Genomic DNA, 115343 nt, shown 5'->3' on the forward strand with positions numbered 1-115343 from the left:
TTCATGAAGATGCAGACCCCCGCGCCTGACGCGTGCAGTACCTTACACCCCCACACTCCCATTGCCTTGCCGTATGCGCGTGCCGGCGGCGTGACGCTGGCCACTTGCGCCGCCGCCATGCGCGCCGGCGCGGTGCGATGCGTGCATGCGGCCACGCCGTGGCCCGCCCTGCGTCCAGTCCAGGCATGACGGCCGACTTGCAGCCCTTGCCTTTGCAGGGCAAGCGGGGCCTGGTGGTGGGTATCGCCAACACGCAAAGCATCGCCTGGGGCTGCGCCAGCGCACTGCGCGCGGCCGGTGCCGAACTGGCCGTGACCTGGCTCAATGACAAGGCCCGTCCATACGTGGAACCGCTGGCGCAGCAGGTGCAGGCGGCCATCATGGCGCCGCTCGACGTGGCCGTGCCGGGCCAGCTCGAAGCGCTGTTCGCGCAGATCGAACGGCAATGGGGGCGGCTCGATTTCGTCGTCCATTCCATTGCCTATGCGCCGAAACAGGACTTGCATGGCCGAGTGACGGACAGTTCTGCCGACGGTTTTGCGCAGGCGATGGATATCTCCTGCCACTCCTTCATGCGCATGGCGAAACTGGCCGAACCGCTGATGCCGGACGGCGGCAGCTTGACCTCCATGAGCTATTTGGGCGCGGAGGAAGTCATCGCCGACTATGGCCTGATGGGCCCCGTGAAGGCGGCGCTGGAAGCGTCGGTGCGCTACCTGGCGTCCGAACTGGGCCCGCAAGGCATCCGCGTCAACGCCATTTCGCCGGGACCACTGGAGACGCGGGCCGCTTCCGGCATCGCCCATTTCGACCGCCTGATGGCCGACGCCATCGAACGCTCGCCCATGCGGCGCCTGGCCACCATCGAGGACGTGGGCGCGCTGTGCGCCTTCCTCGCCGGCGACGGCGCGCGCGCCATCACGGGCGGCACCCTGTATGTCGATGGCGGCTACAACATTCTGAATTGACTGGAAGAAGATGACCATGGCTGTTCCTACTTTGCCCAACCGCGCCAGGATGGCCGCGCTGGCCACCGCGCTGGCCCTGGCCGGCTGCGCCTCGATGGTGCCGCCGTATGCGCCACCGCCGTTGCCCGTGGCGGCGCAGTATCCGGAAACCGATTCCGCCGGCGCGCACGCGCCCGACGTCGCCTGGCAAGCCTACTTTGCCGACGCGCGCCTGCAGGCGCTGATTGCGCAGGCGCTGGCCAGCAACCGTGACATCCGCATCGCCGCCCTGCGCGTGGAAGAGGCGCGCGCCGCGTATGGCATTCAGCGCGCGGAGCAGTTTCCCACTATCGCGCTGGGCGCTTCGGGCAGCCGCGCGCGCGTGCCCGGTGACCTGAGCGTGACGGGCCGTCCCATGACGAGCGCGCAGTACCAGACAGGCTTGAACGTGAGCGCCTGGGAACTCGACTTCTGGGGCCGCGTGCGCAGCCTGAAGGACAGCGCCCTGCAAACCCTGCTGGCCAGCGACGAGGCGCGCCGTGCCGTCGGCGTGGCCCTGGTGGCGCAGGTGGCCAATGGCTACCTGGGCTTGCGCGAACTCGATGAACGCGTGGAACTGGCGCGCGCCACGGTGGACAGCCGCGCCGAATCGCTGCGCATCTTCACGCGCCGCTTTGAAGTCGGGTCGATTTCCAAGCTGGACCTGACACAGGTGGAAACCTTGCTCAGCCAGGCCTTGTCGCTGTCGGCGCAGCTGGAACAGGCGCGTGCCGTGCAGGCGCACGCGCTGGCCCAACTGGTGGGCGGCCCCATCGACCTGACGCCGGTGGCTGGTGAGGTGCGTCGCTTCGACGACGCCAGCGTGCTGCAGCCGCTGCATGCGGGCTTGCCCTCGGCCTTGCTCACGCAGCGTCCCGACCTGGTGGCGGCCGAGCACCAGCTGCGCGCTGCGCAAGCCAATATCGGCGCCGCGCGCGCCGCCTTCTTCCCGACGATTTCCTTGACGGCAGCCTACGGCACGGCCAGCGCGGAATTGAGCGGCTTGTTCGATTCGGGCAGCGGCGCGTGGAATTTCGCGCCGCGCCTGGTGCTGCCGATCTTTGACGCGGGCCGCCTGCGCGCGAATATGGAACTGGCCGAAGTGCGCCGCGACATGGCCGTGGCCAATTACGAAAAAAGCGTGCAGGGCGCCTTCCGCGAAGTGGCCGACGCGCTGTCGAACCGGCGCTGGCTGGCGCTGCAGGTCGATATCGGCAAGACGACCCTGGCCGCGCAGAGCGAACGGGCGCGCCTGGCCAAGCTGCGCTACGACAATGGCGCCGCGCCCTACCTGGAAGTGCTCGACGCGCAGCGCGACTTGCTGACGGTCGAGCAGCAGCTGGTGCAGACGCGCCGCGCGCTGCTGTCCAGTCAGGTCAGCCTGTATGCGGCGTTGGGCGGTGGCGCGCCAGCCACTTCCGCCGCCGCTTCCACCCACTAATTTGATCGCCCCGATACCATGACTCCACAACTGAAGAAAAAACTCATTCCCGCCGCGCTGGTCGTGGCCGTCCTCGTGCTGGGCTATGTGGCCTGGCAAAAAATGCGTCCCACGGGCCCAGGCGAAGGTTTCGTCAGCGGCAATGGCCGAATCGAAGCGACGGAAATCGACGTCGCCACCAAGCTGGCGGGCCGGGTCAAGGAGATCCTCGTGCGCGAGGGCGACTTCGTCAAGTCGGGCCAGCCGCTGGCCACCATGCAGGTCGACTCCCTGATGGCCCAGCGCGACGAGGCGCGCGCGCGCCAGCAGCAGGCGTCCGACGCGGTGGTGGGCGCGCAGGCGCAAGTGGCCGTGCGCGAGAGCGACAAGGCGGCCGCGCTGGCCATGGTGGCGCAGCGCGAAAGCGAACTCGATGCGGCCAAGCGCCGCCTGGCCCGTTCCGAAACCCTGTCGAAAGAGGGTGCTTCCTCGGTGCAGGAACTCGACGACGACCGCGCCCGCGTGCGCAGCGTGGCAGCAGCATTGAACGCGGCCAAGGCGCAAGTGACGGCGGCGCAGGCGGCCATCGACGCGGCAAAGGCGCAGGTGGTGGGCTCGCGCTCCGCCGTGGTTGCCGCCGAGGCGACGACGGCGCGCATCGATTCCGACCTGGCCGATGGCCAGCTGGCGGCGCCGCGCGACGGCCGCGTGCAATACCTGGTGGCGCAGCAGGGCGAAGTGCTGGCGGGCGGCGGCAAGGTGCTCAACCTGGTCGACCTGTCGGACGTCTACATGACCTTCTTCCTGCCCGAGACGGCGGCCGGCAAGGTGGCGCTGGGCGGCGAGGTGCGCATCATCCTCGACGCGGCGCCCAATTACGTGATTCCGGCGACGATCTCGTTCGTCGCGGCCAGCGCGCAGTTCACGCCGAAGACGGTGGAAACGGCCAGCGAGCGCCAGAAGCTGATGTTCCGCGTGAAGGCGCAGATCAGCCGCGAGCTGCTGCAAAAGCATCTGGCGCTGGTGAAAGTGGGCTTGCCTGGCGTGGCCTGGGTGCGTCTCGACGCGAAGCAGGCATGGCCCGCTGAACTGACTGCCAAGGTTCCGCAGTGAGCATGGACGTGAACTCCTTTGTCGTCCGCATCAAGGGCGTCAGCCAGCATTACGGCAAGACGGTGGCGCTCGACGCCATCGACCTGGACGTGCCGGCCGGCCGCATGGTGGGCTTGATCGGACCCGATGGCGTGGGCAAATCGAGCCTGCTGTCGCTGGTGGCCGGTGCGCGCGCCGTGCAGCAGGGCAGCGTGATGGCGCTGGGCGGCGACATGCGCGATGCGCGCCACCGCGACGACGTCTGTCCCCGTATCGCCTACATGCCGCAAGGCCTGGGCAAGAATCTGTATCCGACCCTGTCGGTCGAGGAAAACCTGCAGTTTTTCGCGCGCCTGTTCGGCCATGACGCTGCGGAACGCCGCCGCCGCATCGACCAGCTGACCCGCAGCACGGGTTTGCAGCCCTTCCTGGCGCGCCCGGCGGGCAAGCTGTCGGGCGGCATGAAGCAGAAGCTGGGCCTGTGCTGCGCGTTGATCCATGATCCCGACCTGCTCATTCTCGATGAACCGACCACCGGCGTCGATCCGCTGGCGCGGGCCCAGTTCTGGGACCTGATCGCCGGCATCCGCGTGCAGCGCCCGCAAATGAGCGTGATGGTGGCCACCGCCTACATGGACGAGGCGCAGCGTTTCGATTGGCTGGTGGCCATGGATGACGGCAAGGTGCTCGATACGGGCACGCCGGCCGAACTGCTGGCGCGCACGGACAGCGGCAACCTGGAAGCGGCCTTCATCAAGCTGCTGCCCGACGCCAAGCGCGCCGGCCACCAGCCCGTGGTAATCACGCCGCTGGATGCGGCCAGCGCGCAGGACGTGGCCATCGAGGCCAAAGACCTGACCATGCGCTTCGGCGATTTCACGGCCGTCGATCACGTGAATTTCCGCATCGGCCGCGGCGAGATTTTCGGCTTTCTGGGATCGAACGGCTGCGGCAAGTCGACCACCATGAAGATGCTCACGGGCCTCTTGCCGGCGACGGAAGGCAAGGCCTGGCTGTTCGGCAAGGAGGTCGATTCCAACGATATCGACACGCGCCGCAGGGTCGGCTACATGTCGCAGGCCTTCTCTCTGTACAGCGAACTGACGGTGCGCCAGAACCTGGTGCTGCACGCGCGCCTGTTCCACGTCCCGGAAGCTGAAATCGCCGCACGCATCGACGAGATGGCGCAGCGCTTCGACTTGCGCGCAGTGATGGATGACCTGCCCGACAGCCTGCCGCTGGGCATACGCCAGCGGCTGTCGCTGGCCGTGGCCATGGTGCACAAGCCGGAAATGCTGATCCTCGACGAGCCGACGTCCGGCGTCGACCCCATCGCGCGCGACAATTTCTGGCGCCTGATGATCGAGCTGGCGCGGCGCGACCGCGTCACCATTTTCATCTCCACCCACTTCATGAACGAGGCCGAGCGCTGCGACCGCATTTCGCTGATGCATGCGGGGAAAGTGCTGGTCAGCGATGCGCCGGCCGAACTGGTGCGCAAGAAGGGCGCGCCATCGCTGGAAGCGGCTTTCATCGCCTACCTGGAAGAGGCGGGCGGCGGCACGGCGCCGACGGCGCAGGAAAGCGAGGCGCCCGCGCAGGAAGCGGCAGTGCAGGCACCAGCGCCGCAGCACCGGCGCAGCCGTTTCAGCCTGAGCCGCATGCTCAGCTACATGTGGCGCGAGACGCTGGAATTGCGCCGCGACCCCGTGCGCCTGACCCTGGCGCTGGGCGGCTCCGTGCTGCTGCTGTTCGTCATCGGCTTCGGCATCAGCCTGGACGTCGAAGACTTGAGCTACGCGGTACTCGACCACGACCAGACGACTTTGAGTCAGAATTACACGAACAACCTGGCCGGCTCGCGCTACTTCATCGAACGTCCGCCCCTGCGCGACTATGCCGATATTGACAAGCGCATGCGCAGCGGAGAACTGTCGCTGGCCATAGAAATTCCGCCCGGCTTTGCGCGCGACGTGCAGCGCGGCGCGCCGGCCCAGGTGGGCGCGTGGATCGACGGCGCCATGCCGATGCGCGCCGAGACCGTGCAGGGCTACGTGCAGGGCATGCATCAGCTGTGGCTGGCCGACCAGGCCTTGCACCGCTATGGCATCACGATGAACAACCCCGTCGCCATCCAGACGCGCTACCGCTACAACCCGGACGTGAAAAGCCTGCCGGCGATGGTGCCGGCCGTGATTCCCCTGCTGCTGCTGATGCTGCCGGCCATGCTGGCGGCGCTGTCCGTGGTGCGCGAAAAGGAACTCGGTTCCATCATCAATCTGTACGTGACGCCCGTCACGCGCCTGGAATTCTTGCTCGGCAAGCAGGTGCCGTACGTGCTGCTGGCCATGCTCAACTTCGTGCTCATGGCGCTGCTGGCGGTCACCGCCTTTGGCGTGCCGATCAAGGGCAGCTTGCCGACCCTGATCGGTGCCACCTTCATCTTCAATATCTGCGCCACCGGCATCGGCCTGTTCGCGTCGACCTTTACGCGCAGCCAGATCGCCGCCCTGTTCGTGACCATGATCGGTACCATGATCCCGGCCATCCAGTTTTCCGGCCTGCTCAATCCCGTCTCGTCGATGGAAGGCGTGGGCAAGGCGATCGGCCTGATGTACCCGGCCACGCATATGCTCAATATCAGCCGGGGGGTGTTCAACAAGGCGCTGGGCTTTGGCGACCTGCACGCCTCGTTCTGGCCATTGATCATCGCCATTCCCGTGATCCTCGGCGTGACGGTGGCGCTGCTGAAGAAACAGGAGAGCTGATATGCGGCATCTTGAAAATATCTACCGCCTGGGCGTGAAGGAAATCTGGAGCCTGATCCGCGACCCGATGATGCTGATCCTGATCTTGTACACGTTCACCTTGGCCATCTATGTGGCTGCCACGGCCAAGCCGGAAACGCTGCACATGGCCTCGATCGCCATCGTCGACGAGGACGGCTCGCCCCTGTCCGGGCGCATCGCCTCGGCCTTCTTCCCGCCCCAGTTCACGCCGCCGGCCATGATCAACCAGAGCCAGGTCGATGCGGGTCTGGACGCGGGCCAGTACACCTTCGTGCTGACGATCCCGCCCAAGCTGCAGGCCGACGTGCTGGGCGGGCGCCAGGCGGAGCTGCAGCTGAACGTGGATGCGACGCGCATGAGCCAGGCCTTCAGCGGCAGCGGCTACATCCAGCAGATTGTCGCCGGCGAAGTGGCCGAATTCGCCAAGCGCTACCGGGGCGCGACCGTCTCGCCCGTGGAACTGGTGATGCGCGCGCGCTTCAATCCTTCGCTGAGCCAGGCGTGGTTTGGCTCGCTGATGGAAATCATCAACCAGGTGACGATGCTGTCGATCATCCTCACGGGCGCGGCCCTGATACGCGAACGCGAACACGGCACCATCGAGCATCTGCTGGTGATGCCCGTGACGCCGGCCGAAATCATGCTGGGCAAGGTCTGGTCGATGGGCCTGGTGGTGCTGCTGGCCGCCGCCCTGTCGCTGAACCTGGTGGTGCGCGGCATGCTGCATGTGCCCATCGAAGGCTCGATCGCGCTGTTCCTGTGCGGCGCGGCGCTGCACCTGTTTGCCACCACGTCGATGGGTATTTTCCTCGCCACCGTGGCGCGCAGCATGCCGCAGTTCGGCATGCTGCTGATCCTCGTGCTGCTGCCGCTGCAGATGCTGTCGGGCGGAAGCACGCCGCGCGAAAGCATGCCCCAGTTGGTGCAAAACATCATGCTGATCGCCCCGACCACGCATTTCGTCGAATTGAGCCAGGCGATTTTGTACCGGGGCGCCGGCATCGACGTGGTGTGGAAGCCGTTCCTGGCCCTGCTGGCCATCGGCACGGCCCTGTTTACCTTCGCGCTGGCGCGCTTTCGCAAGACCATCAGCCAGATGGCGTAGCCCCCGCGCCGGAATGGTCCGGCGTTTTTTGCATGAAAAGGATAGCCATGAAGATCGAAGCTGCACCATTTTTCTCCACCGGCGGCTTGCCGTCGCTGGGCGTGCTGGGCGACTATGCACGCGACTCGTGGCAGCGCATCGTGCTGTACGCGGACGTGATGCGCCGGCGCGGCAACCAGTACCAGGAGCACATGGCCGAGGAAGTGCCGAACGTGCTGGACTTCCCCGCCGAACTGGTGATGTCCGGCCTGGAGCTGGCGCGCCCCGTCAACTACGGCCTGGCGCGCATATTGACGCCCGATGCACCGGAACCCGATCCGTCGAAGCGGCCCTTCGTCGTCGTCGATCCGCGCGCGGGACACGGTCCCGGCATCGGCGGCTTCAAGGCCGAGAGCGAGATCGGCGTGGCCCTGCGCGCCGGCCACCCGTGCTACTTCATCGGCTTCCTGCCCGATCCCGTGCCGGGACAGACGGTGGAAGACGTGATGCACGCCGAGGCGGCCTTCCTGGAAAAAGTCATCGCCCTGCACCCGCTCAGCGAGGGCAAGCCCGTCGTCATCGGCAATTGCCAGGCTGGCTGGCAAATCCTCATGACGGCGGCCATGCGCCCGGAATTGTTCGGCCCCATCATCGTGGCCGGCGCACCCGTGTCGTACTGGGCCGGCTGGCATGGCCGCAATCCGATGCGCTACGCGGGCGGTCTGATGGGCGGCAGCTGGGCCACGGCGCTGGCGGGCGACCTGGGCAACGGCCGCTTCGACGGCGCCAGCCTGGTGCAGAATTTCGAGAAGCTCAACCCGGCCAACACCCTGTGGAGCAAACAGTACAACCTGTATGCGAACATCGACACGGAAGCGCCCCGTTACCTGGAATTTGAAAAATACTGGGGCGGCCACGTCTTCCTGAACGACGTCGAGATGCAGTACATCGTCGACAATCTGTTCATCGGCAACCGTCTGGCCACGGCGGAGTTGATCACGTCCGATGGCGTGCGCCTGGACTTGCGCAATATCCGTTCGCCCATCGTCGTCTTTTGCTCGAACGGCGACAACATCACGCCGCCGCCGCAGGCGCTGGGCTGGATCACGGACCTGTACCGCGATGACAAGGATGTGCTGATGCACGACCAGACCATCGTGTATGCCGTGCATGACAGCATCGGCCACCTGGGTATTTTCGTCTCGGCCAAGGTGGGCCACAAGGAACACCAGAAATTCGCCAGCAATATCGACCTGATCAACCTGCTGCCGGCGGGTATCTACGAGGCGCGGATCGTCGACAAGACGCCCGACACGCCGAACGCGGACCTGGCCAGCGGCGACTATGTGCTGCAGGTCGAGCACCGCGGCATCGAGGATGTGCGCGCCATCGTGCAGCCAAGCGTGGAAAACGACCGCAAGTTCGCCGCCGCTGCGCGCGTGTCCGAAGTGAATCTGGCCTTGTACCGCACGTTTGCGCAGCCGTGGGTACGCGCCATGGTCACGCCGCAGTCGGCGCGCTTCCTGCAGCTCGCGCATCCGCTGCGCGTGTCGTACGAACGCTGGACGGACCACAATCCGCTGGCCAGGCTGGTGGCCAAGGAGGCGGAAAAAGTACGTGCCCACCGCCAACCGGTGGCGCCCGACAATCCGCTGCTGGCCATGCAGGAAGCCATTTCCGGCGCCATCACGGCTGGCTTGAACGGCTGGCGCGACTGGCGCGACACAGTGCAGGAAACCACCTTCGACCTGGTGTACGGCTCGCCCCTGGTGCAGGCGCTGACGGGGCAAGCCATCGGCGACACTACGCCGCCACGTCCCCATCCCGGCATCTCGCCCGAGCATTGCGAATACGTGCGCTGCGAAACGCGCAAGATGGACGAGGACATGCAGCGGGGCGGCCTGGTGGAAGCGGCCGTGCGCGCGCTGTTCTACATCTACCGCTTCCGCATGATCGCTGACGAGCGCAGGGTCAACCTGGCCCTGAAATTGATCAAGCCGCAGTACCGGCAGGATGTCAATATGGAGGAATTCCGCGGCATCGTGCGCCAGCAGGCGCGTTTGATGCTGCATGATTTCGATGCCGCCATCGCCGCCTTGCCGGTCCTGCTGTCGCGCGCCAGCCCGGACGACATCGGCGCGCTGTCCGAATGGCTGCAGCAAGTGCTGCAAGTGCCCGAAGCGCCGACGCCGGACGAGGAAGCGAGCCTGCAGCAGATGCTGGACGTCTTCGAGCGCGCGATCAAGACGCAAGCGAAGGCGTTGCCGTCGGATGCGCGCTCATCCCCTGCCGGGCCAAAAGCCAAGCCGGCCAAACACATTACCCCTGTATAGAAGACCACGATGACTACTCCCCAAGACGATGACTTGAATATCGTACGTAACCGCACCTTCGACCAGATCGCCATCGGCGACAGCGCCAGCATCACGCGCACCCTGAGCATGGACGATATCGCCCTGTTCGCGGTGATGTCGGGCGATGACAACCCGCAGCACCTTGATGCCGAATTTGCCGCCGCCAGCCGCTACCAGGGCGTGATCGCCCACGGCATGTGGGGCGCGGCCCTCATTTCCGCCGTGCTGGGCACGCGCCTGCCCGGCGCCGGCACCGTCTACACGGGCCAGACCCTGCGCTTTTTGCAGCCCGTGCGCGTGGGCGATACGCTGGCCATCAGCGTCACCGTCACGGCCCTCGATCCGCGCAGCCGCCACGTGACCCTGGCGTGCCGCTGCGTCAACCAGCATGGCGCCGTGGTGCTCGACGGCGAGGCGCAGGTGATCGCGCCCGCCGAGCAGATCGAACGCCAGCGCGCCACCCTGCCCGAGGTACGCCTGCATAACGGCGACGGCACGCGGCGCCTGCTGGAACACGCGCGCACCCTGGGCCCCATCAAGGTGGCCGTGATCCATCCATGCGATGAACTGAGCCTGTCGGGCGCGCTCGACGCGCATGCGGCCGGCCTGATCACGCCCGTGCTGGTGGCGCCGCGCGCGCGCCTGGAAGCGGTGGCGCTGGAAGCTGGCCTGAGCTTGGCCGGCATCGCCATCGAGGACGTCGAGCATAGCCATGCGGCAGCTGCGCGCGGCGCCGAACTGGCGGGCAAGGGAGAAGTGGAAGCCTTGATGAAGGGCAGCCTGCACACGGATGAACTGATGTCGGCCGTGCTGTCGGCCAGCGCCGGCCTGCGCACCAAGCGCCGCATCAGCCACTGCTTCCTGATGCAGACGCCCGCGTATCCGCGTCCCTTCATCATCACGGACGCGGCCATCAATATCGCGCCCAACCTGGCCATGAAGGCCGACATCGTGCGCAACGCCATCGACCTGGCGCACGTGATCGGCGTGGCCAGGCCGCGCGTGGCCATCCTGGCCGCCGTGGAAACGGTGAACGCGGACATGCCCGCCACGCTCGATGCCGCCGCCCTGTGCAAGATGGCCGACCGCGGGCAGATCACGGGCGCGATCCTCGACGGCCCGCTGGCTTTTGACAACGCCGTCTCGATCGCCGCCGCCACCGTCAAGGGCATCGTCTCCGAGGTGGCGGGCCGCGCCGATATCTTGCTGGTGCCCGACCTGGAAAGCGGCAACATGCTGGCCAAGCAGCTCGAATACATGGGCGACGCGGACAGCGCCGGCATCGTGCTGGGCGCGAAGATCCCCGTCATCCTGACCAGCCGCGCCGACTCGCGCGCCAGCCGCATCGCCTCGTGCGCTATCGCCGTGATGTTGGCCAACCATTACCGGAGCACGCCGCCATGAACGCAGCAGTCCAACATGCCGATGGCACCCTGATCCTGGTGCTCAATTGCGGCTCGTCGAGCATCAAGTTCGCCCTGTTCGAGCAAGCGGGCGGCGTGCTGCCGCAGCAGGCGCAATGGAGCGGCAAGGTCGAAGGCATCGGCCGCGAAAACGCCACTTACCGCGCTGGCGGACTGCCGGCAGTCGCCTTGCAGCTGGACCCGGAGCAGCCCCATCACGCGGCCCTCGAATATATCCGCGCGCAAGTGGTGGCGCAGCTGGACGGGCGTTCCTTGCGCGCCGTGGCGCACCGCGTGGTGCATGGCGGCAGCAAGTATTTCGCCCCCGTGCGCATCGACTTCACCGTGCTGGCGGACCTGAAAAGCTTTGTGCCGCTCGCGCCCCTGCACCAGCCGTTCGCCCTGGAGGCGATCGAGGTGCTGCTCGAATCGCGTCCCGACATCGCCCAGGTGGCGTGCTTCGATACGGCCTTCCACCACACGGTGCCGCAGGTCGAGCAGATGCTGGCCCTGCCGTACGATGCGTGGGAGCGTGGCTTGCGCCGCTATGGCTTCCACGGCCTGTCGTACGAATACCAGTCGCTGGTGCTGGAGCAGCGTTTTGGTACCGTCGCGCGCGGCAAGGTCATCGTGGCCCACCTGGGCAGCGGCGCCAGCCTGTGCGCCATGGAGAATTTGCACAGCGTGGCCACCACCATGGGTTTTTCCGCGCTCGACGGCCTGATGATGGGCACGCGCTGCGGTTCGCTCGATCCGGGCGCCGTCATCTACCTGATGGAGATCGAAAAACTGTCGCTGGAAAAAGTGGCGCATGTGCTGTACCACGAATCGGGTTTGCTGGGCGTGTCGGGCGTATCGGCCGACCCACCCGTGCTGCTGGCGCAGCAGGACCGGCAGGATGCCACGGGCGAGCGTATCCGCGCCGCGCTGGCTTTATATATCCGCCGCATCGTGCGTGAGATCGGCGCCCTGACGGCCGTGCTGGGTGGGCTGGACATGCTGGTGTTTACGGCCGGTATCGGCGAGCACAGCGCGGAGCTGCGCCAGCGCATTTGCGCCGAGCTGGGTTTTATTGGCCCCGTGCTCGATGCGGAGGCGAACGCGCGCAATGCCCGCCGTATTTCCAGCGATGCCAGCCGCATCGTGGTGGGCGTGGAGCCGGCCAATGAGGAGTGGGTGGCGGCGCGCCACGCGGCATTGGCCGTGTGCGCATGAGGTCCTGAACGCCGGCAGCGTGCTCAATGGGAAATTTGCCGAAATGCACATATTTTCCGTTGAGTGCGCTAACGCACTGTGTGGTTTGCCCGTTATCTTTACTATGAAGTCATGCCATTGCGCTACATCAAGAAACAGCGCGATGCCTGGCAAATTTTGAACATTTTGCCCGCCTTTAGTAAGAATAAAATTAAACCATATTGAAAGGTCTCATCATGAACAAATTACTCGCCGCTCTGATCGCCACCCTGTTTGCTACCGCTGCCATCGCGCAAACGTCGCCAGTGACCCCAGCCGTTGCCAGCGCCCAGGCGTCTGCGCAGCATGACATCAACAAGGCTGCCAACAAGGAAGCCAAAGTCGATGCCAAGGCTGACGCGAATGTCGTCAAGGCAGAAATGAAGGCCGACGAAAAGAAAGCCGACGCCCAGCACAAGGCGAACAAAACCAAGGCCAAGGCCCACGATAAAGTGACCGATGCCGATCCGGAAGACAAGATGAAGGCGCAAGCCAAGGCTGACAAGGCTGCCGCCAAGGCCGATGCGAAAGCGGGTAAAACCGCCGTGAAAGCGGATGCCAAGGTCGCCAAGGAAAAAGTGGAAGCGAACGCCGACAAAGCCATCGCCGCCACCAAGACGGAAGAAGTGAAGGCCAAGGCCGACGCTGAAGTCAAGGCCGCCGCCGCCAAGTAATCCACCGTTTGCGGGCCTCGGCCTGCAAACCCCAAAGACAGCTTCGGCTGTCTTTTTTTTTTCGTCCGCCACTTTTCCTTGGCGCCGCTTGCCAGTCTTGATCTGGCGCAAATGCTCCTCTTTTCGCCGTGCCATAGTGATCTGGCAAACAGACGAAGGGAGACATCATGAGCACCGCTAAAACGAAAAAAACACCGGCCACCGGTTCGGCTGAAGGCATGTCCGCCATGTCTTCCATGCAGGCGATGCCGGTCGAGGGCGACATGCAGGCCGATGCTGATGCGGCGGGCGGCGACGCCATGCCGGGGCCGCGCCTCGGTGTGTCGTACGCGGCCCAGGCGGCGCTCATTCAGGGCGCCGCCGCCGCGGATGCCGGCGCTATGCCGGGCGGCGGCATGCAACAGGCGCCGCAAGGCATGGCGGGCACCAGCTGCATGCAGATCGGTGGTGGCGGCATGGGCGGCGATGGTGGCGGTGGCAACGGCGGTGACGGGGGGCAGGGTGGCGGTACGCCGCAGACGCGCACCTGCGCCACGATGGATGTGCATCGCCGCCTGCTGACCGAAGACCCATCCTATGCGAACGTGCGCGCCGATATCGAAAACCTGGCCGGACTATACGAGGGCGACAGCAGCATTGCCGGACGTTCCGGCGTGACGCAGATACCGGTGGTGGTGCACGTGGTGTGGAATACGGCCGCGCAGAATATTTCGGATGCCCAGATCGCCAGCCAGATCGATGTCCTCAATCGCGACTTCCGGCACGTCAACCCGGATGTGAACAGCACGCCGGCGCCATTTTTGCCGCTGACGGCCGATGCGCGCGTCGAGTTTGCGCTGGCCACGACCGATCCGCATGGCGCGGCCACCAGCGGCATCGAGCGGCGCCAGACAACGGTCGCCTCGTTTGGCGCGGACGATGCCGTCAAGTCGCAGGCGACGGGCGGCATGGATGCCTGGCCGGCCGACAGCTACCTGAATATCTGGGTGTGCCAGCTGGGTGGCGGCTTGCTGGGCTACGCTCAGTTCCCCGGCGGCCCGGCGGCCACCGACGGCGTGGTGATCCTGCAATCGGCCTTCGGCACGATCGGCACGGCCGCGCCGCCGTTCCACCTGGGGCGCACGGCCACGCATGAAATCGGCCACTGGCTGAACCTGAACCATATCTGGGGCGACGACGGCACCGGGTGCTCGGGCACGGACAACGTAGCCGATACGCCGAACCAGGGCGGGCCGAACACGGGCCAGCCTTCGTTCCCCCACGTTTCCTGCAGCAACGGGCCGAATGGCGACATGTTCATGAACTACATGGATTATGTCGATGATCCCGCCATGTTCATGTTTACGACGGGCCAGGTGGCGCGCATGCAGGCCTGTCTCGATGGGCCGCGCGCCAGTATCGGCACAGGAGGCACGGGGGCAGGCGCCACGCCGCGCCAGAGTTCTTCTCCCGTCGTGGCCTGGGGGGCGAACCGCCTCGACGTCTTCGTGCTGGGCACGGACCACGCGCTGTACCACAAGGCCTGGAATGGCTCGGCCTGGGCGCCGTCCGTCACCGGCTATGAAGGGCAGGGAGGCATCTGTACCAGTGCGCCGCAGGTGGTGTCGTGGGCGCCGAACCGGCTCGACGTGTTCGTCACGGGCACCGACAGCGGTTTGTTCCACAAATGGTGGAACGGCACGGCCTGGGGACCGTCCCTGACCGGCTATGAAGCCATGGGCGGCTTGTGCGTGGGCGACCCGCGCGCCGTGGCCTGGGGGCCGAACCGCCTCGACGTGTTTGTCGTCGGCACGGACCGGGGCCTGTATCACAAATGGTGGAATGGCGCCGCCTGGGGGCCATCGCTGACCGGTTACGAAGCCATGGGCGGCATCTGTCTGGGCCAGCCGGAAGCCGTGGCGTGGGGGCCGAACCGCCTCGATGTCTTCGTCATCGGCACGGATCGGGCCCTGTACCACAAGTGGTGGAACGGCACGGCCTGGGGACCGTCGCCGACGGGCTATGAGCGCCTGGGCGGCATCTGCACCTCGTCGCCGAAGGCGGTGGCGTGGGGACCGAACCGCCTCGACGTGTTCGTCACGGGTACCGATGGCGCGCTGTACCACAAGTGGTGGGATGGCGCGAAATGGGGGCCTTCCAACGATGGTTTTGAACGACTGGGCGGCATTTGCATGGGCGAGGTGGAAGCCGTGTCGTGGGCGCCGAACCGGCTCGATGTCTTCGTCATCGGCACGGACAGCGCCCTGTACCACAAGGCATGGAACGGCAGCGCCTGGAGTCCGTCGCTGACGGGATTTGAAAACCTGGGCGGTATCTGCACTTCGCGTCCGCGCGCTACGGCCTGGGCGCCGAACCGCCTCGACGTATTCGTCACGGGCACGAATGGCGCCCTGTTCCACAAGGCGTGGAACGGGTCGGCCTGGTCGCCCTCGGTGAGCGGCTATGAAAACCTGGGCGGCGTGGTATCGTGTTTCTGATGACAATTTGTTCAACAGGAGGCGGCATGCACGGCATGACGATGGCTTTGCCCAGCGGTAGCTGGACGCATTCCTTCGAGGAGGATGCAGACGGTGTCGAGGTGTACCGGCCCACGGCCACGTTCGCCTTTCCTCCCAGCCGCAAGGGGCGCAAGGTGCTCGAGTTCGGCGCGCCCGCCGGCGCCATGGCACAAGGGGAGGCGGCCTTGACGTCCATGACGCCCGGCCCCGATGACCGGCCCCGCGCCGGCCCCGTGACCCGGCTGCATCCCCTGGGCATGGGCCGCTATGCCGTGGGTGATGCTAGCGGGGCGCAGGAGGTGATCGACATCGTTGAAGCGACGCCCGAGGTGCTGCGCCTGTCGCGGCGTTAAGGCGTGCCGCGCAGCTTGTACGCGAGCGCCGTGCGGTTGCCCACGCCCAGCTTCTGGTAAATCGCATGCAACTGGTTGCGTACGGTGGCTGGCGACTTGCCCAGTTCCCTGGCGATGCTTTTATACGGCAAGCCTTCGGCCGCCAGCGCCGCCACCAGCCGTTCGGCCGGGGTCAGGCGCTGCATGGAATCCTGCCTGAAACGTTGTTTGTCATCCTTGTTCTCCTGTCCGTGTGCGGCATGCCGGGGGCATGCCTGCAGGGATAACGGGAACGCGGGACGTATCTGTAAAATTATCTGTACGACTATTTTCCCTGCGGCCGCTACGGGCGATGGGCGAAAAAAAAGACAGGCGAACCTGTCTTTTCGTATGGCCGGGTGGCGATCAGCCGATGGCCGCCATGGAGACCGGTTTCAGCTTGGCCGCCAGCGCCTTGCCCTTCTTCGCGCGCTTGCCGAAATGCTCGGCCAGGGCCGTGGCGCCCAGCGACGCATCCTGCGGCTTCGAGGCCCGGCCGATGCCCGAGACCACCACGCCGCGCTGGGTGATCGGCTGCACGGCCAGCAGCTTGTCCTTGGCATCGAGGTCGATCAGCTTGACGCCCGTGCCGCCTTTGGACAGGGTTTTCATTTCATCGAGGCCGAACACCAGCAGGCGCGCGCCTTCCGTCAGGCAGGCCAGGGCGCTGGCCGCCTCGGGAATGACTTTGGGCGCCAGAGGCACGTCGCCGTCGTCCAGGGTGATGAAGGCCTTGCCGCCTTTCAGGCGGCTCGTCATGTCGCCGGCCTTGGCGATGAAGCCGTAGCCGGCGCTCGACGCCAGCAGCAAATTCGTGGCGCCATTGCCCGCAAAGTAATGGAGGATGCGCACGGCGTTGCCGGGCGTGCCGCCGCTCAGGTCACACAGGGTCGTGATCGGCACGCCGTCGCCGCGTGCGTTGGGTAGCGCCGAGACGGGAACCGAGTAAATCTTGCCGTTGTTGCCAAAGCCCAGCAGGGTGTCGACCGTGCGGCACTCGAACGCGCCATGCAGGCTGTCGCCCGCCTTGAACGTGAATTGCGCCGCATCGTGGCCGATGCCGGTGCGCGCGCGCACCCAGCCTTTTTCCGAAATGATGACGGTGACCGGTTCATCGACCACCTTCTGTTCCGCCACGGCTTTCTGTGCTTCCTCGATCAGGGTGCGGCGCGCGTCGCCGAACTGCTTGGCGTCCGCTTCGATCTCGCGGATGACGGCGCGCTTCATCGAGCCCGGGTTGTCGAGCAGGTCTTGCAAGGACTTTTCTTCCTTGCGCAGCTCGGCCAGTTCCTGCTGGATCTTGATCGTTTCCAGGCGCGCCAGTTGGCGCAAGCGGATTTCCAGGATATCGTCAGCCTGACGTTCGGACAGTTTGAACGCCTCGATCAGGGCCGCCTTCGGCTCATCCGAATTGCGGATGATCTGGATCACCTTGTCGATATTGAGCAGGATCGCTTCGCGCCCTTCCAGGATATGGATGCGGTCCTTGACCTTGCCCAGTTTGTAGCCGGTGCGGCGCGTAACGGTCTCGAAGCGGAAGTCGATCCATTCGCGCAGGATGTCGCCCAGCCCTTTCTGGCGCGGACGGCCATCGCCGCCGATCATCACCAAGTTGATCGAGGTCGACGACTCCAGCGAGGTGTGCGCCAGCAGCATCAGCATGAATTCCGTCTGGTCCTGGTTCTTCGACTTCGGCTCCAATACCAGGCGCACGGGCGCGGCGCGGCCCGATTCGTCGCGGATGGTGTCGAGCGAATTGAGGATCAGCGCCTTCAGGGCCACCTGGTCCGGCGACAGCGCCTTCTTGCCCAGCTTGATCTTCGGATTAGTCAGTTCTTCGATTTCTTCCAGCACCTTTTGCGACGAGGTACCGGGCGGCAGTTCCGTCACGACGGCTTGCCACTGGCCGCGCGCCAGCTCTTCGATCTTCCAGCGCGCGCGCACCTTCATGCTGCCACGGCCGCTCGCGTACATGTCTTGGATTTGCGAGGGCGGCGTGATGATCTGGCCGCCGCCGGGGAAGTCCGGGCCAGGAATGATGGCCATCAGCTCGGCGTGCGTCATCTTCGGATCGCGGATCATGGCGACAGCTGCCTTCGCCACTTCCGCCAGGTTGTGCGACGGGATTTCCGTCGCCAAGCCCACGGCGATGCCGGAGGCGCCGTTGAGCAGCACCATCGGCAGGCGCGCCGGCAGCAGCTTCGGTTCTTCCGTCGAGCCGTCGTAGTTGGGCTGGAAGTCCACCGTGCCCATGCCGATTTCATCCATCAGCAGCTTGGCGATCGGCGTCAGGCGCGCTTCCGTGTAACGCATGGCCGCGGCGCCGTCGCCATCGCGCGAGCCGAAGTTGCCCTGGCCATCGATCAGCGGGTAGCGCAGCGAGAAATCCTGCGCCATGCGCACCAGCGCGTCGTACACGGACTGGTCGCCGTGCGGATGCAATTTACCCAGCACGTCGCCGACCACGGCCGCCGATTTGCGCGGCTTCGCGGTGGAGTTCAAGCCCAGCTCATTCATCGCATACAGGATGCGGCGCTGCACGGGTTTCTGGCCGTCGCACACGTCGGGCAGGGCGCGGCCCTTGACGACGGAGATGGCGTAATCGAGATAGGCGCGCTCGGCGAAAGTGGAGAGGGTCAGCGCTTCGCCGTCGAATACCGGTTCATCCGGCTCGATCGGCTCAGGCTGGGCATCGTCAAATAAATTGGTTTGTGTGGACATGGCGCTTGTTTCGGTGTGAAGTGGTTGCGGTTGAATTCGTGGGGCAGATTATGACAGCCCGGGTTTGGCTGACGACAGCCGGTAAGTCTGATACATATAGCGCAGGGTGAGATACAGCACGGCCAGGGCTACTTCGACGCTGTGATGCATGATGGGGCGCGCCCCCATCGCCGGGGCCAGGTTGGCCAGCACGAAAGTGGCGATGGACGGCACCAGCACCACCGGCCAGATCGTCTTCCATTTGAAATCGCTGGGGGAAAACAGCAAGCCGGCACACGACCAGACATACAGCGCGGCGCCGACGAAGGCGGCCGGCAGCAGTTGCAAGTACAGTTGCAGCAGCAAGCCCGCGCAGCCGATCAGCCATGCCGCGCGCAGGCGGGGCAAGAGCGCCTCTGGCCAGCCGCAATCGCCATATAGGCCGGTGGCGCTACGCAGGGCCAGCGCCGCCAGGCAAAACATCAATGGCATGGCATCGCCGATGGCCAGCGCCGCCGGACCTTTGCCGCTCATGAACATGGCCGCGAATAGCGACAGGCCCAGGCACAGGAACAGCAGCATGCCATGCAGCAGTTGGCGGTTCATCGCATACGCGAGCAGGGCCGACGCGCACAGGCCGGCCGCAGTAACGAGGCGCATGGTCTCGCTGCGTTCGGGCAGGAACAGCATTAGCGCCAGCAGCAGATAGGGCACGATCCAGCCCAGTTGCCGCAAGCCGGGCCGCTGCCACAGCACGGGCAGACGTTCCTGCAGCGTTTCCAGGCGCGCGAACAGGGGCGCCGGCCAGCGCAAGGCATGCATGGCCAGCAGGGAAAAGGCGAGCGCCTGGAAGCCCAGCAGGCTGGCATAGGCAGCCGTGTCGCCGAGCTTGAAGCCGGCCGCATCGAGCACACCCGCGAGCATGAAGTGCAGCACGAAACCCAGGCCGCCCGAGGCCAGCGCCGTCTGTTTGAAGTAGCGTTTGGCATGGACGGCGTGTTCCCACTGCTCGAACAGGTCTGTATCGAGCTTGCAGGCCAGCATCTCGCTGTGCTGCCAGCGTATCGCGTGCAGCAGTTCGCGCAGCTGCAGCGTGAATTTTTGGTCGAACAGCTGGCGCGCGTAGGCGCTTGGCGGCTGCTGCGACATGATGCAGTCCAGGCCGGGGTAGCTGTCGCGGTTGTCGCTGAAATGGGCGAACGAGCGGTCTGCCCGGTAGCGCTGCACGGCGCCGCGCACCAGGTCCGCATGGCTGCGCGCCAGGTAGGAAAAGTCGCGGTCCCAGCCCAGCTGCTCGAACAGGGCCTGGCGCAGCGCCAGGTCATAGCCGGCGCTGGCGCAATAGCGCAGCGCGCACAGGTCGAATTCCTCGCGCACGTCGAGGTTCAGCATGGCGTCGTCCTGCAGCATGCCGGCCAGCACGTCGCCGGCATCCGCATGCCGCGTCAGCTCCAGGCAGCCTTGCCACAGATTAGCCGCTTCCTGCGCCGGGTCGATGGCGACCATGCCCCATTGTTCCGGGGGAGGGGGCTGTTCCTGGGCGATGATGCCCCACAGTTCCGCAGGCGCTTCCTGCACCGCCTCGTCGATGACGCCCCACAGGTCTGCCGGTTCCATGGGCGGCGCTTCTGGCGCTTCCGCTGCTGCCGCTTCGGCCGCTTGCGGTTCCGGAAATTCCTCGGCAAACAGGTGCGCATGGCGCAGCGCGTATTCATACGCCTCGCGCAGCTCCTGGAAGGCGGCCGGATCGTCTTCGGGACGCGTCACCTTCAGGCGCTTCGCATACGCGCGCTTGAGGGCGCGCTCGTCGCCCGTCGGCTCCGTGTCCAGGATATCCCACAGGCTGCGCTGCCCGTTGTGCATGCCGCCGTCCATTTACAGGAAGCTCTCGCTCTCGACCTGGCGCAACACCTCGTCGAGCGCCTGGCGCGCCTTGCGGATGGTGTTCGGGTCCTGCGTTTCCAGCGCCGCCTGGAAATTGGCCGTGTGCGCCGCCAGGTACTGGCGCACGTCGCCCAGCGACTGTTCGTACAATCGGTCGGCGCGCGTGACCAGGGTGCGGTTTTCCATCTGCTCGCGGGGGTGGATCTTCAGGTCGGCTAGTTCCGCAAAGCGCTGCTCGATCTGTTCCGGCGTCATCACGCCCGCATTGTCGCTGATGACCATCTTGTGCTTTTCCTGCGTGGCCAGCACCGTCACTTCCGCTTCCAGCACGCCGCTGACGTCATAGGTGAAGCGCACGTCGATGCCGATCTCGCCCGCCTTTTTCGCGGGAATCGGGAAGCTGATCTTGCCGAGGAAGACGTTGTCGGCCACCAGGCGCGACTCGCCCTGGAAGATCGCCACGTTGATTTCTTTCTGGTTGTCGTAGATGGTGGTGATGTTTTCCGTGCGCGAGACAGGCACCACGGAATTGCGCTCGATGATGGGCAGGTAATGCCCGCCTTCATACTGGTTCGCGCCGACCTGGCGCGAAATCGAAATGCCCAGCGAGTACGGCGCCACGTCCGTCATCACCACTTCATCGAGGGCAGAGTCGCGCATCTTGAGGCCTGCCTGCACGGCGGCTCCCAGTGCCACGGCTTCGTCCGGGTCCAGGTGGATGGCGGGGAAGCGGCCGAACATACGCGAGACGAGTTTACGCACCAGCGGCATGCGCGTGGCGCCGCCGGCCAGCACCACTTCATTCAATTCCGCGGCGCGGATGGTGGCGTCGCGCAGCGCCCGCTCCACGGGCAGGCGCAAGCGCGCCAGCAGCGGTTCGCATAGCTGCGCCAGTTTGTCTTCGCTGATCTCCCAGCTGTATTCCTTCTCCTGGTAGCGCGTGGCCATGCGCACGGACGGCTGGTCCGACAGCAGGCGCTTGACGCGCTCGGCTTCATCGCGCAGCAGTTGCTGCTGGCGCGGATCGAACAGGCGGCTGCCGGCCGCGTCGCGCAAGCCGCTGCCTTCCAGGAAGGCGTCGACCAGCACGGTGACGAAGTCTTCGCCCCCTAAAAAATTATCGCCGGCCGAGGCGCGCACTTCCATCACGCCTTCGAACAGCTCCAGGATCGACACGTCAAACGTGCCGCCGCCCAGGTCGAAGACGAGGAATTTGCTTTCCTGCTCCTTGTCGCGGATACCGTAAGCCAGCGCGGCGGCCGTCGGCTCGTTCAGCAGGCGCTCCACGCGCAAGCCCGCCAGTTGGCCGGCGATGCGCGTGGCCTTGCGCTGCGCATCGCTGAAATACGCGGGCACGGTGATGATGGCTTCCTCGACCTTGTGGCCCAGGAAGGCTTCGGCATCTTCCTTCAGCGCGCGCAGCACCATCGACGACAGCTCTTCCGGACGGAATTGCTGCGTGCCGAGGGTGATCTTCTTTTCGCTGCCCATGTAGCGCTTGAAGACGGCCGCCGTCAGCTGCGGGTGCGTCTGCAGGCGCTCGCGCGCGGCGCGGCCCACCAGCACGGTGCCGTCGTCATCGATGCTCACGCACGACGGCGTCAGGTGTTCACCGAGCGCATTCGGGATGATGGAAGCCTTGCCGTCGCGCCAGATGGCGACCAGGCTGTTGGTGGTGCCCAGGTCGATGCCGATGATCATCAGATATCCGCCTCCGCTTCATTGCCGTGTTCTTCGATCCAGGCGCGGCGTCCAGCTGCTTCGCCTTTGCCCATCAACATATTGAAGCGGGAGGCCGAGGCCATGTGGTCGACTTCACCGAGCTTGACGGGCAGCAGGCGGCGCGTGTCCGGGTTCATCGTCGTTTCCCACAGCTGCTCGGCGTTCATCTCGCCCAGGCCCTTGAAGCGCGAGATCGACCAGGCGCCCTGTTTCACGCCTTCCTTGCGCAGCTTGTCCTCGATGGCGAGCAGTTCGCCGTCGTCGAGCGCATAGATCTTCTGCATCGGTTTCTTGCCGCGCGCGGGCGCATCCACGCGATACAACGGCGGGCGGGCGATGCAGATGTGGCCCTTGTTGATCAGCGCCGGGAAGTGCTTGAAGAAGAGCGTCAGCAGCAGTACCTGGATGTGCGAGCCGTCCACGTCTGCATCGGACAGGATACAGATCTTGCCGTAGCGCAGGCCGGACAGGTCGGGCGAGTCGCCCACGCTGTGCGGATCGACGCCGATGGCCACCGCGATGTCGTGGATCTCGTTATTCGCGAACAGGCGGTCGCGGTCCGTTTCCCACGAATTCAACACCTTGCCGCGCAGGGGCAGGATCGCCTGGAATTCCTTGTCGCGGCCCATCTTGGCCGAGCCGCCCGCCGAGTCGCCCTCGACGAGGAACAGTTCATTGCGCGTGATGTCCGACGATTCGCAGTCGGTCAGCTTGCCCGGCAGGACGGCGACGCCCGAGGATTTTTTCTTTTCCACTTTTTGCAGCGAGCGCTGGCGCGATTGCGCCTGCTTGATCACCAATTCGGCCAGCTTCTTGCCGTAGTCGACGTGCTGGTTCAGCCACAGTTCCAGCGGCGGCTTGGTGAAGGTCGACACGAGGCGCACGGCGTCGCGCGAGTTCAGGCGTTCCTTGATCTGGCCCTGGAATTGCGGGTCCAGCACCTTGGCCGACAGCACGAAGGAAGCGCGCGCGAACACGTCTTCCGGCAGCAATTTGACGCCTTTCGGCAGCAGCGAGTGCATTTCGACGAAGTTTTTGACGGCGCCGAACAGGCCGTCGCGCAAGCCCGATTCGTGCGTGCCGCCATTCGAGGTGGGAATCAGGTTGACATACGATTCGCGCACGATGGCGCCTTCTTCCGTCCACGCCACGACCCAGGCCGCGCCTTCGCCCTCGGCAAAGCCTTCCGAGTCCGGGCCCGCATACTGCGCGCCTTCGAACAGGGGAATCAGGGTTTCGCCATTCGAGACCTGTGCCAGCGTTTCGGTCAGGTAGCCGCGCAAGCCTTCCGCGTACTGCCAGGTTTGCGTATCGCCCGTTTTCGCGTTGGTGAGGGTGACGGTGACGCCCGGCAGCAGCACGGCTTTCGAGCGCAGCAGGCGTTGCAGCTCGGTTTGCGAGATGTTCGGCGAATCAAAGTATTTGGCATCGGGCCAGGCGGTGACGCGTGTACCCGACTTCTTGCCGTCGCGCGGTGCGGGGCGGGAGCTCAGGGGCTCGATCACGTCGCCGTTGGCAAACACCATGTGGTGCAAGCCGTTGCCGTCGCTTTCCTTGCGCCAGACGGTGATTTCCAGGCGCGTCGACAGCGCATTGGTGACGGACACGCCGACGCCATGCAGGCCGCCCGAGAACGCATAGGCGCCGCCCGAACCCTTGTCGAACTTGCCGCCTGCGTGCAGCCGCGTAAACACGATTTCCACCGTCGGCACGCCTTCTTCCGGGTGCAGGCCGACGGGAATGCCGCGGCCATTGTCTTCGACGGTGATGCTGCCATCCGTGTTTTGCGTCACGGCGATATGCGTGCAATGACCGCCCAGCGCCTCGTCGGAGGCATTGTCGATCACTTCCTGAATGATGTGCAGCGGATTTTCAGTGCGGGTGTACATCCCCGGGCGCTGCTTGACGGGTTCCAGTCCTTTCAGGACACGGATGGATGATTCGCTGTAGTCGGATGCTGGTTTTTTAGTGGCCATACGTGTTCAAGCTAAGTAAAGACAGTGGTTGGAACGCCAGGCCAGGGCACTGCGTGGCGCAGTGACAGCGGCGGCGATAACTGTATGAATATACAGTATATCCCGTCCAGCGTCACTGAGGGAGGGCAGTGCGGCAGGCTTGGCGTCCTTGTGCGGACGCTCGCGCATTCTATCTTGTCCCGCGAGCAATAGCGCTACTCCAAGGCAACAACAGTGCGCCGCGCGCGTGGTTTGGCGCCCATTGTGAAGGATTTTATGCGGTAAAGCGCCCGTTTTTACATCTTGTTTACAGCTGCCTCCCCAGTCTTTACGAATTTTTTAGACCCTTTTGGCTAATCTGCTCACTATCAAAACAAACCTGAATGAGGGTGGGAATGGATCTCGTGTATCTCGGCTTGATTGCCGTGTTTTTCGTCCTGGCGGCCGGCTTTGCCGTCGCCTGCGACAAATTAGGGAGCGTCAAATGAACGCGTTTTATGTGCTGGGCGCCGTCGTGTCGGCTGGCCTGCTCGTGTACCTGCTGGTGGCGCTGCTGAAGGCGGAGGAACTGTGATGACGACGCAATCGATACTGTTATTGGTGGCTTTCCTGGCCGTTCTGCTGGCCGCGGGCTATCCGCTGGGCCTGTATATGGCCAGGGTGGCCGGCGATGGCCCCGTGCGCGGCCTGGGCTGGCTGCAAAAGCTGGAAAATCTGCTGTACCGCTGGTCCGGCCTGCCCGCCGACAAGGCCATGGGCTGGAAAAGCTATGCCATCGCCCTGATCGTCTTCAATACCGTGGGCGCCGTCTTCGTCTACGGCCTGCAGCGCCTGCAGGGCTTCTTGCCCTTGAATCCCCAGGGTCTCGGCGCCGTCAGCCCCGATTCCTCGTTCAATACCACCGTCAGCTTCGTCGCTAATACCAACTGGCAGGGCTACGGCGGTGAACAGACCATGAGCTACCTGACACAGATGCTGGGTATGGCATGCCAGAACTTCTTTTCGGCGGCCACCGGCATCGCCGTGATCTTCGCGCTGGTGCGCGGCTTCGCCTCGCGCTCAGGCAAATCGATCGGTAACTTCTGGGTCGACCTGGTGCGCTCGACCCTGTACATCCTGCTGCCGCTGTCCCTGGCCCTGTCCGTCGTCTTCATGGGCGAAGGCATGATCCAGAATTTTTCCGCCTACAAGGAAGTAACTTTGCTCGACCACGTGGCGTATGAAACGCCGAAAGTGACGGCCGATGGCCAGCCCGTGCTGGATGCGGCCGGCAAGCCCGTGATGGAAGCGCAAGTGGCGACCACGCAGACGATCGCCATGGGGCCCGTCGCGTCGCAGGAATCGATCAAGCTGCTGGGTACGAACGGCGGCGGCTTCTTCAATGCCAATTCCTCGCACCCGTACGAAAATCCCACCGTGCTGTCGAACTTCCTGCAGATGCTGGCCATCTTCATCATTCCCGCCGGCCTGTGTTTCACGTTCGGCCGCATGGTGGGCGACATGCGCCAGGGCTGGGCCGTGCTGGCCGCGATGACCCTGATCTTTGTCGTCATGACGGCCGGCGTGATGAGCGCCGAGCAGCAAGCCAATCCTGCCCTGCAGGCGCTGGGCGTGGACCAGCAGGCCAGCAGCTTGCAGTCGGGTGGCAATATGGAGGGCAAGGAAACGCGCTTCGGCATCAGCTCATCGACCCTGTTCGCGGCGGTGACGACGGCCGCTTCGTGCGGCGCCGTCAATTCCATGCACGACTCCTACATGCCCCTGGGCGGCATGGTGCCGCTGCTGCTGATGCAGTTCGGCGAAGTGATCTTCGGCGGCGTGGGCACGGGCCTGTACGGCATGCTGATGTTCGCCATCCTGGCCGTCTTCATCGCCGGCCTGATGATAGGCCGCACGCCCGAATACCTGGGCAAGAAAATCCAGGCGTATGAAATGAAGATGGTGTCGCTGGCCATCCTGATTACGCCAGCCCTCGTATTGACGGGCACGGCGATCGCCGTGATGGTCGAACCGGGTACGGTGGGCGTGGCCAATCCGGGCGCGCACGGCTTCTCGGAAATCCTCTACGCCTTCACGTCGGCGGCCAACAACAACGGCAGCGCGTTTGCTGGCCTGTCCGCCAACACGCCGTTCTACAACGTGATGCTGGCGATTGCCATGTGGTTCGGCCGCTTCGGCGTGATCGTGCCCGTGCTGGCGGTGGCCGGTTCGCTGGCGGCCAAGCAGCGCCTGTCGGCCAATGCCGGCACCATGCCCACGCACGGCCCCATGTTCATCGGCTTGCTGATCGGCGTTGTCGTGCTGGTCGGCGTATTGAATTACGTTCCCGCGCTGGCCCTGGGCCCGATCGTCGAACACCTGCAACTTTTCATCAAATAAGAGGCTACCATGTCACGCACAAGCCTGACTTTGTTCGATTCCGCACTGATCGGCCCCGCCGTCGTCGATGCGTTCAAAAAACTCGACCCCCGCACGCAGTGGCGCAGCCCCGTGATGTTCGTCGTCTACGTGGGCAGCATCATCACGACCCTGCTGGCCATCCAGGCCCTGAACGGCCAGGGTGAAGCGCCATTCGGCTTCATCGTCGCCGTCGCCGTGTGGCTGTGGTTTACCGTGCTGTTCGCGAACTTCGCCGAAGCGCTGGCCGAAGGCCGCAGCAAGGCGCAGGCGGCGTCCCTGCGCGCCCTCAAGCAAACGGTGATGGCAAAGAAAATGCAGACGCCGAAATACGGCACTTCCTGGCTGCCCACGCCGGCCACTGACCTGCGCAAGGGCATGACGGTGCTGGTCGAGGCGGGCGACGTCATTCCCGCAGACGGCGAAGTGACGGCCGGCGTGGCCTCCGTCGACGAGAGCGCCATCACGGGCGAATCGGCGCCCGTCATCCGCGAGTCGGGCGGCGATTTTTCCGCCGTGACGGGCGGCACCCGCGTGCTGTCGGACTGGCTGCTGGTGCGCGTTTCCGTCAATCCGGGCGAAGCCTTCATCGACCGCATGATCGCCATGGTCGAAGGCGCCAAGCGCCAGAAAACGCCGAATGAGATCGCCCTGACGATTTTGCTCGTCGCCCTGTCGATCGTCTTCCTGATCGTCACCGTGACCCTGCTGCCGTATTCGCTGTTTTCCGTGGCGGCGGCCGGCAGTGGCACGCCGGTGACCATCACCGTGCTGATCGCGTTGCTGGTGTGCCTGATCCCGACCACCATCGGCGGTCTGTTGTCCGCCATCGGCGTGGCCGGCATGAGCCGCATGATGCAGGCCAATGTGATCGCCACGTCGGGCCGCGCCGTGGAAGCCGCCGGCGACGTGGACGTGCTGCTGCTGGATAAAACGGGCACCATCACCCTGGGCAATCGCCAGGCGTCGAGTTTTGTACCAGCACCCGGCGTAACGGAGCAGCAGCTGGCCGATGCGGCGCAACTGGCCTCCCTGGCCGATGAAACGCCGGAAGGGCGCAGCATCGTCGTGCTGGCCAAGCAGAAGTTCAATATCCGCGAACGCGAGATGGCCAGCCTGCACGCCACCTTCGTACCGTTCACGGCCCAAACGCGCATGAGCGGCGTGGACATTCCTGGTGAACAGCAGGTGCGCCAGCTGCGCAAGGGCGCGGCCGATTCTATGAAAAAATATGTTGAAGCGCTGGGCCAGCCGTATCCGGCGGAGGTGGGGCGCGCCGTCGACGACATCGCGCGCCGCGGCAGCACGCCGCTGGTGGTGGTCGACGATGGACGCGTCATGGGCGCCGTGGAATTGAAGGATATCGTCAAGGGCGGCATCAAGGAGCGTTTCGCGGAACTGCGCCGCATGGGCATCAAGACCGTCATGATCACGGGTGACAACAAGCTGACGGCGGCGGCGATTGCCGCCGAAGCGGGCGTGGACGATTTCCTCGCCGAGGCGACGCCGGAAGACAAGCTGAAACTCATCCGCAGCTACCAGTCCGAAGGCCGCCTCGTTGCGATGACGGGCGACGGCACCAACGACGCACCGGCGCTGGCGCAGGCCGACGTGGCCGTGGCCATGAATTCAGGCACGCAGGCGGCTAAGGAGGCGGGCAATATGGTCGACCTGGACTCGAACCCGACCAAGCTGCTGGAAATCGTCGAAATCGGCAAGCAGATGCTGATGACGCGCGGTTCGCTGACGACGTTCTCGATTTCGAACGACATCGCCAAGTACTTTGCCATCATCCCGGCCGCCTTCGTGGGCACCTATCCGCAATTGAAGGCGCTGGACATCATGCACCTGGCCAGCCCTGCGTCGGCCATCATGTCGGCCGTGATCTTCAATGCCTTGATCATCGTCGTGCTGATTCCATTGGCGCTGAAAGGCGTGCAGTACCGGGCCATCGGTGCGGCCAGCCTGTTGCGCCGCAACCTGCTGATCTACGGCTTGGGCGGCATCGTCCTGCCCTTCATCGGCATCAAGCTGATCGACATGCTGCTGTCCGCACTCAATTTAGTCTAAAGGAACCATCATGAGCACTATCGTACGTCCCGCCCTGGTCCTGTTTGCCGCGCTGACCGTGATCTGCGGCGTCGTCTATCCGTTTGCCACGGCCGGTATCGGGCAGCTCGCTTTCAACGATGAAGTCAACGGCAGCATCGTCGAGCGCGGTGGCAAGCCTGTCGGCTCGATGCTGATCGGCCAGTCCTTCACCTCGCCCAAGTATTTCTGGGGCCGGCCATCGGCCACCGCGCCGATGGCGAACAACGGCGCCGGTTCGGGCGGCTCCAACCAGGGGCCGAGCAACCCGGCCCTGGTGGACGCCGTCAAGGCGCGCATCGCTGCCCTGCAGGCAGCCGATCCGGGCAATCGCAACCCGATCCCTGTCGACCTGGTGACGGCGTCGAGCAGTGGCCTGGATCCGGAAATCAGCCTGGCGGGCGCCTTGTACCAGGCGCCGCGCGTGGCCCGCGTGCGCGCCGTGCCGCTGGCGCAGGTGGAAAACGCCATCGCCAAGGTGCAGAAAACCGCGTATATCGGCTTTTTCGGCGAACCGCGGGTCAATGTGCTGGAACTGAATCTGGCGCTGGATGCGGCCGCGAAGTAAGATGATGCAGGGGCAGAGCCGCCGGTTTTGCCCCTGGTTTTGACATTAAAAGATGCCCATGCTCCCCAACGACAGCCAACGCCCCGACCCTGATGCCCTGCTGGCGCAAGTGCAGGCGCAGGAAAAGAAAGCCGCGCGCGGCCGGCTGCGCATTTACTTTGGCGCCTCGGCCGGCGTCGGCAAGACCTATGCGATGCTGGCCGCCGCCCGCAAATTGCTGGCCGATGGCCAGGACTTGCTGGTGGGCGTGGTGGAGACGCATGGGCGCCAGGATACGGCGGCCCAGCTTGATGGCTTGCCCGTGCTGCCCCTGAAGGCCATCGAATACCGGGGCAAGACCTTGTTCGAGTTCGACTTGGACGAAGCGCTGCGGTGCGCGCCGGCGCTGATACTGATGGATGAACTGGCCCATTCGAACGTGGCCGGTTCGCGCCATCCGAAGCGCTGGCAGGATGTCGAGGAATTGCTGGCGGCCGGCATCGACGTGCTGTCGACCGTCAACGTGCAGCACCTGGAAAGCCTGAACGACGTGGTGGGCGGGATCACGGGCGTGCGCGTGGCCGAAACCTTGCCCGACACGGTGTTCGACCGCGCCGACGAAGTGGTGCTGGTCGATATCCCCGCCGATGAACTGCTGCACCGCCTGAAACAGGGCAAGGTGTATCAGCCGCAGCAGGCCGAGCGGGCGTCCCAGCATTTTTTCCGCAAGGGTAATCTGATCGCCCTGCGCGAACTGGCCTTGCGCCGCACGGCGGACCGGGTGCAGGACGACGTGCAGGCCTACCGCGTCGAAAAATCGATCAATCCCGTATGGAAGACGGGCGCCGCGCTGCTGGCCTGCGTGGGGCCGCACGCGGGGGGCGAACACGTGATCCGCAGCACGGCGCGCCTGGCCAGCCAGCTGAATGCGGAATGGCATGCGCTGTACGTGGAAACGCCCCGTTTGCAGCGCCTGCCGGCGGGCCAGCGCGAGCGCATCCTGAAAACCCTGAAATTGGCGCAGGACCTGGGCGCGCGCACGGCCGTCAATCCGTCCGCCGACATCGCCGGCGCCGTGGTCGAGTATGCACGCAGCGCGAATATCTCGAAAGTCATCGTGGGACGTAGCCGTACCGGTGCGCTGGCGCGCCTGTGGCATGCGTCGCCGGCCGCGCGCATGGCCAGCCTGGCGCCCGATATCGACCTGGTCGAAGTGGGCTTGCCGCCAGCCGATGCTGCGCCCCGGCGCGCTGCTGGCGAAGACGCAGAGGCGCCGCGCCGGTCCTCGCGCCATTGGCGTTACATCCTGGCTGCCGGCGCCAGCTTGGCCACGGCCCTCGCCTCGGTCCCCCTGCAACCCTATCTGGACCTGGCCAATATCGCCATGCTGTCCTTGCTGACGGTGGTGCTGGTGGCCGTGCGCCTGGGGCGCGGGCCGGCGGCGCTGGCCAGCCTGGTGGGCGTGGCTTGCTTCGATTTCGTCTTCGTGCCGCCGCGTTTTTCGTTTGCCGTGGGCGATTTCCAGTATGTGATCACCTTTGGCGTGATGCTGGCCGTGGGACTGATCACGGGCCACCTGACGGCAGGCCTGCGTTTCCAGGCGCGCGTGGCCTCGCACCGCGAAGCGCGCGCCCGCGCCCTGTACGAATTCTCACGCGAGCTGTCCGGCGTGCTGCAGACGGAACAGATTTTCGACATCACGAAAAGCGCCATCGAACGGGCTTTCCGCGCGCGCGCCACCTTGCTTTTACCTGATGACGATGGCAGCTTGCAAGCCCCGAACGGCGGCGAGCCGCTCGATATCGGCATCGCGCAGTGGGCCTTCGACCATGCGCAGGCGGCGGGGACGGGCACGGATACCTTGCCGGCGTCGCCCATTTTCTACCTGCCGCTGATCGCACCGATGCGCACACGGGGCGTGCTGGCACTGCTGCCGCTCGAGGGCGCACACCGCGGGCGCTGGCTGCTGGTGCCGGAACAGCGCCAGCACCTTGACACCTTTGCCGCGCTGGCGGCCATCGCCCTCGAACGCGTGCATTACATCGACGTGGCCCAGGGCGCGCTGCTGCAGATGGAGTCCGAGCGGCTGCGCAATTCGCTGCTGGCGGCCCTGTCGCACGACTTGCGCACGCCGTTGACGTCGCTGGTGGGCCTGGCCGAATCGCTGGCCCTATCGCGGCCAGCCTTGTCGCCCGCGCAGCTGGACATGGCGCGCTCGCTGCAATCCGAAACCGTGCGCATGAGCGCCCTGGTGGCGAACTTGCTGGACATGGCGCGCATCGAAAGCGGGCAAGTGCGCCTGAACCTGCAATGGCAGGCGCTGGAAGAAGTGGTGGGCAGCGCGCTGCGCGCCAGCGGCCCCCAATTGCAGCAACATGCTGTGCAGACGCAGCTGGCGCCGGACTTGCCGCTGGTGCGCTACGACGCCGTGCTGATCGAGCGCGTACTGTGCAACCTGCTGGAAAACGCGGCCAAGTACACGCCGCCCGGCAGCACCATCACGGTCGCGGCCGGGGTGCACGGCCAGTTCCTGCAGGTGACGGTGGCTGATGATGGCCTGGGCTTGCCGCCCGGCCGCGAGGAAGCCATCTTTGAGAAATTTACGCGCGGCGAGCGCGAATCGAACAAGCCGGGCGTCGGGCTGGGGCTGGCCATTTGCCGCGCCATCGTCGAAGCCCACGGCGGCACCATCCATGCGCAGCCGCACGCGCCGGGACAGGGCGCTGCCATCGTCTTCAGCCTGCCGCTGGGCACGCCTCCGGCGCCGCCGGAGATCGAGCTCGATGACGCCAACGACCATGAAACAGGAAAACCAACATGAACGAACCTTCCGCCACCGCCCTGCTGGTCGAGGATGAACCGCAAATCCGCCGCTTCGTGCGCGCCGCGCTGGAGGACGAGGGCTGGCAGATTTTCGAATCCGCCACCATGCAGCGGGGCTTGATCGATGCCGGTACGCGCCGGCCCGACCTGATCGTGCTGGACCTGGGGCTGCCCGATGGCGACGGCATCGATTTCATCGCCGACATCCGCAAATGGTCGGCCGTGCCCATCATCGTGCTGTCGGCGCGGGTCGACGAGCAGGACAAGATCCGCGCGCTCGATGCGGGCGCCGACGACTATCTCACCAAGCCGTTTGGCGTGGGCGAACTGCTGGCCCGCGTGCGCGCCACCCTGCGCCGCCAGCGCCAGCCTGCCGCCAGCGACGATGGCGTGGTGCAGTTTGGCGACGTGCGCGTCGATTTGAAGGACCGCCTGGTGACGCGCAACAAGCAGCTGGTGCACATGACGCCGACGGAATTTCGCCTGCTGTCGGTACTCGTTAAGAATGCCGGCAGGGTGGTCACCAATCCGCAGCTGCTGCGCGAAGTGTGGGGGCCGTCGAACAGCGAAAACGGCCACTATCTGCGCATCTACATGGGCCATCTGCGCCAGAAGCTGGAAGCCGATCCGGCCCAGCCGCAGTACCTGCTGACGGAAACGGCCGTCGGCTACCGGCTGCTGCTGCCGCTCTAACACCTGTCAACCCCCTGTTTGAAAACAGGCGCCGCGCGCGCCAGGGGGGCGCTTTACCCATTTTTTTGCAGCGGCGGGCCAGCTGCGCCATGTTGGCAAAGGCCCATACCACCCATGAAGAAGAAAAAACCATGAATAAAATGCTACTTGCACTTGCCGTCGCCACCGCCTTTACAGGCAGCCTGGCCCACGCGGAAGAGGCCAAGCCCGACAATGAAGTCAGTTTCAATGTGGCCGGCGTGTCCGACTATCGCTACCGCGGCATTTCGCAGACGCGTTTGAAACCGGCGCTGCAGGGCGGCGTCGATTACGTCAACAACCCGACGGGCCTGTATGCGGGCGTATGGGCTTCCACCATCAAGTGGACCAAGGACGCGGGCGGCAGCGGCGACGTGGAAGTGGACCTGTATGCGGGCAAGCGCGGCCAGCTGACCGGTGATGTCGGCTATGACGTGGGCGTGCTCGCTTACGTGTACGCGGATAACGGCTTGAAGCACGTCGCCGGCCTGGCCGATGCGGACACGCAGGAAGTCTACGGTCAGCTGTCGTATGGTCCCGTTTACGTCAAATTTTCGCACGCCGTCTCCAACCTGTTCGGCATCGTCAACAGCAAGAACAGCGGCTATCTGGATATTGGCGCGACTATCGACCTGACGAACGGCTGGACCGGCAACCTGCACGCGGGCCACCAGAAGGTCAGGAACAATGACGCGTCGAGCTACACGGATTGGAAGGTGGGCGTCACGCGCGACTTCGGCGTGGTGACGGGCGCGCTGGCCGTGATCGGCACGAACGCGGGCAAGTCGGCCTATGCCTCGCCCGTGAATGGCAAATTCATGGGCAAGACGGCGCTGCAGCTGACGGTCAGCAAGACGTTTTAATGGACTGAGTTGACTGAAAGGAGAGGCGGCGCATGCGCCGCCTTTTTTGCGTACTTACGCTGGCAGGTTGAAAACGGCGCAGTACAGCTGCCCCAGCCCCACCACGCGGGCGGACGGGATCTGCGCGGCCAGCGCATGGGTGGGCGCCGCTTGCGCGTCCGTTGCCAGCAAGACGCGCAAGCCCGGATTGACGCTGCGCGCGTGCGCGATGCGGCGCGCCAGGCCCGCCTGCGCGGCGCCATCGATGACACCGTCGAGCGGCACCACCAGCACGCGCGCGGCGATCAGGGCCGAACGGCTGCCCATGGAGTCGCGGCCTTCGCTGTCGATGACGATGTCGTGGTAGCAGTGCACCAGGTGCTCGAGCTCCGGCTGCAAGCCCTTGGCGCTGATGGCGCGCGCCATCAGGCGCGGCCGCGTCAGGCTGCCGTGCATGGCGCCGTCGTGCAGGTTCCTGGCTTGCGCCATGGCGCCCTGGCGCGGATCGGCATCGAGCAGCAATACCTTGCGTCCGGCCAGCGCGCGCGAGGCGGCCAGCCGTCCGGCCAGGATGGATTTCTCCATCCCCCCGCGTTCATCCGTGATGGCGATGATCATCTTGGCGCACAGCTGGCATGATGTTGGCGTGGGAAACCAGCTGCAGCAGACAACCTTCGCGCGGCGCATCCCTGTCGCTGGCGGTCCATGCGGGCAGTTCCATCAGGGGTTCGAGCGCCGCGGCCAGGGCGGCCTGGCCGGCGGCGGACATGGGCGTCATCGGCAGGCGCAACGCGTCGCGCACCTTGCCTTGCATGGCCAGCGCGGCTTTGACGGGAGCGGGATTCGGTTCGGCAAATAGCAGGCGGATGACGGGCAGCATGATTTTGAACAGGGCGCCGGCGGCGCCGTGGCGGCCCTGCTTGACCAGGTGATATAACTGCGCATACAGATCGGGCCGGACCTGGGCGGCGGCCGACATGGCGCCGTGGCCGCCCATGGACAGGCTGGCCAGCAGCAGCGCATCGTCGCCACACAGGACGTCCAGGCGCGTGTCGAGCAGCAGTTCGCCCAGTTGCTGAAGCTTGCCGCCCGCTTCCTTGATGGCGACGAAGTGCGAGTCGCGCGCCAGCAGCGCGGCCGTCTGCGGTTCGATATTGACGCCCGTGCGCGCCGGCACGTTGTACAGCACAATGGATTGGTCGGTGGCGGCGGCGATGGCCTGGAAGTGGTGCACGATGCCGTCCTGCGACGGGCGCACGTACGCGGGCGCGGAGACCAGCAGGCCGGCCAGCGGATGGTCGTTGTAGCGTTGCACCGTGGCGACGACGCCGCGCGTATCGCTGCCGCCGATCCCCATCACGACGGGGAAACGGGGGCCGACGGCTTCGAGCACGCTGTCGAGCAGCATGGTCTGTTCCGCGGCGCTCAGCATGGCCGCTTCGCCCGTGGTGCCGCACACCACCAGGCCATCGATGCCGCTGGCGGCTAGTTCGCACGCCAGTTGCTGGGCGGCGTCGAAGTCGATTTCACCATCGACATCAAGGAATGGCGTGACCATCGGCACCCAGATGCCCTGGAAGTGCGCAGTGATGCGCGAGGAAGACATCGCCTGTTCGCAGGCATACTGCTTCATAGCGATTTCCCCTGGCTGATGCGGCCAAACTCCGCCGCCGGCAGCAGGCGCATGACGGCATCCATGGTCAGGCGCAGGGCCGGTTCCGTCACGCACAGCCAGACTTTCATGCGTTCGGCGTGGTCGACCGCCTCGACGCGCATAAATGACAGCATGCCGCCGCAGGTCCGCACGACCAGCTGGCGCAGTTCGGCCAGGCAGGCTTTGTCGACCGTGATATGCATGAGAAAGGTGGGCAGGCGGGGATGGCGGTGGGGCAGGGCTTGATGCGCTTGATGCGTTTGCAGGCGTGAATGGGGTTCCATGGTGGCTTTGCAGCGGTGGTTGAGGTACGTTCAAGATTAGCAGCGGGGGCGTAAAGATTCTCTAAAAAGCGGGGCCGCCAGCGTAAACGGACTGTATGCATCGGACGTGGACGTGTTGCGTGGATGCCCCGCGCGTGGGCTTTTGTTACAAAATTGAATCGTGCTTTCCGGGGCAGGGGTTTATATTGAAAACGTCTCCGCTTTCAGTCAGCCCCGCCATGTCAGACGAAAAAGATCCCCAGCTTTCCCCTTCCACCGATCCCGCGGCGTCAGCGCCAGCTTCGGCGCGGCCCGACCGGGTAGGCAGGGCGCCCGATGATGAGCACCGCGCGCGCGATGCAGCACCCCGCTACCTGAAGGACAACGACACGCCGCTGGCGCTGGCATGGCGGGTGATCTCGTCGCGCTACCGCTCCATGCGCGACAAGGCCAGCCGCGATTTCATGCGGCGTACTTTGCGCATCGGTATCTCTGCGCGCATTTTTCACCCCGAACCGGGCGCCACTGGCCTGCGTAGCAAGAACCTGCAATACCTGGAAGAGTCGATTGCGCAGTGGGTGATGTCGCGCGACGTGCTGGTGTTCATGATCCCGACGGTCAATACCAGCGGCCAGCTCCACCCGAGCAACATCACCCTGCGCCACTATGCGCGCCACCTGGACGGTCTGGTGCTGCAAGGCGGCGCCGACGTCTCGCCGCAGACGTATTCCGAGGCGGCCACGCGACCCGAATGGAATGGCGACCGCGCGCGCGACCTGTACGAGCTGGAGCTGCTGCACGAATTCGTCGACGCGGGCAAGCCCGTACTGGGCATATGCCGCGGCTGCCAACTGATCAACGTGGGCTTTGGCGGCACCCTGTACCAGGACATCGCCTCGGACGTGGAAGGCGCCACCTCGCACGTCAACGACCTGTATGACCGCCATCGCCACACGATCGTCTTCCCGAAAGGCTCGTCCTTGGCGGGCCTGTTCCCGAAGACGGGCGAGGCACTCGTCAATTCCATCCACCATCAGTCGGTGAAGGATCTGGGGCGCGACATCACGGTGGAAGCGTATTCGCAGGGTGACAACATCGTCGAAGCCATCCGCTACCAGCGGGCCCGTTTCGTCATGGGCTTGCAGTGGCACCCGGAATTCCATTCGGCGGGCGGCGTCGAGTTGCTCGATTGCACGCCCATCCTCGATAACTTTTTGCGCGCGGCGCGGGAGACGCGGTTTTGAGTACGCACCTGATGCGCCGGCGCGCTGTGCTGGCCGGCCTGCTGGCGCTGCCCCTGGCTGGCTTGCGCGCGGCGCCGCGCCCGCATGAAGGCGCGCTGCCGTTTGCGCTGACGTCCGCCGCGCGCGCGCGCACGCTCAAGGCGCGAGTGGCGCCGGCCATTGCGGAACAAGTGGTCAAGGCGGCGCGCAAGGATGCGGCGCGCCCCGTGCACCTGATGGCCGAAGTGCGCACGGGCGGCTTGCTGAAGGGCGAAGGCGGGCGTGAGACCAGCCAGCAGGCGCAGGAAGACTGGCGCCAGGCGCGCCTGCAGGCGCTGGCCTGGAGATTATCGGGCGAGATGGCGCATTTCGAGGCGGCGCGCCAGCTGCTGCTGGCCTGGAGCGGCGCCTACCAGCCGTCGTTCAGTCCCGTCGACGAGACGGAGCTGGCCAGCCTCCTGATAGGCTTTGACCTGGTGCAGGAACGCCTGAACGGCGTCGAGCGCGAGCAGGTGCAGGCGTTTTGCCGCACCCTGGCGCACGGATATCTGAGTGACCCCATCAAGGTGGGTGGCCCGTCCACGGCGCGCAACAACTGGCACAGCCACCGCATCAAGATCGGCACGGCCGCCGCGTATGTCACGGGCGACGCTTTGCTGATCGCGCGGGCGAAGGAACGCTTCCTGGCGCACGTGCCGCGCAATATCGGCGCCGGCGGCGTGCCCTTCGACTTTGAACAGCGCGACGCCCTGCATTACACCACCTACAGCCTGGAGCCGTTGCTGACGACCGCCCTGATGGCGCAGGCGCATGGCGACGACTGGTATGGCGCGCCGGAAGCGCGGCGCCTGGCCGAGGCGCTGGCCTGGCTGGCGCCGTACGCGCTGGGGAGAAAGACGCACGAGGAGTTCGCCAAGAGCGCCGTGCCGTTCGACCGCAAGCGCGTGGCTGCCGGTGAAAAAGGCTTTACGGGGAATTGGGAGCCCAAAGGCGCCGCCAGTGTGTACCTGCTGGCGGCGCGCTTTGATCCCGCTTACCTGCCGCTGGCGCTGGAATTGCGCCCGCCAGCCTGGGCGTTGGCGTTGTATGGGAGCTGATTAAAACTTCGTGCGCACGGTGAACATCACATTGCGCGGCTCGCCGTAGAAGCCCGTTTCGAACAGGCCCAGACCCGTGAAGTACTTCTTGTCCATCAGGTTGTTGACATTGATGCTGGCCGTGATGTCCTTGCTGATTTCGTAGCGGGCCAGCAGGTTGACCAGCGCGTAGCTGCCTTGCTTGATGCGCGAATAGTCGTCGATGGCTGGGTTCCAGATATTGCCGTCGTAGCTGCTTTGCCAGTTGATGCCGCCGCCGACGGTCAGCTTGTCCAGGCTGGCCGGCAGGCGCCACGTGCCTTGCACGCGCACCAGGTGGGCAGGCTGCGTCGTTTTCAGCATGGTGGAAAAGACATCCTTGTCATCCGCATCGCGCACGTGGGTGTAGGTGTAGCCGGCGCTCAGCTTCACATCTTTCATCACTTCACCCGTCACTTCCATTTCCACGCCACGGCTGGTGACGCCATCGATGGCCTTGAACACCGCCTCACCGTTGACTTGGCCCGCAGGGCCGGCCACATTGCTTTGACGGATCTGGAACAGGGACGCGCTGGCATTGACCTTGCCGTCCAAATATTCTGCCTTCACCCCCGCTTCCACGCCCTTGCCGCGCACGGGCGACAGAAAGTTGCGGTTCACGTCGCGGTTGCTCTGCGGCGCGAAGATGCTGGTGTAGCTGCCGAACACGGAATAGGTCTTGTCGAGGTCATACACGACACCCGCATATGGCGTGACGACGTTGGTTTCCTCGATGCGCGAGGTGATGCGCGCGGTGTCGGCGTCGAAGAAGGTGCGGTCCTGTTCCTGCCTATAGTTGCTGACGCGCGCGCCGAGAATTATCGACAGCGCATCGACGGGATGCAGGCGCACGGCGCCATACAGGCCGCTCTGGCGCGTGCTGTCGTTGTCGTTACCCTTGCGCGCAAACGCCGGTTCCGCATACTGGCCGCGCCAGTCGAAGTAGCTGCTGTCGAGGGTCGGATAGATCGAATCATAGACGGGGCCATCCTGCTTTGCCGTCGAGGTGGAGTAGCCGATCATCGCTTCATGCCGGCGGCCAAAAGCTGTAAACGGGCCGCTGGCGTCCACGTTGACGGTCGTCTGGCGGCGGTCGCCCTTGTATTTGCCCATGAAGAAAAATGTGCCTGCGCCCGTGACAGGGTGGGGATTGCCGCCGCTGGCCGAACCGAGCACGCTGTCATGCTTGCTGCGCAGCTGGTTCGCGCTCAATTTCAGTTTCCACTCGTTGGCGAGCGTATGTTCCAGCGACGTGAACAGCGTGGTGTTCTGCATGTCGCGGCGGCTCCAGTCCGTGGCCGGGTTCCACGAAGTGGGGAAATCCGTGCGGGTGCCATCAGACAGCAGCACGGGGAAACCCGTCCAGGTCGAGCCGCGCGGCTTGTAATCCTGGTGCGTAAAGCCGGCCGTCAGCAGAGTGACGGGCGTCAGGTCCGCTTCGATGATGCCGTAGGCGACGGATTTCTGCTGCGTGTAGCGGTCGAGGTACGAGTGCTTGTCCTGGTAGGCGCCCACCAGGCGGCCGCGCACCGTGCGGCTGTCGTTCAGGGGGCTGGAAACATCGGCTTCGCCGCGATAGTTGTCCCACGATCCCGCGCCCAGGGTGGCCGAACCCTCGAAGTGGGCAGTGGGGCGCTTGCGCACCATGTTGACGGTGGCCGACGGGTCGCCCGAGCCACTCATCAGGCCCGTCGCGCCTTTCAGCACTTCGATGCGGTCATAGATGGCCATGTCGCTATTGGTCGTGCCCCAGTCGTAAACGCCGTCATAGATGGCCGACACGCCGTCGTACTGGAAATTGGTGACGGCAAAGCCACGCGCCTGGAAGCTCCAGCGGTCACTGTCGTAGTTTTGCACGCTCACGCCATTGACGTTCTTCATGACATCGGAGACGGCATTGCTGTTCTGGTCATCCATCTGCTGGCGCGTGACGATGGTCAGCGACTGCGGCGTTTCGCGTTGCGTCAACGCCAGTCCCGTGGCGCCGCTGGCGGGGCCGCCCGTATAGCTGCCCGTGCCGCTGGTGGCGGCGCTGCGCTCGGCGGCCGCCACCACCGTGACTCCGCTCATGACGGCCACGCCGCGACTGTCCGCCGAAGGGGCGCCGGCGCTGGCGGCGATCTTTTGCAGCAGGTAGCCGCCGTTCGATTGCGGCACGGCTTGCAGGCCGCTGCCGGCCAGCAGCACGCGGAAACCATCGTGCACGCCATAGCTGCCTTGCAGGCCGGCGCTGCGCAAGCCTTGCGTGGCATCGCTGGAGAACGACAATAGAATGGCGCTGTCGCTGCCGAAGCGTGTCAGCACATCGCCCAGGGCGCCGGCGGGAATGCTGTAGACGCGCACTTGCTGACTTTGTGCCTGGGCCAGCGCCGGCAGGGTGAGAGCCATGCCGATCTGCGACAGGGCACAGGCCAGGACGGTGCGGGTAAGGAGGGAACGCGAAGCGTGGTGCATGGAATAAAACCTTTCGTGGATGCGCAAGATGGAGACTACCTATCTTCCAAGTCACGCGAGCACGCAGAAACAGCTCACTTTGCAGAAAATTTAATTCAGCGGGCCGCCAGTTCGATCCTGACGACTTGATTGCCCCAGAAGCGCGTGACGGTATTGCGCCGCAATTGCAGGCTGGCGCTGACGGCGTCGAGGATGGCGCCGACATCGGCCAGCGGGTAGGAACCGGAGACGCGCAGGTCGGCGATGGCGGGCGTGCAGGCCAGCGGATGCTCGCTGTAGCGCGCCAGCTCGGCGAGGAAATCGGCCAGGCGCATGTCGCGCGCCACCAGCATGCCATCGAGCCAGGCGCCGCCATATGGCGCCAGCGCCTGGCGATGATGGCTGCTGCTGTCGAAATGGGCGCCTTCGCCGGGACGCAGCACCAGGCGCTGGGCGCCGTCGCTGGCCAGTACGGCGACGGCCCCGTCGAGCACGCCGGCGCTGGCATAGTCATCGTGCAGGCGCACGGTGAAGCGCGTGCCCAGTGCCTGCAGGCTGCCATGCGGTGTGGCGACGAAGAAGGGGCGCCGTGCCGCATCCTTGCCGGTGGCGATGAAGATTTCGCCGGCCAGCAGTTCGATGCTGCGCCGCTCGCCGTCGTAAGCGATGTTCACGGCGCTGCTGGTGTTGAGCGTGAGCTGGGTGCCATCGTCCAGGGTCACCACGCGGCGCTGGTTGACTGCCGTGCGGTAATCGGCCATCCAGCCGCGCCATGGGCTGCGGCGCTCAAACGCATACAGCGAGGCGCCGCAGGCCAGCAGCAGGGCCAGGGTCTTGACGGCATGGCGGCGCGGCGCATTCGCTTGCATGCAGGCGCGCAGCAGGGTGGCGTGCATGGCGGGCGGCAGGCGTTCATGCTGCGTTTGCAACTGCTGCCACGCCTGCGTGGCGCTGCCGGCCCGCTGCAGGTGGCGTTTCACCGTGGCCAGCGAGATGCCGAGCTGGTGCGCGATGTCTTCCTGCGGCAGCTCGTCGAGCTGGCGTAGTAAAAAAGCCCGTTTCACGGGAGGCGGCAAGCCGTCAAGCATGCGGTCGAGTTCAAACACGGTCGCCAGCAGCAGTGCCCGCTCCTCTGGCGATGGCGCATGCCGGGGCGGCAGTTGCGCCAGCACGTCGAGGTAAGCCTCTTCGAGTTTCTGACGGCGGTAGTGGTTGAACAGCACGCGCTGCGCGACGGTGGCGAGAAAGGCGCGCGGCTCGCGCGCGGCGACGGCGTCTTCGCGGTCGAGCAGGCGCATGAAGGTGTCGTGCGCCACATCGGCTGCGCATGCCGTGCTGCCCAGCTTCTTGCGCAGCCAGCCTTGCAGCCAGCCGTGGTGGTCGGCATACAGTGTCGCGATGTCCTGGCGTTGTAGCGGCTCTGCCAGCGGCATCGCATTCCCCTTGCATGGCCGGCCCGAGTGGGCTGGCGTTTTTAAATAATAATAAGAATCATTCTCACTTATTGTAACAAGCGGTGGCGGCGGCTGTAAATGACGGGGAGGCGCGGTGTGGTTTTTTGGGTTTGCGTTGTTGGGCTAAAAGTCACGATGACCGGCAAAACCGTCGCGAGCGGAAGGGAAAGGCGGCCAAGAAGCGCAACCGTACGAAGATACGGTGAGCATCGCAGGCCGCCTATTTCGACGCGCAGCAGGATTGGCCAGGCATCTTCAATAATTCATCGGTTCACCGCGAAAACATCTGATCGCCGAATCAACCATGCCCTCGGCGCTGCCCTGCAAGCTATGCTGCTTGCGCAGGTATTGTGCATCGCTCCACTGCTTGGCCACGTCCGACAGGTGTTTCAGGGCCGGCGTGCTGCCCAGCGCCTCGGCGTGCGGTTCCATCTTGCGCAGGGTGGTCATGATGTCTTCGCGCAGCGACATCGTTTCGTAGGTTTTCGGATGCGTGATGGCGCCGTCGAGGCCGAAGCGGCAAGCCTGGAAGCGGTTGTAGTTATATACGAGGTAATCGTCTTCCACCGGCGGGGTTTCGCGGCGTTCGAGCAGGTAACGGCACAGCGCTTGCAGGTAGGCGGCCAGCGCGGCGGCCCGTTCCACCGTCAGCGGCGTGTCGCACACGCGCAGTTCGATGGTGCCGAATTCCGGCTTGGGACGGATATCCCAGTAAAAATCCTTCATGCTCTTGATGATGCCCGTGTTCTCCATCTTGGCGAAATACTCGTTGGAGAACTGGTCCCAGCTGAGGGTGAACGGTGCGCGCCCGCTCATGGGAAACGCGAACACGGAGTTCAGGCGGGCCGAATCGAACAGGGTGTCGCGTCCCTGCACGTAGGGCGAGGACGCCGATAGGGCGATGAAGTGGGGGATGTAGCGGTTCAGCGAATGCAGCAGGAACATGGCGTCGTCGCCCGAGGCGCAGCCGATGTGCACGTGCTGGCCGAAGATGGTGAATTGCTTGGCCAGGTAGCCGTACAGTTCCGAAATCTCCTGGAAGCGTGGCTTGGAAAAGATCTTTTGCGACGACCATTGCTGGAACGGGTGCGTGCCGCCGCCTGCGATGCCGATATTGAGCTTGTCGCCGGCCGTGATCAAGGTGTCGCGGATTTCCTGCAGCTGCTCCAGCAGGGGGCCGTGATGCGTGTGCACGCTCGAGTTGATCTCGATCATGCTCTCGGTGATTTCCGGCGTGACGTTGCCGGGAAACGGTTTTTTGTTCAGCAGATGCAGCAGGTCGGGGCTGGCGGCCGTCAAGTCATAGTCCGACAGGTTCACCAGTTGCAGTTCGAGTTCGACGCCGAAGGTCAGCGCGGCCGATTGGCCAAAGGGTTCCAGCGGCATTTAGCGCTCCTTGATTTCGTGGGTTTCTTTGGCCAGCATCAGCACGCGCTGCACCAGCACGGGGCCGACCAGTTCCAGGCCCAGGGTGATGGCGGCCAGGGCGTTCAATTCGTCGCCGAAGTTCACGCCGTGCTGGCGCGCGTGTTCCAGCAGCAGGATGATGAAGACGGAGACGGGCGTCAGCGCCACGCCCGTCAGCACGCCCTTGCGCCAGGAAATGCCGCTGACATGCGAGAAAGCGGCCACACCGACGACTTTCGTCAGCAATCGCCCGCCGACGACGGCCAGGGCCAGGCCCGCGCCGGCAGCCACGCTGGCCCATTCCAGGGTCGAGGCGGCATACACGAACAGCAGCACCGTCAGCAGCTCGCCCAGGGCGCCGAAATTGCGCTGCGCCTGGCTGAAGGCGACACGGCGGTGGCGTGCCACCAGGCCGAAGGTGAGGGTGGCCAGCAGCGGCGACAGGCTGGTGGTGTAGGTGAGGGCGACGAGCAGCATCACCGACAGCGCAAAGGCGACGGTGGCATCCTGCGCCATATTGCCCAGGCGGCGCAGCATGGCCGGCACGACGATGCCGAAAACGGTACCGGCGGCCACCGAGGCGGCCAGCACGGCGGCGCTGCTGCTGCTGGCTTCGATCAGGTCGGTGGAGCTCTGGAACATCCAGAAGCCGACGATGATGTTGAACGTGAAGACGGCCAGCACGCAATTGAGGGCGGTGAGGTGGACGATGCGTTCCGTGACCTGGCCCGAACTGCGCTCCTCGTTGATGACGCGCATGATGGTGGCCGGCGAGGTGGACATGGCCAGGGACGCCAGCAGCAGCGCCGTCATCGAGGTGGAACCGAATTCGATGCCGATGAAGTAGACGACGGCAAAGGTCAGCAAGGATTCGACCAAGCCCGTGACGGCGATCCACGGATTGTTCTTCAGCCAGCGCAGGTTGATCCGGTAGCCGACTTCGAACAGGATCAGGCCGAAGGCCACGTCGGCCAGCACCAGCATCGGGCCCGCGTCCGTCTGCGGCAGGATGCCCACCTGCGTCTGCGCGAGGACGAAACCGATCACGCCGTAAAAACTGATACGCGGCAGGCCAGTCCAGCGGTGACCGAATTCGCCCACCACCCAGGCCAGGGTGATGGCGAACGGCCAGGACAGGTCGGCGGCGATCGAGATCAGACTTTGCATGCTCATTCCTTTGAAAATGGCGCTGGCACCGGCCGGCAGCACGGGGGCTGGCGCGGCAATGTCGTGGTGCAGCGATGGTGCATAGTTTGCGCAGAGCGATGCGCCGATTCTACCGGAGCAGAAGGCGCGCACGATGTGCGCAATCGAACAGTGTCGCGGCCATGGCGGCCGCGCACAGGATGCAGCAGGTTGGGCAGGGCTGGTATCAGCGTATGGTACCCGCCCGCAGCGGAGAGGCTCCGCACGGTAGTGCCGTGTCGCAGTGTACGGCATGGCGGCCCCCTGCCGCCATGGACTTTTTGTTGCGTGCTTTTATTTACTGAGCAGACGCATGCCCCGTTCCAGCCCGTCGATCGACAGGGGGAACATGCGGTTGTTCATCAACTGCCGCATCACGCCGATCGACTGGCGGTACTGCCATAGTCCCTCCGATTCGGGATTGAGCCAGATGAATTTCGGGAACGCCTGGGTAAAGCGCGCCAGCCACGTAGATCCCGCTTCCTCGTTGTTGTATTCGACGCTGCCGCCCGGCTGCAGGATTTCATAGGGGCTCATGGTGGCGTCGCCGACGAAAATCAGCTTGGTGTCGGGCGGGTACTTGCGCAGCACGTCCCAGGTGGGAAAGCGTTCGGCGTTGCGGCGCCGGTTGTTCTTCCACAGGTAGTCGTAGACGCAGTTATGGAAGTAAAAGAACTCCATGTTCTTGAATTCCGTCTTCGCCGCCGAAAACAGTTCCTCGGTGCGCTCGATATGGTCGTCCATGCTGCCACCGACGTCGAGCAACATCAGCACCTTGATGCGGTTCTTGCGCTCGGGCCGCATTTTGATATCCAGATAGCCGGCGTTATTGGCTGTGGCGGCGATGGTGGCGTCGAGCGCCAGTTCATCTTCCGCGCCTTCGCGCGCGAACTTGCGCAGGCGGCGCAAGGCCACCTTGATGTTGCGCGTGCCCAGTTCTCGCTCGCCGTCGTAATCCTTGTAGCTGCGCGCTTCCCACACTTTCACTGCCGTGCGGTTGCCGCCCTTGCCGCCGATGCGGATGCCTTCCGGGTTCGTGCCGCCATTGCCGAACGGCGACGTGCCGCCCGTGCCGATCCACTTGCTGCCGCCCTCGTGGCGCTCCTTCTGCTCCTTCAGCAGCTCGTTCAGGCGGTCCATCAGCTTGTCGTAGCCGAATTTTTCCAGCTGCGCCTTCTGCTCCTCGGACAGCTCGCGCTGCATGCGCTTTAGCAGCCAGTCGAGGGGAATCGCCGCATTCGTGTCGAAGGCAGCGTTGACGCCCTTGAAGTACTGGGCAAACGCGCGGTCGAACTTGTCGAAATGGGCTTCGTCCTTGACCAGGGTCAGGCGCGCCAGATAGTAAAAATCGTCCATCGAGGCGTCGATGACGTTCTTTTGCAGCGCTTCGAGCAGGGTCAAAAATTCCTTGATCGAGACGGGAATCTTCGCATCCTTGAGCGTGAAGAAGAAATCGATCAGCATGGCGCTTCCTCTGCCCCGGCGTCGCCTGCGCGAGGCAGTGCGGCGATCGGGCGCTGCGCCAGCTTGTAGCGCAGATGGGCGGCGATTTCCGGCCATTCGCCGCGCGTGATGCTGTACATGACCGTGTCGCGCACGGTGCCGTCGCGGCGCAGCGCATGGTGGCGCAGCACGCCATCCTTTTTCGCGCCCAGGCGTTCGATGGCCGCCTGCGAAGCGTGGTTGAAATTATCGGTGCGCAGACCCACCAGCGCGCAGCCGAGTGTGTCGAAGGCGTGCGCCAGCAGCAGCAATTTGCAGGTGGTGTTGACGTGGCTGCGCTGGCAGCGCTTCGCATACCAGGTGTAGCCGATTTCCAGGCGTCCGATGGCTGGCACCACGTCGTGGTAGCTGGTGGTGCCGAGCACCTCGCCGCTGGCCACGTCGATGACGGCAAAGGCGAAGCGCGAAGGGCGCATCTCGATACCCTTGAAAATGTACTGGTCCACCTGGTCCGGCTCGGGCACGGAGGTGACGCGCAGGTTCCACAGCTCGCCGTCTGTGGCCGCCGCGCGCAGGCCAGGCGCGTGGTGCGGCGCCAGCGCTTCGAGGCGGATGCCGTGCAGTTCCAGGGGGACGAAGACCTTGTCCGGGCTGATGTCGTTCACCGGCGCTCCTTAGCGGTTGGTGCGCGACATGAACATCAGGCGCTCGAACAGGTGCACGTCCTGCTCGTTTTTCAGCAGCGCGCCGTGCAGCGGCGGCACGACGGCCTTGTTGTCCTTGCTGCGCAGCGCGTCAAAGGGGATGCCTTCGGCCAGCAGGAGCTTGAGCCAGTCGAGGAATTCCGATGTCGACGGTTTTTTCTTCAGGCCCGGCACGTCGCGCACTTCATAGAAGGTTTGCAGCGCCTGCGCCAGCAATTCCTGTTTCAGGTGCGGGTAGTGGACGGCGACGATCTGCTCCATCGTGTCCTTGTCCGGGAATTTGATGTAATGGAAGAAGCAGCGGCGCAGGAAGGCGTCCGGCAATTCCTTCTCGTTGTTCGAGGTGATGATGACGAGCGGGCGATGGCGCGCAGTGACCATTTCGCGCGTTTCGTAGACATAGAATTCCATCCGGTCCAGTTCGCGCAGCAGGTCGTTCGGGAATTCGATGTCGGCCTTGTCGATTTCATCGATCAAGAGCACCACCGGTTCGGGCGCCGTGAACGCCTGCCACAGCACGCCCTTGACGATGTAGTTCTGGATGTCGCGCACGCGCTCGTCGCCCAGCTGCGAATCGCGCAGGCGCGAGACGGCGTCGTATTCGTACAGGCCCTGCTGCGCCTTGGTGGTCGATTTGATATGCCATTGCATCAGCGGCATGTTCAGCGCGGCGGCCACTTCCTCGGCCAGCATGGTCTTGCCCGTGCCCGGTTCGCCCTTGATCAGCAGCGGGCGTTGCAGGGTCAGCGCCGCATTCACGGCCAGTTTCAGGTCGGCGGTGGCGACATAGCTGTCGGAACCTTCGAAGCGTTGGCCTTGCTGGGTGTGCTGTGCTTGCATGAGCGGTCTGCCAAAGTAGGGAAATGGTGAGTATAAACAGAACTGTGGCGCACTGCCACGCGGACGGCCTGTGCCTGCCTGCCTACAATGCGGGTTTTATAGGTGGACTTGCAAGAATATCTTGGCTAGAATCGGCAAGCAGCAGATTAATTGTCAACCTTAATTGTCAACACATAAAATCAATAAAAACCAGCTCTGGCGTTTCTCCGATTACCTTTGTTCACATTGCCACTATGAAAAAAATATTTGCACTTCTCGTGCTTGCCGGCATAGCAAATGCCGTCACAGCGGCTGACATTGTAGGAAACGCCAAGGCAGCGGCTGCCAAGGTGGAAATGTGTATCGGCTGCCATGGCATCCCCGGTTACAAGGCAACCTTCCCCGAAGTGTTCCAGGTGCCGATGATCGGCGGCCAGCCGGCAAAATATATCGAGAATGCGCTGCAAGCCTACAAGAAGGGCGATCGCAAGCACCCGAGCATGAAGGGCATCGCCAGCAGCCTGTCGGACCAGGATATCGCCGATGTCGCCGCGTATTATGCGCAACAAGCCAAGCCGAACTGAGGACCAGCCAGATGATGAAAACACTACTCGCCGCCCTCGTTTGCGCCACCGTCTCGTTGTCCGCCAGCGCCGCCGGCAATATCAACACGGGCAAGGCCCTGGCCGAAAAATACAGCTGCGCCACCTGCCACGGCAAGGATTACGGTTCGCCCATCGACCCGTCTTATCCGAAATTGGCGGGCCAGCACAAGGATTACCTGGAACACGCCTTGACGGCGTATAAGCGGGGCGACAAGGCCAATGGCCGCAACAACGCCATCATGACGGGCCAGGTGAAACCGCTGAGCAACCAGGACATCAAGGACCTGGCCGCCTACCTGCACAGCCTGCCGACTACCCTGGTCATTCACCGCTGAGCGGTATCGCAGGGGTTATTAGTTGTTCTGACATCTGACAAAACCGTAGCGAGCGGAAGGGAGAGGCGGCCGAGACGCGGAACTGTGCTGAAGCACAGTGAGCATCGCAGGTTGCCTATACCGACGCGCAGTAGGTTTGGTTAGGTGTTCTTCAGCCCCACCCGGCGCGCCAGCTTGTGCAGATTGCTGGCGTCCAGCCCCAGTTGGCGCGCGGCAGCGGCCCAGTTATCCTGATGTAGCACCAGCGCTTGCCGGATGGCCTGGCGCTGGCTCGCTTCCACGATCTGATGCATGGACAGCAGCGGCGCCGCTGGCGCTCCGCACGCAGCCGGCGCAGGCAGCGACGCGTTCGCACCGGCTGGCGCCTCCAGCGCATCGAGGTCGAGCATATCCGTTTCCAGGGTCACGATGTCCTTGCGGTCCGCGCCGCGGATCACGGCTTTCAGCGCGGCCCGGCTGATCACATGTTCCAGTTCGCGCACATTGCCCGGCCAGCGGTAGTGGCACAGGGCATTTTCCGCCGCGGCGGACAGGCGCAGGCTGCGCAAGCCCAGGCGCGCGCGGTTGAGCTCAAGAAAACCACCGGCCAGCAGCAGCACGTCATTGCCCCGCTCGCGCAGCGGCGGAATCGGCACGGGATACACGGACAGGCGGTGATACAGGTCGGCGCGGAAGGTGCCGTCGCGCACATGTTCGCGCAGGCTGCGGTTGGTGGCGGCGATCACGCGCACGTTGACCCGGCGCGGCCGGTCTGCGCCCAGGCGCTGGATTTCGCCATTTTGCAAGGTGCGCAGCAGCTTGGCCTGTATCGACAGCGGCAATTCCCCCACTTCATCGAGAAACAGGGTGCCCCCTTCGGCCGCCTCGAAACGCCCGGGCCGGTCGCTGACGGCGCCGGAAAACGCGCCGCGTACATGGCCGAACAATTCGCTCTCGGCCAGGGACTCGGGCAAGGCTGCGCAATTGACATGGATCAAGGGCTTGCCTGCGCGGCGCGACAGCCGGTGCAGGCGGTGCGCGCACAATTCCTTGCCGACGCCCGTCTCTCCCAGCAGCAGCACGGGCAGTTCGGAATCGGCGACCACTTGCAATTCGTGCAGCAAGTGCGTGATGGCGCTGCTCTGGCCGACGAAATCGTGTTCCTCGCGCGGCGCTTGCGCATCGGCCAGCATGGCGCCGCCCGACAGGCGCAGGGCGCGGATTTCCGTTTCCAGGCGGGTCACGCGCACGGCCGCCTCGATGGCGCAAGCCAGTTCCCCCAAGTCGCGCTGCGCTTGCGTATCGAAGGTGCCTACTTGCAGGGCGTCGAGCGTGATCACGCCCCAGCGTTCGCCCTCCAGGTCCAGCGCCATGCCCATGCAGTCGTGCACGGGCAGCGGCTCGCCGGCCCGCTCGGCGATCAGGCCATCGTAGGGATCGGGCAGGGAGCTGTCGTGATGGAAGCACAGCACGCCGCGCCGTTGCAGGATGGCGGCCAGGCGCGGATGGTCGGCGACGGCGAAGCGACGCCCCAGCGCGTCGCTGGCCAGGCCGGCCATCGCCACGGGGCGCAAGTGCTCGCCATCGAGCTTGAGCAAGGCCACGGCTTCGCAGCCGAAGTGCGCGCGCAGGCTGCCGACCAGGCGCTGCAGTCGCACTGCCACGGGCAGGTCGGCGACCAGGTCGGTGAGCAGCAGCAGGTGGATGGCAGTGGTGGTCATAAGTACCATGCAGGGTACAACGAACCACGGCAAACAAGGGTCATTACGACCCTGTGTTTTTCAAAACGTTGATTTAAAACAAGTTTTTCCTGGCACACGGTTTGCCTAGGTATGAGTGCCAAACCGGCATACAAGACCAAGGAAAGCTTGATGAAAACGACTCCCTCCCTCCGCGCCATTGCCGCGGCCGTCTGTGTCCTGGCCATGCCCCTGTCCGTGCAGGCCCAGGCGGGCCTGCCTGCCAGCGCTGCCGCCACTGCCGCCAAACCTGCCACCGCCGCGGTCAAGCGCTATGAACTGCAAACCAATATCGTCGACGGCAAGATGGTATTCATCGACGCCAAGGGCCAGGTCAACCCCGTGCTGGCGGCCAAGGTGGGGGAAACGGTCGAACTCGTTCTGAAAAGCGGCGAAGGCGCCGAACACGACCTGCTGATTCCCGAGCTGAACGTGGCTTCAAGCAAATTCAGCGCCAATAGCGGCAGCACCACCGTGCGCTTCAAGATCACGCGCGCCGGCACGTTCACCTATTACTGCTCGATTCCCGGCCACCGCCAGATCGGCATGGAAGGCAAGCTGGTCGTGAGCGGCACTTCGCTGGCCGAAGCGGGAGCACCGAAGGCTGCCGGCGCCGGCAGCGCGGCCAGCGAATCGAGCCAGGCCGCCGCGCTGGCCCTGTACACGCCCGCGCCATCGCCGATGCGCGGTCCCGACCCATCGGCCGTCAGCGTGGCGGCCAATCCTGCCTCCGTGCCAGCCGCCATCGGCGCGCGCGCGCCGCAGTTGCTCAAGTACCGCATGGAGACGGTGGAATTGCCGGGCAAGCTCGATGACGGCACCAGCTTTACCTACTGGACCTTCAACCGGCAAGTGCCCGGTCCGATGCTGCGCGCGAAGGTGGGCGACACGGTCGAACTGACCCTGTTCAACGCCAGGGACAGCAAGATGATCCACTCGATCGACCTGCACGCCGTGACGGGCGGCCATGGCGGCGGACAGCACACGCAGGTGGCGCCGGGACAGGAAAAAACGGTGACCTTCAAGGCGCTCAATCCGGGCCTGTTCGTCTACCACTGCGCCACGCCCCTGGTGCCGCAGCATATCGCGGCCGGCATGTACGGCATGATCCTGGTCGAACCGGAAGGTGGCCTGTCGAAGGTGGACCGCGAGTATTACGTGATGCAGGGCGAGATGTACACGGGCCGTCCGCACGGCGCGCCCGTGCACCAGGAACCGAACCTGGAAAAAATGGCCAATGAGCTGCCCGACTACTACGTCTTCAATGGCGAAGTGGGCGCCTTGAGCAAGACGCACAAATTGCAGGCGAAAGTGGGCGAGACGGTGCGCATCTATTTCGGCGTCGGCGGCCCGAACAAGATCTCATCGTTCCACATCATCGGCGAGATCTTCGACAAGGTGTACAGCGAAGGCTCGATCAGCAGCCCGAAACACGACGTGCAAACCACCCTGGTGGCACCGGGCGGCGCGACCATCGTCGAACTCAAGGTACAGCACCCGGGCAGCTACCTGCTGGTCGACCATGCGCTGTCGCGCGCAGGCAAGGGCGCCGTGGGCGTGCTGGAAGTGACTGGCGAACCCGTGCCCGGCGTCTACCACGCAGGCGCGGTGCAATAAATCTACCTATTCATCCTCAAGGAACTGTTATGGAAATGATCGAGCTATCCCTGGGCCAGCTGGCCCGCCGCATCCCCGGCGCCACGCGCCTGTTCGATGCGCACCGCCTGGATTTCTGCTGCGGCGGCAACAAGACCCTGCGCGCGGCAGCCGAAGCGGCCGGCGTGGACACGGCGCCCATCGTCGAGGAGCTGAAACTGCTGGCAGGTCGGATTGACGCCAGCGGCGAGCGTGACTGGCAGGACGCCTCGGCCACCGAGCTGGTGGAGCATATCCTGGCGCGCTACCACGCCGTGCACCGCGAGCAGCTGCCCGAGCTGATACGCCTGGCACGCAAGGTCGAGCAGGTGCATGGCGACCGCGCGGACTGTCCGCACGGGCTGGCGGAACACCTGTCGGCCATGGCGCAGGAGCTGGAAAGCCATATGCGCAAGGAAGAAGACGTGTTGTTCCCGATGATCGTGCGCGGCCAGGGCCCGCGGGCCGGCGCGCCCATCAACGTCATGCGCATGGAGCACGACGACCATGGCGTGGCCTTGCGCGCGATGGAGGCAATGACGAACGATATCACCGCACCTGGCGGCGCCTGTACCACCTGGCGCGCGCTGTACACGGGCTTGCGCACCTTCCGTGCAGACCTGATGGCGCACATCCATACCGAAAACAATATCCTGTTCGAGCGCTTTGCGCCGGCCGCGGTGCACTGACAAAGGAATGACCCATGGGTCCGTACAAAAAACTCTGGTTCACCCTGATCGGTGTGCTGATCGTGACGTTTTCGCTGCTCGGCTACTACGGCACGGAAGTCTACCGGCAGGCGCCGCCTATCCCCGCGCAAGTGCTGGCGCAAGATGGCCGGCAACTGTTCGACCGCGAGGGCATCCTCGACGGCCAGACGGCCTGGCAATCCGTCGGCGGCATGCAGCTCGGTTCCATCTGGGGCCACGGCGCCTACCAGGCGCCCGACTGGACTGCAGACTGGCTGCACCGCGAACTGACGGCCTGGCTGGAACTGGCCGCGCAAGAGCAGCATGGCAAGGCCTACGCGGCGCTCGACGGCCCTGCGCAGGCGGCGCTGCGCGAAGCGCTCAAGCTGGAATACCGCGGCAACCGGGTCGATGAGGCGCAGGTGCTGCGCCTGTCGCCGCGCCGCGTGCAAGCCATCGCCAGCACGGCGTACTACTACGACCAGTTGTTCTCCGACGCGCCTGCGCTGCACGCCAGCCGCGAGCATTTCGCCATGAAGGAAAACACCTTGCCCAGCGCCGAGCGGCGCGCGCAGATGACGCAGTTCTTCTTCTGGACGGCGTGGGCCGCCGCCACCGAGCGTCCGGGCCAGAAAGTGACCTATACGAACAACTGGCCGCATGAACCTCTGATCGGCAATCAGCCCAGCGGCGAAAACCTCGTCTGGTCGGTCGCCAGCGTGGTGGTGCTGCTGGCCGGCGTGGGCTTCCTCGTCTGGGGCTGGGCCTTCCTGCGCGACCACGACGAAGCGCTGCCGGCGGCCGGTCCGCGCGATCCGCTCACCACTTTCGCCCTGACGCCTTCGCAGCGGGGACTGGGAAAATACCTGTTCCTGGTGGTGGCCCTGTTCATCTTCCAGGTCTTCATCGGCGGCTTCACGGCGCACTACACGGTGGAGGGACAGCAGTTCTACGGCATCGACGTGTCGCGCTGGTTCCCGTATGCGCTCACGCGCACCTGGCATATCCAGGCCGCGCTGTTCTGGATCGCCACGGGCTTCCTGGCCGCCGGCCTGTTCCTGGCGCCCCTGATCAATGGCGGCAAGGATCCCAGGTGGCAGCGCCTGGGCGTCGACGTGCTGTTCTGGGCCCTGGTCGCGGTCGTCGTCGGCTCTTTCATCGGCAATTACCTGGCCATCGCGCAAGTGATGCCGCCCGAGTGGAATTTCTGGCTCGGCCATCAGGGGTATGAATATGTGGACCTGGGGCGCTTGTGGCAGATCGGCAAATTCGTCGGAATCCTGCTGTGGCTGGTGCTGATGTTGCGCGGCGTCATACCGGCCCTGTGCCAGAAGGGCGGCGACAAGAACTTGCTGGCGCTCCTGACCGCATCCGTGGGCGCCATCGGCCTGTTCTATGGCGCCGGCCTGTTCTACGGCGAACGCACGCATTTATCGGTGATGGAATACTGGCGCTGGTGGGTGGTGCATCTGTGGGTGGAAGGCTTCTTTGAAGTGTTCGCCACGACGGCGCTGGCCTTCATCTTCTCGACCCTGGGCCTGGTGTCGGTGCGCATGGCCACGACGGCCAGCCTGGCGTCGGCCTCGCTGTTCATGTTGGGCGGGATACCCGGCACTTTCCACCATCTGTACTTTGCCGGCACCACCACGCCCGTGATGGCCATCGGCGCGAGCTTCAGCGCGCTGGAAGTGGTGCCGCTGATCGTACTGGGGCATGAAGCGTGGGAAAACTGGCGCCTGAAGGAACGTGCGCCATGGATGGAAAACCTGCGTTGGCCCATGATGTGCTTTGTCGCCGTCGCCTTCTGGAACATGCTGGGTGCGGGCGTGCTGGGCTTCATGATCAATCCGCCTGTCGCGCTGTACTACATCCAGGGCTTGAACACGACCCCCGTGCATGCGCATGCGGCGCTGTTCGGCGTGTACGGCTTCCTGGCACTGGGCTTTACCTTGCTGGTGCTGCGCTATCTGCGGCCCGACTACCGTTTCAGCCCTGCGTTGATGAAGACGGCGTTCTGGGGCTTGAACGCGGGCCTGGTGCTGATGATCTTTACCAGTTTGCTGCCGATTGGCATCATCCAGTTCCACGCCAGCGTGACGGAAGGCCTGTGGTATGCGCGCAGCGAAGCGTTCATGCAGCAGCCGCTGTTGCAGAACCTGCGCTGGATACGTACCTTCGGCGACGTGGTCTTCATCGTCGGCGCCATCGCCATGGCGCTGCAGGTGGTGCTGGGATTGATGGGCAAGGCGCCGAAGGCGCCGGTACTGCAGCCGCAGGCCGTACGGCCAGGTTAACGTCTACGTACGCAGTCGATATAGGCGTCCGTGTCTGGCGGCAAGCCCGAGCGCTGCGATGCCCAGATCATCTGGCCCAGGCATTCCATCACTTCGTGCTGGGCGGCATGGGCCGAATCGAGGCGCTGGGTGAGCTGCTGGACGGCCGGGCGGATGCCGCGCGGCTGATCCACCTGCACCTGTTCCGTGATCGACAGATGCATGGACAGGTGCAAGAAAGGATTGGCTTGTCCCCCTTCGACGGAATAGTCGCGCGCCAGCGCCGCTTCGACGTCGGAGAGCTCGTTTTCATACTCGGGGTGTTCGAGGATCCAGTCGAGCGCAATGGCTTCCATCGGCGTGAGGATTTCATGGGCGCGGTGCTTGCGCAATGTTTCGCAAAAGAAACGGCGCACATCGTCGGAAGAGGGGTTGAACATGGCTGAAGGACTATGGCTAAAGGGCAGTCGGCATTGTACCGCGTACATAAATAAAGGGCATCGAGGATGCCCTTTTTGCCGTCTGGCGGCCGCATGCATGACCCGATAGTCACCGTCATTTAATACCCTGCAGTAAGTATTATCCACTACCGCCACGGCCCGGCGGCGCCAAATAACGGTGATAAAATCGCCGCTCTTGATATTTGCACTGGACATGACGGCGATTTCATTGCCGGTTTTTCAGCCGACAACGAGGTCCGCGCTGTCCATTGCCCGCACCTTTGCCACCAGATCATGCTCTTGGGATATCCCGGAGCGCGGCAGCATGCCTATCACCATCGACATTGACCTGTCCGGCCGCCCTGGCGTTCCGGCTGGCTAGTTGTTTTTCATTCAATACGGCGATGGTGCCGCCACGGTGGCGCGCAAGAATCATCCTTCAGTATTCATAAACGGAGTTACGTATGCGTAAATCGCTATTACTTTTGATGTCGTGCCTGATCCTGGCGGCATGTGACAAGACCCCTCCGGCCTCGTCCGAAAAACCGGTCGACGTGCTGCTGATCGGCGCCGGCACCATGAGCGCCACCCTGGGCAGCATGCTCAAGGAACTCGATCCGTCGCTGACGATGGAAATGGTTGAGCGCCTCGATTCCGTGGCCGCCGAAAGCTCGGATGCGATGAACAACGCAGGCACGGGCCACTCGGCGTTTGCTGAACTGAACTACACGCCCGAAGCGGCCGACGGCAGCATCGAGACCAAGAAAGCCGTTGCCATCAACGAGCAATTCGAAATTTCCAAGCAATTCTGGGCTTATCAGGTTGCTAACAAGCACCTGGGCGCGCCGCAAACCTTCATCAATAACGTGCCGCACATGGCCTTTGTGTGGGGCGATGACAATATTGCCTTTTTGAAGAAGCGCTACGCCGCGCTGCAAAAGGAAAACTTGTTCAAGGGCATGTTGTTCTCGGAAGACCAGGCGCAGATCGAGCAATGGGCGCCGCTGGTCATGCAAGGCCGTGACAAGGGCCAGAAAGTGGCCGCGACGCGCATGGAAATCGGTACCGACGTCAATTTCGGCAACCTCACGCGCGGCCTGGTCAAGTACCTGACGGATAGCCACGGCATGGTCCTGCACCTGCGCCACCAGGTGGAAAACATCCAGCGCGGCGCCGACGGCGTATGGAACGTGACGGTGAAAGACTTGAACGCCGGCAAGGAAAAGACCATGCGCGCCAAGTTTGTCTTCATCGGCGCCGGCGGCGGTTCGCTGCCGCTGCTGGAAAAATCGGGCATTCCGGAAGCCAAGGGCTACGGCGGCGTGCCGGTGGGCGGCCAATGGCTGGTCACCACCAATCCGGAACTGGTGGCGGCGCATGCGGCCAAGGTCTACGGCAAGGCGTCCGTCGGTTCGCCGCCGATGTCCGTGCCGCACCTGGACACGCGCATCATCGACGGCAAGAAAGCCCTGCTGTTTGGCCCGTTTGCCACCTTCTCGACCAAGTTCCTGAAAAACGGTTCGTGGATCGACTTGCCTGCCTCGATCGGCACTGGCAATGTGAAACCCATGCTGCAAGCCGGTTACGACAATATTCCGCTGACGAAATACCTGGTCGAACAGGTCATGAACACACCGGAAGACCGCCTGAAGACTTTGCGCGAGTACTTGCCGAATGCCAAGATGGAAGACTGGACCCTGCAAAACGCGGGCCAGCGCGTGCAAATCGTCAAGGATGACCCCGTCAAAGGCGGTTTGCTGCAGTTCGGCACGGAAGTCGTCGGCGCCGCCGATGGCAGCATCGTTGCCCTGCTGGGTGCATCGCCAGGCGCCTCGACCGCGCCGCCGATCATGATCAAGGTGCTGCAAACGGCATTCAAGAGCCGCCTGGCAACGCCGGAATGGCAAGCCAAGATGGTGGAAATGGTGCCGTCGTACGGTCAAAAGCTGAACAATGACCCAGCCCTGGCCAACAAGATCCGCCACTACAGCAGCAACATCCTGGGCTTGAAGGCGATCACGCTCGACGTGCCAGCCGCTGCGCCAGCGCCGGCAGCAAACTAAGTCAGCCTTGCCGGCAGGGGAGTTTCCTGCCGGAATGAAAAAAGGGGCAGCCTGTTCAGGCTGCCCCTTTTGCGTGGGAGAGTGCGTTCATTGCGGTGGACTACCCCTTGCCCGGCAAGATCAACTCCGGCGTACACCCTTCGGCGGCAATGCCGTCGCAAGGCTTGGCCAGTGCCGCCCCATCCTGTGCCCGTGGCGCATGGGGCTGGCGCAGGTAGCGCGACGTGTGGCGGTGCGCTTGCTGTGCGTTGCCATGCACGGGCCAGGTCAGGAAGCGGGACAGCTCCTGCAAGGCGCGCTGGTAGACATCGCGTTTAAATTCAATGACGACATCGAGCGGGACCCAGTATTCATGCCAGCGCCAGGCGTCGAACTCCGGATGGTCGGTCAGGCGCAGATTGACGTCGTTATCGCGCGCGCACATTCTCAGCAGAAACCAAATCTGCTTCTGGCCACGGTAATGGCCGCGAATCTCGCGCTTGATGAAGTGGTCTGGCACTTCATAGCGCAGCCAGTCGCGGGTGCGGCCGACAATTTTGACGTGTTCCTGTCTGAGTCCGATTTCCTCTTCAAGTTCGCGAAACATGGCTTGTTCCGGTGTTTCGCCATATTTGATACCGCCTTGCGGAAACTGCCATGAGTGCTCGCGCACCCGCTTGCCCCACCACACCTCGTTCTGGGCGTTTAGCAGGATGATGCCGACGTTGGGCCGAAACCCTTCACGGTCGAGCATAATGCACCTCAAACTTTCTGCGACAGTGCATCCTTTTTTACATAATTACCCACAACTTCGCAAGCCGGTGACCTTTTCGGGGTGCGAAAAGCGCCGGAATCGCACCAATTGAGCGCATTTGTGTAAAGTATGGACGCATCAGCCAGCTAATCCTTTAAAATTAGGTTGATTATAACCCTCTCTTTTTAAAAAGAATTCACCGTTATGCGCGCCTCCCGTTTTTTTATTTCCACACTTAAAGATGCACCTTCTGACGCGGAAATCGTCAGCCACCAATTGATGATGCGTGCAGGCATGATCAAACGCCTCGGTTCCGGCATCTATACCTACATGCCGATGGGCTTGCGCGTGATCCGCAAGGTGGAAGCCATCATCCGTGACGAGATGAACAAAGCCGCCGGTATCGAACTGCTGATGCCGCTCGTGCAGCCGGCCGAACTGTGGCAAGAGACGGGCCGCTGGACCAAGATGGGCGACGAACTGATGCGCGTGAAAGACCGCCACGGCCGCGAATACGCGATCCAGCCGACATCGGAAGAAGTCATCACGGACGTCGTGCGCACGGAAATCAAGTCTTACCGCCAGTTGCCGTTGAACTTTTATCACATCCAGACGAAGTTCCGCGACGAGCGCCGCCCACGCTTCGGCCTGATGCGCGGCCGCGAATTCACCATGAAGGACGCCTACTCGTTCGACCGCGACCTGGCCGGCATGCAAGCGTCGTACAAGGTCATGTTTGACGCCTACACGCGTATCTTCACGCGCTTTGGCCTGCAATTCCGCGCCGTGGCAGCCGATAACGGCGCCATCGGCGGTTCCGGTTCGCATGAATTCCACGTCATCGCCCACACCGGGGAAGACGCGCTCGTGTACTGCCCGACCTCCGATTACGCGGCCAACATGGAAGCGGCCGAAGCGCTGCCGCCAGCGGGCGAGCGCCCGGCAGCAAGCCAGGCGCTGACGAAAACGGCCACGCCGGACACCGTCAAGTGCGAAACCGTGGCTGCCTTGCTGGGTATCGACTTGGCTCAGACCGTGAAAACCATCGCCCTGACGGTGGAAACCGTTGGCAAGGATGAAAAAGTCACGAAACAGCATTTCATGCTGCTGCTGCGCGGCGACCATGAATTGAACGACATCAAGGTGGGCAAGGTTGCCGGCCTGGCCGGCCACCGTTTCTCGACGGAAGCGGAAATCCTGGAAGTCTACGGCACGATTCCTGGCTACCTGGGCCCGATCGGCACGCAAGCGCCCGTCACCGTGGTGGCGGACCGCACGGTTGCCCACATGAGCGACTTCGTTTGCGGCGCGAATGACGCCGGTTTCCACTACACGGGCGCCAACTGGGGCCGCGACGTGGCCGAGCCTGCCATCGTGGCCGATTTGCGCAATGTCGTCGCCGGCGACGCTTCGCCGGACGGCCAGGGCACGCTCGCCATCGAGCGCGGCATCGAAGTGGGCCACGTGTTCCAGCTGGGTACGGCGTACTCGGAAAGCATGAAAGCCACCTTCCTCGACGAAAACGGCAAGCCTGCGCCGCTGCAGATGGGGTGCTACGGCATCGGCGTGACGCGCATCCTGGGCGCCGCCATCGAGCAGAACTTCGACGACAAGGGCATCATCTGGCCTGCCTCCATCGCGCCATTCGAGGTCGTGCTGTGCCCGATGGGCATGGACCGCAGCGAACTGGTCAAGGAAGAGACGGAGAAGCTGTACGCGGCCCTGCAAGGCGCTGGCGTCGATGTCATCGTCGACGACCGCGGCTTGCGCCCTGGCGCCATGTTTGCTGACTGGGAACTGATTGGCGTGCCGCACCGCATCGTCATCGGCGAGCGCGGCCTGAAAGAAGGCAAGCTGGAATACCAGGGCCGCCGCGATGCGGAAGCGACCGGCGTGGCGCCGGACGAGATCGTCGCCTTCATCCAGGGCAAAATGGCGCAGTGAAGCGCATATCAGTAAGTAAAACGGCCGGCGCGCTCGCGCTGGCCGCCTGCCTGGCCTGCGTCTCTCCGGCGCAGGCCGGCAACCAGAAGGAGGAGGCGCTGGCCGACTCCGTCCGCCTGGCGCTGTCGCACGCGATCCGCGACGAACGCCCGCCGCAACCCAAATTTGCCACTCCCGCCGACTTGCAGCGCTACCAGCAATGGCTGGCGCAGATGTCGCAACGCCTGCAACGCAAGCTGCCGGATGCGCAGCTGCGCACGGAATTCCTGGAAACGGTCTGGTATGAAGCGCGCCGCGCGGGCCTGGAACCGGCCCTGGTGCTGGGCCTGATCCAGGTGGAGTCGGCCTACCGCAAATATGCCGTCTCGCTGGCCGGCGCGCGCGGCTACATGCAGGTGATGCCGTTCTGGACGGGCGTCATCGGCGACAGCGACCGCAGCAAGCTGTTCCACATGCAGACGAATCTGCGCTATGGCTGCGCGATCCTGCGCATGTACCTGGACATGGAAAAGGGCGATTTATACCTGGCGCTGGGGCGCTACAACGGCAGCCGGGGGCGGGCCGAGTACCCGAATGCCGTGCGGGCGGCGTGGCGGCAGTGGGAATTCAAGCCGGCCAGTTGAACCGCAGGCAAAAAAATGCCCCGCTCGCAGTGATGCGGCGGGGCACTCGCTCGGCTGTTGAAGCCGGCGCGTATCTGATTTATTTCAAATGATCGGAGATCAGTTTCGTCATTTCAAACATGGAGACTTGGGCTTTGCCGCCGAAAACTGCTTTCAGCTTGTCGTCCGCATTGATCATGCGGCGGTTGGCCGGATCTTGCAGATCGAGTTTTTTGATGTAATCCCATACCTTTTTGGTCACTTCCGTGCGCGGCAGTGGTGCTGCGCCAACAACGGCGGCCAGATCTTTCGATGGCGTCATTGCTTTCATGAATGCTGCGTTTGGCTTGCGTGGTGTTGCCGGTGCTGCCGCTTTCTTCGCCGCTGCTGGTTTAGCTGCTGCCTTGGCTGCGGGTGCTGCTTTCTTGGCGGCTGCAGGCTTGGCTGCTGCTGCTTTGGCTGGCGCTGCTACTGGGGTTTTTTTGGCTGTTGCCATCTTCGAGCCTCCTTAACAAACACATGGGAAATTGCGCAATTAATCGCACGGCTAATATTGGTGTGGATTTACCTTGTATGCAAGTGTTTTTCACGTTTTCACGAGGAAAAAGCAGGGAAATGGCAATGCTGTCGCCCGGGCGCACCGCTTGGGAGCGCAGAACGGCGTTTTTGCCCGTAAATGGCATGGTTGCTGGCTGTGCGGGGAGGGGGACTGCGGGGGAGGGAAGTAATGATGCCGGACACATGAAAATGCAATCCGGCATGATTTTATAACGGTGTTTCTTGACTTGAACTACGTCTCACGCGGCGTAAAAAAGGCCTTCAAAATTACAGCGAGCGGGGATGATTTGTGGCCGAGAAGCGCAACCGTACTGAAGTACGGTGAGCATCGCCGGCCGCAAAGCGCCCCGCGCAGCGGATTTTGAAGCCTTCCACTACCTCATGCCGGGCATCATGCCCTTCATGGAGCGCATCATCTTCATCATGCCGCCACCCGACAATTTCTTCATCATCGTCTGCATTTGCTCGAATTGCGTCAGCATGCGGTTCACTTCCTGCACCTGCACGCCGGCGCCGGCGGCGATGCGGCGCTTGCGCGTGGCCTTGATCAGTTCAGGCTTGGCGCGTTCCTGCGGCGTCATGGAGTCGATGATGCCGCACATGCGGCGTACCTGCTTGTCGGCTTGATCCATGTTCTTGCCGCCTGCCGCCTGCTGGAACTGGGCCGGCAGCTTGTCCATCAGGTTGGCCATGCCGCCCATTTTCTTCATCTGACCCAGTTGCGCCTTGAAGTCGTTCATGTCGAACTTGCCGCCGACCTTGATTTTTTGCGCCAGGTCGGCCGCGGCCTTGCTGTCGACGCCCTTGCGCGCCTCTTCCACCAGGGCGAGGATGTCGCCCATGCCGAGGATGCGGTTGGCCATGCGGGTCGGGTCGAACGCTTCCAGGCCGTCGAGTTTTTCCGAGACGCCGGCAAACTTGATCGGTTTGCCCGTGATGTGACGCACCGACAGGGCCGCACCGCCGCGCGCGTCACCGTCGAGCTTGGTCAGCACGATACCGGTCAGCGGCAGCGCATCGTTGAAGGCTTTTGCCGTGTTGATGGCGTCCTGGCCCAGCATGGCGTCGACGACAAACAGGGTTTCGATCGGTTTCACGGCGCCGTGGACGGCGGCGATTTCTCGCATCATCTCTTCGTCGATACCGAGGCGACCCGCCGTATCGATGATCAGCACGTCGTGGTAATGCTTTTTCGCCCAGTCCAGCGCGGCCAGGGCGATATCGACCGGCTTGTCCGTGCTGGTGGACGGGAAGAAGTCGGCACCCACCTGGGCGGTGACCGATTGCAGCTGGGCGATCGCAGCGGGACGGTACACGTCGGCCGAGACGGTCAGCACTTTCTTCTTCTTTTCTTCCTTCAGGTACTTCGCCAGCTTGCCGACGGTGGTGGTTTTACCCACACCCTGCAAACCGGCCATCAGGATGATGGCGGGCGGCTGCTGCGCAAAACTGATCTGCGACGCTTCCGGCCCCAGGTCGGCGCCCATCAGGGCGGCCAGCTCGCGCTGCACCACGCCAACCAGGGCCTGGCCTGGCGTGAGCGAGGAAATGACATCCTCGCCCATGGCTTTTTCTTTGACTTTGGCGATGAATTCGCGCACGGCGGGTAGGGCGACGTCGGCTTCAAGCAGCGCCAGGCGCACTTCGCGCAGCATGTCGGCGGTGTTCGCTTCGGTCAGGCGCGCCTCGCCGCGCATGGTCTTGACGACTTTGGCAAGCCGTTGGGTGAGATTATCTAGCATGATGAACCTGCAATGAAAAGCTTGGGAGTGGGCGGCGCAAGCCGGACGATGGCCGTCATTTTACCTTATCGTGGGTGGCTGGCGGTCCTGCGCTGCATCGCCTGGCGGTTGGCCTGCTTTTGAATTAGTTGGTATTTCTGGCAATGCCGCGATTGCATGAAAGGCATTGCGCGGTTAAAATGAGAATAATTCTTATTTACATTCTCGGGCACCGCACGCCTGAGCGGAAAGGGATGCCATGTCGGCTGCCGATTTTGCACAGCAACAAGACCTGCACGCGCTCTACAGCAGCCATCACGGCTGGCTGCAGGGCTGGCTGCGGCATAAGCTGGGCAATGCGGGCGACGCGGCGGACCTGGCGCAAGACACCTTCATCAGCGTGCTGACGGCCGATGCCGCGCCGCAGATCCGCGAAGCGCGCCCTTTTCTGGCCACCATCGCGCGCCGCCTGGTGGCGCACCGCTACCGCCGGCAAGTGCTGGAAGACGCCTATCTGGAGGCGCTCGCCTGCCTGCCGCCCGATGTGGCGCCCGCGCCCGAGGAGCGGCTGCTGGCGCTGGAAGCCTTGCAGGAAATCGACCAGGCCCTCGACGGCTTGCCTGCGCCCGTGCGCACGGCGTTCTTGCTGGCGCAACTGGAAGGCCTCAGCTATGCCGAGATCGCCGCGCGCCTGAACGTGTCGGCCAGCTCGGTCAAGCAATATCTGACGCGGGCCAACCGCCAGGTGTTTTTCTCCCTGCCAGCATGAGCACGGTGGCAGAACCCGCAGCCGCGGCAGCCATCCGCGAAGAGGTGCAGCAGCAGGCGGCCGAGTGGCTGACGGTGCTGATGTCGGAGCAGGCCAGCAAGGCGGAACACGCGGCCTGGCAGCGCTGGCGCGGGGCCGATCCGGAACACGAACGGGCCTGGCGGCATATCGAGGCGGTGTCGCGGCGCTTCAGCGGCTTGCACCGCGGCGCGGCGGCGCAGGCGCTGGCCGGCACGGAGCAGAAAGCCGTCAACGGCAAGCGGCGCCAGTTGCTGGCGTGGCTGGGCGTGGTGGCAGGCGGCGGCATGCTGGCCGCGCAGACGGGCGCCTGGGATGGCGTGCGCGCCCTGCGTGCCGACTATCGCACGGCCACGGGCGAGCGGCGCGTGGTGGCGCTGGCCGACGGCAGCGTGCTCAGCCTGAATACGGGATCGGCCGTGAACGTGCGTTTCGACGCCAGCCGCCGCCTGATCGAGTTGCTGGCCGGCGAGATCCTCGTCACCAGCGGCCACGGCGCCGGCAGCGACGCGCCTTTGGTGGTGGTCACGCGCGAAGGCCGGGTGCGCGCGCTGGGCACACGCTTTGCCGTGCGCCAGCAGGATGGCTACAGCACCGTGGACGTGTTTGAAAGCGCCGTTGAAATCCGTCCCCGCGACGATATCGGCGCGCCCTTGTTGCTGGGGGCCGGGCGCGGCACGGCATTTTCCCGCCATGCGCCGGATGCGCCGCACGCCATCGATGCGCATGCGCACGCCTGGTCGCACGGGCAGCTGATCGTCGACGACGTGACCCTGGGCGATTTCCTGGCCGACCTGGCCCGCTACCGCCCCGGCGTGATTCATTGCGCGCCGGAAGTCGCCCAGCTGCGCCTGTCGGGCGTGTTCCCGCTGTCCGACACCCAACGCATCCTGAACATGCTGCCCAACTCGCTGCCCGTGCAGGTGCGCAGCCGCACGCGGTATTGGGTCAGCGTCGAACCGGCGCCGTAGTCCCCGCAAAATATATTTGCAGCCGGACTGCCCGTTTTTCGTTTTCGCGGCACCTACAGAGTAGGGCGCCTGTTTTTTACCGTCCCATGACGCCACCATCAGGAACTTTCATGTCGCACGCTTTGCCTTTTGTCAGTTTGCCATCGTCTCACTCCGCGCTGCGCCCGCTGGCGCAAGCGGCCGCGGCCCTGTGCCTGGCCGCCAGCCTGCCGGCGCTGGCGCAGCAGGCCGCGCCTGCTATTCCTGCTTCCTCCACCACCGAGCAAACCATGCTCGGCGTATCCGTCACGGCAGGGCGCGATGCGACGACGGAAGGCAGCGGCTCCTATACGACGGGTGTGAGCAATACGGCAACCAAGCTGAACCTGTCGCTGCGCGAGACGCCGCAATCGGTCAGCGTGCTGACGCGCCAGCAGATCGATGACCTGGGCATCACGACTCTGGACGACGCCGTGCAGTCGATCACGGGGTTGGTCATGCAGAAGGGCAACTTTACGGGCGATTCGGGCAGTTTCAGCGCACGTGGTTTTCCAATCGACAACATCCTGTTCGATGGCTTGCCCACCAGCCTGGGCGCGAACGGCACCTTCAATGGCGACAATGACGACCTGGCCATCTATGACCGCATCGAAGTGGTACGCGGCGCCACGGGCTTGATGACGGGCAGCGGCACGCCCAGCGCGGCCATCAACATGGTGCGCAAGCGCCCGACGGCCACGCCGCAAGCGTCGTTCTCGGCCAGCATCGGCAGCTGGAGCAACTACCGCCTGGAAGCCGATGCGGCCAACGCGCTCAACGAAGCGAAGACCCTGCGCGGGCGCATCGTCGCGACGGTGCAGGACAAGAAGGATTTTGTCGACGTGCTGCATGGCCGCAACCACCAGCTGTACGGCATCATCGAAGCCGACCTGCGCCCCGACACCACGGTGACCCTGGGCGCGCATTACCGTAAGACCGATAACGACGGCGTCACGACAGGCGTGGTGACGGCAGCCGACGGCCGCTTTTTGAATTTGCCCCGCTCGACTTACCTGGGCGCCGACTTTGACGACTGGCGCCAGACGGACAAGACTATCTTCGCCGAACTGGAACACCGCTTCGGCAACGGCTGGAAGGCCAAGCTGGCGGCCACGCGCAAGACGCCCGAGATCGACACGACGTTTTCCGGCATCAACCGCCGCGACGACACCCTGCGCTTCAATTCGCAAAGCTACCGCGCCGAACTGGCCAACACCAGCTATGACGCGTATGCCAGCGGCAGCTACAGCTTGTTCGGCCGCGAACATGAGCTGACGGTCGGCGCCAGCCACCGCCGCTCGTCGAAAAACAGCTATGGCGGCTGGGCGTCGTACAGCAGGCAAGAGAGCGCGCCGGTGATCGATCCTTTCAACTGGGATGCGGGCAGCGTCGCGCGCCCCGTCATCGATTACGCGCAGTGGGGCACGGCCAGCATCACCGAGCAAAGCGGCGTGTATGCGGGTACGCGCATGCGCCTGGCCGATCCGCTGTCGCTGGTGCTGGGCGGGCGCGTGAGCTGGTACAAGGACGACGCCGGCTACTCGGTGGCGCACGAATTCACGCCCTACGCCGGCGTCGTGTATGACCTCGACAAGCAGCACTCCGTGTACGCCAGCTGGACCGAGATCTTCCAGCCGCAGGCGTCCACCGACGCCAATGCACAACCCTTGAAGCCAATCAGCGGCACCAACTATGAAGCGGGCGTGAAGGGCGAATACTTCGGCGGCGCCCTCAATGCCAGCGCGGCCGTGTTCCAGATCCGCCAGCAAAACCGCGGCGTGGACGACCTGGCAGGCCCGAATCCTTGCCCCGGCAGCACCTGGGGCTATTGCCAGCGTGCGTCGGGCGAAGTGCGCAGCGAAGGCGTGGAGCTGGACGTGGCGGGTGCGCTGACACCCGACTGGCAGCTGTCGGCCGGTTTTACTTATGTCAAGGCGCAATTTACGCGCGACAGCGATCCGGCCAATATCGGCAAGGATTTCAACAGCCGCTATCCGCGCCAGCAGCTCAAGCTGGCCACCAGCTACCGCCTCTCCGGCGCGGCGCAGGGCTGGCGCGTCGGCGCCTCGGTGTACGGGCAGGGCGCGACGGAATCGGCGGACGGCGAGGCCCGCCTGCACCAGGGCCGCTACGCGATCCTCGGCTTGAACGCGGCCTGGCAGATCGACAGCCGCGCCGAGCTGCGCCTGAACGTCAACAATGCGCTCGACAAGCACTATTACCAGAGCATTTATTCCGATGTCTTCGGCAACCTGGTGGGTGCGCCGCGCAACCTGATGCTGACCTTGAACTACAAGCTGTAAATAATCACTTTTGAACGACTTATCTTGATGAAGGATGCATGGCTTATGGATGTGCAGTTGAATCTGGCCCACGCCAGCAATGGCGTGAACCCGCGTATGGCACGGGGAGCGCCGCGATGATGAAATCGGCCCACATGATGTTGTTCTCGCGCGTGCTCGCCGCCATCTTTGGCGGCTATGCGCTCACGTCCGGCGTGGCCGTGCTGCTGTCGGCCGTGCTGCCGCTGTCGCGCGCCGAAGCCGTGCTGACGGCGACCCTGAGCGCCTTCGTCGTCTACACTTGCGCCGTGATCTGGGTCTTTGCCGTGCAAGACCTGCGCCGCGCCTGGCTCGGCATGCTGCTGCCGGCCATCGTCTGCGGCGGCATCGGCATGCTGCTGTCGCGAGGTGCCGCATGAACGCCGTCAAGGCAGGCAAAGTGGTGAAAACGCCGCAGCAGGGCGGCTTGCGCCAGGCCATGGCATGGCTGCACACGTGGAGCGGCCTGTGGATTTCCTGGCTGCTGTTCGCCATCTTCCTGACCGGTTCCCTGGCCGTCTTCGACGATCCGATCGGCCACTGGATGACGCCCGAGCACGCTTTGGCCGAGGCGGCGCACGCGAACGATCCGCCGCTGCCGAAAGTCACGGACCGCGCGCACCGCCTGGAGCTGGCGCTCGACTTCATGGGGAAGGAACACCCGAAGGCGGACATGTGGGAAATCTGGCCCGTGCAGCGTCCCGGCCAGGGCCTGTCCGCCTACTGGTTCCAGCCCAGCGGCGGCTATGGCTCGGCGGACCTCGATCCGTTGACGGGCGCCGTCATCGAGCCTGCGCGCGAGGCAACGGAACGGGAAACCATCGGCGGCCACCATTTCGTCGATTTCCACTACGAACTGCACGCGGGCCGCATCGGCGTGTGGATCGTCGCCATCACCACCATGATCATGCTGGTGGCGCTGGTGAGCGGCGTGATCACGCACAAGCGCATCTTCAAGGATTTCTTCACTTTCCGCCCGGCCAAGGGCCAGCGCTCGTGGCTCGATGCGCACAACGCGGTGGCCGTGCTGACGTTGCCGTTCCAGTTCATGATCGCCTACACGGGCCTGGCATTCTTCAGCGACGACTATGTACCGGCCCCCGTGGCGGCGCAATACGGCATGGAGAATCCCAAGAAAGCCTTCCTGGCCGACTGGAACGATGCGGGCAAGCCTGCGCGGTCGGGCCAGCCGCTGGCCATTCCCGCGCTGGAATCGTTCGCGCTGCGCGCCGAACAGGCCATCGGCCAGGAAATCCGCGCCGTGGTGCTGGACAATCCGAACGATGCCTCCATGCGCGTGTGCATGTACGGCTGGAATGAGGACACGGAACTGCTCACGCGCCTCAGCGCCAATTCGGGCAGGGCCTGTTATGCGCTGGCCACGGGCGAACAGGTCGCCGTGCGCCTGCCGGGCAAGTCGGACACGGGCGGCGCCGGCCTGACGCGTTCCGTCATGTCGAACCTGCACATGGTCGGCTTCGGCGGCACGCCCATGCGCTGGCTGTACTTCTTCTGCGGCCTGGCCGGCACGGCCATGATGGGCACGGGTGCCATCCTGTTCATGGTCAAGCGCCGCCAGAAGTCCGGCGGCGAGTTCGGCGCCTACACGCAGCGCGTGTACCGCGTCATCGCATGCCTGAACGTGGCGGCCATCGCCGGCCTGGCGATCGCCTGCGTGGGCTTCCTGTGGGCCAATCGTTTGATCCCCGTCGGCATCGAGCAGCGCGCCGGCTGGGAAGTGCGCGCCTTCTTTGGCGTCTGGTTCCTGATGCTGGTGCACGCCTGCCTGCGCGCGGAAAAACGCGCGTGGATCGAGCAATTGGGCTTGCTGGCGGCCCTGTGCCTGCTGCTGCCCGTATTGAATATCCTGAGCACGGGTGACAACCTGGCGGCGCAGATCGCGCGCGGCGACTGGGAAAGCGCCGGCGTGGAACTGGGCAGCATGGCCTTCGGCCTGCTGGCCGCCTGGGGCGCGTGGAAAGTCCACAAGCGCAAGGAAAAGCCAGTGAAAAAGGCTGCCGCCAGGGAAAGCGCTGCACCCTCGGCCAGCCTGCAAGTCAATACGGAGGGACAATCATGATCAATACCATCCTGTGCGCGCTGGGCCTGTCGTATGCGGGCATGGCCAGCCTGTCCCTGGCGATGGACCGCCACCATGGCCAGGTCTGGGGCCGGGACGCGGCGCCGAACGTGCGGCGCGCGCTGCAACTGGCCGGCGCTCTGTTGCTGGCGCTGGCCATCTGGCCTTGCGTGGCCGGCTGGAGCGCCACCGTCGGCGTGGTCGCCTGGCTCGGATTCATCGGGGTGGGCGCGCTGCTGGTGGCCCTGCTGCTGCCGTATGCCCCCCGCTTGCTGTTTCGTAGTTCCCTGCTGGCAGCCGTCGCCGCGCTGGCAGGTCTTGTGACGTTCCTGCGGTGATGTTCACCGCCATTTTCAAGGATAGACCGATGTACTTTTCACGCCTGGCGACACCGTTTGACGTTTGTAATTTCGTTTTGACTGCATCCAAGGCGGCAGCCTGATGGCGGCCCGCCTGCCTTCCCGCCGTGCCCGTATCCTGGGCGGCGTGGTCTTGCTGGCGCTGTTCGGCGCCGGCGCATTGTGGGCCACGCGCGGCCCGGCAACCGTGTTCGACACGGCCCCCGTCAAGCGCGGCAATATCGAAGCCAGCGTCACGGCCATCGGCACCCTGCAGCCGCAAACCTATGTCGACGTGGGCGCGCAGGTGTCGGGCCAGATCACGCGCCTGCACGTGCAGCCGGGCAGCGCCGTGGAAAAAGGCCAGTTGCTGGCCGAGATCGACCCCAGCGTGCAGCAAGCCACGGTCGATGCGGGCCGCGCCGCCCTGGCGGGCTTGCGCGCGCAGCTGGCCGACCAGCAGGCGCAGCACCGCCTGGCGGGCCAGCAGCACGTGCGGCAGAAACAGATGGCCAAGTTCGATTCCACGCCGCTGGCCGACCTGGAAACGGCCGAAGCCACGCTGGCCTCGGCCGGCGCCAAGATCGACCACTTGAAGGCGCAGATCGACCAGACCCAGGCCAGCCTGAAGGCGGACGAGGCGCGCCTCGGCTATACGCGCATTTATGCGCCCATGGCGGGCAAGGTGGTGGGCCTGGACGCGAAGGAAGGGCAAACCCTGAACGCCACCTACCAGACGCCGAATATCCTGCGCATCGCCGACCTGTCGGCCATGACCGTGTGGACGGAAGTGTCGGAAGCGGACGTGCGCCGCGTGCGCCCGGACATGCCCGTGTATTTCACCACCCTGGGCGGCGACCAGCGGCGCTGGAGCGGCAAGGTGCGGCAAGTGCTGCCGGCCCCGCCCGTACCCGGTGGTTCCGCCGCCGGCACGGCCCTGGCGCCGTCGACCAGCAAGGTGATCTTGTATACAGTGCTGTTCGACGTGGATAACGCGGACGGCGAGCTGATGCCGCAGATGACGGCGCAGGTGGTGTTCGTCACGGCGGCGGCGAACAATGTGCTGGCCGTGCCCTTGCCGGCCCTGAAACCATCGAAGGAAGAGGGTGCCAAGCCGGGGCAGTTTACGGCCCGCGTGATGGATGCGGACGGCAAGGTCGATACGCGCACCATCACCGTGGGCGTGCGCAACCGCCTCAGCGCGGAAGTGCTGCAAGGCTTGCGCGAAGGCGAGTTGCTGGTCACGGGCGAGCAGCCGGCCGGCAGCGGCAGCAGCAGGTTCCAACTGTGAGCGCCATGAGCGAGGCCAGGTCGCTGGGGCAGCCAGGGGAACCTGGCCAGCCGGTTCCCCTGATTGAACTGCAGGGCATCCGCAAGCGCTACGGTGGCCATGACGGCGCGCCGGCCGTGGAAGTGCTGCGCGGCCTGACCTTGTCGATCGGTGCCGGCGAATTCGTCGCCATCGTCGGCGCCTCCGGTTCCGGCAAATCGACCCTGATGCATTTGCTGGGCTGTCTTGACCGGCCCAGCGACGGCACCTATCGCTTCGCCGGCCAGGACGTGGCCAGCCTGAATCCCGATGAACTGGCGTGGCTGCGGCGCGAAGCGTTCGGCTTCGTCTTCCAGGGTTATCACCTGATCGCCACCGAATCGGCGCGCGAAAACGTGGAAGTGCCGGCCCTGTACGCGGGCATGCCCGCCAGCGCCCGCCACGCCCGCTCGGAAGCGCTGCTTAAGCGCCTGGGCCTCGGCGAGCGGCTCGATCACCGGCCAAACCAGTTGTCCGGCGGGCAGCAGCAGCGCGTGTCGATCGCCCGCGCCCTGATGAATGGCGGGCGCATCATCCTCGCCGATGAACCGACGGGGGCGCTCGACAGCAGCAGCGGCGCCGAAGTCATGGCCCTGCTGGGCGAACTGGCCGACGCGGGCCACACCATCATTCTGATTACGCATGACCGCAAGGTGGCGGCCCAGGCGCGCCGCGTGATCGAGATCAGCGATGGCGAAATCGTCGAAGACTCGGGCGCCGTTACCATTCCGTCCACGTCGACGGCCCTGCCGCCGCTGGACATGTCGCGCGCCGCCCACGACACGGGCGCGTCGCTGGGCACGGAATTGCTCGACGCGGCGCGCGCCGCCTGGCGCGTGCTGTGGATCAACCGCTTCCGCACGGGCCTGACCCTGCTCGGCATCGTCATCGGCGTCGCTTCCGTGATCGTCATGCTGGCCATCGGCCTGGGCACGCGCCAGCAGGTGATGGCGCAGCTGGGCGCGTTCGGTTCGAATTTGCTGTACATGGCGTCGCGCGGCGAAAGCTCGCGCATCCCCGGGCGCAGCATCACCCTGGCCGACCTCGATGCGCTCAAGGACGTGCCGGGCATCACCCACGTGCTGCCGAATGTCACGGGCAACAAGGTGATCCGCCATGGCAACCTCGATGTGCAGACCTATGTGCGCGGCACGGGGCCGGCCCTGCCGCAGATCCAGACCTGGCCGGTGGCCAAGGGCGGCTTCTTTACCGAGGAGGACGAGCGCGAGATGGCCACCGTGGCCGTGCTGGGTGCGCATCTGGCGGAAAAGCTGATGCCCGACGTGGCCAATCCCGTGGGGCAGAGCATCCTGATCGGCAATGTGCCGTTCCAGGTGATCGGCGTGATGAGCGCGAAGGGCGCGCTGACGGGCGAAAAGGATGAAGACGACGTGCTGCTGCTGCCGTTTTCCACGGCCGGCATCCGCGTTTTCGGCCAGCGCGAGCCGACGTACACCGTCATGGCGGTGGCCGACGTCAAGCGCGTGACGGAGGTGGAGGCGGCGGTCGACGCCACCATGTTCGAGCGCCACCGGATCCGCGACTACGGCATCAGCAACGCGGCCGCATCGATCGCGGCCGAAGCCAAGACGCAGGACAACATGACCGTGATGCTCAGCCTGATCGCCGCAGTCTCCCTGGTGGTGGGCGGCATCGGCGTCATGAACGTGATGCTGATGACGGTGCGCGAGCGCACGCGCGAAATCGGCATCCGCATGGCGACGGGCGCGCGCCGGCGCGACATCCTGCGCCAGTTCCTTACCGAAGCCGTGCTGGTGTCGGTGGTGGGCGGTATGGCCGGCATCGTGGTTGGCGTGACGGTGGCGGCCCTGCTGCTGGTATGGGACGTGCCGGTGATCTTTTCGCTGAGCGCCGTCGGCGGCGCCTTTGCCTGCGCCGTGGTGACGGGGCTGGTGTTTGGCTTCATGCCGGCGCGCAAGGCGTCGGGGCTCGATCCGGTGGTGGCGCTGGCGGGGCAGTAGTGACAACGCCGGCAGCGTGGCTGCCGGCAAAAAAAATGTTGCCCTGGCTCCAACACACGGTACTATCTCCTCATAATAAAAGCGCCGTGTTTTATGCCCATGCGGGCACATACCAACCACCACAGGAGAACCCGATGCAGAAAAAATCAACTTTGAAGACCGGTATTGCCGCCGCCCTCATGCTGGCCTTCGGCATGGGCGCTGTCCAGGCACAGGCGCAGGAAGTCGTGCGCCTGGGCAATTTGAAGTTCGCCCATTACGGCGCCGTGTCGTACATCAAGGAAATCGCACCCAAGTGCGGTATCAAGGTCGAAGAGCATGTCTTCGCCAAGGGCCTCGACGTGATGCAGGCGATTATCGCGGGCGAGCTGGACGTGGGGGCGACGGCCTCCGAAGCCGCCATTTCCGGCCGCGCCGGCGGTGCCCCCATCTATGTGGTGGCAGGCTTTGCCAAAGGCGGCGCGCGCCTGGTGGCGGGTGCCGGGCAAAAGATCGCCAGCGTCAAGGAACTCAAGGGCAAGCGCGTGGGCGTGACGCGCGGCGGCATCCAGGAAGTGCTGCTGCTGGCGGAGCTGTCGCAGGTGGGCCTGACGTATTCCGAAACCAAGGGCAAGGATGTGCAACTGGTGTTCCTGGCTTACGCCGACTTGAACCAGGCGCTGATGGGCAAGAATATCGACGCCATGATGCAGTCGGAGCCGCAATCGTCGCAGGCGATCAACAAGGGTTTCGGCACCGAAGTCATCAAACCGTACGACACGCCGATCGGCGAACCCGTGCGCACCATGGTGATGACGGAAAAGTTTTACAAGGAACGCCGTCCCGTGGCGGAAAAATTCATGCGCTGCTTCGTCGAAGCCACCAAGACCTTTATCGACAACAAGGCGACGGCGGAAAAGTATGTGCGCGAAGTGGTGTTCCGCGGCCAGATCACGAAGGATGACTTCGACGATGCGATCAGCAATTCGCCGTATTCGTATGACATCTCGCCCGAACACATCCAGATCACGACGGACGTGATGGTAAAAACGGGCGTGGGCCGCATGACGAAGCCGCCCGTGGCCAGGGACTGGGTCAAGACGGACTTGCTGGAGCAGGCGAAAAAGAGCCTGAATGTGAAGTAAATCAGGAAACCATGAAAAATACCTCCGCGCCAGTGCTGGTGCGGAGCTTGGGGTGGGTTGCCTTTAGCGGGCGTTAAAACCCATCCAGCCTTTCTCCGTCTGGCGGAAGCTCAGCGTGTAGATGCGGGTCAGCTCGTCGCCTTTCTTGAGCTGGCGGCTGATGATGGCGCCGTAATTGTCTTGCACGATCTGGTCCGACCATTGCAGCAGGTTCTCGAAACGTTCGGCCGTCATCGCCGCCTGGCGCGCCAGCAGCGGCGCGGGGATCGCCTTCTTTTCCTGCTGCTGCGCCCAGAATTCGCGGAAAACCTTGTTTTCACCGCCCATGCCGCGCGCCATCAGGCCCAGGCCCATGGTCATGCCCACGGAGCCATCCGTCTTGGCCTCTGTTTCGAGCCTGTCGGCCACGTCGGCCAGCAATTCCAGGTAGCCCACCTTGGCGCGCAGCACGGCCGAGCCCTTGATTTCGTACTGTTCGTTCTCTTTCCAGCCATTGAGCTTTTCCAGCTTCGCGATGTCGAAGTACTGTTTGTACAGATCATAGCTTTGAATGGACGTACGGAAGTATTCCTCGTACGTGGATTGGGAAGGTGCATCTTTCATGCAGCCGCCTAATATAGTACAGGCGGCCAGCAAGAGACAGGTCCAGGACAATTTTAGAAAAGACATGGCGGGGGGCGGTGGCGTCAGGGTGGATAAATATTGCTTTGTGGACATAATTATAGGACTGGCTAATCAGGGTGGCAACATACCCGCAGCGCGGCGACAGTGTGTCGCAGGAAAGATTGCCGAAATCTTGAGGGTGCGCCACCCCGTCATGCCTCAGGCGCGATATCATGGCAGGCTTGCGGCATTGGATGACGGCGTCGTGCCTGTCACCCGGGCTGTCGCCTGAATCGCGCTTGTCGGCTATGGTGTAAACTTAAACTATGCAGATCTATTTCTTTTTCATCGCCGCCCTGTTGTATGCGGTGTGCGCGGTGCTTCCCTCGTCCCGTGCCCGGCTTATTGCCGGCCTGACCGGCGTCGCCTGGCTGGCGCACGCCGCCACCCTGTGGTTCGACCTGATGGCGCCGGGCACCTTGCGCTTCGGTTTTTCCGCCATGCTGTCGGCCGCGCTGTGGGTCTCGGTAGGCGCCTACTGGATAGAAAACCGCAATTTCAGCCTGGACGGACTGCGCCGCATGGTCATGCCCAGCGCCGTCCTCGCCATTGGCCTGGCCTGGGCCTTCCCCGGCAGCCAGGTCAGCATGGAAGGCAAGTCGGCCGTCTTCGGCTGGCATATTGCCGTGGCCGTGCTCGCCTACAGCACCCTGACGATTGCCGCGTTTCACGCCGTGCTGATGGCGCTGCAGGAATCGCGCTTGCACACGCGCAGCGAAAGCCGCGGCTTCATCGGCAGCGCTCTGGATCAGTTGCCAGCCCTGCTGACGATGGAAAAGTTGCTGTTCCGCATGATCGGCCTGGGGTTTATTTTGCTCAGCCTGACCGTGCTGTCGGGCATCGTGTTTTCCGAGCAATTATTTGGCAAGGCGCTCAACTGGGATCACAAATCCGTGTTTACCATGCTGTCGTGGCTGCTGTTTGCCTCGCTGCTGGCAGGCCGCCGCTTCCGCGGCTGGCGCGGCAAGACGGCCCTGAGTTTTACGCTGGCCGGTTTCGCCACCTTGCTGCTGGCCTATGTCGGCAGCCGTTTTGTACTGGAAGTGGTTTTACACCGAGGATTCGCATGACACGTGTTTTATTTTGGCTGGCGCTGGTGTTCCTGGTGCTGTTCGCTATCCGCAGCAAGATCCGTGGCATGCAACAGCGGGCCCGCGCGCAACAGCAACAGCAGCCGAATCCGTTTACGCCGCCGGTGCGGCCGCAGGAGTTGCCGGATGCCGAACTGATGCTGTGCTGCGCCCATTGCGGCGTGTACTACCCGGCCTCGGAAAACGTGCAGGCCAAGGGCCACGACTACTGCAGCCACGCGCACGCCACGTTGTAAGGGGCGGTCCGCAGGCCCGCGTGCGTTGCTCATCCGTATCGTAACGTCCTCCGGCATCCGTCCGGCGTAGCATCTGCAGCAGGCGGTTCGTCGCCGCCATTGCAGAAAGGCGCGCTCACCATGCCCCGTCCCAGCCCCCGCTCCATCCCGCAGACCGTCGCCGGCATGCCGCCGGCGCCGCAACTGAGCGGCAACTCGCTGCCCATGCAGGCGCTGCGCGCGCAGATCGGCCGCATCGCCCGCTGCGGCGCGCCGGTGGCCATCCGCGGCGAATCGGGCACGGGCAAGGAACTGGCGGCGCGCGCCATCCATGCGCAGGGCGCGCGCGCCAGCTTTCCGTTTATCGCCGTCAACTGCGGCGCCATTCCCGAAGCGCTGATGGAAGCGGAATTCTTCGGCTGCCGCCCGGGCGCCTATACGGGTGCGCTGCACGAGCGCCAGGGCCTGTTCCAGGCGGCCCATGGCGGCAGCTTGCTGCTCGACGAAGTCGACGATCTGCCGCTGGCCATGCAGGTGAAACTGTTGCGCGTGCTGCAAGAGCACCGCGTGCGCAAGCTGGGCGGCAGTACTGACGAAGCCGTCGACGTGCGCATCCTGTGCGCCAGCCAGCATGGCCTGACGCGCGGCGTGGCGGCCGGGACGTTTCGCCAGGACCTGTTTTACCGCCTGAATGTGATCGAGCTGGCGTTGCCGCCGCTGCGCGAACGGCGCGGCGATCTGCAGGTATTATGTGAGGTGATCCTCGCACGCCTGTCGCCGCACCGGGCCGTGAGCCTGGCGCCGCCGGTGCTGGCGGCCCTGGCCGCATATGCGTTTCCCGGCAATGTGCGCGAACTGGAAAACGTGCTGGAACGGGCGCTGGCCTTTGCCGATGGCGGCGTGATCGCGCTTGACGGGCTGGCCTTGCCCTCCGCGGCGGGCAACGTGCCCTTGCGGGTGGCGTCGGCCATGCCGGCTGTGTCGGGGCGGCAACAGTGTCTGCCTGGCATGGCGGCGTATGGCGTGGCCAAGGTCTTGCCGCTGGACGTGTATTTGCGCCAGGCCGAGCGCGACATGATCATGCTGGCGCTGGTGCAGGCGCGCTACCACCGCGCACGGGCGGCGCGCCAGCTGGGCCTGAGCGTGCGCCAGTTGCGTTACCGCATGCAGAAATTGATGATACAGGAAGCCCTATTTGATGAGCGCATGGACGATAGATGAAGACGGCTGGTGCGACGGCGCGCTGCGCTACGACTCGCCGTACTGGGATGCGCGCCCGGACGGTGCGCAAGTCGATTTGCTGGTGATCCATAACATCAGTTTGCCGGGTGGCCGCTTTGGCGGGCCGCATGTGTCGGACTTGTTTACGGGCCGGGTAGATTATAATGCCGATCCTTCTTTCGCCGACCTGCGTGGCTTGCAGGTGTCGGCGCACTTTTTTGTGCGGCGCGATGGTGCGCTGTTGCAATATGTTTCTGCTGATCAACGTGCCTGGCATGCGGGCGCGTCCGCCTTCGAAGGACGCCCGCAGTGCAATGGCTATTCTATCGGTATCGAAATGGAAGGCGCGGACGATGTGCCGTTCCAGCGGCGGCAATATCATGTGCTGGCGGCGCTGACGGCGGCGCTGGTGGCGCGCTACGGGCTGTCCCAGGTGCGCGGCCACGAGCATATCGCGCCGGGCAGGAAGACGGATCCGGGGCCGTTTTTTGACTGGCATTTTTATCAAGAATGCTGGCTGGAAACCCTTAACGGACAAGCTGCGTTAGCGCTTACTTCGCGGGGATTGGGCTTCCCAGCCATGCCCTGAAAAGTCAACCGAAATCGTATATGAAAATACAAAAAATTACGCCGACGGATGCCGGAAAACTATTGCATCGCCCTTCGATGGGTACTACAATTAGTGCAGAAGTTGGATGTAAAGACTATATGTAGTGCCATCACAGACGTTTTCAGAATTATTGTCAAAGCTACCCGGATTGCTGATAAAGCACTGGAACTGGCGGTTTATCACCCTTGATCGTGTTTTGCGCCAGCCGGGCAGTGCGGTGTGGCGAGATGGATACTGAGCTGTTTTATGTACTATTAATTTACTATTTAGCAACAAATACCTGAAGAAACCCTGACCATCGGGCGTTCTATTCAACAACACACGCGGCAGCAAAACTGCAGGCTGACTTTAGCTGACAACGGGAGCTTCAATGCAATCACCACAAGATATTTCCATCCATCCAACGCCAGTATCGCCAGCGCCAGGCGCGGCCAACAGCGTGGCGAGCACGGGCGCGGCATTGGGCGACTATCGCATCATCCGCCGCAACGGCGCGGTGGTGGCATTTGAGCCTTCGAAGATCGCCATCGCCATGACCAAGGCGTTTTTGGCCGTTAACGGCGGCCAGGGCGCAGCCTCGGCACGCATCCGCGAACTGGTGGAACAATTGACCGACGGCGTGGTCGCTGCGCTGGTGCGCCGCCACCCGGGCGGCGGCACCTTCCATATCGAAGACGTGCAAGACCAGGTGGAACTGTCGCTGATGCGTTCGGGCGAGCACGACGTGGCGCGTGCCTACGTGCTGTACCGCGCCAAACACATGGAAGAGCGCCGCCTGCAGAAGGAAGCGCAAGGCGCGTCCGCGCAAGTTTCCGCACCACAACTGAACGTGACCGACAACGGCGTGCGCCGCCTGCTGGACATGCAGGAAGTACGCGACCTGATCAATGCCGCCTGCGCCGGCCTGGAAAAGCACGTCGATGCCGACGCCATCCTGGCTGAAACGGTGAAAAACCTGTATGACGGCGTGCCGGTGGAAGAACTGCACAAGTCGGCCATCCTGGCAGCGCGCGCGCTGATGGAAAAAGACCCGGCCTACAGCCAGGTCACGGCCCGCATCCTGCTGCACACGGTGCGCAAGGAAGTGTTCGGCAAGGAAGTGCCACAAGCGGCCGCTGCCGCCGAATACCTGACGTATTTCCCGCAATACATCGCCAAGGGCATCGCCGCCGAGCTGCTGAACCCGGTACTCGCCAGCTTCGACCTGGAACGCCTGGCCAAAGCCATCGTGGCCGACCGAGACTTGCAATTCGGCTACATCGGCCTGCAAACCCTGTATGACCGCTACTTCCTGCACATCCAGGACGTGCGCATCGAAATGCCGCAGGCGTTCTACATGCGCGTGGCCATGGGCCTGGCACTGAACGAGGCGGACCGCGAAGCGCGCGCCATCGAGTTCTACAGCCTGCTGTCCTCGTTCGACTTCATGAGCTCGACCCCGACCCTGTTCAACTCGGGCACCTTGCGTTCGCAGTTGTCGTCGTGCTACCTGAGCACCGTCTCGGATGACCTGGAAGGCATCTACGACGCCATCAAGGACAACGCGCTGCTGGCCAAGTTCGCAGGCGGTCTGGGTAACGACTGGACGCCAGTGCGCGCCCTGGGTGCCCACATCAAGGGCACCAATGGCAAGTCGCAAGGCGTCGTGCCGTTCCTGAAAGTGGTGAATGACACGGCCGTGGCAGTCAACCAGGGCGGCAAGCGCAAGGGCGCCGTCTGCGCCTACCTGGAAACCTGGCACATGGATATCGAGGAGTTCCTCGACCTGCGCAAGAACACGGGCGACGACCGCCGCCGCACGCACGACATGAACACGGCAAACTGGATTCCCGACATGTTCATGAAGCGCGTCATGGAAAAAGGCGAATGGACCCTGTTCTCGCCGTCGGACACGCCAGATTTGCACGACAAGGTCGGCAAGGCTTTCGAACAGGCTTACGTGGGCTACGAAGCCAAGGCCGCCGCTGGCGAAATACGCGTCTTCAAGAAGATCGCCGCGCTGGACCTGTGGCGCAAGATGCTGTCGATGCTGTTTGAAACGGGCCACCCATGGATCACGTTCAAGGACCCTTGCAACATCCGCAGCCCGCAGTCGCACGTTGGCGTCGTCCACAGCTCGAACCTGTGCACGGAAATCACCCTGAACACCAGCAGCGATGAAATCGCCGTCTGCAACCTCGGTTCCGTGAACATGCCGGCGCACATGAAGGAAGGCAAGCTCGATCACGTCAAGCTGGCCAAGACCGTGCGCACCGCCATGCGCATGCTCGACAACGTCATCGACATCAATTACTACGCCGTCGACAAGGCGCGCAATTCGAACATGCGCCACCGTCCGGTCGGCATGGGCGTGATGGGCTTCCAGGACTGCCTGCACATGATGCGTATCCCGTTCGCCTCGGACGCCGCCGTGTCGTTTGCCGACACCTCGATGGAAGCCGTCTGCTACTACGCCTACCTGGCGTCGACGGAACTGGCCGAAGAGCGCGGCCGCTATGAATCGTATGCCGGCTCGCTGTGGGACCGTGGCATCCTGCCACAGGACTCGGTCAAGCTGCTGGCTGAAGAGCGCGGCGGCTACCTGGAAGTCGATTCCTCGTCGGCCATGGACTGGACACCGGTGCGCGAACGCATTGCCAAGTTCGGCATGCGTAACTCGAACTGCGTGGCGATCGCCCCGACGGCGACGATTTCGAACATCATCGGCGTCTCGGCCTGTATCGAGCCGACGTTCCAGAACCTGTACGTGAAATCGAACCTGTCGGGCGAATTCACCGAGATCAACGGCTACCTGGTGCGCGACCTGAAGGCGCGCGACCTGTGGGATGAAGTCATGATCTCCGACCTGAAGTACTTCGACGGCTCGCTGGTGAAGATCGACCGCATCCCGCAAGACCTGCGCGATATCTACGCCACCGCCTTTGAAGTGTCGCCAAGCTGGCTGGTGGAAGCGGCTTCGCGCCGCCAGAAGTGGATCGACCAGGCCCAGTCGCTGAACATCTACATGGCTGGCGCATCGGGCAAGAAACTGGACGAGACCTACAAGCTGGCATGGCTGCGTGGCCTGAAAACCACCTATTACCTGCGTACCATCGCCGCTACCCACATGGAGAAGTCGACCTCCAAGACGGGCGCCCTGAACGCCGTGGCAGTCGATGGCGGCATGTCGGCCAGCGCGCAGAGCGCCCAGGCGGCGGTCGTGGCGGCAGCAGCAGTGGCCGTGGCGCCGGTAGTGGCAGCGGCAGCGGACGACGCCGATGGCGAAGCCTGCTACCTGCGTCCGGGTGACGATGGCTTTGAGGAATGCGAAGCCTGCCAGTAAAATTTTAGTTGTCAGCCCGGCACGGTCGGGCTGATTCAATGTTGTCAATGTCCGCATTGTCCGATACAACGGGCCTGTTGCGGATCGCCGGCTCGCCGGCATGGAAAGGAAGAAGAATATGTCGTTGTCATGGGATGATGAAACCACGTCGGCAGCTGCGCCGCGTCCGGCGCAGCAAGCGCCACTGGGTAATACCGAATTGAACCTGCCGGCCGGTGCCGAGCCGTCCGAAGCGAACGCCGAGCAAGTCGCGCGCCGCGTGAATGCCGACGACAAGCGCATCATCAACGGCAAGACGGACGTCAACCAGCTAGTGCCGTTCAAGTACAAGTGGGCGTGGGACAAATACCTGGCCGGCTGCGCCAACCACTGGATGCCGCAGGAAGTGAACATGCAGCGCGATATCGAGCTGTGGAAAAACCCGAACGGCCTGACGGACGACGAGCGCCGCCTGGTCAAGCGCAACCTGGGCTTCTTCGTGACGGCCGACTCGCTGGCCGCCAACAACATCGTGCTGGGCACCTACCGCCACATCACGGCGCCGGAATGCCGCCAGTACCTGCTGCGCCAGGCGTTCGAGGAAGCGATTCACACGCACGCTTACCAGTACATCGTCGAATCCCTGGGCCTGGACGAAGGCGAGATCTTCAACGCCTACAACGAAGTCAAGTCGATCCGCGACAAGGATGAATTCCTGATTCCGTTCATCAACACCCTGACCGACCCGGCGTTTGTCACCGGCACGGTGGAAAACGACCAGAAGCTGCTCAAATCCCTGATCGTCTTTGCCTGCTTGATGGAAGGCCTGTTCTTCTACGTCGGCTTCACGCAGATCCTGGCGCTGGGCCGCCAGAACAAGATGATGGGCGCGGCCGAGCAGTACCAGTACATCCTGCGCGACGAATCGATGCACTGCAACTTCGGCATCGACTTGATCAACACGATCAAGATGGAAAACCCGCAGCTGTGGACGGCCGCTTTCCGCGAAGAGATCAAGGACTTGTTCATGAAAGCCGTGGAACTGGAATACGCGTACGCGGAAGACACCATGCCGCGCGGCGTGCTGGGTCTGAATGCGCCGATGTTCAAGGGCTACCTGCGCTTCATCGCCAACCGCCGCGCGCAGCAGATCGGCATCGAGCCACTGTTCGCCCAGGAAGAAAATCCGTTCCCGTGGATGAGCGAAATGATCGACATGAAGAAGGAACGTAACTTCTTCGAAACGCGCGTGACCGAGTATCAAACCGGTGGTGCGCTGAACTGGGAGTAACCCTTTTTCAGTCAACGCCCAAAAGCGCCGTCATCGAGACGGCGCTTTTTTTTCGTCAGCATGGCGGCGGAAAAATGCGTGCCTCATCGCGTCATGCGATGAGGTTTGCACCAGGATTTTCGGCTGTCGCGAATGGCCGCATCGCGGGCCCCAAAAATCATTTCCGGTGACGCTGGCGGCGGCATTTGCCGCGCGATTGTGCGATAGCACGCGTAACGTGCAAAAAAGCGGGCGAAAACGTGTCGTGCCGGTTGCGCATTGACAAGGTTTTCGTGTACTTTATGAGATTGCAAATGCGAGCGTTAGAATGCGGGGTTTTTTAACCAGCGCGGTAGCGAAAAAACCTCGCAAAACAGGGATACAGATTTACACGGATATGCACAAAACCACACCGTTTTCGTCTGCCGCCGTGCCCGAATTTTTTCAGGCATGGCGGTTTTTTATTTGACGGATGGGTGTTGTGGCGAGCGCGATGCGAGGAGCGAAAAAACGCACGGCATCGAAAACGAATGACCGAATTCAGACTTTGCCACCAGCTGCGAGATAAAGCAGGGTGGCACCGACGATGGCTGAAGTGCTGCAAACGTGAGGAGTTGCAGCAGTTCAGCTGGTGCCGAATTCATTAGCGCAAACGACCGTTTGTGCCGATGAATAATTCGCCTGGCCTATCCCTGTGGTGGGTCGGACGGGTTTAAATCTTGTAGCTTAAATTTCTCATCTCAGATGAAGGAGAGACAAATGGCAACAGCCGCTAAGAAATCAGAAGTAAAGAAACCAGCCGCCAAGGCTGCTCCTGCCGCGAAGAAGCCGGCAGCCGCAGCGAAGACGGTTGCCGCTAAACCAGCTGCCAAAGCCGCAGCGAAACCAGCCGCCAAACTAGTCGCCAAAGCCGCAGCCAAGCCTGCAGCAAAAGTGGCTGCCAAGCCAGTAGCAAAAGCCGCAGCGAAACCAGCGGCCAAGGCAGCAGCAAAACCGGCCGCCAAGCCGGCAGCGAAAGCCGCAGCGAAACCTGCAGCCAAGGCAGCAGCCAAGCCGGTCGCGAAAAAAGCCGCAGCCAAACCGGCCGCCAAGCCAGCAGCAAAAGCCGCAGCAAAACCAGCGGCCAAGGCAGCAGCCAAGCCAGCGGTGAAAAAAGCTGCAGCGAAACCTGTAGCCAAGGCAGCAGCCAAGCCAGCAGCGAAAAAAGTCGTCGCCAAGGCAGCAGCCAAGCCGGCCGCCAAAGCCGCAGCGAAACCTGCAGCAAAAGCAGCAGCCAAGCCAGCGGCAAAAGCAGCAGCGAAGCCAGCAGCAAAAGCAGCAGCCAAGCCAGCAGTGAAAAAAGCCGCAGCGAAACCTGCAGCCAAGGCAGCAGCGAAACCGGCCGCCAAGGCGGCAGCCAAGCCAGCAGCGAAAAAAGTCGTCGCCAAGGCAGCAGCAAAGCCGGCCGCCAAAGCAGCAGCCAAGCCAGCGGCCAAAGCAGCAGCCAAGCCAGCAGCCAAGGCAGTAGCGAAGCCAGCAGCAAAAGCTGCAGCCAAGCCAGCGGCCAAGGTAGCAGCGAAGCCAGCAGCGAAAGCGGCAGCCAAGCCAGCGGCCAAGGTGGCAGCGAAGCCAGCAGCCAAGGTAGCAGCCAAGCCAGCAGCGAAAGTCGCAGCCAAGCCGGCAGCCAAAGCAGCAGCGAAACCTGCCGCCAAGGTAGCAGCAAAACCTGCAGCCAAGCCAGCAGCCAAGGTAGCAGCGAAGCCAGCAGCAAAAGCTGCCGCCAAGCCGGCAGCGAAAGCCGCAGCGAAACCTGCCGCCAAGCCAGCTGCAGCGCCAGTCGTGGCAGCCGCACCAGCCGCAGCGCCGGCAGCAGCTCCAGCGGCACCAGCCGCCGTGGCAGCCAAGCCAGCAGCCAAGAAGGCCGCGCCTAAAAAGGCCGCACCGAAGAAGGCAGCTCCTGTCGCCAAGCCATCGGCGCCTATCGCACCTGTAGCAAAAACCGTGTTGGCACCGGCTGCAGCCTGGCCATTCCCAACCAGCACCCGCCCATCGTAATTCCTGCGATACGGGTGCCTGGATGAGGCAACACGCCGCTGTGTGACTCAATCACACAGCGGTTTTTTTTTGGAGAATTAGTCGTGCTGATCGTTATCCTTACATTGATCGTTGATACCATCGCCACCTTGCTGGGCGGCGTGTTGCTGCTGCGCTTCTGGATGCAGGCGGTGCGCGTGCGGCCGCCCTCGTCGGTGGCGCAATTCACGTTTCAATTGTCCGACTGGCTGGTGCGCCCCCTGCGCCGCGTGGTGCCGGGCGTGGGCGGGTATGACTGGGCCAGCCTGATCGGCGCCTTCCTGATCGTGCTGCTGGCCAGCTCGGTGCTGTTTATTTCCGGCTATCCCGTCGAGGTGGTACTGCTCAAGTCGCTGCAACGCTTCCTGCAATGGATACTCTACGGTTTCATGGCCTTGCTGATCATTGAAGCCATCTTCAGCTGGGTCAACCCGCATGCGCCGCTGGCGCCGTTCGTACGGGCCCTGAACGAGCCGCTGCTGCGTCCGATCCGCAAGGTCGTGCCGCTGGTCGGCAGCCTGGACCTGTCTTTGCTGGTGGCGTTGATCTTGCTGCAGATTGCGCAAGTGCTGGTGGGGATGATTATTGTATTGAGGTAAAACGAGGAGGTCGGCCTGGCGCTAGCGCACAAGCCGACCGGACTACATATTAATAGCGGTAACCGAACGCCGCTTCGAACTGGTCGGCGATGCTTTCCGGCGTAAACACGTGGTTTTGCGCGCCCTGGGTGGCGATCTTGATGGCGCCCAGCAGGCTGGCCAGGCGGCCGCTGGTTTCCCAGCCCAGGTCGTTGGTGATGCCGAACAGCAAGCCAGCACGGTAGGCGTCGCCGCAACCGGTCGGATCCAGCACTTCCTTGGCGGCCACGACAGGAATGTCGATGCGCTTGCCGTCCGTGTAGATTTCCGATCCTTTTTCGCCACGCGTGACGATCAGCGCTTCCAGGCGGCTGGCGATGTCCGGCAGAGTCAGGCCCGTGCGCTCCATCAACATCTCCATTTCATAGTCGTTGGCCGACACATACGTGGCTTTGTTGATGAAGTCGATCAACTGTTCGCCGTTGAAGCGTGGCAACTGCTGGCCCGGGTCGAACATGAAGGGAATGCCCAGCTCGGCCAGGTCGGCGGCGTGCTTGAGCATGCCCTGGTCGCCATCCGGCGAAATGATGGCGACCTTGGCCGGCCCCGCATTGGCGATCGGGTTTTCATGCGCAAACGACATGGCGCCCGGGTGGAAGGCGTTGATCTGGTTATTGTCCGCATCGGCCGTGACGAAGCACTGCGCGTTGTAGCTGTCGGCCTTGATCAGGATGTTGGCGGTGGAAATACCCAGCTTTTGCAGACGCTCCAGGTAGGCGGCGCTATCTTGCCCCATGACGCCGACGATGCGCGGGTCGCCGCCCAGCATTTTCAGGCTGTAGGCGATGTTGCCCGAGCAGCCGCCGAACTCCGTGCGCATGGTGGGCACGAGGAAGGAGACGTTTACCTTGTGCAACTGGTCGGCCAGCAGGGATTCGCCGAAGCGGCCGGGGAATTGCATGATGGTGTCGGTGGCAAGCGAGCCGCAGATCAGCGATGTTTTGGTCATGATAGTGTCTGTTAAGGGTAAAAGATGGCGATATGGTAGCCAGACGCCGTGAGTTGGTCTAATGCAAAGTACAGTTTGATGGTTTGTTCCGAGCGCGGCGCAAACCCCGTGCTCACGTCGATCGTGGCCGGCAGGTAGTCGCGCGGCGCGATCACGCGGCGCAAGACCGGTTTGTCGTTGGCGTCGTTGAGGATCAGTTCGATGCTGGGCCAGGCTTGCACGCTGCGGCCCTGGTTGCGCAGCAGCGAGACGTAGGAAAAGGTTTGGTCCTTCAAAGTTTGCAACTCGCCTTGCTCGATGGACAGCGCCTCGATCTGCGCCGGCAAGTCGACTTGGCAGCCACTGAGCTTGCACAGCGCTACCAGGGTCGGTTTCCACTGGGGAAATTGCGCCGCCAGCGGATTGCGGAAAGTGGTCATCACTTGCAGTAATAATAATAGCAGCAGTACCACCGAGCCGAGGGCCATGGCCACGCGCAAGGCCTTGCCGCTCTGTTCGCGGCGCCGGCCCAAGGTCACAAAGGCCGGCTCGTCGTCGGCCGGCGGCTGGACGGGTTCTTCCTGCTCTTCGGCGGCATCCGGCGCAATCGGGGCGGCGGGCAGCGGGTCGGCCAGCGTGGGTTCCCGGCGCGCGGGGCTGGCTGCGGCAGACGCCGCAGGCAGGGGCTTGTCCAGGTTGACTTTTTCGGCGGCAGGCAATGCCGGTACGGCACCCGTTTCCAGGTTCGGTTCGCGGCGGCTATCGCGCAAATACGTGGCGAAGGCGGGCGCCTCATCGACCTGGCGGCGCTTGAAGGGCGCCATTGGCTGGGGCAACGGTGGTTCGGGCAGTTCTGCCGGTGTTTCTACTGGTGTTGCTTCAGGTATATCGAGTGGTGCGGCGGCCGGCACGTGGTTCAGCGCCTCGTCGGGCAGGGCCACGTCGAGGTCCAGCTCGATGTGCTCGCCATCGTCTGCATCGTCCTTGAGCTGCGCCGTTTCCGGCAAGATGCCGAACGGGTCGAACGAGGTATCGAAGTCGAGGGAATAAATGGGTTCGTCGTCCGTGGCGGACGGCAGGCTGTTGTCGACCGGGTAACTAGTCGACAGGGGGGCGGCAGTGCCGGGGCCGGATGTTAAAAACGGCGATGCCGCAGCTGGATCGACCAGCGCGGCATTGCCGTCAAACACTTCCCTGCACGTGCCGCAGCGCACGATGCCCCCACGTAACTTCAACTGGTCAGCAGCGACCCGAAATATCGTGTTGCAATGGGGGCATTTGGTGGCGAGGGCCATTGCTGTGCTTATGCACCTTCCGCGCGGGGCGCAGGTGCTTGCGTGCTGCCCAGGCGGCCATGCAGGGCCACCCAGCCGTCTTGCTCGGCCCATACACCCAGCTGGATGAACGGTGCGTAGGCAGCGGCCACTTCTTCCGCCTGATGTGCCAGCACGCCGGACAGGATCAGGGCGCCGCCGTCGGCAACGCGGCCCGACAGCATCGGCGCCATCAGTTTCAATGGGCTCGACAGGATGTTGGCGACAACGATGTCGAACTTGGCCGTGGCGTGTGCCGAGGTGGCAAACGTGTCTGGCAAGAAATATTCGATCTCGCACTGGTTGCGTTCGGCATTGTCGCGCGCCGATTCGATCGCCTGCGGGTCGATATCGACGCCGGCCACCGTTTGCGCGCCGAGCTTCTTGGCCACCATGGCCAGGATGCCGGAACCGCAACCGTAGTCGAGCACGGTCTTGCCGGGAGCAGGGTTTGCTTCCAGCCATTCCATGCACAGGCGCGTGGTCGGGTGGCTGCCCGTGCCGAAAGCCAGGCCCGGGTCCAGTTCCAGGATCAGGCCGTCAGGATCCGGTGCCTCGTGCCAGCTGGGCACGACCCAGATATTCTTGCCGATGTGAATCGGTGCGAATTGCGACTGCGTCAGGCGTACCCAGTCCTGCTCCTCCACGGGACGCATGGTAAAGGCAGGTACGTCCATCATGCCGACCGCTTGGGCGGCGGCGGCCACGATGGCGGCTTGGTCGGCGTCGACGTCCGTCAGCGCCACCACGCGGCTGCGTTCCCACGCCGCTTCCTTCGGTTCCATGCCGGGCTCGCCAAACAAGGGCTGCTCGGCATCCGTGCCTTCATCGGCGTCTTCCACCGACACCGACAGGGCGCCCGCTTCCATCAACGCGTCGGACATGGCCTCGGCGTTGTCACGGGCGATTTCGATGACGATTTCCGTCCAGCTCATGCGCCCGCCTTGATTTCGGATTTCTTGGCGATGCTGGGGCTGCCGCTATTCAGGTTCTTGCCCAGGTCCGGCATATCGGCCAGTTTCTGTTCCAGATAGTGAATGTTGGTGCCGCCTTCGATGAAGCGCGCGTCGATCATCAGTTCGCGGTGCAGGGCGATATTCGTGTTGATGCCTTCGACCACCATTTCGGACAGGGCGATCTGCATGCGGCGGATCGCTTGCTCGCGCGTGGCGCCGTAAGCGATCACTTTGCCGATCATCGAGTCGTAGTGCGGCGGAACGTAGTAGCCGGCGTAGGCGTGCGAGTCGACGCGGATGCCGGGGCCGCCCGGTGCATGCCACGAGACGATCTTGCCTGGCGATGGCGTGAACTTGAACGGATCTTCGGCGTTGATGCGGCACTCGATGGCGTGGCCCGACAGCAGGACGTCGCGCTGGCGGAAACGCAGTTTTTCACCGGCGGCGATGCGGATCTGCTCTTGCACGATGTCGATGCCGGTGATCATCTCGGTGACCGGATGCTCCACTTGCACACGGGTATTCATTTCAATGAAATAGAACTCGCCGTTTTCGTACAGGAATTCGAACGTGCCGGCGCCGCGGTAGCCGATCTTGCGGCACGCTTCGGCGCAACGGTCGCCAATTTTCTCGATCAGCTTGCGCGGGATGCCCGGCGCTGGTGCCTCTTCGATCACTTTCTGGTGGCGGCGCTGCATGGAGCAGTCGCGCTCGCCCAGCCAGACTGCGTTCTTGTGTTCGTCGGCGAGGATCTGGATTTCCACGTGGCGCGGATTTTCCAGGTACTTCTCCATATACACTTCAGGGTTGCCGAAGGCCGTGCCGGCTTCCGTCTTGGTCATCGCCACGGCGTTGATCAGGGCCGCTTCCGTGTGCACCACGCGCATGCCGCGTCCGCCACCGCCACCGGCGGCCTTGATGATGACCGGGTAGCCGATCTTGCGGGCAATTTGCACGATCGCTTTCGGATCGTCCGGCAACGCGCCTTCCGAGCCGGGGACGCACGGTACGCCAGCCTTGATCATGGTTTGCTTGGCCGACACTTTGTCGCCCATCAAACGGATCGATTCCGAGCGAGGGCCGATGAAGACGAAGCCCGATTTCTCGACGCGTTCGGCAAAGTCGGCGTTTTCCGACAGGAAGCCATAGCCTGGGTGAATCGCTTGCGCATCCGTCACTTCAGCGGCGCTGATGATGGCGGGCATGTTCAGGTAGCTCAGGGACGACTGGGCCGGGCCGATACAAACGGATTCGTCGGCCAGCTTGACGTATTTCGCGTCCTTGTCGGCTTCGGAGTGGACTACAACCGTTTTAATGCCCATTTCGCGGCAGGCGCGCTGAATACGGAGGGCAATTTCACCACGGTTGGCAATCAGGATTTTTTCAAACATGGTAGGTTCGCGTATGTCTGTGAGAGCCGGCGAGCCGGCGAAACAACAAGTGTGAGGGGCTAAAACTGCAAACGGCCGTTGCCGGCCGTGTGGACTGGGTTTTAGCCGATCACAAACAAGGGTTGACCGAATTCGACCGGTTGGCCGTTTTCGACCAGGATCTGGGTCACGACACCGGCTTTATCGGAGTCGATTTCATTCAGGAGCTTCATCGCTTCGATGATGCACAGGGTATCACCTTCCTTGACGGTCGAGCCCACTTCAACATAGGCGGCGCTGCCAGGAGCGGAAGAGCGGTAGAAGGTACCGACCATCGGCGACTTGACCACATAGCCCGTTGGCTCGGCGGCGACCACGACGGCGGCTGCCGCAGCGGGAGCGGCGGCTGGCGCGGCTGGCTGGTATTGGGCTGGCATGCCTTGCGGCTGCATCATGACCATCTGGTTTTGCGGCATGGCCGACGATTTGACGATGCGAACCTTGCTTTCGCCTTCGGTAACTTCCAGCTCTGCGATATCCGATTCGGCGACCAGGTCGATCAAGGTCTTGAGTTTTCGTAGATCCATGTAAAACCCCTAGGAATGTAGTTTGTTTTATGAGTGATGCGGTGATGTCCAAGAACCTATCGCCGCGCTAAATGCGTGCAGATCGCGTAGATTAACGTTTTTTAAGCGCAAAGTCGATGGCAAACCGATATCCATCGATACCCAGGCCGCAGATCGTCCCCTGCGCGATCGCGCTGAGAAATGAGTGATGTCGAAACGTTTCGCGTTGATAAATATTCGAGATATGGACTTCCACGAACGGGATGGCGACCCCGGCCAGCGCATCGCGCAAGGCAACGCTGGTATGGGTCAGGCCGCCCGGATTGATGACGATGGCATCGATCCCTTCCGCTCGCGCGGCATGGATGCGGTCGATCAGCGCGCCTTCATGGTTGCTTTGAAAGCAAACCAGGTCGGCACCGGCCGCCATGGCTTGCGCCATTGCTGCCTGCTCGATATCGGCCAAGGTGCTGGCGCCGTAGACCTCAGGCTCGCGCGTTCCCAGCAAATTCAGGTTGGGACCGTTGAGCAGAAGGAGGTTTTTTGCCATGTATGGAAGACCGTTTTAGCGAAAGTTCCGCATTTTGCCGCCAAAGATACGCATTGGCAAGAGAAAAAAGCACGCTCCGAATTTACAATTTATCCAGATCGGCGCGCAACTGATCAAATTTCAAGCGGCCCAGATAGGTCTTTTTGACTTCGCCATCGGCGCCGATCAGTACCGTAAAGGGCAAACCGCCCGTGGCATTGCCAAAATGACGCGACAGGTCGGTGCCGCTCATGCCGGATACATACACGGGATAGGCGATCTTGACCTTGCTGGCAAAAGTGGCAATATTACTGGCCGAATCGATACCGATGCCGATCACCTGCAGGTTTTTCGCCCCGTAATGGTTTTGCACTTCGGATAACTCTGGCATTTCTTCCACGCAAGGCGGGCACCACGGCGCCCAGAAATTCACCAGCAGGTTTTTTCCTTTCCATTGCGATAACGCCTGCGTGACGCCCGCCGCGTCCGGCAGGGACAGCGCATACAGTTCGTTGACGGGACCCTTCGCGCCTGGCGCGATGGCGGTCGTCTGCGGTCCCGCTTCTTTCCCCGCTTCTTTCGCTTTTTCCTTGCTCAAACCGACGTAAGCACCCATGCCGCCGAACATCAGCGCCACGATGGCGCAGGCGATCCAATTCTTTTTTGTCATAACTTTATCTATATCAATGTTAGTCGGCAGTCGGTACGCCGTCGGCGAGGCTGGCGGCCAGCAGGCTGCGCAACCCGGCGATGTCGGTGCGCAGCACTTTTCCATCCGCCTTGGCTTTCAGCGCGCCGCGCATATCGTCGAGCTCATACATGGCCGCGTGCACGCCTTCGTTTTTCCACAAGAAACTGGCTGTCTCGACCGCATCATAACGCGCTCCCTTGAAATGCGGGCTTTCCGACATGTCGAGCACGACATTTTTATTCAGCAAGAAGATGTGGATGTCCTTGGCGCTCTCGGCAAACAGCTGCAAATAGATCTCGTCGTGGGGGCCGGCCGTGCCATTGAGCACGGGGCCGCTGAGCAGGGGATGAAATTGTTGCAACGCTTCCATCACCTGCAGCGCAATCGTGCGCAGCTGGAACAATCGCGCCGGCTGGCTGTCGGCCAGGAACAGGGCATTGTATTGCCGCACCTGTTCTTCGATCATGTCGTTGTCCGGCAAGATATTGGGGCGGTTCGGCGCGTCGCCCAGGACTTGCCGCGCCGCCTTGCGCTTGGCGCTGCCATAGTCGGCGCCATCCTGCGCCACGAGGCGCGCGGCAGCGGCGGCGATTTCCAGGCGCAACTGCGCGCTATCGTCAAATGCATCGTTCGTCATGAACGAGATGATACTCCGAAGCGGAAAAAGTCATGGCGTCAGGTAAAATCCTGCACTTGCTGTTTTTTATCTCACCGTCTTACTTACTTAAGCGTGCACCTTTCGCACTGATCACATGCATATTCATATTCTCGGCATTTGCGGTACCTTCATGGGCGGCCTGGCTGTCCTGGCCAAGGAAGCCGGCCATAAAGTCACTGGTTGCGATGCCAACGTGTATCCGCCGATGAGCACCCAGCTGGAATCGCAGGGAATCGAACTGATCCAGGGCTTTGATCCGGAACAAACCAAGCTGAACCCGGATTTGTATGTGATTGGCAATGTGGTCTCGCGCGGCAACCCGCTGGTGGAAGAAATCCTCAACCGCAGCCTGCCGTATGTGTCCGGCCCCCAGTGGATAGGCGAACACATCTTGCGCAACAAGTGGGTGCTGGCCGTGGCCGGCACGCATGGCAAGACGACAACGTCGGCCATGCTGGCCTGGATACTCGAAGACGCGGGCTACGCGCCGGGCTTCCTGATCGGCGGCGTGCCGATGAACTTTGGCATTTCCGCCCGCCTCAGCGGCAAGATCGACGGCAAAAGCGCCGATTCGGACTTCTTCGTCATCGAAGCCGATGAATACGACACGGCCTTCTTCGACAAGCGCAGCAAGTTCGTGCATTACCACGCGAAGACGGCCATCATGAATAACCTGGAATATGATCACGCCGACATCTTCCCCGATCTGCACGCGATCGAGACGCAATTCCACCATCTGGTACGCACCGTGCCCGGCATCGGTCGCCTCGTGTTCAACGGCGACGAAGCGTCGCTGCAGCGCGTGCTGGCGCGCGGTTGCTGGAGCGAAAAAGAAAGTTTCGGCCAAGATGCTAACTGGCAACTGCAAGAGCAGGCCGAAGGCAGCTTCGACGTGTACTTCAATGGCCAGCAGGAAGGCCATGTGGCGTGGGCGCTCACGGGCAAGCATAACCGCAGCAATGCGCTGGCGGCCATCGCCGCCGCGCGCCACGTGGGTGTGCCGATTGCCCAGGCGTGCGCCTCGCTGGCCACGTTCGAGAGCGTCAAGCGCCGCATGGAAGTGCGCGGCGTGGTCAACGGCATTACCGTGTACGACGATTTCGCGCATCACCCGACGGCCATTGCCACCACCGTGGGCGGCCTGCGCCAAAAAATGAGCCAAACCATCGGCAGCAGCGGCCGCATCCTGGCCGTGCTGGAACCGCGTTCGAACACCATGAAGCTGGGCGCCATGAAAGATGCGCTGCCCGGCAGCCTGAAGGATGCCGACCTGGTCTTCGGTTTCGGCAGCCATGCCGCGTTGGGCTGGAGCTTGGGCGACGCGCTGGCGCCGCTGGGCCAGATTGCCAGCGCCTATGAAGACATCGATGCACTGGTAGCGGCCGTGGCAGCTGCCGCCCGTCCCGGCGACCAGATCGTGGTCATGAGCAACGGCGGCTTTGGCGGCGTGCACCAGAAGTTGCTGGAGGCGCTGGGCCGATGATTCTGTACCTGCATGGATTTCGCTCGTCGCCCCTGTCGATGAAGTCGCGCCTGCTGGCCGCGCAGATGCAGGCGCTGGGCCGCGAAGCAGAATGGCTGTGCCCGCAATTGCCGGCCTCGCCCAAGCTGGCCATCGAGCTGGCCTTGTCGCTGGTCAAGGAGGTGGCGCCGGCCGACCTGACGATTATCGGCTCCTCGCTGGGCGGCTATTACGCCACCTGGCTGGCCGAACAGCTCGGTTGCCGCGCCGTGCTGCTCAATCCGGCGATTGTTCCCCTTATTGACCTGGAACAACATGTGGGCGTGACGACCGAATTCCATTCGGACAAGCCATTCGAGTTCAAGCGCGAATACATCGATGAGCTACGCACGTTTGCCGTAGAGAAAATTACGCAGCCGCAACGCTATTTCCTGATTGCCGCCACGGGCGATGAAGTGCTCGACTACCGCGACATGGTGGCGCATTATCAGGGGGCGCAGCAGTGCGTCATCGATGGCAGCGACCATGGCATCAGCGAATTTGCCGCATACCTGGCGCCCGTGCTGGCCTTTTGCGGCATCGACGCGGACTCTGCCCGGTGAGGCCGGGTTCGCTGCGCCAGGCGCAATGGCATGCGCACGTGAATGCCGTCAATGCGCCGCCGGCCTTGCGCCACTGGCTGACGGGCGGCGGTTCGCTGACGGCCAAGCTGAAAGCGCATAGCAGCGCGTTCCGCGTGCAATGTTTGCATCAGGAAACATCGCGCTGTTTGACCGACGAGGCCGCCATCATCGGTTTGCACCGTGCGGGTCGGGTGTGGGAACGCGAAGTGCTGTTGCGCTGTGATAACAAACCGGCCGTGTTTGGCCATACCGTCGTGCCCATGCAGGCGACGGCCACGGACTGGCCTTTGTTTTCCGCGCTGGGCGAGCGTTCGCTGGGTACGACCCTGTTTGGCGACCGCATGGTACGGCGCGGTGAACTGGAATTTGCCCGCTTGCGCGCCGGGCACCCGCTGGTGCAGCGGGCGCAGGCGGCGCTGGCAGGGGAAGGGCAGCGCGTCGATGACAAGTCGCTGTTTTTTGCCCGCCGCTGCTTGTACCAGCGTCACCAGGGATTGCTGCTGGTAACCGAAGTATTTTTGCCGGCGGTGCTGGAGTTGACGTCCGTCACTCGCACCGTTGCAACCGACACATTAATAAACAAAGCATAACAATGAATCTATTTTTTGAAGAATCCGGCGATTTCAAGGTCGGCACGGTCCTGTCGCAAGCGGGTGAAGCGTACCAGGTCGAAATGGCCAGCGGCAAGCGCACCAAGGTCAAGGTCAAGGATGTGCTGCTGCAGTATGAAAAACCGTCCCCGGCCGAGTTGCTCGAGCAAGCCAAGACTGTTGCTGCCGAGATCGACCTTGATTTCCTGTGGGAAGTGGCGGGCGAAGACGAGTTCGGATTTGCCGAGCTGGGCGCCGAGTATTTCGGTCACGCACCATTGCCGCCGGAAGCTGCCGGCCTGATCCTGGCCCTGCATTCGGCGCCCGTGTATTTCTACAAGAAGGGCCGTGGCCGCTACAAGGCGGCGCCGGAAGCGTCCCTGAAGGCGGCCCTGGCCGGCATCGAAAAGAAAAAACAGCAGGCGCTGGTGCAGGCAAGCTATGTGGAAGAACTGAAACAGAACCGCTTGCCTGCCTCGATGCAGCCGATGGTGCTGCAACTGCTGTTCAAGCCGGACAAGAACACGATCGAATACAAGGCACTGGAAGCGGCGTGCACGGAATTGCACACGACGCCGCCGCGCCTGATGCTGGCCGTCGGTGGTATTGCTTCGCCGAAAGACTTGCACCTGTCGAAATTCCTCTTCGAAAATTTCCCGAAAGGCGCCGGCTTCCCGAGCGTACCCGTGCCATCCGTGACGGCCAAGCTGCCGCTGGCCGACGTGGCCGCCTTCTCGATCGACGACGTGACCACGACCGAGATCGACGATGCTTTCTCAGTGCAACCGTTGCCGGATGGCACGGTCAAGGTCGGTATCCACATCGCCGCGCCGGGCCTGGGCATCCGCCCGGAAGACGTGATCGACAAGATGGCGCGCCAGCGCATGTCGACCGTCTACATGCCGGGGGACAAGATCACCATGCTGCCGGATGAAATCGTCAATGCGTTCACCCTGGCCGAAGGCACGACGTGCCCGGCCCTGTCGCTGTACGCCACGCTGGACCCGAAAGCGGACTGGGCAGTTGTCAGCACGCACACGCGCGCGGAACTGGTGCCGATCGCCAGCAATTTGCGCCATAACCAGCTGGACGACCTGGTCAACGAGGAAACCCTGGCCAGCGGTGAAGGCGAGTATCCGCACAAGGCCGATTTTGCCGTGTTGTGGCAATGGGCGCAGCAGCTGGAACAGGGCCGCATGAAAAAGCGCGAAGCGTTTGGCTTGAAGCCGGAACAGAATAACCGCGTCGATTTCAATTTCTATGTAGAAAATGACATCGTCACCGTGGCGCGCCGCAAGCGTGGCGCGCCGCTGGACAAGATCGTTGCCGAATTGATGATTTTTGCCAACAGTACCTGGGGCAAGATGCTGCACGACCATGGCGTGCCCGGCATCTACCGCAGCCAGGGCGGCGGCAGTGGCAATAGCTGGGCGGCAAAGATGCAGGTGCGCATGGTCACCCATGCTGCGCCGCACCAGGGCCTGGGCGTGGATCAATACGCGTGGAGCACCTCGCCCTTGCGCCGCTACACGGACCTGGTGAATCAGTGGCAAATCATCGCCTGCGCCGAGCATGGCGTGACGGCGCCGCTGGTGGCGCCGTTCAAGCCGCGCGATGCGAATTTGTTCGCCATCGTCTCGGCCTTCGACGCCGCGTATGCCGCGTATGGCGATTTCCAGTCGAACATGGAACGCTACTGGTGCTTGCGCTGGCTGCACCAGGAAAACGCGCGTCAGGTCGATGCCGTCGTCTTGAAGGATGAAATCTTGCGCCTGGTCGACATTCCGCTGGTCATCAAGCTGCCGGGCATGCCATCGGTGGCGCGCGGCGCCCAGGTGAAACTGGACTTGCTGCGCTGGGATGAAGTCGACCTGAGCATCGAAGCGCGCCTGCTGGAAATCGCCGCCGTGCCCGATGCGGCGGCCGATGCCGAACTCGACTACGAGGAAGAAGCGGGCGACGACGGCGCCGACGAGGGCGATGTGGCGCCGGAAGCGTCGCCGGAAGCGGCCAACCAGGTCAGCGACGCCGATGCGGAAGTGGCGGAACTGGCCAGCGAAGACGTGGTCAGCGAACCCGGGGTCAAGTAAGGCGTCCGTCAGGCCATGAGGCGGTGCTGAAAACTGTTGCCGGCACCGCCCTTTGACGTAGAATTCAGCCATCTTGTATCTTGTGCTTGTTGCGAACTGGGTTGCGCGTGAAGTCTTTCCGAGAGAATCGTTTCCTGATGATAGCCGTGGCGGTATCGCTGCTGGCGCACGGCGCCTTGCTGGCGATGCATTTTGTCGCCCCGGCGCCGCAGCGGGCCGTGGCTACCGATCCTGGCCTGGAAGTGATCCTGGTCAATGCCAAGCATGCGAACAAGCCGCTGAAGGCCGAGGCGCTGGCGCAAGCCAACCTCGACGGTGGTGGACAGGCCGATAAGGGGCGCGCCAAGTCGCCCTTGCCCGACATGCGCAAGGTGGAAGAGGGCGACAGCGTCAAGGCCAGCGCCCGGCGCATTGCCGAACTGGAACAAAAACAGCAGGAATTGCTGACGCAGGCGGCCAAGCCGACGCCGTACAGCGCCGCGCCCGTCACGGAAAAGGACAAGCCCAATCCCCTGGCCAGCGGCTCGGACTTGATGGAAAGCAGCAAGGCCATCGCGCGCATGGCGGCCGAGATCAGCCAGACCGTGGAAGACCAGAATAAACGTCCGCGCAAGACTTTTATTACGCCCAGCACGCAGGAAGTCGGCTATGCCATGTATTACAAGACCCTGCAAAAGCGCATCGAGGAAATCGGCACCCTGAATTTCCCGCAAAAGAATGGCCGCAAGATGTATGGCGAACTGGTCGTTTATATCCCCATCTTCCAGGACGGCACGATTTACCAGAAGGAAGGCGGCGCCCGCGTGGAAAAAAGCTCGGGCAACCCGGCGCTGGATGCGGCGGCTCTGGCCATCGTGCGCCGCGCGGCGCCGTATGGTCGTTTTCCACCGAATATGTTGTCGAGTGACAAGGATGACCTGTGGGTCGTCATCACCCGCTTCAAATTTACGCGCGAAGAAAAAATGGAAGCTAACCTGACTGGCGGCAGCAATTGAACAAGAATGAAATGAATCCAGATCAATATTGCGTCTTCGGCAATCCTGTCGCCCACAGCAAGTCCCCCTTGATTCACGCCGCGTTTGCCTTGCAGACAGGGCAAGCCATGGTCTACGATCGCCGGCTGGCGCCGCTCGACGGTTTTGCGCTGGCGGCCCGTACGTTTGCCGCCGAGGGCGGCAAGGGCGCGAACGTGACGGTGCCCTTTAAACTGGACGCGTGCGCGCTGGCCACCGAGCTGACGCCGCGTGCGCAAGCGGCCGGCGCCGTCAATACCCTGCGTTTCGATAATGAAACCATTCTTGGCGACAATACCGATGGCGCGGGCCTGGTGGCGGACATTGTGCGCAACGCGGGCGTGAGCGTCGCGGGCAAGCGCATCCTGCTGCTGGGCGCCGGCGGCGCGGCGCGCGGCGTCGTGCTGCCCTTGCTGGAGCAGGGGCCGCAGGAAATGTTCATTGCCAACCGCACCGTGGCCACGGCCGAGGCGCTGGTGGCGCAGTTTGCCGACGCGCTGGCGCACCCCGGGCAGCTGCGCGCCGGCGGTTTCGCGCAGCCCGATGGCCAGTTCGATATCGTCATCAATGCCACCTCGGCCAGCCTGGCGGGCGACTTGCCGCCCGTGCCGCCGGGTATTTTCGGCCGCCACACCCTGGCGCTGGACATGATGTACGGCGCCCAGCCCACCGTCTTCATGGACTTTGCCGCCCAGCATGGCGCGCAGGTCCGCGACGGCCTGGGCATGCTGGTGGAGCAGGCGGCCGAAGCGTTTTACGTGTGGCGCGGCGTGCGGCCGCAGACGCAGGACTTGCTGGCGCAATTGCGGGGCAGCCTGTGAGCGGCGGCAAGAAGGGGGCGCGCCGCAGCCGCTACGGCTGGATCAAGTGGGTCTTCATCGTGCCCGTGCTGGCCTTTATCGTCGTGCAACTGTATTTCTTCCTGCAAATCTGGTGGTGGGTCGACCACAACCCGTCCAGCACGGCTTTCATGCGCGAACAGTTGTCTGTCTTGCAGGACAAGAATCCGAATGCCACGATCAAGCAGACGTGGGTGCCTTACAACCGCATCTCGAACAACCTGAAGCGGGCCATCATCGCCTCGGAAGACGCGAATTTTTCCGAGCACGAAGGCGTGGACTGGGATGCCTTGCAAAAGGCATATGAAAAAAACAGCAAGAAGCAGAAGGTCGTGGCGGGCGGCTCCACCATCACGCAGCAGCTGGCGAAGAATCTGTTCCTGTCCGGTTCGCGCAGCTATGTGCGCAAGGGCCAGGAGCTGATTATCACGTATATGCTGGAAAATCTGATGGAAAAGCAGCGCATTTTCGAGATTTATCTGAACGTGGTGGAATTTGGCACGGGCACCTTTGGCGCCGAAGCGGCCGCGCGCCACTATTACCGGGTCAGCGCGGCCGGCCTGAGTGCGGGACAGGCGGCGAAACTGGCCGTGATGCTGCCGAATCCCCGCTATTATGACCGTCACCGCGATACGGGCTACCTGAACCGGCGTACCAGTGTCATCCTGCGCCGCATGGGGGCGGCGGAATTGCCTTGAGGATAGTGGAATTTCTTTGCATAAAATCAAGGCTGCCTGATTGGCATTATTGCGGCGCAGCATCTTAATCGGCCCGGTTGGTGCAACGCCGCACTTTTTCCGTGAAAAAGCGGTGCCGGGGGTGGTCGTGAAAAGGCCTTTGCGGGTACACTTGCGCTGTTTTCATTTTTGGCGCCAGCGCCAGCACATCACGATAACCCAACATCCGGCTGAGAGCGCGCATGATCAATGTCTTTGTATTACAGAATGGCCGGCTCAACCAGGTGCCGATCGACAGCCGCGCAGACCTCGAAAATGCCGAACCGGTGTGGGTCGACCTGACCGACCCCACCGATGATGAACGGGCCTGGGTCAAGGCCATCTACAACGTCACCCTGCCGGGCGAAGACGAAGTCAAGGATATTGAAGCGTCGGCCCGCTATTACGAAGCGGAAAACGGCGACTTGCATCTGCGCACGGACTTCTTGCGCGAAGAAGACGACGGCCCGTCGCGCGTCATCACGGTAGCCTTCATTCTTGCCCGCAAGATACTGTTTTCCATGCATACGGACGACTTGCCCGTGTTCCGCCTGGTGCGCATGCGCGCCCGTTCGCGGCCAGGCTCGATTGCCGACTACATGGACGTGCTGCTCGACCTGTACGCCACCGATGCCGAATATTCGGCCGACGTGCTCGAAGGCATCTACCAGAACCTGGAAGAAGTCAGCACGCGCGTGCTGCAAAAGGAATTTACGGATGCGCACGCGGCCGAAGCGCTGAATGCCATTGCCCACGAGGAAGATTTGAATGGCCGCATCCGCCGCAACATGATGGATACACGCCGCGCCGTGAGCTTTTTGATGCGCGGCCGCTTGCTCAATTCCGAGCAGTTCGAGGAAGCGCGGCAGATTTTGCGCGACATCGAATCGCTGGACGGCCACACGTCTTTCCTGTTTGATAAGATTAACTTCCTGATGGATGCCACCGTCGGTTTCATCAACATCAACCAGAACAAGATCATCAAGATCTTCTCGGTGGCCAGCGTGGCCTTCCTGCCGCCTACCCTGATCGCCAGCGTGTACGGCATGAACTTCAAGCTGATGCCGGAACTGGAATGGTCGTTCGGCTATCCGTGGGCCTGGGGCCTGATGGTTACCAGCGCCATCGCCCCTTTCCTGTACTTCCGCCACCGCGGCTGGCTGAAATAAGCCCTTGGCGCCGGGACGCGTCCGCGCCCCGGCGCTACCACCGGATCTTGTCCGGATTTCAATGCGAGCGCAGCAATTTCAAAAATCAGCGATAATCACTGGTATTGCGTGGTATTGAATTGGTATTTGCGCGTAGCCGCTTGCCTGACGCCCGATTCTTTCCCCGTTGGCTGCCTTTGGCAGAAAAGTATCGTCATTCAGACGTTTTCTGCGTGGTAGCGTCCGCCTGTTCCACCTATGATCGTTGCGATGCCAGCCTTGGCCGGCTGGCCGCCGCATTTCCCGTCACTGTTGCCTTCTGGAGAGTCCATGCCTGATACCGCCACCATCCCAACGCGCTTTACCCACCTGATCAGCGACTGCGACGGCGTGCTGGTCGACAGCGAGGCCGTGGCCCTGCAAGCGCTGCTGGAATTGCTGGGGCCGCGCCTGCCCAACCTGCCCGAGGGCGTCACCCTGCAGGGTTTGATCGAGCCGCGCCTGGGCCAGCGCCTGGTGCCGCTGATGCAGGATATCTACAAGGAGCTGGGCTTGCCGCAATTGCCGGCCGACGAGATCATGGCCATCGGCAACGCCGTCGATGTGGCCTGCGATGCGCAGCTGCGCGCCGTGCCCGGCGTGGCGCAGGCGCTGGCCGCCATTCCCCTGCCCAAGGCTGTGGCCTCGAACAGCGTCAGCGCGCGCGTGCTGTCATCGCTCGAGCGGACTAGCATGGCGCCGCTGTTCGACAAGCGCGTCTTCACGCCGGACCTGGTGGGTCACGCCAAGCCGCATCCGGGCCTGTACTTGGCAGCGGCGGCTGCTTTCGGCGTGCCGCCTGGCCAGTGCCTGGTGCTGGAAGACAGCGTCACGGGCGTGACGGCCGCCGTGGCGGCGGGCATGACGGTATTGGGATTCATTGGCGGCGGGCATATCGCCGCCGGCCAGGAAGCGCGCCTGAAGGCGGCTGGCGCGCATGTCGTGTTCAGCGACATGGCCAGCCTGCCGGCGCTGGTGGCTGCGGTGATGGACACCGCGGCAGTGTAACTTTACGCGAGCTTGGCAAACACCTTGCGTGCGGCAGCGATGGTGGCGTCGATGACGGCATCGTCGTGCTGCGCCGAGACGAAGCCTGCCTCGAAGGCGGCTGGCGCGAAGTACACGCCTTCGTCCAGCATGGCGTGGAAGAAGGCGTTGAACTTGCTGCGGTCGCCCGCCATCATTTCCGCGTAGCTGGTCGGTGGGGTGGCGCTGAAATAAATGCCGAACATGCCGCCGATATAGTCGGCGCAGAAGACCACGCCCGCTTCCTTGGCGGCGGCCGTCAGGCCTTCGGCCAGGCGCTTGGCCGTGGCGCCCAGCTGCTCGTAGAAGCCAGGCTGCTGGATCAGTTTCAAGGTGGCCATGCCGGCCGCCACGGCGACGGGGTTGCCGGACAAGGTACCGGCCTGGTAGACGGCGCCCAGCGGCGCCATATGGTGCATCAGCGCCGCGCTGCCGCCGAAGGCCGCCACCGGCATGCCGCCGCCGATCACCTTGCCCAGCGCCGTGAGGTCCGGCTGGATGCCGTACAGTGCCTGCGCGCCGCCCAGGGCCACGCGCAGGCCGCACATGACTTCATCGAAAATGAGCAGGGCGCCGTGCTGCGTGCACAGTTCGCGCATCGCCTGCAGGAATGTGGGGGTGGCTTTCACCAGGTTCATGTTGCCGGCCACGGGTTCGACGATGACGCAGGCGATTTCCGCGCCGAAGCTGTCGAAGGCGTCCTTCAGCTGTTCCACGTTGTTATAGTCGAGGACCAGCGTGTGTTTCACGAAATCTTCCGGCACGCCGGCCGACGTCGGGTTGCCGAAGGTGAGCAGGCCGCTGCCCGCCTTTACCAGCAGCGAATCGGCGTGGCCGTGGTAGCAGCCTTCGAACTTGACGATCTTGTCGCGTCCCGTGGCGCCGCGCGCCAGGCGCAGGGCGCTCATGGTCGCTTCCGTGCCCGACGACACCAGGCGTACTTGCTCGATCGACGGCACCAGGCGCGTGATTTCCTCGGCCATCAGCACTTCGCCCTCGGTCGGCGCGCCGAACGACAGGCCCAGCGCGGCGGCATCCTGCACCGCTTTCACTACTTCAGGATGGGCATGGCCGACGATGGCCGGACCCCAGGAGCCGATGTAGTCGATATAGCGCTTGCCATCCGCGTCCCAGAAGTACGGGCCTTCGGCGCGCGTGATGAAGCGCGGCGTGCCGCCCACGGAGCGGAAGGCGCGCACGGGCGAATTGACGCCGCCTGGCGTGGTTTTTTGTGCGCGGGCAAACAGGATGTCGTTCTGTGAAGTCGTCGTCATGATAATCGTGCCTTGAAAGTGGATCGTTGTCTGTGTCGTCTGGTCAGTGTTTATTGGCCGCCGCGCGGGCGCTGCTGCCGGAACAGCCGGTTCGGCACCAGCTTGCCCATGCCGTGGCGCTGCGCGTGGGCCAGTGCGCCGGTGGTGAATTCCTGCGCCGCCACGACCACCTGCGGCACATCGTCTTCGTTTTCCGCCAGGGCCAGCAGGGCGGTGGCCGCGGCCGACAGGGTGCTGCCGGCGCCGTTGAAGATGCCGGGCAGGTGCTGCCATTCGTCGTGGCGCACCACGCCGTCCTCGCCGAACAGGGTATTGGCGCGCAGCTTGCCTTCGGCCGTGCCGGATTTGCTGGGGTCGGCCGGCATGCCGGTGACGAGCACGTATTCGCAGCCCAGGGCCACCAGATAGTCGACGTCGTTTTGCAGGGTGTCGTCCGGATCGGCGTCGCGCCAGGTCTCGGCCAGGCGTTCCAGCTCCACCGGCGAGAGCACCAGCAGGGTCGTTTGCGGGATCAAGAGCTGGCGCACGGCCGTGAGGATGTCTTCGTCGTCCATACCCTGTTCCGGCAGCGCCGAAATGAAGGGATCGAGGATCAGCGGCACGTTCGGATAGTCGGAGACGATTTCGGCGATGGCCGTGACGTTTTCCACGCTGCCCAGCGCGCCGATCTTGATGGCGGCCACGGACATGTCTTCCAGCAGCACGCGCGCCTGGTCGGAAACCCAGTCAGGATCGACCGCCTGCACGTCTTCCACGCGCGCCGTATCGCTGATCAGCAGGCCCGTGGTGACGGACAGTCCATGGCAGCCGAAGGCTGAAAACGTGGCCAGGTCGGCCTGGATACCGATCGCGCCGACCGGATCGGACACGCCGAAGCTTAATATGAGGGGAGAAGTTTGGTTTTGCACGGCGGGTAGATTAAGATACCTAATTCAGCATTTTACTTGATTGAAGGGTGGCAGAACGTGAGTAGCAACGAAACAACGCAGCAATTCCAAACGTGGATGTGTCTTATTTGCGGCTGGGTTTATGATGAAGCGGCCGGCCTGCCGGACGAAGACATCGCTCCGGGCACGCGTTGGGCCGATGTTCCGATGAACTGGACCTGCCCTGAATGCGGTGCGCGCAAGGATGATTTCGAGATGGTGGCGCTGTAATTGATCGCAGTCCATGGGATGCCGTTGCCGCAAGCAGGTATCGCGGCAGCCTGTGCTATGGTATGAAAGATTGTCGAATAATCACATGACGCGTCCCTTTTTGCCCGAGGCGCCGGCTGATGCTGCATGCACCGGCATCACGATACTCGTCATCGACGACAGCGCGACGATACGCAGCGCGGCCGCGAAGATCCTGGGCGAGGCCGGTTATCGCGTGGTGGTGGCGGAAAACGGCTTCGAGGCCCTGGCAAAAATTGCCGACTGCCGGCCGGCGCTGATCGTGTGCGACATTGTGATGCCGCGCCTGGACGGCTACCGCACCTGCGCGCTGATCAAGGCCAGCGCGGCGCATCACGCCACGCCGGTGCTGATGCTGTCGTCGAAGGAGGGGCTGTTCGACCGCGCGCGCGGCGCCATGGCAGGCGCCAGCGCCTGCCTGGCCAAGCCGCTGGCGCGCGAGGCGCTGCTGGAGGCCGTGTGGCTGCACCTGGCCGGGCATTTTGAGTAAGTGGTTTTATTGATTGACAACGCAGCAAGGAAGCAGATGGCCATACACACAATTCTGATCGTCGACGACTCGCCGACAGAACGCTATTACCTGAGCGAGATCCTGGTGCGTGCCGGCTACGCCGTCCTCACGGCGCAGGATGGCGCCGACGCGCTGGCGCAACTCAAGCAGGCCAGGCCCGACCTGATCCTGATGGACGTAGTGATGCCCGGTGCGAATGGCTTCCAGATCACGCGCGCCATCGCGCGCGATCCCGAACTGCAGGACGTGCCGGTGATTATCTGCTCCAGCAAGAGCCAGGAAACGGACCGCATCTGGGGCTTGCGCCAGGGCGCGCGCGATTACCTGGTCAAGCCGGTGGTCGAAGCCGAGTTGCTGGCCAAGATCGCCGCGATTTCCTGAGCATGCAGACGATGCCAGGTCACGGCGTATCCACCGCGGCTTACCCGTCCGCCGCCATGCCATCTTTCGAGACGGGTGCGCGGCAGGGGCGCTTGCGCCAGTATCAGCTGCAATTGATCGAGCGGATACAGGCCGCGCGCAGCGGCGCGCTGGCGGCGCGCAAGGAACTGGGCGTGATGCTCGGTGGCCGGCCGTGCCTGCTTGACCTGACGCAGCTTGGCGAAATCGTCATTGCCGCCGGTGTGCAGATCCAGGGTGTGCCGCTGGCGCAGGACTGGTATCTGGGCCTGGCGGCCATGCGCGGGCGTTTGACGGGGGTCGTCGACCTGGCCCGCTACATGGGCGAAGCGGCTTGCGCGCCCGGCAATCACTGCCGCATCATCACCTTTTCTCCCCGCCTGGGCCTCAATTGCGCACTGCTGGTCGAACGCGTGCTGGGTTTGCGCCAGTTGCGCGCGATGCAGCACGTGCAGGATACGGCGCAGGGCGTGCTCCCATCGTGGGCGGCACAGGCGCTGCGCGACAGCGAAGGGCAGCAGTGGCTGCGCCTGGACCTGGCGCAGCTGGCGCAGTCGGCACGCTTCCTCGATGCCGGCTTTGATGGCCTCCCTGACCACAAGGATATTTGCTGATGGGTGCCCATTCCCCGATCTTGGCGGCCGGCATACCCGAAGCGCAGCACGCTCCGGAAGCGCCGGCATCGACGGCCGACCTGCCGCTGCGCCTGCGCGACGCGCTGGGACGGCGCAAGTCGCTGGCCAGCGCGCCTGCCGGGGACTGGAAGCTGCCGCTGATCGGCCATTTTCCGCTGCAAAAACAATTGAGCATCCTGTCGACGGTGATGGCACTGAGCCTGGCCGCCAGCCTGCTGTTCGTCGGGCTGAATACGCGCAGCGGCAATATCGCCTCGGCGCAGACGCAGCTGGCCAGCGATGCGCTGATGCATTCGCAGCGCATCGGCAAGGCTGCGCCGAACGCCGTGCAAGGCAATCCGGAAGCCTTCCGCCAGCTCGAGGAAAGCCGCAATGAACTGAATCAGGATTTCCGCCTGATGCTGCGCGGCGGGACGTATCGCGGGCGCGATATCGGCGAGTCGCGTTCCGCCCTGTTGGCTGCGGTGGCCGACGCGCGCAAGAAGTGGGCCAGCAGCGACCGCGCGGCCAGCACCATCTTGCGCCTGAAACTGGAACTGGGCGAATTCGACAAGACCTTGCAGCAATTGAATGCGCTGTCGCCGGCGCTGCTGGCGCAGACCGAGGAAATTGCTGCGCTCAAGGTGCAGCGTGGCGGCAATGCGCGCGACCTGGCCGTCATCGGCCGCCTGATGATGTTGAGCCAGCGCATGAGCCGCAGCGCCAGCGAGTTCCTGTCGTCGGGCAGCATCAGCTCGGAAACGGCGTTTTCGCTGGGACGCGACACGACGTATTTCCGCACCGCCGTCGAAGGCTTGCTCAATGGCAGCGTGTCGCTGCAATTGGCGCCCACGCGCGACGCCGAACTGCGCGACCGGCTGGTGGCGCTGAAAGCCAGCTTCGACATTTACCAGAAGCTGGTTTCGTCGATACTCGACCGGCTCGATAAATTCAGCTCGGCGAAAAGCGCCGAACAGCTGATTTTCAACGAGAACGAAGACCTGCGCCAGCGTTTGACCCTGCTGCAGCAGATGTACCACGTGAACCAGGAAACCCTGGGCGTCGCCTTCTGGATGATGGTCGGCGGCGTGTTGCTGACCCTGATCGCGGCGGCCGGCATCGGCCGCGTGCTGCTGCAGGACTCCGTCAACCGCACGCGCGACGCCGAGCGGCGGCGCCAGGAAGCGGAAATCCAGCGCTTGCTGTCGCAGGAAAAGGAAGAGCAGGCCAAGGCCAAGAATGAGCAGAACCAGGCGGCCATCCTGCGCCTGATGAACGAATTGCAGAAGGTCGCCGACGGCGACCTGACGGTGCAGGCGACCGTCTCGGAAGACATCACGGGCGCCATCGCCGATTCCGTCAATTACACGGTCGAGGAATTGCGCGGCCTGGTGGGGCGGGTGACGGCAACGGCCGAACAGGTCAATCGCGCCTCGACGCAGGCGCAGAGCATCTCCAGCAAGCTGTTGATCGCGTCGCAGCAGCAGTCGCGCGAAATCCAGGGCGTCAGCGCCACCGTGGTCAAGATGGCCAATGCGATTACCGACGTGTCGAAATCAGCCAGCGTCTCGGCTGACGTGGCGCGCCAGTCGGTGGCGGCGGCGCAGCAGGGTTCGACGGCGGTGGAAAACGCCATCAAGGGCATGCATGAAATCCGCGAGCAGATCCAGGATACCTCCAAGCGCATCAAGCGCCTGGGCGAATCGTCGCAGGAAATCGGCGAAATCACCGAGCTCATTTCCGACATCACCGAGCAGACCAACGTGCTGGCGCTGAACGCCGCCATCCAGGCTGCCTCGGCCGGCGAGGCGGGGCGCGGCTTTTCCGTCGTCGCCGAGGAAGTGCAGCGCCTGGCCGAACGCTCGGCCGCCGCCGCCAAGCAGATCGGCGCGCTGGTGCGCACCATCCAGGCCGATACCCAGGATGCGACGCGGGCGATGGAAACGTCCACGCAGGGCGTAGTCGAGGGCGCGCGCCTGTCCGACGCGGCCGGCGCGGCCTTGAACGATATCAGCCAGGTGTCGAAACACCTGGCTGAACTGATCCAGGGCATCTCGTTCGCCACCGGCACGCAGGCCGGTTCGGCAAGCGGCGTGGCCTTGAATATCCAGCATATCCTGAGCGTGACGGAGCAGACCCAGGATGGCACGCAGCAAACGGCGCAATCGATCCATAAACTGTCGATGCTGGCGCAGGAACTGAAAAATTCGGTGTCGCGCTTCCGCGTCGCCGCCTGAACGCCGCGCCAGTCCAGGCGATTTCCTTACCGAGGCATGCATGAGCACACCTGATAGTCCACTGCAGTCCAAGCCGTTCGACAGCGAACCTTTGTCGTGGGTAATGGTGGAAATCCGCGAAGCGCTGGGCCGCTCGAAAACAGCTTTGTTCGAGGCGGGTGGCCGCGAGCGCGAGGAACGCGCCACGGCCCTGCAGCATGCGCGCTCGCATCTGCACCAGGCGCATGGCGCACTAGTGATGGTCGACGTGGCCGGCGCCAGCCTGCTGACGGACGGCGCGGAGCAGGCGCTTTCGCGCTTTCGCGACGGCAGCCTCGAATACACCCTGGACCATGCGCAAGTCGTCGCCGAACTGTATCAGGCCTTGACGGAATACCTGGAAGACCTGGTGGCCGGCACGCCGCCGCAGCCGACGCGCTTGTTCCCCTACTACCGTGACCTGCAAACCATGCTGGGCACCGAGCGCAGTCACCCGGCCGACCTGTTCTTTCCGCCGGCGTCGGTGCTGGAAGGGCATGCGATCGCGCTGGCGGACGCGCCCCCGGTAGCCGATTATCCGGCCTGGCGCGGACGCTTTGAAAAGTCCCTGCTGCCGTTCCTGAAGGCGCATGCTGACGCGGCGCGGCGTCAGCATGCGAGCGACTTGCACGCCACCCTGACGCTGGTGGCCGATGCGCAGCAGGAAGTGCCGGCGCGCACCTTCTGGTTCGCCATGCAGGCGTTTGCCGGGCTGGCGGCCAGCGGCGAGGGCATGGGTACGCTCAACGTCAAACAGTTGTTCGGCCTGATCAATCTGCAGTTGCGCCGCCTGGCGCAGGGCACGGCCAGCCTGCCCGAAGCGATGCTGCGCGACGCCCTGTTCTTCATTGCCGCCGCCACCGAACCGACGCCGGAGGCGCGCCAGCTGCGTGCCGCCTTCGCCTTGGACGGGCAAGTGCCCGCCGATCTGGAAACGCGGCGCTACGGCCAGGTCGACCAGGAGGCCCTGCAAGGCGCCCGCACGGCACTGGCGCAGGCGCGTGCCAGCTGGAGCCGCTTGGCGCAAGCCGACCTCGATCCTGCCCTGGGCACGGATTTTGACGCCTCGCTGCAACAGGTGGCCGCGCATGCGGAGTCCCTGAAGCAGCCGGCCCTGGCCAGCCTGTTGCGCGAATGCGCGGCCGTGGCGCGGCAAGCCGTGGCCAGCGGACGCAGTGCGGCCCTGGAAAATGAAATCGGCATGGCGCTGCTGTTTGCCGACACGGGCCTGGAGCAGGTGCGCCGCCTGCCCGACGATTTCGCCGGCAATGCGGAAACCATCGCCGCGCGTCTGCAGGCGCTGCTGGCTGGCGAAGCGCCGCCGCCCGTCACAGCGGGCGAGCTGTCGCGCCAGATCGAACAGGGGCAGACGGTGGCCGCGTTGGCCGAGGAAATGAAGACGGGCCTGCGCCAGGTGGAAAAGGTGATCAACGCGTATTACGCGGATGCAGCGGGGGCGAAGGCGGAGGCACTCGATGGCGTCGCGCCCTTGCTGGAGCAGTTGCAGCAGCAGTTGGCCGGGCTGGAACAGGAAGAGGCGCGCGCCGCCGTGCTGCAGGTCGATGCGGCCGTGCGGCAGCTGGCCGATGGCGACGCCAATGCGGACGCCAAGGCGGAGGCGCTCGACGAGATCGCACAAAATATCAGCGCGCTGGGATTTTTTGTCGATATGCTGGGCCGTAACGCGCAGGCGGCCAGCGGGCGTTTCCATTTCGACGCGGCCGCCGGCGCCTTCCGCGCCCTGCCATTTGAAAAAGTCGCCGCCGCCGGCGCCGTGCCCGTACCCTTGCTCGACCAGGCCCTGGCGCCCGCCGCGCCTGCCGGCATGGATGCCGTGCCGGCAGTGACCGATGTCAATGCGGAGATGCTCGACATTTTTATGGCCGAAGCGCGCGAAGTGCTGGCTTTTGTCGACACCACGCTGGCCCTGCCGCGCGAGCAGGCCGCCAGCGGCGACCACCTGGCCATGCTGCGCCGCTCGTTCCACACTCTGAAGGGCAGCAGCCGCATGATCGGCCTGGCGCAGTTTGCCGAAGCGGCCGGCGCCATCGAGCGCGTCATGAATACCTGGCTGGCCGAAGCGCGACCCGTCAGCGACGATCTGTTTACCCTGCTGAATTACGGCTGGTACCAGCTCAGCGAATGGGTGGCGGAACTGGAAGGCGGCGCAGGGCGAGAGCGCGAGGCCGGCATGCTGCTGGCGGCGGCCGAGCGCGTGCGCGAAGGCGGCCCGTTCGAATTGCGCAAGCCGCGCCCGGCCGCGCCCGTGGCCGGCAATGGCAATGTGATCGGACTTCCCCTGGCAACGGCGCCCGCGCTCCACGAAGCGCCGGACGATCACCTCAAGCACGTGGGCGAACTGCGTATCAGCCTTCCCTTGTACAACATCTACCTGGCCGAGACGGATGAATTGCTGCGCGTGCTCACGCGCGACTTCGGCGAATGGCGTCACGAGCAGCGCGCCGTCAGCGCGGAAGCGCTGCAAGCCGTGCATACCCTGGCGGGGACGTCGGGCACGGTCGGCTTCCAGTCCCTGCGCGACCTGGCGCACGCGCTCGAGACGGTGATCGAAACGGTGGTGCCGCCGCTGGCCGGCCTGCGCGCCGAACAGCACGATGTGCTGGAGCAGGCCACGCAGCGCGTCGGGCAAATGCTGCAGGCGTTTGCGCTGGGCGACCTGGCGCCAACGCAGCCGGACATGATCGAAGCGCTCAACACCCTGTGGCGCGCCCTGACGGCGGCGCCCGGCGAGAGCAAGGCAGAGCGGCTAGACGCCCTGTTTGCGGCCACTTACGCCAGCATCGTCGGCACACCGGCGCACCCTGCGGAAGCGCTGCCCGACGCGCTGGCCGAGGTCCCTGTGCCGCAGCTCGAGACCCTGTTCGAGGCGACGTATGCCAGCATCGTCGCCGACGCGCTGCAGCCGGCTGCTGCCGAAGTGCCTGCACCGGTGCCGACGCCGGTGCAGGACAGCGGCGCCAGCGACGACCTGTTCGACGCCGGTTTCGAACATGCGCCGCCATTGGAGCACGCGGCGCCGGAAGCGCCTGCGCCCGCCATCATGCCAGCCGATGCGTCCGCGCTGTTGGCGGCCAGCGCCGGCATCAGCGATGAACTTGACCTCGATTTATTGTCCGTTTTCCTGGAAGAGGGCGCCGACCTGCTGCCGCAGATCGGCGAAGCGCTGCGCAGCTGGCAGCAGCAGGCGCACGACAGCGGCCAGGCGCAGATGCTGTTGCGCACCCTGCATACGGTCAAGGGCAGCGCGCGCATGGCTGGCGCCATGCGCCTGGGCCAGCATGCGCATGAAATCGAGACGCATATTGAAAACATGCTGCATGCGGGCACCGCCACGCCGCAGGCTTTCGAGGAATTGCTGGCCCATTACGACCATGCGTTGCACCTGTTCGAGCAGTTGCAGCAGCCCTTGCTGCCCTTGCCGGGGATGGAAGACACGCCGGTCGCCGAACCGAAGGCGGCCCTGGTGCGCGTGCGCGCCGATATTCTCGACCGCCTGGTCAACCAGGCTGGCGAAGTGTCGATCACGCGCTCGAAGATGGAAAATGAAGTCGGCGTGCTGGGCGCCTCGCTGTCCGAGTTTTCCGATAACCTGGCGCGCTTGCGGCGCCAGCTACGCGAAGTAGAAATGCAGGCCGAATCGCAGATTGCCTCGCGCATGGCCGTCGGCAGCGAGCGCGATTTCGATCCGCTCGAATTCGACCGCTTTACGCGCTTGCAGGAACTCACGCGCATGATGGCCGAAAGCGTCAACGACGTGGCCTCCTTCCATGAAAACCTCAGCCACAGCGTCGACGCGGTGACGGACGACCTGGTGCTGCAGGCGCGGCTGACGCGCGAGCTGCAGCGCGACCTGATGCAGATCCGCATGGTGCCGTTTGCCAGCATCGCCGAACGCCTGTTCCGCGTGGCGCGGCAAAGCGCCAAGGAAGTCGACAAGCGCGTCAATCTCGACATCCGCGGCGGCGGCGTGGAAATCGACCGCAGCGTGCTCGAACGCATGGCTGCGCCGTTCGAACACCTGCTGCGTAACGCCATCGTGCACGGAGTCGAGCCGCGCGACGCGCGCCTGGTTGCGGGCAAGAGCGAAACGGGCGAGTTGCTGGTGCAGGTCAGTCAGCAGGGCAACGAAGTGGCGATCGCCTTTTCCGACGATGGCGCGGGGCTGGACCTGGAACGCATCCGCGCCAAGGCGCACGGCGCCGGCCTGGTGGCGACGGACGCGCCATTGACCGACGCGCAGGCGGCCGAGCTGATTTTCACACCCGGTTTTTCCACCGCCGACAGCCTGACGGAACTGGCTGGACGCGGTTTTGGCATGGACATCGTGCGCTCCGAAGCGCTGGCGCTGGGCGGGCGCGTGGAAACGCTGACGCAGGCGGGCCTGGGCATGCGCTTCACCATCCACCTGCCGCTGACCCTGGCCGTCACCCAGGTGGTGCTGCTGGCGGCGAACGGCAAGACGTATGCCTTGCCATCGGTGCTGGTGGAGCAGGTGCTGCACCTGAAAGGCGAGCAGCTGGAGCAGGTGCGGGCGGCCGGGCGCGTCGAGTCGCACGGGCAGTCGCTGGCGCTGCACCACCTGTCGGCCATGCTGGGCGAGACGCAGGCGGCGCAGGCCACGCAGCGCTATGCGCCCGTGCTGTTGCTGAGAAATGGCAATGACAGGCTGGCCTTGCAGGTCGATGACGTGCTGGGTAACCGCGAAGTCGTGGTCAAGCACGTGGGTCCGCAACTGGCGCGCATGCCGGGCATTGCCGGTGCCACGGTGCTGGGCACGGGCGACATCGTGCTGATCCTGAACCCCGTGGCGCTGGCGCAGCACCTCGAGCACCATCCGGAACTGCTGTCGCAATATGCGCTGGCCAGCCGCGAGCAGCATGCCGTTGCCAGCGCGCTGGCCGCGCCGGTCGTGTGCGTGATGGTGGTCGACGATTCGCTGACGGTGCGCCGCGTGATGCAGCGCCTGTTCGAGCGCGAAGGCTACCAGGTGCTGCTGGCCAAGGATGGCGTCGATGCGCTGGAGCAGTTGCATGCGCTGGAGCCGGCTGCCATGCCGGCCCTGCTGCTGGTCGACGTGGAGATGCCGCGCATGGATGGTTTTGACTTGACGCGCAATGTGCGCAGCGACGACAAGACGCGCGCCATCCCCGTCATCATGATCACTTCGCGCAGCGCCGACAAACACCGCGCACATGCGTTCGAGCTGGGCGTGAATGCGTATTTCGGCAAGCCGTTCCAGGAAGAGGAATTGCTGGCGGAAGTGGGGCGCTTGTTGACCGAATCTTGACCTACGCCACCACCTTCACCACGGCATAACGCTCCAGGGTCTCCTTGCGCGCCTCGTCGTGCTGTACCAGCGGTTCCGGATAGTCGCGTCCCAGCACGATGTTTTTTTGCTCGAGCAGCATGCGCGGCACCAGCCAGGGCGCGTGGATTTCCTTGTCGCCCAGCGCCTTCAGCTGCGGCAGGTAGCGGCGGATGAAGCGCCCGCTGGCATCGAATTTTTCCGATTGCGTGATCGGATTGAAGATGCGGAAGTAGGGCTGGGCGTCGCAGCCGGACGACGAAGCCCATTGCCAGCCGCCGTTGTTCGACGCCAGGTCGAAGTCATTGAGGTGCAGCGCGAAATACGCTTCGCCGCGGCGCCAGTCGATACCCAGGTCCTTGATCAGGAAGCAGGCCGTGACCATGCGCAGGCGGTTGTGCATATAGCCCGTCTGGTTCAGCTGCGCCATCGCCGCGTCCACCAGCGGATAGCCGGTGCGCCCCTCGCACCAGGCGGCAAAGGCGGCGTCGGCTTCGGGACCCGTTTCCCAGGCGATGGCGTCGTAGGCTGGCTTGAAGGCGCCGCCTTCCACGTGCGGGTTCTGGTACAAAATCATGGCGTAGAAATCGCGCCAGATCAGTTCGGCTAGCCACACGGGCGCGCCATCGCCGCCGCCGCCCCGGTCCATCAGGTCGACCACGGTGCGCACCAGGTAGCGCAGCGACACGGTGCCGAAGCGCAGATGCATGGACAGGTAGGACGGCCCCTTCAAGGCGGGAAAATCGCGCGCCACGCCGTAGCGGGCCACACGCGGCAGGAAATCCTCGAACAGCGTGCTGGCGCCCGACATACCGGTGGGAATGGCCAGCTCGGCCAGGTTGCTCGGTTCGAAATCCAGCTCGCCCAAGGTGGGCAGGGGCACCGGCGCGCCGGCGAGCGGCGGCGCCAGGCTGGCCGCATGCGGCTCGATAGCGAATGGTGCCAGGCAGGCGGGTTCCGCGCGCATTTTCTTCAGCCAGGCATTCTTGTACGGCGTGTAGACGGTATACGGCTTGGCCGAGAGCGTCAGCACTTCGTCCTTTTCAAAGATCACCTGGTCCTTGAAACTGAACCACAGGCGCGTGTCGCGCGTGAGCGCGGCGGCCACCGTGGCGTCGCGCGCGATGGCTTGCGGTTCGTAGTCGTGGTTGGCAAAGACGGCGTCGGCGTTCAATTCGGCGGCCAGGCGCGGGATGGCCTCGGCCGCGTCCGCGTGCAGCACGATCAGGTCGCCGCCCAGCTGGCGCAGCTCGCCAGCCAGCTCGGCCACGCTGGCATGGATGAAGTCGACCCGCCGGTCGCGGCGCGGCAGGGCCGCCAGGATGGCGGTGTCGTACACGAAGACGCAATGCACGGCCTGGCTCTGGCGCAGGGCGTGATGCAGTGCAGCATGATCAAACGCGCGCAGATCGCGCCGGAACCACACCAGGGAAGTCTTGATTGTCATTATTTCGCGTGTTCAGGGTCAAAGATAGGCCATTTTTTGCCGCCAACGGGGCTTTATCGCCGCTCGGGTCGCGCCTTTGGCGTCGCTGCTGCGGCAATTCAGTGTAAACTACCGGGTATGTTCGTGGTGCTTTATGTGCGACAGCGATTTTGCAATCAATTTTACAATTGGCATTGAAATGCGCTTGCAGGGAAAGCGACGTTTCCTATCAAGCAAGTCACTCAGCGTGCAGGATGTCGCCGCATGGCACAGCGAATTGATAACTAATTTATAACATAACAAGAATAGCGCCTGGCAACACGGTTCCCGCCGCCCAGCATTCGCGGCAGGAGGTGCCAGGCGTACGATAGCGGGGTAAGCGAGACTTGCCAGCAAGCCCACAGAGAGAGCATCGCGTATGAAAAAGAGTAAAATCGACCAGACTCTACCAGGACATCGTTTGATGCAGGGTGTGGGAGAGCCGGCCGCGACCGGTTCCTCCACCCTGAATCTGGCCAACCATTTCCTCATTGCGATGCCGGCCATGCAAGATCCGATCTTCGGCGGCACGGTCGTGTACGTGTGTGAACATAATGAAAACGGCGTGCTGGGCGTCGTCATCAACAAGCCCACCGACATGACCATGGAAGTGCTGTTCGACCGCATCGACCTGAAACTGGCGGCCGGCAGCGACACGCCCATCATCAACGAACCGATCATGTTCGGCGGCCCCGTGCAGGACGACCGCGGCTTCGTGCTGCATACGCCGGGCGCGCGCTATTCCTCGTCGCTGACGGTGACCGATGAAGTGGCGTTTACCACCTCGATCGACGTGCTCGAAGCCGTCGCCAAGGGCGATGGCCCCGAGCGCATGCTGGTCTCGATCGGCTACTCGGGCTGGAGTCCGGGCCAGCTGGAAGACGAGATCGGCCGCAACGGCTGGCTGACGGTGGGCGCCTCGGCCGACATCCTGTTCGATTTCCCCATCGAGCAGCGCTACGTGGCGGCCATCAAATTGCTGGGTATCGATCCGCTCATGCTCGCCAGCGAGGCTGGCCACGCATGAGCGGCGACGCCATCGACACCATCCTCGCCTTCGATTTCGGCTTGAAACGCATCGGTGTGGCCATCGGCAATACCATGATTTGCCAGGCCAAGCCGCTCAGCGTGATCACGGCCACGGCGAATGAGCCGAAGTTTGCCGCCATCGATAGCCTGATCAGGGA

At 63.8% G+C, this 115343-nt stretch carries 96 protein-coding genes and 1 pseudogene (1 of these 97 only partly in view); 62 read left to right on the forward strand and 35 right to left on the reverse strand.

The window, feature by feature from the left end:
* Positions 1-3 precede the first annotated feature (3 nt).
* The 12 genes from OX459_RS01375 (at position 4) to OX459_RS01430 (ending at position 15886) form a co-directional block, all read left to right on the forward strand.
* Positions 4-189: a hypothetical protein gene (locus OX459_RS01375; RefSeq protein ID WP_289903453.1), complete on the forward strand. Its 186-nt coding sequence runs from the start codon at positions 4-6 to the stop codon at positions 187-189.
* Positions 186-968, forward strand: a complete 783-nt coding sequence (gene fabI / locus OX459_RS01380; protein ID WP_289903454.1) for an enoyl-ACP reductase FabI — start codon at positions 186-188, stop codon at positions 966-968. Before OX459_RS01375 ends, fabI begins: the two co-directional genes overlap by 4 nt.
* A 10-nt stretch (positions 969-978) precedes the next feature.
* Positions 979-2427 carry an efflux transporter outer membrane subunit gene (locus OX459_RS01385; protein ID WP_289903455.1) on the forward strand — a complete coding sequence of 483 codons (1449 nt, stop codon included), beginning with the start codon at positions 979-981 and terminating at the stop codon, positions 2425-2427.
* Positions 2428-2445: 18 nt separating this feature from the next.
* Positions 2446-3519 (forward strand): HlyD family efflux transporter periplasmic adaptor subunit, encoded by a 1074-nt coding sequence (locus OX459_RS01390; RefSeq protein ID WP_289903456.1) that lies wholly within the window; start codon positions 2446-2448, stop codon positions 3517-3519.
* Positions 3520-3521: 2 nt separating this feature from the next.
* Positions 3522-6266, forward strand: a complete 2745-nt coding sequence (gene rbbA, locus OX459_RS01395; protein WP_289903457.1) for a ribosome-associated ATPase/putative transporter RbbA — start codon at positions 3522-3524, stop codon at positions 6264-6266.
* Position 6267: 1 nt separating this feature from the next.
* Positions 6268-7392, forward strand: coding sequence for an ABC transporter permease (locus tag OX459_RS01400; RefSeq protein WP_099666483.1), 1125 nt, complete (start codon positions 6268-6270; stop codon positions 7390-7392).
* 47 nt (positions 7393-7439) lie between these two features.
* Positions 7440-9704 carry a DUF3141 domain-containing protein gene (locus OX459_RS01405; protein WP_289903458.1) on the forward strand — a complete coding sequence of 755 codons (2265 nt, stop codon included), beginning with the start codon at positions 7440-7442 and terminating at the stop codon, positions 9702-9704.
* 9 nt (positions 9705-9713) lie between these two features.
* Positions 9714-11129: a bifunctional enoyl-CoA hydratase/phosphate acetyltransferase gene (locus OX459_RS01410; RefSeq protein ID WP_289903459.1), complete on the forward strand. Its 1416-nt coding sequence runs from the start codon at positions 9714-9716 to the stop codon at positions 11127-11129.
* The gene (locus OX459_RS01415; RefSeq protein WP_289903460.1) at positions 11126-12343 is read left to right on the forward strand and encodes an acetate/propionate family kinase; all 1218 of its coding nucleotides are present in this window, start codon (positions 11126-11128) and stop codon (positions 12341-12343) included. Before OX459_RS01410 ends, OX459_RS01415 begins: the two co-directional genes overlap by 4 nt.
* Before the next feature lie 215 nt (positions 12344-12558).
* Positions 12559-13035 carry a hypothetical protein gene (locus OX459_RS01420; RefSeq protein WP_289903462.1) on the forward strand — a complete coding sequence of 159 codons (477 nt, stop codon included), beginning with the start codon at positions 12559-12561 and terminating at the stop codon, positions 13033-13035.
* 167 nt (positions 13036-13202) lie between these two features.
* Positions 13203-15512: a M43 family zinc metalloprotease gene (locus OX459_RS01425; protein ID WP_289903463.1), complete on the forward strand. Its 2310-nt coding sequence runs from the start codon at positions 13203-13205 to the stop codon at positions 15510-15512.
* Between the two features lie 35 nt (positions 15513-15547).
* Positions 15548-15886: a hypothetical protein gene (locus OX459_RS01430; RefSeq protein WP_289903465.1), complete on the forward strand. Its 339-nt coding sequence runs from the start codon at positions 15548-15550 to the stop codon at positions 15884-15886.
* Here the strand turns inward: OX459_RS01430 and OX459_RS01435 are convergent.
* The 5 genes from OX459_RS01435 to OX459_RS01455 form a co-directional block, all read right to left on the reverse strand.
* Complete coding sequence (locus tag OX459_RS01435) at positions 15883-16071, reverse strand: LuxR C-terminal-related transcriptional regulator (RefSeq protein ID WP_289903467.1); 189 nt, start codon at positions 16069-16071, stop codon at positions 15883-15885. The two genes, OX459_RS01430 and OX459_RS01435, sit on opposite strands and share 4 nt — an antisense overlap.
* 199 nt (positions 16072-16270) lie before the next feature.
* The gene (gene parC / locus OX459_RS01440; RefSeq protein ID WP_289903468.1) at positions 16271-18625 is read right to left on the reverse strand and encodes a DNA topoisomerase IV subunit A; all 2355 of its coding nucleotides are present in this window, start codon (positions 18623-18625) and stop codon (positions 16271-16273) included.
* Positions 18626-18673: 48 nt separating this feature from the next.
* Complete coding sequence (locus OX459_RS01445; RefSeq protein WP_289903469.1) at positions 18674-20467, reverse strand: J domain-containing protein; 1794 nt, start codon at positions 20465-20467, stop codon at positions 18674-18676.
* A 12-nt stretch (positions 20468-20479) separates the two neighbouring features.
* On the reverse strand, positions 20480-22189 hold the full coding sequence (locus OX459_RS01450) for a molecular chaperone HscC (protein ID WP_289903470.1): 1710 nt from the start codon (positions 22187-22189) through the stop codon (positions 20480-20482).
* Positions 22189-24186, reverse strand: a complete 1998-nt coding sequence (locus OX459_RS01455; RefSeq protein WP_289903472.1) for a DNA topoisomerase IV subunit B — start codon at positions 24184-24186, stop codon at positions 22189-22191. The genes OX459_RS01450 and OX459_RS01455 overlap by 1 nt, the downstream gene beginning before the upstream one ends.
* Before the next feature lie 463 nt (positions 24187-24649).
* Between OX459_RS01455 and kdpF the strand changes: the two genes are divergently transcribed.
* The 7 genes from kdpF to OX459_RS01490 all read left to right on the forward strand — a co-directional run bounded on the left by kdpF (position 24650) and on the right by OX459_RS01490 (position 33594).
* On the forward strand, positions 24650-24739 hold the full coding sequence (kdpF, locus tag OX459_RS01460) for a K(+)-transporting ATPase subunit F (RefSeq protein ID WP_034746483.1): 90 nt from the start codon (positions 24650-24652) through the stop codon (positions 24737-24739).
* Positions 24739-26544, forward strand: coding sequence for a potassium-transporting ATPase subunit KdpA (kdpA, locus tag OX459_RS01465; protein WP_289903473.1), 1806 nt, complete (start codon positions 24739-24741; stop codon positions 26542-26544). The genes kdpF and kdpA overlap by 1 nt, the downstream gene beginning before the upstream one ends.
* A gap of 9 nt (positions 26545-26553) precedes the next feature.
* Complete coding sequence (kdpB, locus tag OX459_RS01470) at positions 26554-28632, forward strand: potassium-transporting ATPase subunit KdpB (protein ID WP_251350246.1); 2079 nt, start codon at positions 26554-26556, stop codon at positions 28630-28632.
* A 10-nt stretch (positions 28633-28642) separates the two neighbouring features.
* Complete coding sequence (kdpC, locus tag OX459_RS01475; RefSeq protein ID WP_289903475.1) at positions 28643-29218, forward strand: potassium-transporting ATPase subunit KdpC; 576 nt, start codon at positions 28643-28645, stop codon at positions 29216-29218.
* A 58-nt stretch (positions 29219-29276) separates the two neighbouring features.
* Entirely contained in the window at positions 29277-32018 is a 2742-nt protein-coding gene (locus tag OX459_RS01480) for a DUF4118 domain-containing protein (RefSeq protein ID WP_289903476.1), read from the forward strand.
* Positions 32015-32713: a two-component system response regulator KdpE gene (kdpE, locus tag OX459_RS01485; protein ID WP_034746496.1), complete on the forward strand. Its 699-nt coding sequence runs from the start codon at positions 32015-32017 to the stop codon at positions 32711-32713. Before OX459_RS01480 ends, kdpE begins: the two co-directional genes overlap by 4 nt.
* A gap of 131 nt (positions 32714-32844) precedes the next feature.
* Positions 32845-33594: a TorF family putative porin gene (locus tag OX459_RS01490; protein WP_289903477.1), complete on the forward strand. Its 750-nt coding sequence runs from the start codon at positions 32845-32847 to the stop codon at positions 33592-33594.
* A gap of 54 nt (positions 33595-33648) precedes the next feature.
* Here the strand turns inward: OX459_RS01490 and OX459_RS01495 are convergent, their stop codons facing one another.
* From OX459_RS01495 to OX459_RS01505, 3 genes are read right to left on the reverse strand one after another with little or no spacing between them, the layout of a single operon-like run.
* Positions 33649-34158 carry a cobyrinic acid ac-diamide synthase gene (locus tag OX459_RS01495; RefSeq protein ID WP_289903478.1) on the reverse strand — a complete coding sequence of 170 codons (510 nt, stop codon included), beginning with the start codon at positions 34156-34158 and terminating at the stop codon, positions 33649-33651.
* A 10-nt stretch (positions 34159-34168) separates the two neighbouring features.
* Positions 34169-35206, reverse strand: coding sequence for a 4-hydroxy-tetrahydrodipicolinate synthase (dapA, locus tag OX459_RS01500; RefSeq protein WP_289903479.1), 1038 nt, complete (start codon positions 35204-35206; stop codon positions 34169-34171).
* Positions 35203-35511: a hypothetical protein gene (locus OX459_RS01505; protein ID WP_233515995.1), complete on the reverse strand. Its 309-nt coding sequence runs from the start codon at positions 35509-35511 to the stop codon at positions 35203-35205. Before OX459_RS01505 ends, dapA begins: the two co-directional genes overlap by 4 nt.
* A 218-nt stretch (positions 35512-35729) precedes the next feature.
* Between OX459_RS01505 and OX459_RS01510 the strand changes: the two genes are divergently transcribed.
* Together OX459_RS01510 and OX459_RS01515 are read left to right on the forward strand one after the other, a co-directional pair.
* A complete protein-coding gene (locus OX459_RS01510; RefSeq protein ID WP_289903480.1) occupies positions 35730-36734 on the forward strand; it encodes a type 1 glutamine amidotransferase in 1005 nt (334 codons plus the stop codon).
* A complete protein-coding gene (locus tag OX459_RS01515) occupies positions 36731-37810 on the forward strand; it encodes an alginate lyase family protein (protein ID WP_289903481.1) in 1080 nt (359 codons plus the stop codon). Before OX459_RS01510 ends, OX459_RS01515 begins: the two co-directional genes overlap by 4 nt.
* Here the strand turns inward: OX459_RS01515 and OX459_RS01520 are convergent, their stop codons facing one another.
* From OX459_RS01520 to OX459_RS01555, 8 genes and pseudogenes are all read right to left on the reverse strand, one after another.
* A complete protein-coding gene (locus OX459_RS01520; RefSeq protein WP_289903482.1) occupies positions 37811-40282 on the reverse strand; it encodes a TonB-dependent receptor in 2472 nt (823 codons plus the stop codon).
* A 95-nt stretch (positions 40283-40377) separates the two neighbouring features.
* Complete coding sequence (locus OX459_RS01525; RefSeq protein ID WP_354669655.1) at positions 40378-41157, reverse strand: FecR domain-containing protein; 780 nt, start codon at positions 41155-41157, stop codon at positions 40378-40380.
* 54 nt (positions 41158-41211) lie between these two features.
* A pseudogene (locus OX459_RS01530) lies at positions 41212-41694 on the reverse strand (sigma-70 family RNA polymerase sigma factor); the annotation flags it as partial.
* A 276-nt stretch (positions 41695-41970) separates the two neighbouring features.
* Entirely contained in the window at positions 41971-43101 is a 1131-nt protein-coding gene (locus OX459_RS01535) for a YbdK family carboxylate-amine ligase (protein WP_034780287.1), read from the reverse strand.
* Positions 43102-44289 (reverse strand): cation:proton antiporter, encoded by a 1188-nt coding sequence (locus OX459_RS01540; protein ID WP_034780723.1) that lies wholly within the window; start codon positions 44287-44289, stop codon positions 43102-43104.
* Positions 44290-44601: 312 nt separating this feature from the next.
* Positions 44602-45771: a hypothetical protein gene (locus tag OX459_RS01545; protein WP_289900275.1), complete on the reverse strand. Its 1170-nt coding sequence runs from the start codon at positions 45769-45771 to the stop codon at positions 44602-44604.
* Entirely contained in the window at positions 45765-46415 is a 651-nt protein-coding gene (locus tag OX459_RS01550) for a GNAT family protein (RefSeq protein ID WP_289903483.1), read from the reverse strand. Before OX459_RS01550 ends, OX459_RS01545 begins: the two co-directional genes overlap by 7 nt.
* A 9-nt stretch (positions 46416-46424) precedes the next feature.
* Entirely contained in the window at positions 46425-47294 is an 870-nt protein-coding gene (locus OX459_RS01555; protein ID WP_289903484.1) for a MoxR family ATPase, read from the reverse strand.
* A 233-nt stretch (positions 47295-47527) separates the two neighbouring features.
* On the opposite strand from OX459_RS01555, the gene OX459_RS01560 reads away from it, so the two are divergent.
* Positions 47528-47857, forward strand: coding sequence for a cytochrome c (locus tag OX459_RS01560; RefSeq protein ID WP_077408527.1), 330 nt, complete (start codon positions 47528-47530; stop codon positions 47855-47857).
* 14 nt (positions 47858-47871) lie between these two features.
* Complete coding sequence (locus OX459_RS01565) at positions 47872-48213, forward strand: cytochrome c (RefSeq protein WP_215409088.1); 342 nt, start codon at positions 47872-47874, stop codon at positions 48211-48213.
* Positions 48214-48353: 140 nt separating this feature from the next.
* Here OX459_RS01565 and norR read toward each other — a convergent pair whose 3' ends face one another.
* A complete protein-coding gene (gene norR / locus OX459_RS01570) occupies positions 48354-49913 on the reverse strand; it encodes a nitric oxide reductase transcriptional regulator NorR (RefSeq protein ID WP_289903485.1) in 1560 nt (519 codons plus the stop codon).
* Positions 49914-50063: 150 nt separating this feature from the next.
* Between norR and nirK the strand changes: the two genes are divergently transcribed.
* From nirK to OX459_RS01585, 3 genes are read left to right on the forward strand one after another with little or no spacing between them, the layout of a single operon-like run.
* Positions 50064-51548 (forward strand): copper-containing nitrite reductase, encoded by a 1485-nt coding sequence (nirK, locus tag OX459_RS01575; RefSeq protein WP_289903486.1) that lies wholly within the window; start codon positions 50064-50066, stop codon positions 51546-51548.
* A 29-nt stretch (positions 51549-51577) separates the two neighbouring features.
* Positions 51578-52255: an iron-sulfur cluster repair protein YtfE gene (gene ytfE, locus OX459_RS01580; RefSeq protein ID WP_289903487.1), complete on the forward strand. Its 678-nt coding sequence runs from the start codon at positions 51578-51580 to the stop codon at positions 52253-52255.
* 14 nt (positions 52256-52269) lie between these two features.
* Entirely contained in the window at positions 52270-54549 is a 2280-nt protein-coding gene (locus OX459_RS01585) for a nitric-oxide reductase large subunit (protein ID WP_289903488.1), read from the forward strand.
* Here the strand turns inward: OX459_RS01585 and OX459_RS01590 are convergent.
* Positions 54546-54968, reverse strand: a complete 423-nt coding sequence (locus OX459_RS01590; RefSeq protein ID WP_034780276.1) for a DUF1841 family protein — start codon at positions 54966-54968, stop codon at positions 54546-54548. The two genes, OX459_RS01585 and OX459_RS01590, sit on opposite strands and share 4 nt — an antisense overlap.
* A 464-nt stretch (positions 54969-55432) precedes the next feature.
* Between OX459_RS01590 and mqo the strand changes: the two genes are divergently transcribed.
* Positions 55433-57031: a malate dehydrogenase (quinone) gene (gene mqo / locus OX459_RS01595; protein ID WP_218965305.1), complete on the forward strand. Its 1599-nt coding sequence runs from the start codon at positions 55433-55435 to the stop codon at positions 57029-57031.
* Between the two features lie 100 nt (positions 57032-57131).
* Here the strand turns inward: mqo and OX459_RS01600 are convergent, their stop codons facing one another.
* Positions 57132-57764: an RNA pyrophosphohydrolase gene (locus OX459_RS01600; protein WP_076566319.1), complete on the reverse strand. Its 633-nt coding sequence runs from the start codon at positions 57762-57764 to the stop codon at positions 57132-57134.
* Between the two features lie 204 nt (positions 57765-57968).
* Between OX459_RS01600 and OX459_RS01605 the strand changes: the two genes are divergently transcribed.
* Both OX459_RS01605 and OX459_RS01610 read left to right on the forward strand, forming a co-directional pair.
* Complete coding sequence (locus OX459_RS01605; RefSeq protein WP_289903491.1) at positions 57969-59708, forward strand: proline--tRNA ligase; 1740 nt, start codon at positions 57969-57971, stop codon at positions 59706-59708.
* Positions 59705-60331: a lytic transglycosylase domain-containing protein gene (locus tag OX459_RS01610; RefSeq protein ID WP_289903492.1), complete on the forward strand. Its 627-nt coding sequence runs from the start codon at positions 59705-59707 to the stop codon at positions 60329-60331. The genes OX459_RS01605 and OX459_RS01610 overlap by 4 nt, the downstream gene beginning before the upstream one ends.
* Before the next feature lie 79 nt (positions 60332-60410).
* Here the strand turns inward: OX459_RS01610 and OX459_RS01615 are convergent, their stop codons facing one another.
* The gene (locus OX459_RS01615; protein ID WP_071650146.1) at positions 60411-60806 is read right to left on the reverse strand and encodes an SWIB/MDM2 domain-containing protein; all 396 of its coding nucleotides are present in this window, start codon (positions 60804-60806) and stop codon (positions 60411-60413) included.
* 436 nt (positions 60807-61242) lie between these two features.
* Positions 61243-62610, reverse strand: a complete 1368-nt coding sequence (gene ffh, locus OX459_RS01620) for a signal recognition particle protein (RefSeq protein ID WP_034746567.1) — start codon at positions 62608-62610, stop codon at positions 61243-61245.
* Positions 62611-62848: 238 nt separating this feature from the next.
* On the opposite strand from ffh, the gene OX459_RS01625 reads away from it, so the two are divergent.
* The 9 genes from OX459_RS01625 (at position 62849) to OX459_RS01665 (ending at position 73519) form a co-directional block, all read left to right on the forward strand.
* Positions 62849-63358 (forward strand): sigma-70 family RNA polymerase sigma factor, encoded by a 510-nt coding sequence (locus OX459_RS01625; RefSeq protein WP_289903493.1) that lies wholly within the window; start codon positions 62849-62851, stop codon positions 63356-63358.
* A gap of 5 nt (positions 63359-63363) precedes the next feature.
* Positions 63364-64347 (forward strand): FecR domain-containing protein, encoded by a 984-nt coding sequence (locus tag OX459_RS01630; protein ID WP_289903495.1) that lies wholly within the window; start codon positions 63364-63366, stop codon positions 64345-64347.
* 110 nt (positions 64348-64457) lie between these two features.
* Entirely contained in the window at positions 64458-66668 is a 2211-nt protein-coding gene (locus tag OX459_RS01635) for a TonB-dependent siderophore receptor (RefSeq protein WP_289903496.1), read from the forward strand.
* A 116-nt stretch (positions 66669-66784) separates the two neighbouring features.
* Complete coding sequence (locus OX459_RS01640) at positions 66785-67066, forward strand: hypothetical protein (protein WP_251350264.1); 282 nt, start codon at positions 66785-66787, stop codon at positions 67064-67066.
* Entirely contained in the window at positions 67063-68766 is a 1704-nt protein-coding gene (locus OX459_RS01645) for a PepSY-associated TM helix domain-containing protein (RefSeq protein WP_289903497.1), read from the forward strand. The genes OX459_RS01640 and OX459_RS01645 overlap by 4 nt, the downstream gene beginning before the upstream one ends.
* A complete protein-coding gene (locus tag OX459_RS01650; RefSeq protein ID WP_289900285.1) occupies positions 68763-69104 on the forward strand; it encodes a DUF3325 domain-containing protein in 342 nt (113 codons plus the stop codon). The genes OX459_RS01645 and OX459_RS01650 overlap by 4 nt, the downstream gene beginning before the upstream one ends.
* Before the next feature lie 103 nt (positions 69105-69207).
* Positions 69208-70395, forward strand: a complete 1188-nt coding sequence (locus OX459_RS01655; RefSeq protein WP_289903498.1) for an efflux RND transporter periplasmic adaptor subunit — start codon at positions 69208-69210, stop codon at positions 70393-70395.
* Positions 70396-70400: 5 nt separating this feature from the next.
* Entirely contained in the window at positions 70401-72395 is a 1995-nt protein-coding gene (locus OX459_RS01660; RefSeq protein ID WP_289903499.1) for a MacB family efflux pump subunit, read from the forward strand.
* A gap of 179 nt (positions 72396-72574) precedes the next feature.
* Positions 72575-73519 (forward strand): ABC transporter substrate-binding protein, encoded by a 945-nt coding sequence (locus OX459_RS01665; protein WP_289904808.1) that lies wholly within the window; start codon positions 72575-72577, stop codon positions 73517-73519.
* Positions 73520-73582: 63 nt separating this feature from the next.
* Here the strand turns inward: OX459_RS01665 and OX459_RS01670 are convergent, their stop codons facing one another.
* The gene (locus OX459_RS01670; protein WP_289903500.1) at positions 73583-74122 is read right to left on the reverse strand and encodes a hypothetical protein; all 540 of its coding nucleotides are present in this window, start codon (positions 74120-74122) and stop codon (positions 73583-73585) included.
* A 326-nt stretch (positions 74123-74448) separates the two neighbouring features.
* On the opposite strand from OX459_RS01670, the gene ccsA reads away from it, so the two are divergent.
* The 6 genes from ccsA (at position 74449) to OX459_RS01700 (ending at position 81911) form a co-directional block, all read left to right on the forward strand.
* A complete protein-coding gene (ccsA, locus tag OX459_RS01675) occupies positions 74449-75252 on the forward strand; it encodes a cytochrome c biogenesis protein CcsA (protein ID WP_077408508.1) in 804 nt (267 codons plus the stop codon).
* Positions 75249-75509: a PP0621 family protein gene (locus tag OX459_RS01680; RefSeq protein WP_289903501.1), complete on the forward strand. Its 261-nt coding sequence runs from the start codon at positions 75249-75251 to the stop codon at positions 75507-75509. Before ccsA ends, OX459_RS01680 begins: the two co-directional genes overlap by 4 nt.
* A gap of 120 nt (positions 75510-75629) precedes the next feature.
* Positions 75630-76709 (forward strand): sigma-54 dependent transcriptional regulator, encoded by a 1080-nt coding sequence (locus OX459_RS01685; RefSeq protein WP_354669646.1) that lies wholly within the window; start codon positions 75630-75632, stop codon positions 76707-76709.
* The gene (gene ampD, locus OX459_RS01690; RefSeq protein ID WP_289903502.1) at positions 76687-77298 is read left to right on the forward strand and encodes a 1,6-anhydro-N-acetylmuramyl-L-alanine amidase AmpD; all 612 of its coding nucleotides are present in this window, start codon (positions 76687-76689) and stop codon (positions 77296-77298) included. The genes OX459_RS01685 and ampD overlap by 23 nt, the downstream gene beginning before the upstream one ends.
* Before the next feature lie 391 nt (positions 77299-77689).
* Entirely contained in the window at positions 77690-80641 is a 2952-nt protein-coding gene (locus OX459_RS01695; protein ID WP_289900290.1) for a ribonucleoside-diphosphate reductase subunit alpha, read from the forward strand.
* Between the two features lie 118 nt (positions 80642-80759).
* A complete protein-coding gene (locus OX459_RS01700; protein WP_071322017.1) occupies positions 80760-81911 on the forward strand; it encodes a ribonucleotide-diphosphate reductase subunit beta in 1152 nt (383 codons plus the stop codon).
* Between the two features lie 835 nt (positions 81912-82746).
* On the opposite strand, the gene OX459_RS01705 is transcribed toward OX459_RS01700, so the two are convergent.
* Positions 82747-83754: a hypothetical protein gene (locus OX459_RS01705; RefSeq protein WP_289903503.1), complete on the reverse strand. Its 1008-nt coding sequence runs from the start codon at positions 83752-83754 to the stop codon at positions 82747-82749.
* Positions 83755-84007: 253 nt separating this feature from the next.
* Between OX459_RS01705 and OX459_RS01710 the strand changes: the two genes are divergently transcribed.
* Entirely contained in the window at positions 84008-84541 is a 534-nt protein-coding gene (locus OX459_RS01710) for a YggT family protein (RefSeq protein ID WP_251350272.1), read from the forward strand.
* Between the two features lie 49 nt (positions 84542-84590).
* Here OX459_RS01710 and OX459_RS01715 read toward each other — a convergent pair whose 3' ends face one another.
* The 8 genes from OX459_RS01715 to OX459_RS01750 all read right to left on the reverse strand — a co-directional run bounded on the left by OX459_RS01715 (position 84591) and on the right by OX459_RS01750 (position 91570).
* Positions 84591-85529, reverse strand: a complete 939-nt coding sequence (locus OX459_RS01715; protein WP_099666521.1) for a carbohydrate kinase family protein — start codon at positions 85527-85529, stop codon at positions 84591-84593.
* A gap of 11 nt (positions 85530-85540) precedes the next feature.
* Positions 85541-86803 (reverse strand): DUF3426 domain-containing protein, encoded by a 1263-nt coding sequence (locus tag OX459_RS01720; RefSeq protein WP_289903505.1) that lies wholly within the window; start codon positions 86801-86803, stop codon positions 85541-85543.
* 8 nt (positions 86804-86811) lie between these two features.
* Positions 86812-87756 (reverse strand): 50S ribosomal protein L11 methyltransferase, encoded by a 945-nt coding sequence (gene prmA, locus OX459_RS01725; protein WP_289903506.1) that lies wholly within the window; start codon positions 87754-87756, stop codon positions 86812-86814.
* Positions 87753-89168 (reverse strand): acetyl-CoA carboxylase biotin carboxylase subunit, encoded by a 1416-nt coding sequence (gene accC, locus OX459_RS01730; RefSeq protein WP_099666524.1) that lies wholly within the window; start codon positions 89166-89168, stop codon positions 87753-87755. Before accC ends, prmA begins: the two co-directional genes overlap by 4 nt.
* Before the next feature lie 101 nt (positions 89169-89269).
* Entirely contained in the window at positions 89270-89734 is a 465-nt protein-coding gene (gene accB, locus OX459_RS01735; RefSeq protein ID WP_077408497.1) for an acetyl-CoA carboxylase biotin carboxyl carrier protein, read from the reverse strand.
* 91 nt (positions 89735-89825) lie between these two features.
* On the reverse strand, positions 89826-90263 hold the full coding sequence (gene aroQ, locus OX459_RS01740) for a type II 3-dehydroquinate dehydratase (protein WP_034746628.1): 438 nt from the start codon (positions 90261-90263) through the stop codon (positions 89826-89828).
* Between the two features lie 82 nt (positions 90264-90345).
* Complete coding sequence (locus OX459_RS01745; RefSeq protein WP_289903507.1) at positions 90346-90912, reverse strand: TlpA disulfide reductase family protein; 567 nt, start codon at positions 90910-90912, stop codon at positions 90346-90348.
* A gap of 19 nt (positions 90913-90931) precedes the next feature.
* Positions 90932-91570 (reverse strand): hypothetical protein, encoded by a 639-nt coding sequence (locus OX459_RS01750; protein WP_289903508.1) that lies wholly within the window; start codon positions 91568-91570, stop codon positions 90932-90934.
* 115 nt (positions 91571-91685) lie between these two features.
* Between OX459_RS01750 and mpl the strand changes: the two genes are divergently transcribed.
* The 7 genes from mpl (at position 91686) to mtgA (ending at position 98906) form a co-directional block, all read left to right on the forward strand.
* The gene (gene mpl / locus OX459_RS01755; protein WP_289903510.1) at positions 91686-93074 is read left to right on the forward strand and encodes a UDP-N-acetylmuramate:L-alanyl-gamma-D-glutamyl-meso-diaminopimelate ligase; all 1389 of its coding nucleotides are present in this window, start codon (positions 91686-91688) and stop codon (positions 93072-93074) included.
* Positions 93071-93655: a YqiA/YcfP family alpha/beta fold hydrolase gene (locus OX459_RS01760; protein ID WP_289903512.1), complete on the forward strand. Its 585-nt coding sequence runs from the start codon at positions 93071-93073 to the stop codon at positions 93653-93655. The genes mpl and OX459_RS01760 overlap by 4 nt, the downstream gene beginning before the upstream one ends.
* Positions 93652-94266, forward strand: a complete 615-nt coding sequence (locus OX459_RS01765) for a chorismate lyase (RefSeq protein ID WP_289900296.1) — start codon at positions 93652-93654, stop codon at positions 94264-94266. Before OX459_RS01760 ends, OX459_RS01765 begins: the two co-directional genes overlap by 4 nt.
* A 2-nt stretch (positions 94267-94268) precedes the next feature.
* The gene (locus tag OX459_RS01770; RefSeq protein ID WP_289903513.1) at positions 94269-96356 is read left to right on the forward strand and encodes an RNB domain-containing ribonuclease; all 2088 of its coding nucleotides are present in this window, start codon (positions 94269-94271) and stop codon (positions 96354-96356) included.
* Positions 96357-96493: 137 nt separating this feature from the next.
* Positions 96494-97351 (forward strand): TonB family protein, encoded by an 858-nt coding sequence (locus tag OX459_RS01775; protein ID WP_077408490.1) that lies wholly within the window; start codon positions 96494-96496, stop codon positions 97349-97351.
* A gap of 11 nt (positions 97352-97362) precedes the next feature.
* Complete coding sequence (gene aroE, locus OX459_RS01780; RefSeq protein ID WP_289903515.1) at positions 97363-98190, forward strand: shikimate dehydrogenase; 828 nt, start codon at positions 97363-97365, stop codon at positions 98188-98190.
* The gene (gene mtgA / locus OX459_RS01785; RefSeq protein WP_289903517.1) at positions 98187-98906 is read left to right on the forward strand and encodes a monofunctional biosynthetic peptidoglycan transglycosylase; all 720 of its coding nucleotides are present in this window, start codon (positions 98187-98189) and stop codon (positions 98904-98906) included. Before aroE ends, mtgA begins: the two co-directional genes overlap by 4 nt.
* A gap of 64 nt (positions 98907-98970) precedes the next feature.
* Here mtgA and OX459_RS01790 read toward each other — a convergent pair whose 3' ends face one another.
* Entirely contained in the window at positions 98971-99129 is a 159-nt protein-coding gene (locus OX459_RS01790; RefSeq protein ID WP_161789554.1) for a hypothetical protein, read from the reverse strand.
* On the opposite strand from OX459_RS01790, the gene corA reads away from it, so the two are divergent.
* Both corA and OX459_RS01800 read left to right on the forward strand, forming a co-directional pair.
* A complete protein-coding gene (corA, locus tag OX459_RS01795) occupies positions 99128-100093 on the forward strand; it encodes a magnesium/cobalt transporter CorA (RefSeq protein ID WP_077408488.1) in 966 nt (321 codons plus the stop codon). The genes OX459_RS01790 and corA overlap by 2 nt on opposite strands.
* A 309-nt stretch (positions 100094-100402) precedes the next feature.
* A complete protein-coding gene (locus tag OX459_RS01800) occupies positions 100403-101119 on the forward strand; it encodes an HAD-IA family hydrolase (protein WP_099666533.1) in 717 nt (238 codons plus the stop codon).
* Between the two features lie 2 nt (positions 101120-101121).
* On the opposite strand, the gene hemL is transcribed toward OX459_RS01800, so the two are convergent.
* Positions 101122-102411 (reverse strand): glutamate-1-semialdehyde 2,1-aminomutase, encoded by a 1290-nt coding sequence (gene hemL, locus OX459_RS01805; protein ID WP_289903521.1) that lies wholly within the window; start codon positions 102409-102411, stop codon positions 101122-101124.
* Positions 102412-102461: 50 nt separating this feature from the next.
* Positions 102462-103319 carry a hydroxymethylpyrimidine/phosphomethylpyrimidine kinase gene (locus OX459_RS01810; RefSeq protein WP_289903523.1) on the reverse strand — a complete coding sequence of 286 codons (858 nt, stop codon included), beginning with the start codon at positions 103317-103319 and terminating at the stop codon, positions 102462-102464.
* Between the two features lie 96 nt (positions 103320-103415).
* On the opposite strand from OX459_RS01810, the gene OX459_RS01815 reads away from it, so the two are divergent.
* The 6 genes from OX459_RS01815 (at position 103416) to OX459_RS01840 (ending at position 112673) form a co-directional block, all read left to right on the forward strand.
* Positions 103416-103568: a rubredoxin gene (locus OX459_RS01815; RefSeq protein ID WP_010401308.1), complete on the forward strand. Its 153-nt coding sequence runs from the start codon at positions 103416-103418 to the stop codon at positions 103566-103568.
* An 85-nt stretch (positions 103569-103653) separates the two neighbouring features.
* Positions 103654-104076 (forward strand): response regulator, encoded by a 423-nt coding sequence (locus tag OX459_RS01820; protein WP_289903524.1) that lies wholly within the window; start codon positions 103654-103656, stop codon positions 104074-104076.
* A gap of 36 nt (positions 104077-104112) precedes the next feature.
* Positions 104113-104478 carry a response regulator gene (locus tag OX459_RS01825; protein ID WP_077408483.1) on the forward strand — a complete coding sequence of 122 codons (366 nt, stop codon included), beginning with the start codon at positions 104113-104115 and terminating at the stop codon, positions 104476-104478.
* Positions 104479-104480: 2 nt separating this feature from the next.
* Positions 104481-105110 (forward strand): chemotaxis protein CheW, encoded by a 630-nt coding sequence (locus tag OX459_RS01830; protein ID WP_289903526.1) that lies wholly within the window; start codon positions 104481-104483, stop codon positions 105108-105110.
* Positions 105110-107347 carry a methyl-accepting chemotaxis protein gene (locus OX459_RS01835; RefSeq protein WP_289903527.1) on the forward strand — a complete coding sequence of 746 codons (2238 nt, stop codon included), beginning with the start codon at positions 105110-105112 and terminating at the stop codon, positions 107345-107347. The genes OX459_RS01830 and OX459_RS01835 overlap by 1 nt, the downstream gene beginning before the upstream one ends.
* 40 nt (positions 107348-107387) lie before the next feature.
* Entirely contained in the window at positions 107388-112673 is a 5286-nt protein-coding gene (locus OX459_RS01840; protein ID WP_289903531.1) for an Hpt domain-containing protein, read from the forward strand.
* Between the two features lies 1 nt (position 112674).
* Here the strand turns inward: OX459_RS01840 and OX459_RS01845 are convergent, their stop codons facing one another.
* Positions 112675-114138 (reverse strand): deoxyribodipyrimidine photo-lyase, encoded by a 1464-nt coding sequence (locus OX459_RS01845; protein WP_289903534.1) that lies wholly within the window; start codon positions 114136-114138, stop codon positions 112675-112677.
* 442 nt (positions 114139-114580) lie between these two features.
* Between OX459_RS01845 and OX459_RS01850 the strand changes: the two genes are divergently transcribed.
* Both OX459_RS01850 and ruvX read left to right on the forward strand, forming a co-directional pair.
* Positions 114581-115183, forward strand: a complete 603-nt coding sequence (locus OX459_RS01850; protein WP_034746689.1) for a YqgE/AlgH family protein — start codon at positions 114581-114583, stop codon at positions 115181-115183.
* A protein-coding gene (gene ruvX, locus OX459_RS01855) for a Holliday junction resolvase RuvX (RefSeq protein WP_230492103.1) crosses the window boundary here: on the forward strand, positions 115180-115343 show its 5' end (the start). 235 nt of this gene lie beyond the right edge of the window; only the first 164 of its 399 coding nucleotides appear in the window; it begins with the start codon at positions 115180-115182; its stop codon lies beyond the right edge, outside the window. The genes OX459_RS01850 and ruvX overlap by 4 nt, the downstream gene beginning before the upstream one ends.

This window comes from Janthinobacterium sp. SUN026 (assembly GCF_030397625.1).
Classification (GTDB): Bacteria; Pseudomonadota; Gammaproteobacteria; order Burkholderiales; family Burkholderiaceae_D; genus Janthinobacterium; species Janthinobacterium kumbetense.

Excerpts from the sequence above, each read along its gene's own strand:
- OX459_RS01455 (WP_289903472.1), bottom strand. The coding sequence starts at position 24,186 with ATGGCCACTAAAAAACCAGCATCCGACTACAGCGAATCATCCATCCGT.
- OX459_RS01685 (WP_354669646.1), top strand. The coding sequence starts at position 75,630 with ATGCCCCGTCCCAGCCCCCGCTCCATCCCGCAGACCGTCGCCGGCATG.
- aroQ (WP_034746628.1), bottom strand. The coding sequence starts at position 90,263 with ATGGCAAAAAACCTCCTTCTGCTCAACGGTCCCAACCTGAATTTGCTG.
- OX459_RS01560 (WP_077408527.1), top strand. The coding sequence starts at position 47,528 with ATGAAAAAAATATTTGCACTTCTCGTGCTTGCCGGCATAGCAAATGCC.
- OX459_RS01650 (WP_289900285.1), top strand. The coding sequence starts at position 68,763 with ATGATCAATACCATCCTGTGCGCGCTGGGCCTGTCGTATGCGGGCATG.
- OX459_RS01545 (WP_289900275.1), bottom strand. The coding sequence starts at position 45,771 with ATGCTGATCGATTTCTTCTTCACGCTCAAGGATGCGAAGATTCCCGTC.
- OX459_RS01715 (WP_099666521.1), bottom strand. The coding sequence starts at position 85,529 with ATGACCAAAACATCGCTGATCTGCGGCTCGCTTGCCACCGACACCATC.
- OX459_RS01640 (WP_251350264.1), top strand. The coding sequence starts at position 66,785 with ATGATGAAATCGGCCCACATGATGTTGTTCTCGCGCGTGCTCGCCGCC.
- OX459_RS01670 (WP_289903500.1), bottom strand. The coding sequence starts at position 74,122 with ATGAAAGATGCACCTTCCCAATCCACGTACGAGGAATACTTCCGTACG.
- OX459_RS01695 (WP_289900290.1), top strand. The coding sequence starts at position 77,690 with ATGCAATCACCACAAGATATTTCCATCCATCCAACGCCAGTATCGCCA.
- aroE (WP_289903515.1), top strand. The coding sequence starts at position 97,363 with ATGAATCCAGATCAATATTGCGTCTTCGGCAATCCTGTCGCCCACAGC.
- accB (WP_077408497.1), bottom strand. The coding sequence starts at position 89,734 with ATGGATCTACGAAAACTCAAGACCTTGATCGACCTGGTCGCCGAATCG.
- OX459_RS01435 (WP_289903467.1), bottom strand. The coding sequence starts at position 16,071 with ATGCAGCGCCTGACCCCGGCCGAACGGCTGGTGGCGGCGCTGGCGGCC.
- kdpE (WP_034746496.1), top strand. The coding sequence starts at position 32,015 with ATGAACGAACCTTCCGCCACCGCCCTGCTGGTCGAGGATGAACCGCAA.
- OX459_RS01605 (WP_289903491.1), top strand. The coding sequence starts at position 57,969 with ATGCGCGCCTCCCGTTTTTTTATTTCCACACTTAAAGATGCACCTTCT.
- OX459_RS01495 (WP_289903478.1), bottom strand. The coding sequence starts at position 34,158 with ATGGAGAAATCCATCCTGGCCGGACGGCTGGCCGCCTCGCGCGCGCTG.
- kdpF (WP_034746483.1), top strand. The coding sequence starts at position 24,650 with ATGAACGCGTTTTATGTGCTGGGCGCCGTCGTGTCGGCTGGCCTGCTC.
- OX459_RS01410 (WP_289903459.1), top strand. The coding sequence starts at position 9,714 with ATGACTACTCCCCAAGACGATGACTTGAATATCGTACGTAACCGCACC.
- accC (WP_099666524.1), bottom strand. The coding sequence starts at position 89,168 with ATGTTTGAAAAAATCCTGATTGCCAACCGTGGTGAAATTGCCCTCCGT.
- OX459_RS01430 (WP_289903465.1), top strand. The coding sequence starts at position 15,548 with ATGACGATGGCTTTGCCCAGCGGTAGCTGGACGCATTCCTTCGAGGAG.
- OX459_RS01405 (WP_289903458.1), top strand. The coding sequence starts at position 7,440 with ATGAAGATCGAAGCTGCACCATTTTTCTCCACCGGCGGCTTGCCGTCG.
- ytfE (WP_289903487.1), top strand. The coding sequence starts at position 51,578 with ATGGAAATGATCGAGCTATCCCTGGGCCAGCTGGCCCGCCGCATCCCC.
- OX459_RS01800 (WP_099666533.1), top strand. The coding sequence starts at position 100,403 with ATGCCTGATACCGCCACCATCCCAACGCGCTTTACCCACCTGATCAGC.
- OX459_RS01540 (WP_034780723.1), bottom strand. The coding sequence starts at position 44,289 with ATGCAAAGTCTGATCTCGATCGCCGCCGACCTGTCCTGGCCGTTCGCC.
- norR (WP_289903485.1), bottom strand. The coding sequence starts at position 49,913 with ATGACCACCACTGCCATCCACCTGCTGCTGCTCACCGACCTGGTCGCC.
- OX459_RS01835 (WP_289903527.1), top strand. The coding sequence starts at position 105,110 with ATGGGTGCCCATTCCCCGATCTTGGCGGCCGGCATACCCGAAGCGCAG.
- OX459_RS01830 (WP_289903526.1), top strand. The coding sequence starts at position 104,481 with ATGCAGACGATGCCAGGTCACGGCGTATCCACCGCGGCTTACCCGTCC.
- ampD (WP_289903502.1), top strand. The coding sequence starts at position 76,687 with ATGAGCGCATGGACGATAGATGAAGACGGCTGGTGCGACGGCGCGCTG.
- OX459_RS01770 (WP_289903513.1), top strand. The coding sequence starts at position 94,269 with ATGAATCTATTTTTTGAAGAATCCGGCGATTTCAAGGTCGGCACGGTC.
- kdpB (WP_251350246.1), top strand. The coding sequence starts at position 26,554 with ATGTCACGCACAAGCCTGACTTTGTTCGATTCCGCACTGATCGGCCCC.
- OX459_RS01510 (WP_289903480.1), top strand. The coding sequence starts at position 35,730 with ATGTCAGACGAAAAAGATCCCCAGCTTTCCCCTTCCACCGATCCCGCG.
- OX459_RS01415 (WP_289903460.1), top strand. The coding sequence starts at position 11,126 with ATGAACGCAGCAGTCCAACATGCCGATGGCACCCTGATCCTGGTGCTC.
- kdpC (WP_289903475.1), top strand. The coding sequence starts at position 28,643 with ATGAGCACTATCGTACGTCCCGCCCTGGTCCTGTTTGCCGCGCTGACC.
- prmA (WP_289903506.1), bottom strand. The coding sequence starts at position 87,756 with ATGAGCTGGACGGAAATCGTCATCGAAATCGCCCGTGACAACGCCGAG.
- hemL (WP_289903521.1), bottom strand. The coding sequence starts at position 102,411 with ATGACGACGACTTCACAGAACGACATCCTGTTTGCCCGCGCACAAAAA.
- OX459_RS01790 (WP_161789554.1), bottom strand. The coding sequence starts at position 99,129 with ATGCGCGCTCTCAGCCGGATGTTGGGTTATCGTGATGTGCTGGCGCTG.
- OX459_RS01615 (WP_071650146.1), bottom strand. The coding sequence starts at position 60,806 with ATGGCAACAGCCAAAAAAACCCCAGTAGCAGCGCCAGCCAAAGCAGCA.
- OX459_RS01585 (WP_289903488.1), top strand. The coding sequence starts at position 52,270 with ATGGGTCCGTACAAAAAACTCTGGTTCACCCTGATCGGTGTGCTGATC.
- OX459_RS01450 (WP_289903470.1), bottom strand. The coding sequence starts at position 22,189 with ATGATCATCGGCATCGACCTGGGCACCACCAACAGCCTGGTCGCCATC.
- OX459_RS01825 (WP_077408483.1), top strand. The coding sequence starts at position 104,113 with ATGGCCATACACACAATTCTGATCGTCGACGACTCGCCGACAGAACGC.
- OX459_RS01645 (WP_289903497.1), top strand. The coding sequence starts at position 67,063 with ATGAACGCCGTCAAGGCAGGCAAAGTGGTGAAAACGCCGCAGCAGGGC.
- kdpA (WP_289903473.1), top strand. The coding sequence starts at position 24,739 with ATGACGACGCAATCGATACTGTTATTGGTGGCTTTCCTGGCCGTTCTG.
- OX459_RS01775 (WP_077408490.1), top strand. The coding sequence starts at position 96,494 with ATGATAGCCGTGGCGGTATCGCTGCTGGCGCACGGCGCCTTGCTGGCG.
- OX459_RS01520 (WP_289903482.1), bottom strand. The coding sequence starts at position 40,282 with ATGCACCACGCTTCGCGTTCCCTCCTTACCCGCACCGTCCTGGCCTGT.
- OX459_RS01850 (WP_034746689.1), top strand. The coding sequence starts at position 114,581 with ATGCAGGGTGTGGGAGAGCCGGCCGCGACCGGTTCCTCCACCCTGAAT.
- OX459_RS01720 (WP_289903505.1), bottom strand. The coding sequence starts at position 86,803 with ATGGCCCTCGCCACCAAATGCCCCCATTGCAACACGATATTTCGGGTC.
- OX459_RS01400 (WP_099666483.1), top strand. The coding sequence starts at position 6,268 with ATGCGGCATCTTGAAAATATCTACCGCCTGGGCGTGAAGGAAATCTGG.
- rbbA (WP_289903457.1), top strand. The coding sequence starts at position 3,522 with ATGGACGTGAACTCCTTTGTCGTCCGCATCAAGGGCGTCAGCCAGCAT.
- OX459_RS01625 (WP_289903493.1), top strand. The coding sequence starts at position 62,849 with ATGTCGGCTGCCGATTTTGCACAGCAACAAGACCTGCACGCGCTCTAC.
- mpl (WP_289903510.1), top strand. The coding sequence starts at position 91,686 with ATGCATATTCATATTCTCGGCATTTGCGGTACCTTCATGGGCGGCCTG.
- OX459_RS01425 (WP_289903463.1), top strand. The coding sequence starts at position 13,203 with ATGAGCACCGCTAAAACGAAAAAAACACCGGCCACCGGTTCGGCTGAA.
- parC (WP_289903468.1), bottom strand. The coding sequence starts at position 18,625 with ATGTCCACACAAACCAATTTATTTGACGATGCCCAGCCTGAGCCGATC.
- OX459_RS01480 (WP_289903476.1), top strand. The coding sequence starts at position 29,277 with ATGCTCCCCAACGACAGCCAACGCCCCGACCCTGATGCCCTGCTGGCG.
- OX459_RS01490 (WP_289903477.1), top strand. The coding sequence starts at position 32,845 with ATGAATAAAATGCTACTTGCACTTGCCGTCGCCACCGCCTTTACAGGC.
- OX459_RS01750 (WP_289903508.1), bottom strand. The coding sequence starts at position 91,570 with ATGACGAACGATGCATTTGACGATAGCGCGCAGTTGCGCCTGGAAATC.
- OX459_RS01665 (WP_289904808.1), top strand. The coding sequence starts at position 72,575 with ATGCTGGCCTTCGGCATGGGCGCTGTCCAGGCACAGGCGCAGGAAGTC.
- ffh (WP_034746567.1), bottom strand. The coding sequence starts at position 62,610 with ATGCTAGATAATCTCACCCAACGGCTTGCCAAAGTCGTCAAGACCATG.
- nirK (WP_289903486.1), top strand. The coding sequence starts at position 50,064 with ATGAAAACGACTCCCTCCCTCCGCGCCATTGCCGCGGCCGTCTGTGTC.
- OX459_RS01700 (WP_071322017.1), top strand. The coding sequence starts at position 80,760 with ATGTCGTTGTCATGGGATGATGAAACCACGTCGGCAGCTGCGCCGCGT.
- OX459_RS01525 (WP_354669655.1), bottom strand. The coding sequence starts at position 41,157 with ATGCACGCCACCCTGCTGCGCGCCTGCATGCAAGCGAATGCGCCGCGC.
- OX459_RS01420 (WP_289903462.1), top strand. The coding sequence starts at position 12,559 with ATGAACAAATTACTCGCCGCTCTGATCGCCACCCTGTTTGCTACCGCT.
- OX459_RS01535 (WP_034780287.1), bottom strand. The coding sequence starts at position 43,101 with ATGCCGCTGGAACCCTTTGGCCAATCGGCCGCGCTGACCTTCGGCGTC.
- OX459_RS01375 (WP_289903453.1), top strand. The coding sequence starts at position 4 with ATGAAGATGCAGACCCCCGCGCCTGACGCGTGCAGTACCTTACACCCC.
- OX459_RS01445 (WP_289903469.1), bottom strand. The coding sequence starts at position 20,467 with ATGCACAACGGGCAGCGCAGCCTGTGGGATATCCTGGACACGGAGCCG.
- ccsA (WP_077408508.1), top strand. The coding sequence starts at position 74,449 with ATGCAGATCTATTTCTTTTTCATCGCCGCCCTGTTGTATGCGGTGTGC.
- OX459_RS01680 (WP_289903501.1), top strand. The coding sequence starts at position 75,249 with ATGACACGTGTTTTATTTTGGCTGGCGCTGGTGTTCCTGGTGCTGTTC.
- OX459_RS01655 (WP_289903498.1), top strand. The coding sequence starts at position 69,208 with ATGGCGGCCCGCCTGCCTTCCCGCCGTGCCCGTATCCTGGGCGGCGTG.
- OX459_RS01635 (WP_289903496.1), top strand. The coding sequence starts at position 64,458 with ATGTCGCACGCTTTGCCTTTTGTCAGTTTGCCATCGTCTCACTCCGCG.
- OX459_RS01745 (WP_289903507.1), bottom strand. The coding sequence starts at position 90,912 with ATGACAAAAAAGAATTGGATCGCCTGCGCCATCGTGGCGCTGATGTTC.
- OX459_RS01390 (WP_289903456.1), top strand. The coding sequence starts at position 2,446 with ATGACTCCACAACTGAAGAAAAAACTCATTCCCGCCGCGCTGGTCGTG.
- OX459_RS01385 (WP_289903455.1), top strand. The coding sequence starts at position 979 with ATGACCATGGCTGTTCCTACTTTGCCCAACCGCGCCAGGATGGCCGCG.
- OX459_RS01555 (WP_289903484.1), bottom strand. The coding sequence starts at position 47,294 with ATGCAAGCACAGCACACCCAGCAAGGCCAACGCTTCGAAGGTTCCGAC.
- fabI (WP_289903454.1), top strand. The coding sequence starts at position 186 with ATGACGGCCGACTTGCAGCCCTTGCCTTTGCAGGGCAAGCGGGGCCTG.
- mqo (WP_218965305.1), top strand. The coding sequence starts at position 55,433 with ATGCGTAAATCGCTATTACTTTTGATGTCGTGCCTGATCCTGGCGGCA.
- OX459_RS01660 (WP_289903499.1), top strand. The coding sequence starts at position 70,401 with ATGAGCGAGGCCAGGTCGCTGGGGCAGCCAGGGGAACCTGGCCAGCCG.
- OX459_RS01600 (WP_076566319.1), bottom strand. The coding sequence starts at position 57,764 with ATGCTCGACCGTGAAGGGTTTCGGCCCAACGTCGGCATCATCCTGCTA.
- corA (WP_077408488.1), top strand. The coding sequence starts at position 99,128 with ATGATCAATGTCTTTGTATTACAGAATGGCCGGCTCAACCAGGTGCCG.
- OX459_RS01505 (WP_233515995.1), bottom strand. The coding sequence starts at position 35,511 with ATGGAACCCCATTCACGCCTGCAAACGCATCAAGCGCATCAAGCCCTG.
- OX459_RS01590 (WP_034780276.1), bottom strand. The coding sequence starts at position 54,968 with ATGTTCAACCCCTCTTCCGACGATGTGCGCCGTTTCTTTTGCGAAACA.
- OX459_RS01565 (WP_215409088.1), top strand. The coding sequence starts at position 47,872 with ATGAAAACACTACTCGCCGCCCTCGTTTGCGCCACCGTCTCGTTGTCC.
- OX459_RS01815 (WP_010401308.1), top strand. The coding sequence starts at position 103,416 with ATGTGTCTTATTTGCGGCTGGGTTTATGATGAAGCGGCCGGCCTGCCG.
- dapA (WP_289903479.1), bottom strand. The coding sequence starts at position 35,206 with ATGAAGCAGTATGCCTGCGAACAGGCGATGTCTTCCTCGCGCATCACT.
- OX459_RS01820 (WP_289903524.1), top strand. The coding sequence starts at position 103,654 with ATGACGCGTCCCTTTTTGCCCGAGGCGCCGGCTGATGCTGCATGCACC.
- OX459_RS01845 (WP_289903534.1), bottom strand. The coding sequence starts at position 114,138 with ATGACAATCAAGACTTCCCTGGTGTGGTTCCGGCGCGATCTGCGCGCG.
- OX459_RS01760 (WP_289903512.1), top strand. The coding sequence starts at position 93,071 with ATGATTCTGTACCTGCATGGATTTCGCTCGTCGCCCCTGTCGATGAAG.
- OX459_RS01840 (WP_289903531.1), top strand. The coding sequence starts at position 107,388 with ATGAGCACACCTGATAGTCCACTGCAGTCCAAGCCGTTCGACAGCGAA.